General features: G+C 27.1%; 110 protein-coding genes (2 of these 110 cut by a window edge). 72 read left to right on the top strand and 38 right to left on the bottom strand.

Annotated elements, in window-relative coordinates:
* Positions 1 to 16, top strand: partial view of a DoxX family membrane protein gene (locus tag CKV87_RS07450; protein WP_012013139.1) — the end only. Its footprint begins 395 nt before the window's first position; the window shows 16 of its 411 coding nt (coding positions 396-411); its start codon lies off the left edge, out of view; its stop codon occupies positions 14 to 16.
* A gap of 39 nt (positions 17 to 55) precedes the next feature.
* A complete protein-coding gene (locus CKV87_RS07445; protein ID WP_012013138.1) occupies positions 56 to 358 on the top strand; it encodes a monooxygenase in 303 nt (100 codons plus the stop codon).
* 27 nt (positions 359 to 385) lie between these two features.
* Here the strand turns inward: CKV87_RS07445 and CKV87_RS07440 are convergent, their stop codons facing one another.
* Both CKV87_RS07440 and CKV87_RS07435 read right to left on the bottom strand, forming a co-directional pair.
* Complete coding sequence (locus tag CKV87_RS07440; protein WP_004509720.1) at positions 386 to 1354, bottom strand: aldolase catalytic domain-containing protein; 969 nt, start codon at positions 1352 to 1354, stop codon at positions 386 to 388.
* A 51-nt stretch (positions 1355 to 1405) separates the two neighbouring features.
* A complete protein-coding gene (locus CKV87_RS07435) occupies positions 1406 to 2212 on the bottom strand; it encodes a ribonuclease HI (protein ID WP_012013137.1) in 807 nt (268 codons plus the stop codon).
* A 157-nt stretch (positions 2213 to 2369) separates the two neighbouring features.
* Here CKV87_RS07435 and CKV87_RS07430 point away from each other — a divergent pair, with 157 nt between their 5' ends.
* Positions 2370 to 4607: a methyl-accepting chemotaxis protein gene (locus tag CKV87_RS07430; RefSeq protein WP_041644952.1), complete on the top strand. Its 2238-nt coding sequence runs from the start codon at positions 2370 to 2372 to the stop codon at positions 4605 to 4607.
* 25 nt (positions 4608 to 4632) lie between these two features.
* Here the strand turns inward: CKV87_RS07430 and CKV87_RS07425 are convergent, their stop codons facing one another.
* The 3 genes from CKV87_RS07425 to CKV87_RS07415 are packed head-to-tail and all read right to left on the bottom strand — an operon-like array spanning position 4633 to position 7146.
* A complete protein-coding gene (locus CKV87_RS07425; protein WP_012013135.1) occupies positions 4633 to 5106 on the bottom strand; it encodes a DUF2721 domain-containing protein in 474 nt (157 codons plus the stop codon).
* A gap of 2 nt (positions 5107 to 5108) precedes the next feature.
* Positions 5109 to 5486, bottom strand: coding sequence for a DUF302 domain-containing protein (locus CKV87_RS07420; protein WP_012013134.1), 378 nt, complete (start codon positions 5484 to 5486; stop codon positions 5109 to 5111).
* 34 nt (positions 5487 to 5520) lie between these two features.
* On the bottom strand, positions 5521 to 7146 hold the full coding sequence (locus CKV87_RS07415) for a YcaO-like family protein (RefSeq protein WP_012013133.1): 1626 nt from the start codon (positions 7144 to 7146) through the stop codon (positions 5521 to 5523).
* Between the two features lie 149 nt (positions 7147 to 7295).
* On the opposite strand from CKV87_RS07415, the gene CKV87_RS07410 reads away from it, so the two are divergent.
* On the top strand, positions 7296 to 7604 hold the full coding sequence (locus tag CKV87_RS07410; protein WP_012013132.1) for a helix-turn-helix domain-containing protein: 309 nt from the start codon (positions 7296 to 7298) through the stop codon (positions 7602 to 7604).
* 150 nt (positions 7605 to 7754) lie between these two features.
* Here the strand turns inward: CKV87_RS07410 and CKV87_RS07405 are convergent, their stop codons facing one another.
* The 3 genes from CKV87_RS07405 to CKV87_RS07395 form a co-directional block, all read right to left on the bottom strand.
* The gene (locus CKV87_RS07405; protein WP_012013131.1) at positions 7755 to 8762 is read right to left on the bottom strand and encodes a hypothetical protein; all 1008 of its coding nucleotides are present in this window, start codon (positions 8760 to 8762) and stop codon (positions 7755 to 7757) included.
* 7 nt (positions 8763 to 8769) lie between these two features.
* Positions 8770 to 9750 (bottom strand): DNA cytosine methyltransferase, encoded by a 981-nt coding sequence (locus CKV87_RS07400; protein ID WP_012013130.1) that lies wholly within the window; start codon positions 9748 to 9750, stop codon positions 8770 to 8772.
* A gap of 174 nt (positions 9751 to 9924) precedes the next feature.
* Entirely contained in the window at positions 9925 to 11118 is a 1194-nt protein-coding gene (locus tag CKV87_RS07395; RefSeq protein ID WP_012013129.1) for an ATP-binding protein, read from the bottom strand.
* A gap of 270 nt (positions 11119 to 11388) precedes the next feature.
* On the opposite strand from CKV87_RS07395, the gene CKV87_RS07390 reads away from it, so the two are divergent.
* The 4 genes from CKV87_RS07390 to CKV87_RS07375 all read left to right on the top strand — a co-directional run bounded on the left by CKV87_RS07390 (position 11389) and on the right by CKV87_RS07375 (position 16962).
* Positions 11389 to 12696, top strand: a complete 1308-nt coding sequence (locus CKV87_RS07390; protein ID WP_012013128.1) for a DEAD/DEAH box helicase — start codon at positions 11389 to 11391, stop codon at positions 12694 to 12696.
* A gap of 50 nt (positions 12697 to 12746) precedes the next feature.
* Complete coding sequence (blaOXA, locus tag CKV87_RS07385) at positions 12747 to 13508, top strand: class D beta-lactamase (protein WP_012013127.1); 762 nt, start codon at positions 12747 to 12749, stop codon at positions 13506 to 13508.
* A complete protein-coding gene (locus CKV87_RS07380) occupies positions 13505 to 14353 on the top strand; it encodes an aldose 1-epimerase family protein (RefSeq protein WP_012013126.1) in 849 nt (282 codons plus the stop codon). Before blaOXA ends, CKV87_RS07380 begins: the two co-directional genes overlap by 4 nt.
* 269 nt (positions 14354 to 14622) lie before the next feature.
* On the top strand, positions 14623 to 16962 hold the full coding sequence (locus CKV87_RS07375) for a TonB-dependent siderophore receptor (RefSeq protein ID WP_012013125.1): 2340 nt from the start codon (positions 14623 to 14625) through the stop codon (positions 16960 to 16962).
* 110 nt (positions 16963 to 17072) lie between these two features.
* Here CKV87_RS07375 and CKV87_RS07370 read toward each other — a convergent pair whose 3' ends face one another.
* The 4 genes from CKV87_RS07370 to aceE form a co-directional block, all read right to left on the bottom strand.
* The gene (locus CKV87_RS07370) at positions 17073 to 17738 is read right to left on the bottom strand and encodes a type 1 glutamine amidotransferase (RefSeq protein ID WP_012013124.1); all 666 of its coding nucleotides are present in this window, start codon (positions 17736 to 17738) and stop codon (positions 17073 to 17075) included.
* Between the two features lie 101 nt (positions 17739 to 17839).
* A complete protein-coding gene (lpdA, locus tag CKV87_RS07365) occupies positions 17840 to 19273 on the bottom strand; it encodes a dihydrolipoyl dehydrogenase (protein ID WP_012013123.1) in 1434 nt (477 codons plus the stop codon).
* Between the two features lie 9 nt (positions 19274 to 19282).
* Positions 19283 to 20938 carry a dihydrolipoyllysine-residue acetyltransferase gene (locus tag CKV87_RS07360; protein WP_012013122.1) on the bottom strand — a complete coding sequence of 552 codons (1656 nt, stop codon included), beginning with the start codon at positions 20936 to 20938 and terminating at the stop codon, positions 19283 to 19285.
* A gap of 10 nt (positions 20939 to 20948) precedes the next feature.
* Positions 20949 to 23621, bottom strand: a complete 2673-nt coding sequence (aceE, locus tag CKV87_RS07355; RefSeq protein ID WP_012013121.1) for a pyruvate dehydrogenase (acetyl-transferring), homodimeric type — start codon at positions 23619 to 23621, stop codon at positions 20949 to 20951.
* 157 nt (positions 23622 to 23778) lie between these two features.
* Between aceE and CKV87_RS07350 the strand changes: the two genes are divergently transcribed.
* The 4 genes from CKV87_RS07350 (at position 23779) to CKV87_RS07335 (ending at position 27337) form a co-directional block, all read left to right on the top strand.
* Positions 23779 to 24483, top strand: coding sequence for a lipoate--protein ligase family protein (locus CKV87_RS07350; RefSeq protein WP_012013120.1), 705 nt, complete (start codon positions 23779 to 23781; stop codon positions 24481 to 24483).
* Between the two features lie 11 nt (positions 24484 to 24494).
* Positions 24495 to 25370, top strand: coding sequence for a lipoyl synthase (lipA, locus tag CKV87_RS07345; RefSeq protein ID WP_004509699.1), 876 nt, complete (start codon positions 24495 to 24497; stop codon positions 25368 to 25370).
* 80 nt (positions 25371 to 25450) lie between these two features.
* Positions 25451 to 26152, top strand: coding sequence for an MOSC domain-containing protein (locus CKV87_RS07340; RefSeq protein ID WP_012013119.1), 702 nt, complete (start codon positions 25451 to 25453; stop codon positions 26150 to 26152).
* Between the two features lie 12 nt (positions 26153 to 26164).
* Positions 26165 to 27337 carry an aspartate aminotransferase family protein gene (locus CKV87_RS07335; RefSeq protein ID WP_012013118.1) on the top strand — a complete coding sequence of 391 codons (1173 nt, stop codon included), beginning with the start codon at positions 26165 to 26167 and terminating at the stop codon, positions 27335 to 27337.
* Positions 27338 to 27378: 41 nt separating this feature from the next.
* On the opposite strand, the gene CKV87_RS07330 is transcribed toward CKV87_RS07335, so the two are convergent.
* Positions 27379 to 28548 carry a benzoate/H(+) symporter BenE family transporter gene (locus CKV87_RS07330; protein WP_012013117.1) on the bottom strand — a complete coding sequence of 390 codons (1170 nt, stop codon included), beginning with the start codon at positions 28546 to 28548 and terminating at the stop codon, positions 27379 to 27381.
* A gap of 179 nt (positions 28549 to 28727) precedes the next feature.
* Here CKV87_RS07330 and CKV87_RS07325 point away from each other — a divergent pair, with 179 nt between their 5' ends.
* The 4 genes from CKV87_RS07325 (at position 28728) to CKV87_RS07310 (ending at position 30320) form a co-directional block, all read left to right on the top strand.
* Positions 28728 to 29201: a pyridoxamine 5'-phosphate oxidase family protein gene (locus tag CKV87_RS07325; RefSeq protein WP_012013116.1), complete on the top strand. Its 474-nt coding sequence runs from the start codon at positions 28728 to 28730 to the stop codon at positions 29199 to 29201.
* A 106-nt stretch (positions 29202 to 29307) separates the two neighbouring features.
* Complete coding sequence (locus CKV87_RS07320) at positions 29308 to 29514, top strand: addiction module protein (protein WP_012013115.1); 207 nt, start codon at positions 29308 to 29310, stop codon at positions 29512 to 29514.
* Positions 29511 to 29804 carry a hypothetical protein gene (locus CKV87_RS07315; RefSeq protein ID WP_012013114.1) on the top strand — a complete coding sequence of 98 codons (294 nt, stop codon included), beginning with the start codon at positions 29511 to 29513 and terminating at the stop codon, positions 29802 to 29804. Before CKV87_RS07320 ends, CKV87_RS07315 begins: the two co-directional genes overlap by 4 nt.
* A gap of 36 nt (positions 29805 to 29840) precedes the next feature.
* Positions 29841 to 30320, top strand: a complete 480-nt coding sequence (locus tag CKV87_RS07310) for a ribonuclease HI (protein ID WP_012013113.1) — start codon at positions 29841 to 29843, stop codon at positions 30318 to 30320.
* Here CKV87_RS07310 and CKV87_RS07305 read toward each other — a convergent pair.
* From CKV87_RS07305 to CKV87_RS07290, 4 genes are all read right to left on the bottom strand, one after another.
* Positions 30300 to 31013, bottom strand: a complete 714-nt coding sequence (locus CKV87_RS07305; protein WP_012013112.1) for an endonuclease III domain-containing protein — start codon at positions 31011 to 31013, stop codon at positions 30300 to 30302. The genes CKV87_RS07310 and CKV87_RS07305 overlap by 21 nt on opposite strands.
* Positions 31014 to 31841, bottom strand: coding sequence for a bifunctional helix-turn-helix domain-containing protein/methylated-DNA--[protein]-cysteine S-methyltransferase (locus tag CKV87_RS07300; RefSeq protein ID WP_012013111.1), 828 nt, complete (start codon positions 31839 to 31841; stop codon positions 31014 to 31016).
* Positions 31842 to 31867: 26 nt separating this feature from the next.
* Positions 31868 to 33130: a serine hydroxymethyltransferase gene (locus CKV87_RS07295; protein ID WP_012013110.1), complete on the bottom strand. Its 1263-nt coding sequence runs from the start codon at positions 33128 to 33130 to the stop codon at positions 31868 to 31870.
* 73 nt (positions 33131 to 33203) lie between these two features.
* Positions 33204 to 33509, bottom strand: a complete 306-nt coding sequence (locus CKV87_RS07290; RefSeq protein ID WP_012013109.1) for a DUF6172 family protein — start codon at positions 33507 to 33509, stop codon at positions 33204 to 33206.
* Positions 33510 to 33626: 117 nt separating this feature from the next.
* Here CKV87_RS07290 and CKV87_RS07285 point away from each other — a divergent pair, with 117 nt between their 5' ends.
* Together CKV87_RS07285 and CKV87_RS07280 are read left to right on the top strand one after the other, a co-directional pair.
* The gene (locus CKV87_RS07285) at positions 33627 to 35243 is read left to right on the top strand and encodes a cation:proton antiporter (protein ID WP_012013108.1); all 1617 of its coding nucleotides are present in this window, start codon (positions 33627 to 33629) and stop codon (positions 35241 to 35243) included.
* Between the two features lie 133 nt (positions 35244 to 35376).
* Positions 35377 to 37362 (top strand): BCCT family transporter, encoded by a 1986-nt coding sequence (locus tag CKV87_RS07280; protein ID WP_012013107.1) that lies wholly within the window; start codon positions 35377 to 35379, stop codon positions 37360 to 37362.
* A gap of 19 nt (positions 37363 to 37381) precedes the next feature.
* Here CKV87_RS07280 and CKV87_RS07275 read toward each other — a convergent pair whose 3' ends face one another.
* The 6 genes from CKV87_RS07275 to CKV87_RS07250 all read right to left on the bottom strand — a co-directional run bounded on the left by CKV87_RS07275 (position 37382) and on the right by CKV87_RS07250 (position 46221).
* Complete coding sequence (locus tag CKV87_RS07275; protein WP_041644950.1) at positions 37382 to 38266, bottom strand: VIT1/CCC1 transporter family protein; 885 nt, start codon at positions 38264 to 38266, stop codon at positions 37382 to 37384.
* 10 nt (positions 38267 to 38276) lie between these two features.
* A complete protein-coding gene (locus tag CKV87_RS07270; protein ID WP_012013105.1) occupies positions 38277 to 39716 on the bottom strand; it encodes a sensor domain-containing diguanylate cyclase in 1440 nt (479 codons plus the stop codon).
* Between the two features lie 178 nt (positions 39717 to 39894).
* A complete protein-coding gene (locus tag CKV87_RS07265) occupies positions 39895 to 42210 on the bottom strand; it encodes a TonB-dependent siderophore receptor (RefSeq protein WP_012013104.1) in 2316 nt (771 codons plus the stop codon).
* A gap of 98 nt (positions 42211 to 42308) precedes the next feature.
* On the bottom strand, positions 42309 to 43148 hold the full coding sequence (locus CKV87_RS07260; protein WP_012013103.1) for a FecR family protein: 840 nt from the start codon (positions 43146 to 43148) through the stop codon (positions 42309 to 42311).
* Positions 43148 to 43621, bottom strand: a complete 474-nt coding sequence (locus CKV87_RS07255) for an RNA polymerase sigma factor (RefSeq protein ID WP_004509683.1) — start codon at positions 43619 to 43621, stop codon at positions 43148 to 43150. Before CKV87_RS07255 ends, CKV87_RS07260 begins: the two co-directional genes overlap by 1 nt.
* A 101-nt stretch (positions 43622 to 43722) precedes the next feature.
* Positions 43723 to 46221 carry a glycosyltransferase family 2 protein gene (locus CKV87_RS07250; protein ID WP_046997476.1) on the bottom strand — a complete coding sequence of 833 codons (2499 nt, stop codon included), beginning with the start codon at positions 46219 to 46221 and terminating at the stop codon, positions 43723 to 43725.
* 115 nt (positions 46222 to 46336) lie between these two features.
* On the opposite strand from CKV87_RS07250, the gene CKV87_RS07245 reads away from it, so the two are divergent.
* From CKV87_RS07245 to CKV87_RS07235, 3 genes are read left to right on the top strand one after another with little or no spacing between them, the layout of a single operon-like run.
* Positions 46337 to 46747 carry a disulfide oxidoreductase gene (locus tag CKV87_RS07245; protein WP_012013102.1) on the top strand — a complete coding sequence of 137 codons (411 nt, stop codon included), beginning with the start codon at positions 46337 to 46339 and terminating at the stop codon, positions 46745 to 46747.
* Complete coding sequence (locus CKV87_RS07240; RefSeq protein ID WP_012013101.1) at positions 46737 to 47384, top strand: DsbA family protein; 648 nt, start codon at positions 46737 to 46739, stop codon at positions 47382 to 47384. The genes CKV87_RS07245 and CKV87_RS07240 overlap by 11 nt, the downstream gene beginning before the upstream one ends.
* A gap of 12 nt (positions 47385 to 47396) precedes the next feature.
* Positions 47397 to 47963, top strand: a complete 567-nt coding sequence (locus CKV87_RS07235; RefSeq protein ID WP_012013100.1) for a TlpA family protein disulfide reductase — start codon at positions 47397 to 47399, stop codon at positions 47961 to 47963.
* Here CKV87_RS07235 and CKV87_RS07230 read toward each other — a convergent pair.
* The 5 genes from CKV87_RS07230 to CKV87_RS07210 form a co-directional block, all read right to left on the bottom strand.
* Positions 47960 to 48595: an HAD family hydrolase gene (locus CKV87_RS07230; RefSeq protein WP_004509678.1), complete on the bottom strand. Its 636-nt coding sequence runs from the start codon at positions 48593 to 48595 to the stop codon at positions 47960 to 47962. The genes CKV87_RS07235 and CKV87_RS07230 overlap by 4 nt on opposite strands.
* A 176-nt stretch (positions 48596 to 48771) precedes the next feature.
* Entirely contained in the window at positions 48772 to 49335 is a 564-nt protein-coding gene (locus CKV87_RS07225) for an LOG family protein (protein ID WP_012013099.1), read from the bottom strand.
* On the bottom strand, positions 49335 to 51821 hold the full coding sequence (locus CKV87_RS07220; protein WP_012013098.1) for an efflux RND transporter permease subunit: 2487 nt from the start codon (positions 51819 to 51821) through the stop codon (positions 49335 to 49337). The genes CKV87_RS07225 and CKV87_RS07220 overlap by 1 nt, the downstream gene beginning before the upstream one ends.
* A complete protein-coding gene (locus CKV87_RS07215) occupies positions 51821 to 52411 on the bottom strand; it encodes a Tgt2/MlaC family protein (protein WP_004509675.1) in 591 nt (196 codons plus the stop codon). The genes CKV87_RS07220 and CKV87_RS07215 overlap by 1 nt, the downstream gene beginning before the upstream one ends.
* Before the next feature lie 3 nt (positions 52412 to 52414).
* The gene (locus CKV87_RS07210) at positions 52415 to 53158 is read right to left on the bottom strand and encodes an MlaA family lipoprotein (RefSeq protein ID WP_012013097.1); all 744 of its coding nucleotides are present in this window, start codon (positions 53156 to 53158) and stop codon (positions 52415 to 52417) included.
* 135 nt (positions 53159 to 53293) lie between these two features.
* On the opposite strand from CKV87_RS07210, the gene CKV87_RS07205 reads away from it, so the two are divergent.
* Together CKV87_RS07205 and CKV87_RS07200 are read left to right on the top strand one after the other, a co-directional pair.
* Positions 53294 to 54004 (top strand): YebC/PmpR family DNA-binding transcriptional regulator, encoded by a 711-nt coding sequence (locus CKV87_RS07205; protein WP_014468944.1) that lies wholly within the window; start codon positions 53294 to 53296, stop codon positions 54002 to 54004.
* Positions 54005 to 54222: 218 nt separating this feature from the next.
* On the top strand, positions 54223 to 55218 hold the full coding sequence (locus CKV87_RS07200) for a GGDEF domain-containing protein (RefSeq protein ID WP_012013095.1): 996 nt from the start codon (positions 54223 to 54225) through the stop codon (positions 55216 to 55218).
* Here the strand turns inward: CKV87_RS07200 and CKV87_RS07195 are convergent.
* Complete coding sequence (locus CKV87_RS07195) at positions 55208 to 55648, bottom strand: thioesterase domain-containing protein (RefSeq protein WP_012013094.1); 441 nt, start codon at positions 55646 to 55648, stop codon at positions 55208 to 55210. The genes CKV87_RS07200 and CKV87_RS07195 overlap by 11 nt on opposite strands.
* Positions 55649 to 55906: 258 nt before the next feature.
* On the opposite strand from CKV87_RS07195, the gene CKV87_RS07190 reads away from it, so the two are divergent.
* From CKV87_RS07190 to CKV87_RS07100, 19 genes are all read left to right on the top strand, one after another.
* Complete coding sequence (locus CKV87_RS07190) at positions 55907 to 58483, top strand: bifunctional aconitate hydratase 2/2-methylisocitrate dehydratase (protein WP_004509670.1); 2577 nt, start codon at positions 55907 to 55909, stop codon at positions 58481 to 58483.
* Positions 58484 to 58591: 108 nt separating this feature from the next.
* The gene (locus tag CKV87_RS07185; RefSeq protein WP_080504838.1) at positions 58592 to 59185 is read left to right on the top strand and encodes a TetR/AcrR family transcriptional regulator; all 594 of its coding nucleotides are present in this window, start codon (positions 58592 to 58594) and stop codon (positions 59183 to 59185) included.
* The gene (locus CKV87_RS07180) at positions 59175 to 60068 is read left to right on the top strand and encodes an NADH-quinone oxidoreductase subunit B family protein (protein ID WP_012013092.1); all 894 of its coding nucleotides are present in this window, start codon (positions 59175 to 59177) and stop codon (positions 60066 to 60068) included. Before CKV87_RS07185 ends, CKV87_RS07180 begins: the two co-directional genes overlap by 11 nt.
* 2 nt (positions 60069 to 60070) lie before the next feature.
* Positions 60071 to 61420 carry a nickel-dependent hydrogenase large subunit gene (locus tag CKV87_RS07175; RefSeq protein WP_012013091.1) on the top strand — a complete coding sequence of 450 codons (1350 nt, stop codon included), beginning with the start codon at positions 60071 to 60073 and terminating at the stop codon, positions 61418 to 61420.
* 233 nt (positions 61421 to 61653) lie between these two features.
* Positions 61654 to 62889, top strand: coding sequence for a hydrogenase small subunit (locus tag CKV87_RS07170; RefSeq protein ID WP_012013090.1), 1236 nt, complete (start codon positions 61654 to 61656; stop codon positions 62887 to 62889).
* Positions 62889 to 64631 (top strand): nickel-dependent hydrogenase large subunit, encoded by a 1743-nt coding sequence (locus CKV87_RS07165; RefSeq protein WP_012013089.1) that lies wholly within the window; start codon positions 62889 to 62891, stop codon positions 64629 to 64631. The genes CKV87_RS07170 and CKV87_RS07165 overlap by 1 nt, the downstream gene beginning before the upstream one ends.
* A gap of 19 nt (positions 64632 to 64650) precedes the next feature.
* Entirely contained in the window at positions 64651 to 65337 is a 687-nt protein-coding gene (locus CKV87_RS07160; RefSeq protein WP_014468936.1) for a cytochrome b/b6 domain-containing protein, read from the top strand.
* Positions 65338 to 65425: 88 nt separating this feature from the next.
* Positions 65426 to 66016, top strand: a complete 591-nt coding sequence (locus CKV87_RS07155; protein WP_004509663.1) for a HyaD/HybD family hydrogenase maturation endopeptidase — start codon at positions 65426 to 65428, stop codon at positions 66014 to 66016.
* The gene (locus CKV87_RS07150) at positions 66000 to 67532 is read left to right on the top strand and encodes a Kae1-like domain-containing protein (protein ID WP_041644948.1); all 1533 of its coding nucleotides are present in this window, start codon (positions 66000 to 66002) and stop codon (positions 67530 to 67532) included. The genes CKV87_RS07155 and CKV87_RS07150 overlap by 17 nt, the downstream gene beginning before the upstream one ends.
* Positions 67533 to 67631: 99 nt before the next feature.
* A complete protein-coding gene (locus tag CKV87_RS07145; protein ID WP_012013086.1) occupies positions 67632 to 68108 on the top strand; it encodes an RNA polymerase sigma factor in 477 nt (158 codons plus the stop codon).
* Positions 68109 to 68110: 2 nt separating this feature from the next.
* Positions 68111 to 69070, top strand: a complete 960-nt coding sequence (locus CKV87_RS07140; RefSeq protein WP_012013085.1) for a FecR family protein — start codon at positions 68111 to 68113, stop codon at positions 69068 to 69070.
* 264 nt (positions 69071 to 69334) lie between these two features.
* The gene (locus CKV87_RS07135; RefSeq protein ID WP_371317643.1) at positions 69335 to 70486 is read left to right on the top strand and encodes a hydrogenase small subunit; all 1152 of its coding nucleotides are present in this window, start codon (positions 69335 to 69337) and stop codon (positions 70484 to 70486) included.
* Positions 70476 to 72206, top strand: a complete 1731-nt coding sequence (locus CKV87_RS07130) for a nickel-dependent hydrogenase large subunit (RefSeq protein WP_012013084.1) — start codon at positions 70476 to 70478, stop codon at positions 72204 to 72206. The genes CKV87_RS07135 and CKV87_RS07130 overlap by 11 nt, the downstream gene beginning before the upstream one ends.
* A gap of 21 nt (positions 72207 to 72227) precedes the next feature.
* Complete coding sequence (gene cybH, locus CKV87_RS07125) at positions 72228 to 72893, top strand: Ni/Fe-hydrogenase, b-type cytochrome subunit (protein ID WP_012013083.1); 666 nt, start codon at positions 72228 to 72230, stop codon at positions 72891 to 72893.
* Positions 72893 to 73453 carry a HyaD/HybD family hydrogenase maturation endopeptidase gene (locus CKV87_RS07120; protein WP_041645077.1) on the top strand — a complete coding sequence of 187 codons (561 nt, stop codon included), beginning with the start codon at positions 72893 to 72895 and terminating at the stop codon, positions 73451 to 73453. The genes cybH and CKV87_RS07120 overlap by 1 nt, the downstream gene beginning before the upstream one ends.
* Entirely contained in the window at positions 73437 to 75056 is a 1620-nt protein-coding gene (locus tag CKV87_RS07115) for a hypothetical protein (RefSeq protein WP_012013081.1), read from the top strand. The genes CKV87_RS07120 and CKV87_RS07115 overlap by 17 nt, the downstream gene beginning before the upstream one ends.
* A gap of 33 nt (positions 75057 to 75089) precedes the next feature.
* A complete protein-coding gene (gene hypF / locus CKV87_RS07110; protein ID WP_041644946.1) occupies positions 75090 to 77336 on the top strand; it encodes a carbamoyltransferase HypF in 2247 nt (748 codons plus the stop codon).
* A 389-nt stretch (positions 77337 to 77725) separates the two neighbouring features.
* Positions 77726 to 78985: a putative Na+/H+ antiporter gene (locus CKV87_RS07105; RefSeq protein ID WP_012013079.1), complete on the top strand. Its 1260-nt coding sequence runs from the start codon at positions 77726 to 77728 to the stop codon at positions 78983 to 78985.
* Between the two features lie 25 nt (positions 78986 to 79010).
* Positions 79011 to 79493: a hypothetical protein gene (locus CKV87_RS07100; RefSeq protein ID WP_012013078.1), complete on the top strand. Its 483-nt coding sequence runs from the start codon at positions 79011 to 79013 to the stop codon at positions 79491 to 79493.
* Between the two features lie 9 nt (positions 79494 to 79502).
* Here CKV87_RS07100 and CKV87_RS07095 read toward each other — a convergent pair whose 3' ends face one another.
* Complete coding sequence (locus CKV87_RS07095; RefSeq protein ID WP_004509651.1) at positions 79503 to 79760, bottom strand: hypothetical protein; 258 nt, start codon at positions 79758 to 79760, stop codon at positions 79503 to 79505.
* Between the two features lie 87 nt (positions 79761 to 79847).
* Between CKV87_RS07095 and thiI the strand changes: the two genes are divergently transcribed.
* Positions 79848 to 81314, top strand: a complete 1467-nt coding sequence (thiI, locus tag CKV87_RS07090; RefSeq protein ID WP_012013077.1) for a tRNA uracil 4-sulfurtransferase ThiI — start codon at positions 79848 to 79850, stop codon at positions 81312 to 81314.
* An 84-nt stretch (positions 81315 to 81398) separates the two neighbouring features.
* Positions 81399 to 83306 carry a hypothetical protein gene (locus CKV87_RS07085; protein ID WP_012013076.1) on the top strand — a complete coding sequence of 636 codons (1908 nt, stop codon included), beginning with the start codon at positions 81399 to 81401 and terminating at the stop codon, positions 83304 to 83306.
* A gap of 28 nt (positions 83307 to 83334) precedes the next feature.
* Here CKV87_RS07085 and CKV87_RS07080 read toward each other — a convergent pair whose 3' ends face one another.
* Positions 83335 to 83637 carry a DUF3817 domain-containing protein gene (locus tag CKV87_RS07080; RefSeq protein ID WP_012013075.1) on the bottom strand — a complete coding sequence of 101 codons (303 nt, stop codon included), beginning with the start codon at positions 83635 to 83637 and terminating at the stop codon, positions 83335 to 83337.
* 136 nt (positions 83638 to 83773) lie between these two features.
* Between CKV87_RS07080 and CKV87_RS07075 the strand changes: the two genes are divergently transcribed.
* The 3 genes from CKV87_RS07075 (at position 83774) to CKV87_RS07065 (ending at position 85978) form a co-directional block, all read left to right on the top strand.
* The gene (locus CKV87_RS07075; protein WP_012013074.1) at positions 83774 to 84478 is read left to right on the top strand and encodes a DUF481 domain-containing protein; all 705 of its coding nucleotides are present in this window, start codon (positions 83774 to 83776) and stop codon (positions 84476 to 84478) included.
* A 106-nt stretch (positions 84479 to 84584) separates the two neighbouring features.
* Positions 84585 to 85364 carry a hypothetical protein gene (locus tag CKV87_RS07070; RefSeq protein WP_012013073.1) on the top strand — a complete coding sequence of 260 codons (780 nt, stop codon included), beginning with the start codon at positions 84585 to 84587 and terminating at the stop codon, positions 85362 to 85364.
* 32 nt (positions 85365 to 85396) lie between these two features.
* Entirely contained in the window at positions 85397 to 85978 is a 582-nt protein-coding gene (locus tag CKV87_RS07065) for a hypothetical protein (protein ID WP_012013072.1), read from the top strand.
* 143 nt (positions 85979 to 86121) lie between these two features.
* Here the strand turns inward: CKV87_RS07065 and CKV87_RS07060 are convergent, their stop codons facing one another.
* Positions 86122 to 87228: a DUF808 family protein gene (locus tag CKV87_RS07060; RefSeq protein ID WP_012013071.1), complete on the bottom strand. Its 1107-nt coding sequence runs from the start codon at positions 87226 to 87228 to the stop codon at positions 86122 to 86124.
* 76 nt (positions 87229 to 87304) lie between these two features.
* On the opposite strand from CKV87_RS07060, the gene CKV87_RS07055 reads away from it, so the two are divergent.
* Together CKV87_RS07055 and CKV87_RS07050 are read left to right on the top strand one after the other, a co-directional pair.
* Positions 87305 to 88540, top strand: a complete 1236-nt coding sequence (locus CKV87_RS07055; RefSeq protein WP_012013070.1) for a BaiN/RdsA family NAD(P)/FAD-dependent oxidoreductase — start codon at positions 87305 to 87307, stop codon at positions 88538 to 88540.
* A 14-nt stretch (positions 88541 to 88554) separates the two neighbouring features.
* Positions 88555 to 89397 carry a YitT family protein gene (locus CKV87_RS07050; protein ID WP_012013069.1) on the top strand — a complete coding sequence of 281 codons (843 nt, stop codon included), beginning with the start codon at positions 88555 to 88557 and terminating at the stop codon, positions 89395 to 89397.
* 17 nt (positions 89398 to 89414) lie between these two features.
* Here the strand turns inward: CKV87_RS07050 and CKV87_RS07045 are convergent, their stop codons facing one another.
* Both CKV87_RS07045 and CKV87_RS07040 read right to left on the bottom strand, forming a co-directional pair.
* Positions 89415 to 91388, bottom strand: a complete 1974-nt coding sequence (locus tag CKV87_RS07045; protein WP_012013068.1) for a methyl-accepting chemotaxis protein — start codon at positions 91386 to 91388, stop codon at positions 89415 to 89417.
* A gap of 87 nt (positions 91389 to 91475) precedes the next feature.
* Positions 91476 to 92030, bottom strand: coding sequence for a hypothetical protein (locus CKV87_RS07040; protein WP_226790344.1), 555 nt, complete (start codon positions 92028 to 92030; stop codon positions 91476 to 91478).
* A 198-nt stretch (positions 92031 to 92228) separates the two neighbouring features.
* Between CKV87_RS07040 and hypB the strand changes: the two genes are divergently transcribed.
* From hypB to CKV87_RS06970, 14 genes are all read left to right on the top strand, one after another.
* On the top strand, positions 92229 to 93050 hold the full coding sequence (gene hypB / locus CKV87_RS07035; protein ID WP_012013066.1) for a hydrogenase nickel incorporation protein HypB: 822 nt from the start codon (positions 92229 to 92231) through the stop codon (positions 93048 to 93050).
* Positions 93051 to 93175: 125 nt separating this feature from the next.
* Complete coding sequence (locus CKV87_RS07030) at positions 93176 to 93457, top strand: HypC/HybG/HupF family hydrogenase formation chaperone (protein WP_012013065.1); 282 nt, start codon at positions 93176 to 93178, stop codon at positions 93455 to 93457.
* A gap of 13 nt (positions 93458 to 93470) precedes the next feature.
* Positions 93471 to 94595, top strand: coding sequence for a hydrogenase formation protein HypD (gene hypD / locus CKV87_RS07025; protein WP_012013064.1), 1125 nt, complete (start codon positions 93471 to 93473; stop codon positions 94593 to 94595).
* 8 nt (positions 94596 to 94603) lie between these two features.
* Complete coding sequence (locus tag CKV87_RS07020) at positions 94604 to 95767, top strand: McrC family protein (RefSeq protein ID WP_012013063.1); 1164 nt, start codon at positions 94604 to 94606, stop codon at positions 95765 to 95767.
* Positions 95760 to 97271 (top strand): McrB family protein, encoded by a 1512-nt coding sequence (locus CKV87_RS07015; RefSeq protein ID WP_012013062.1) that lies wholly within the window; start codon positions 95760 to 95762, stop codon positions 97269 to 97271. The genes CKV87_RS07020 and CKV87_RS07015 overlap by 8 nt, the downstream gene beginning before the upstream one ends.
* Entirely contained in the window at positions 97268 to 98116 is an 849-nt protein-coding gene (locus tag CKV87_RS07010) for an NAD(P)-dependent oxidoreductase (protein ID WP_012013061.1), read from the top strand. The genes CKV87_RS07015 and CKV87_RS07010 overlap by 4 nt, the downstream gene beginning before the upstream one ends.
* A 9-nt stretch (positions 98117 to 98125) precedes the next feature.
* Entirely contained in the window at positions 98126 to 98482 is a 357-nt protein-coding gene (locus tag CKV87_RS07005; protein WP_012013060.1) for a nucleotide pyrophosphohydrolase, read from the top strand.
* Entirely contained in the window at positions 98483 to 99481 is a 999-nt protein-coding gene (gene hypE, locus CKV87_RS07000; protein ID WP_012013059.1) for a hydrogenase expression/formation protein HypE, read from the top strand. It abuts the gene before it with no gap.
* A 133-nt stretch (positions 99482 to 99614) separates the two neighbouring features.
* Positions 99615 to 99956 carry a hydrogenase/urease nickel incorporation protein HypA gene (gene hypA / locus CKV87_RS06995; RefSeq protein ID WP_014468908.1) on the top strand — a complete coding sequence of 114 codons (342 nt, stop codon included), beginning with the start codon at positions 99615 to 99617 and terminating at the stop codon, positions 99954 to 99956.
* Positions 99957 to 100029: 73 nt separating this feature from the next.
* On the top strand, positions 100030 to 100443 hold the full coding sequence (locus CKV87_RS06990) for a hypothetical protein (RefSeq protein ID WP_004509630.1): 414 nt from the start codon (positions 100030 to 100032) through the stop codon (positions 100441 to 100443).
* A gap of 49 nt (positions 100444 to 100492) precedes the next feature.
* Positions 100493 to 100687 (top strand): hypothetical protein, encoded by a 195-nt coding sequence (locus tag CKV87_RS06985; protein WP_004509629.1) that lies wholly within the window; start codon positions 100493 to 100495, stop codon positions 100685 to 100687.
* Positions 100684 to 100896, top strand: coding sequence for a hypothetical protein (locus CKV87_RS06980; protein WP_004509628.1), 213 nt, complete (start codon positions 100684 to 100686; stop codon positions 100894 to 100896). Before CKV87_RS06985 ends, CKV87_RS06980 begins: the two co-directional genes overlap by 4 nt.
* A 1-nt stretch (position 100897) precedes the next feature.
* On the top strand, positions 100898 to 101326 hold the full coding sequence (locus tag CKV87_RS06975; protein ID WP_228126934.1) for a type II secretion system protein: 429 nt from the start codon (positions 100898 to 100900) through the stop codon (positions 101324 to 101326).
* On the top strand, positions 101326 to 103173 hold the full coding sequence (locus tag CKV87_RS06970; RefSeq protein WP_012013056.1) for a primosomal protein N': 1848 nt from the start codon (positions 101326 to 101328) through the stop codon (positions 103171 to 103173). The genes CKV87_RS06975 and CKV87_RS06970 overlap by 1 nt, the downstream gene beginning before the upstream one ends.
* 50 nt (positions 103174 to 103223) lie before the next feature.
* On the opposite strand, the gene CKV87_RS06965 is transcribed toward CKV87_RS06970, so the two are convergent.
* Positions 103224 to 103595 (bottom strand): hypothetical protein, encoded by a 372-nt coding sequence (locus CKV87_RS06965; protein WP_012013055.1) that lies wholly within the window; start codon positions 103593 to 103595, stop codon positions 103224 to 103226.
* Positions 103596 to 103899: 304 nt separating this feature from the next.
* Here CKV87_RS06965 and CKV87_RS06960 point away from each other — a divergent pair, with 304 nt between their 5' ends.
* Together CKV87_RS06960 and CKV87_RS06955 are read left to right on the top strand one after the other, a co-directional pair.
* Positions 103900 to 105903: an HAD family hydrolase gene (locus tag CKV87_RS06960; RefSeq protein WP_012013054.1), complete on the top strand. Its 2004-nt coding sequence runs from the start codon at positions 103900 to 103902 to the stop codon at positions 105901 to 105903.
* 101 nt (positions 105904 to 106004) lie between these two features.
* Complete coding sequence (locus CKV87_RS06955) at positions 106005 to 107192, top strand: tetrahydrodipicolinate N-succinyltransferase N-terminal domain-containing protein (protein WP_012013053.1); 1188 nt, start codon at positions 106005 to 106007, stop codon at positions 107190 to 107192.
* A gap of 36 nt (positions 107193 to 107228) precedes the next feature.
* On the opposite strand, the gene CKV87_RS06950 is transcribed toward CKV87_RS06955, so the two are convergent.
* A complete protein-coding gene (locus CKV87_RS06950) occupies positions 107229 to 107738 on the bottom strand; it encodes a ClbS/DfsB family four-helix bundle protein (RefSeq protein ID WP_012013052.1) in 510 nt (169 codons plus the stop codon).
* Positions 107739 to 107843: 105 nt separating this feature from the next.
* Here CKV87_RS06950 and CKV87_RS06945 point away from each other — a divergent pair, with 105 nt between their 5' ends.
* Positions 107844 to 109580 (top strand): ABC-F family ATP-binding cassette domain-containing protein, encoded by a 1737-nt coding sequence (locus CKV87_RS06945; protein ID WP_012013051.1) that lies wholly within the window; start codon positions 107844 to 107846, stop codon positions 109578 to 109580.
* Between the two features lie 10 nt (positions 109581 to 109590).
* On the opposite strand, the gene CKV87_RS06940 is transcribed toward CKV87_RS06945, so the two are convergent.
* The gene (locus tag CKV87_RS06940) at positions 109591 to 109875 is read right to left on the bottom strand and encodes an EscU/YscU/HrcU family type III secretion system export apparatus switch protein (RefSeq protein WP_012013050.1); all 285 of its coding nucleotides are present in this window, start codon (positions 109873 to 109875) and stop codon (positions 109591 to 109593) included.
* 2 nt (positions 109876 to 109877) lie between these two features.
* A complete protein-coding gene (fliK, locus tag CKV87_RS06935) occupies positions 109878 to 111569 on the bottom strand; it encodes a flagellar hook-length control protein FliK (RefSeq protein ID WP_012013049.1) in 1692 nt (563 codons plus the stop codon).
* Positions 111570 to 111739: 170 nt separating this feature from the next.
* Here fliK and CKV87_RS06930 point away from each other — a divergent pair, with 170 nt between their 5' ends.
* The 6 genes from CKV87_RS06930 to CKV87_RS06905 form a co-directional block, all read left to right on the top strand.
* On the top strand, positions 111740 to 111970 hold the full coding sequence (locus tag CKV87_RS06930) for a hypothetical protein (RefSeq protein ID WP_012013048.1): 231 nt from the start codon (positions 111740 to 111742) through the stop codon (positions 111968 to 111970).
* Positions 111957 to 112247 carry a type II toxin-antitoxin system RelE family toxin gene (locus CKV87_RS06925; RefSeq protein WP_012013047.1) on the top strand — a complete coding sequence of 97 codons (291 nt, stop codon included), beginning with the start codon at positions 111957 to 111959 and terminating at the stop codon, positions 112245 to 112247. Before CKV87_RS06930 ends, CKV87_RS06925 begins: the two co-directional genes overlap by 14 nt.
* Before the next feature lie 56 nt (positions 112248 to 112303).
* Positions 112304 to 113128: a hypothetical protein gene (locus CKV87_RS06920; RefSeq protein WP_012013046.1), complete on the top strand. Its 825-nt coding sequence runs from the start codon at positions 112304 to 112306 to the stop codon at positions 113126 to 113128.
* A 114-nt stretch (positions 113129 to 113242) separates the two neighbouring features.
* The gene (gene arsC / locus CKV87_RS06915) at positions 113243 to 113593 is read left to right on the top strand and encodes an arsenate reductase (glutaredoxin) (RefSeq protein ID WP_012013045.1); all 351 of its coding nucleotides are present in this window, start codon (positions 113243 to 113245) and stop codon (positions 113591 to 113593) included.
* Positions 113590 to 113955 (top strand): hypothetical protein, encoded by a 366-nt coding sequence (locus CKV87_RS06910; RefSeq protein WP_012013044.1) that lies wholly within the window; start codon positions 113590 to 113592, stop codon positions 113953 to 113955. The genes arsC and CKV87_RS06910 overlap by 4 nt, the downstream gene beginning before the upstream one ends.
* Positions 113955 to 115343, top strand: the 5' portion of a protein-coding gene (locus CKV87_RS06905; RefSeq protein WP_012013043.1) for an AAA family ATPase. The gene runs 939 nt beyond the window's last position; 1389 of the gene's 2328 nt are visible here — the first part of the coding sequence; the start codon lies at positions 113955 to 113957; its stop codon lies beyond the right edge, outside the window. Before CKV87_RS06910 ends, CKV87_RS06905 begins: the two co-directional genes overlap by 1 nt.

The following is a 115343-nucleotide window of genomic DNA, read 5'->3' as shown; positions in this document are numbered from 1 at the left end:
AAGAGGATACAAGTAGTTTTAGAGTATATTTCTAAAAACTATATTGGAGTATAAAATGAGTTATATTTTACAAGTTGATTTTCCACATGATGGTATTTTTGGTGAAGAATTTTCAAAAGCTTTTGTTGATTTAGCAAAAGATATATCAAATGAAACTGGTTTGATTTGGAAAATTTGGACTGAAAATGAAGAAAAAAAAGAAGCAGGTGGAATCTATCTTTTTTCAAATGAAACAGATGCAAAAAGATATTTAGAAAAGCACACAAAAAGACTTGAATCATTCGGTTATAAAAATATCAATGCAAAGATTTTTAAAGTAAATGAGTCATTAAGTAAAATTACAAATGTAAATTTGTAATAAATAAAAAAGGATTTAAAACCTTTTTTATTCGATAGTTAAACTTTTATAAAATTCTCTATATTTAGTATCTTTTTCATCTCTTGCTTTCATAGCAGCTCTTGGATGTTCATTTAGTTGACCAGTTATCATATAAGGAATACTATATCCCCAATCAAGTTCTTTTTCAAGTGGTACGATATACTCTTCAATAAATTTTAAAACAGGAGTTAGTTTATATTTTGGATTTTTTAAAAAACCAATTAAAAGTTCAAGTGGACAATTTCCTGCACCTCTTCCTAATCCTGAGATTGTAACATCAAGGAAACTTGTACCATAAATCATAGCTTCTAAAGTATTTGCATAAGCTAATTGAAGATTGTTATGTGCATGAATACCTACTTTTTTACCAGTTTTTTGTGCAAAACTTAGATATTTTTCAGTTAATTTTTTGATTTGTTCAGGATAAAAAGAACCAAAACTATCAGCTATATAAATAACATCAACATTTGTTTTAGATAGTTGCTCTAAAACTTCATCAAGTTCATCATCAAAAGATTTTGAAATAGCCATGATATTTACTGTTGTTTCATAACCTTTTGCATGTGCATCTTCGATTAGTTCAATAGCTGCAGGGATTTGGTGAATATAAGTTGCTATTCTTATCATATCAACTACACTTTCACTTTTTGGTCTAAGTTCTTCTTTTAAACTTCTTCCAATATCACTCATAACAGCGATTTTCATATTTGTTTTATTTTCACCAACAATTCTTCTTATATCTTCTTCTTTACAGAAATTCCAAGGACCATATTCAGCTTCACTCATAATAGTTGGAGATACATTTTTCCCAATTTCCATATAATCAACACCAGCTGCAAGACAAGTTTCATAATGTGCTTTTACAAATTCGTCGCTAAAGTGATAGTTATTTACCAATCCACCATCTCTAATAGTACAATCAAAAACTTTTATATCTTCTCTAACTGATAGAATTGAACCTTTTTTTTCAATCATTACTGTTCCTTGATTATTTTAATAATTGCTTATATATTATCTAAAAGCCACTTAATAAGATTTAAGGGCTAAAACTTCTTCTATTTTATTGTAAGAGTAAAAAGCAAAATCTTCATTTTTCTCTTTTATAGCATTTACAGCCATTCTATCTGCTAGCTCATTTCCTTCTATTCCGCTATGACCTTTTACATGAGTTATCTCTATTTTACTTTTAATTTTCTCATATAAATAGTGTGCTTCTTGGATAAGTTCAAGGTTTTTTATCTCGCCACCTTTTTTACTCCAGCCATTTTTTTTCCAAGAATATGCCCATGTTGTAATACAATCTATTGCATATTTTGAATCTGTAAAAATAGAGATTACATTTTCTGAATGAGTTTGAGAAGCAATAGTTAAAGCCTGAAATAAAGCATTTAATTCAGCTATATTGTTTGTTCCATTTTCAACATAAGCACCATAAAGTAAAACAGGATTTTTGCTATTTGAATAAATCACAATTCCACTTCCAGCATTTCCAGGATTTCCACTACAAGCTCCATCACAATATATTTTTATATGTTCTTCTTGTTCATCGATATTTTCAGTTTTTTCTTCAACTTTTGGAGTATAAACTTTGGCTTTTATGTTGTTGTGTTCTAAAACTGTATGATAGTTTTTTATAATTTGTTCTTGAATGCTAGTAGAAAAATCACCTCTTAAAAGCATAAGTAAATTCATATCATTTTTTGAGATATCTTGTTCTAAAGCGATTTTTTTCCAATTTTTTTCATCTGAATTGATTTTAAATATTTTAAATTGTGCTTCATTTAAATTGTTTTTATATGTAATTAAATCTAAAAAGTCATTTTCTATTTTCATTTTTTGTTCTTTATAAAATTTTTGAAAGTATACAAAAAAAACATATAGGAGAAACTTTTTAAGGCAAATAGAATGAGTTTTGCTTATAAATTTTCCTTAAAATTAAAAAATAATCTTTTTTTTAGGTTATAATATTTAAAAAAAGAAGGAGTTTATGATGCTTTCAAAATTATCAATAAAACAAAAATTAATTCTAATAATGTTAATTCCTTTAATAGTGGTAATATTATTAGATGCAAAATTGGCTGTTGATTCTTTTAGTGCTTCAAGAAATTTAAAAGCTTTAGATAATGTAGTTGAACTTTCTACAAAAATAGGAGCATTAGTTCATGAAACACAAAAAGAAAGAGGAATGACAGCAGGTTTTTTAGGAAGTAAAGGGGAAAAGTTTAAAACAGAACTTCCAAATCAAAGATTAAAAACAGATGAAAAACTATCTGAATTTAAAACATATCTATCAACATTTGATAAAAACTCTTATAGCCAAGATTTTATAGAAAATTTGGATAGCGGAATTAAAAAATTAGAGGAGTTATCAAATATTAGAAGTAGTGTAAATGCTTTATCAATAAATGGTCCAGTTGCAATAGGATATTATACAGAGACAAATAAATTATTGTTAAATGTTATTGGAACAATTGTAAAACTATCTACAAACTCAAATGTATCGCAAGAGTTGGTTTCATATATGAACTTTTTACTTTCAAAAGAGAGAGCTGGTCTTGAAAGAGCAGTTGGAACAAACACTTTTGCAAAAAATGTTTTTGACTTAGAATTAAAAACAAAATTTTATACATTAGTTGCAGAGCAAACTGCTTATTTAGATTCATTTATGAAAGTTAGCCCAAAAGAAGCAGTTGATTTTTATAATAAAACAATGCAAGATAACTCAGTAGAAGAAGTTGAAAAGATGAGAAAGATTGCATTGTATAGTGGTAAAGAATCAGATTTTAATGTAGATGCAAATTATTGGTTTAAAACAATAACTGACAAAATAAACTTACTAAAAAAAGTAGAGGATTATTTATCAGAAAATTTAGTTTCAACTATTAGAAAAGAGTTAGGTGAAGCACAAAGAAATATGATAATTTTCAGTTTATTGAGTACTTTTGGAATTGCATTAACTATGATTTTAGCTAGAACTATTGCTTTTACTATTTTAATAGATGTTGATTCTGTAAAAAAAGGAGTTGAAAATTTCTTTGCATTTATTAATTTTGAAAAAGATGATATTGAACTAATCGAAGTAAAATCAAATGATGAATTAGGAATGATGTCTAAAATAATAAACAAAAATATTCAAGAGACTAAAGCAAATATTCAAAAAGATAGAGATTTGATAGCTGATACAATAAGAGTTGCAAACTTAATCAATAAAGGGCACGTAAATGCAAAAATTGAAAAAGGTTCAAATAACCCATCTTTAAATGAGTTAAAAAATATAATTAATCAAATGTTAGAGACTTTAAATACAAATATTTCAAATATTCTAAAGGTTTTAACTTCTTATTCAAAACTTGATTTTAGACCAAAATTAGCAGAAAATGATCTTGAGGGAATTATCAAAGAGTTAGAAAAAGATGTAAATATTTTAGGAGAAGTTATCACTCAAACTTTGATTGAAAATAAAAAAACTGGATTAGTTTTAAGTAAAAATGCAACTATTTTAAGTCAAAATATGAGTAAAATTGCAACTGCGGCAAATTCACAAGCAGCTTCATTGGAAGAAACAGCAGCTTCACTTGAAGAGATTACTTCAAATATTACAAATAATAATCAAACTACAATCAAAATGGCAGATTATGGAAATAAAGTAAAAGAATCTATTACTTTAGGTCAAGATTTGGCAAATAAAACAGTTATATCAATGGATGAAATAAATACTCAAACAACAGCAATTAGTGAAGCAATTACAGTAATTGACCAAATAGCATTCCAAACAAATATTTTGAGTTTAAATGCAGCAGTTGAAGCTGCAACTGCAGGTGAAGCTGGAAAAGGATTTGCAGTTGTTGCAGGAGAAGTGCGAACACTTGCAAGTAGAAGTGCAGAAGCTGCAAGACAGATAAAAACATTGGTTGAAAATGCTCATAAAAAAACAGAAGAGGGTAAAGATATAGCTTCTAATATGATAGAAGGATATAGCGAATTAAATAAAAATATTTCAATGACATTAGAGTTAATAAGTAATGTTACAGTTGCAAGTAAAGAACAATCAACAGGAATGGTTCAAATAAATGATGCAGTTAATAATCTGGATCAAATAACACAACTAAATGCACACAGTGCTTCAGAAGCAAATCAAGTAGCTCAAGAGACTTTGAGTATATCTAAAAAAATCATTGAGCAAGCAGATGCAAAAGAGTTTGATGGAAAAGATACAATTAGAGTTTAATAACTCTAATTTGTATTTACATATTTTATGGAATAAAAGTTTGTCTTGTTTTTATAAAAATAGTTGTATAAAAAATCTCTCTTAAAAATAAAAATAAAGAAATAATCAGACAAATCATTGCTAAGATAAATAAAATTGCTATAAATAAAGAGTCTTTAAACTCAAAAATTGCACTTAAAAACATAGTTAAAATCACCAATGCAATAAGCAATCCTGTAGTTGTACCAAACAAAATAGCTAAGTTTGTATTTCTCATTCTCATAGTTAGAAATTTTCTTCTTTGTTTTATTTTTTCACTTAATATCAGATCATCACTTAAAGATTCATTCTCTTTTTCAAACTTATCTAATCTATCGATTTTATCAATAATTCTTGAAAGTCTTGATGTAAAAACATTTAGAAGTCCTGCAAGTCCAGCAAGTAAAAAAACAGGAGCAACAGAAAGTTGAATAAGTTGTGAAACACTATTTACGCTATTTACATCAATTTGGTTTATCATAGTTATTTAGCTTCATCTATAATTTTTAAAAGTTCTTCTTGAGCATTTTGCGCAACTTCAACTAAATCTGGATTTACATCATCTACTAATTGAACTAAAGAGTTTAATATAATCATTGTTTCATTATCTTGTGTATAAACAGTAATTTTACAAGGTAAAACACAAGCAATCGCAATATCAGCAGATAAAAAATCATTTGCAATAGATGGATTACAAATATCGATTATTTGACACTCTTCTTTAAAATCAAAACCTTTTGAATTTAAAATTTCTTTCATATTTGATACATTTAAAACTCCAAATTTATATTTGGGAGCTATTTGTTTTATCGTATCTACAACTTCTTGAACACTTTTAGTTGATGTTTCTATATATTGCATATTTTTCCTTTTTTATTTTGTTGATTATAGCAAATTAGTTTTTATAAAATGCAATTTTTTTAGTTTCCAATTTGTCATACATATTTAGCATATTATGGTAATCTTGGTGTAAAGTTCTATTGATGAAAAACTCTTTTCCTTCAATAATATTTAATGCTTTTTGAATTTTTTCTTCTCCATAAATATTATAAAGTGCTTCTTCATAATCTTCCCAAACTAAGTTTTCATTTTCCATTCTAATTAGTTGAGCTATTAAATGACCAAATTTATTATCAGAAAATTCTAATATTTCAAGAGCTTCATCAAACTCTTTTAAAAGTAATAAAAGTTGAACTCTAAAATCTTGCATGATAAAGTTTTCTTTGAAAATTACACCTAAAAAAAGTTGCATATTTAAAGAATCATCAAGACTATCGATTGAATCTAAAATATCATTTAAATCATAGTTTTCAAAATTTAAAACCATATCTCTTATTAGTTTACCTTGATTTTTATTATTATAAATCATGTCATCTATTGGATAAACTTCTGAAAAATCTGGAACTATCATTTGACAAGAATAAAAATCTAAATATGTATATTCTCTTAGATAAATATCTCTATCTTGAGATTTTAAAATATCAAATAAAAACTCATACTCTTCTTCACTACTATTTCCTTCATATTTCCATGGAAAATATTCAAAATCTTTAATTTTATTTAAAAATTGGAATCCTAATTTTCCATTAGAATCAATAAAATGCGCTTCTAAATTAAAATTATTGCTAACTAATTCCATATCAAAAGTTGGTATTTCAAATCCATCAAGATTTGTTAAATCTCTTCCTTGCATAAGTTCTGTCATAGTTCGCTCTAAGCTAACTTCTAAAATAGGATGACTACCAAAAGAGACAAAAAGAGTTGAATTTTTCGGGTTTATTAAAGATATTGCAGTTACTGGAAAATTTCCACCTAAAGAAGCATCTAAAACTTCAACTATGTAACCCAACTTTTTTAAACTTTGAACATCTTCATAAACTTTTGGAAAAGATTTAATAACTTCAGTAGGAAAAGTTGGAAGAGAAAAACCATTTTTAATAATTTTAAATTTTACATATCTTTCTACTATTTCACTTAAAGCTTGAACTTTTGCTTCATTTGCTGTATTTCCTGTTGCTAAACCATTACTAGCAAAAAGATTACTCAAAATATTTATTGGAATATATGTTTTTTTACTATTTGTTTGATTTATAAAAGGAAGAGCAACTATTTTATCCATATAATCACTGTTAAAATCAACTAAATCTTTATCTTCTAAATCTTTATTTGGGTTATAAATCTTTTTTAATTCTTTATTTAAATAATCTCCTCCAAATTCAAAAGCAACTTCATCTGGATAATATTTTCTATTTGGAAGATGAAAATCTATAAAAAAGTTGTTCGTTTGTAATCTTTCGATATACTCACCATAAGCACTTGCTATTGAAGCTTGTGAAATAACACCTTTTCCATTTGAATAGATATGATTTGGTGCTTCATTTGAAGCTAAGTTTACTGAAAAGCAGTTTTTTAAAGGATTTTTTTCTTGTGAAAATGAGGCTTCACAACCAACATCATTTAATACAGCTTTCATTTTTAAAATTGATTTTTCTACGGGGCTATTTTTTGATAATAGATTCATTGATTTTTTGTTCTTTCTTTGTAAGTTTTCGATTAGATAGTTCAAAGTATAGCCAAAAAAAATATATTATAAGAATAAAGTTTTAGAATAAAAGTATTAATAGATAATATTTTAGCTATAATAAGTAAAATATCTATTTTAGGATTAATATGTTAGCTATTAATATCTCAACTCCAAAATCTATAATGCAAGATTTAAAAGATAAATTCAAACAAAAAAGATTATCTTTAAATCTAACACAAGAAGGACTTTCCAACAAAAGTGGAGTAAGTCTTGGAAGTATAAAAAGGTTTGAATCAAGTGGAGAAATTTCTTTTGAATCTTTACTAAAAGTTGCATTGGTATTAAATTGTTTAGATGATTTTAAAAATATTGCAAATGAAAAAGATGAACAATACGAATCTATGGAAGATTTATTAAAAATAAAACCAATCAAAAAAAGAGGAGCTATAAAATGATACAAACAGTAAATGTATTTTTAAATCATTTTGATAACAAACTTTTTGTTGGAAAATTAGCACTAAAAAATAAAACTATAAATTAAGTAAAATTATTTCATGGATTAATCAAAAAAATAAAATTACAAGAAAATTACCATAATTCTAAATTTAAACTAGAGTTAACAGTTTTTCTTTAGTTAATTCCAGAGTACTAAATATTCTATCATTATCAATCATAAATTGAGACTTTACATATATTTCAGGAAAAACAAATATATAACAGCCAAAAGAATTACTTGTTATTGTTTTAGCTTTTTCAAAATTTAAATCTAACCCAGAAGTAATATGTATAAATACATCAGCTTCAGCTTCTGAAATTTTTTTAAATTGCTTATATCTTTCTCTTAATGTTCTTTTTGTAGAAATACCATAATTTCTTCCTTCTAATGTAAAGAAATGGTCATATTCAATCTCATGATTATTTGAATCAATTTTTTTATTTACATCTAGAATTTTTTCATTAGATAATAAAGTAACAACATAATCTTCTAATCCTGAACCAGCTGTTGATTTAATAGATTGACTTATTGATTCTTGAAATAAAATCATAAAAATTTGATTTGCTTCTAACCCTTCAGCTTTTAAAATTTCATAGATATTAAATAAATTATCAATAAAACTATCTCCATATTCTGATGTAGGAAAATGTTCTTTTTCTTTTTTTTCAATAAAGTCAAAAAAAATCAAACTAATTAATGCTCCATTTACTCTAAAAGCAAAAGGCTTATTTTTTGTAAAATTATCTCTTTCTAGCGATAATAGAGGAACATTTTGAAGTATGGTTGTTTCTTCAATTAATTTTGAATATTCCATTAATATAGGCTTGAATTTTAATAAATAAATTGCAAAAACAAATAAATTATAATTAATCTTACTATTGATATTAAATACTAATTCATTTAAAATGATTATTTTTGATTCAGATTTTATTTTTATTAAAATAATTCTTTTGAAACTATTTATAAAAGATTCATAATCAGAAGAATCATTAATTAATTCGTAAGTTTTATTTATTTGAGATGAACTTAAACCATCATTTGAATTCAATATTTTTAAAAAATTATAAAAAGTAAAATTAATATTAAAATAACTCTTTTCTATATGTATATTATTCATAAATTTCCTATTTGTTTTTTAAATGCTTATATATTTCTTTTGCTAATGCCTCAATAACTGGAACAGATACACTATTCCCAAATTGTTTATAAGCTTGTGTATCACTAACTGCAATTTTAAATTGTTCAGGAAAGCCTTGTAATCTTGCAGCTTCCCTTGGAGTTAGTTTTCTAGGGTTTTTATTTTCTTGATGGATTAATATTTCAGAACCATCTTTATAGTATCTTGCAGATATAGTACTTGTATATTCTGATTCATGTGTAAATAATGAATAACCAAATCCATTACCTTTTTCTTTATGTTCTTTTTTTCTTCTTTGATGACCAGCCCAAAGTTTATCAGAAATAGTGTATTTATCATCTACATTATTATCAAGAATATCACCCAATCTATTTTTTTTATTTAAAGATTTGGGATATTTAAAATCTATTGAATGGTCAAGAAAAGCAATAATATAAATTCTTTCTCTATTTTGAGGAACACCAAAATTTCTGGCATTAAGTACCTCTGCAAATACACGATAACCCATATCTTCTAATGTTGATTTTACAGTATTAAAGGTATTGCCTTTATCATGATTTTTGAATCCTTTGACATTTTCAAGAAATACAACTTGAGGTTTATGTTTATTAACGATTCTTGCTACATCAAAAAATAAAGTTCCTCTAATATCGTCAAAACCTTTTCTATGTCCTGCAATACTAAAAGCTTGACATGGAAAACCTGCTAGTATAATGTCATGATTTGGTATATCTTCTTCCTTTATTTTAGTTATATCTCCATAAGGCTTTTCATTATAATTTTCAAAATAAGCTATTTGTGCATATTTATCTAATTCAGAAGCAAAAACAAATTCTGATTCTTCTTTAAAAACCTTTTCAAATCCAGTTCTTATTCCACCAATACCTGCAAATAAATCTATAAATTTATATTTTGATTCAATATTATTAATTGAAAATAAACGAGGTTGCTTCATTCTGTTTGTCAAAATATATTCCTTTTTTTCGATTTATATTATCTAAAATATTAATATAATTTTATTTTATAATATTTAATACTTAATTGATATACTATTAAAATAGTAATAAATAGCTGTTTAAAGTTTATTTGTTGATTGTTTACCAGTTCCATATTTTAATCCTTTATTTTTCTTATCAATAATTCAATATAAAAGCCCAAAAAGCCATAGTGGAATTTTATTTTTTTCCATGGTGTAGTCTGTATCTATGACTAGATAACTGTTATTTATATCTTTGATTTGGGTGAATTTTTTATTTTTCCCACCAATTTCAAAGATATATCCATCTACACTAAAATCTCCAATATCACTATAATAAATCGTGTCAAAACAACTTGTAAAAAATGTTTCTCTCACAGTTCCAATATCTACTTCCACACCAAACTCATCGGCGAAAGTGTAAAGCAAATTTGTATTTCCAAAGAGTAGTTTTTCTGGTTTTTTGGAGATATTATTTGACTGTTTTTTGATGGGTTTAATCAGTTTTGAGTTTTGTAAAATCTCTAAATATGTTGCTAAAGTAGGGTGAGAAACTCCAAATTCTCTGCAAAGTTCGGCAATATTTACTTTAAATGGTACTTTTGCATAAATTAGTTTTGCTATAAATTTTTTAAAAATACTTAGGTGTGTATATTCTATTTTATTTAAAGAGGGAATATCTTCATTGATGATTTTTTCACACGCATTAAAAAGTTTATTTTTGTATTCAATTTCATCTTCTATAAAAAATGGATAAAAACCTATTTGAAGATATTTAAAAAAACTTTTATACAAAGTTGGATTTTCTAGGGCTAAAGTGCTACTTAATTCATTGTGATTGTTTAGAATCTCTTCAAAAGAGAGTTGTGGAACATTGATATTTTCAGAGAGTTTCAAAAACTCTCTGAAACTTAGAGGTTTTACATAACTTATAACACATCTTCTGCTTAAATCAAATTTTTCATTTAAAATATTTAGCATTGAAGAACCACTAAATCGGATGATAAGTTCAGGGAAACTGTCATAAATGGTTTTTATCTCATTCGCCCAATTTTGGTATTTATGTATTTCATCAATTACAATTACTTTCCCACCAAGTCTTACAAATTCATCGGCTATATCATAAATTGAACTATTGATGATATAAACATCATCGGCACTAAAATAGAGATATTCAAGAGCTTTGAAGTTTTGTTTTAGGTATTGAAGCAAAAGTGTAGTTTTTCCCACACCTCTTTGCCCAATAAGTCCAACAAGTCGGTTTTTTGAAGTGAGTTTTGAAAGATATTGTTCTCTTATAAAGTCTAAATTTACAGCAGTAATATTTCGTATTTGTTTATTTTGAATATATTTAATCATAAAATACCTTTAAATATTTATTGTATATTAACATAAAAGTTTAAAATATACTTTAAGATTTTGTATAAATTTATTAAAATAGAGTTTAAAATATAAATAAAATATTAGATATTTGATATTTATGCTATAATCACATAATTTCAGCGTACATCGGTCTATGTCTGACTTCGTTTTTGTAGTCAAATTACAACTCAACTAAACTCAAATTATTCAACCTAGATCGGAACTTTAGTTCACAACTTCTGTAGGTTTATAAAAAACAAGGTACTTATGTCATTTTCAAACTTAGGTTTATGTAAAGAAATTCTTCGTGCAATTAAAGAAGAGGGTTATACAACACCAACTCCAATCCAATCAAAATCAATTCCAGTGATTTTATCAAAAAAAGATGTTTTAGCAGCTGCTCAAACAGGAACTGGAAAAACAGCTGGATTTACACTTCCACTTTTACAAAGATTAAAAGATAGTAATTTTAAAGATAAAAAAACTCAAGTTAGAGCTTTGATTCTTACTCCAACAAGAGAACTTGCAGCTCAAGTTGCACAAAGTGTTGAAACTTATGGGAAATATCTTCCTTTTAAATCAGCAGTTATTTTTGGAGGAGTTGGAATAAATCCACAAAAAGCTCTTTTAAAAAAAGGTGTTGACATCATCATCGCAACTCCTGGAAGATTGCTTGATTTAATCTCTCAAGATAGTCTTGATTTATCAAAAATAGAGTTTTTAGTGTTGGATGAGGCAGATAGAATGCTTGATATGGGATTTATAAATGATATTAAAAAGATTTTAGCAATTTTGCCAAAACAAAGACAAAATCTACTTTTTTCAGCAACTTTTTCAAATGAAATAAAAAAGTTGGCTGATGGCTTACTAAAATCACCTGTTTTAGTAGAAGTTTCAAAAGCAAATAGTGCTTCTTTCAAAGTTGAGCAGGTTGTTCATCATGTTGATAAAGATAGAAAGAAAGAGCTTTTATTACATTTAGTAAATAAAAATAGTTGGCAACAAGTTTTGGTTTTCACAAGAACAAAACATGGAGCAAATAAACTAAGCGAAGCACTTGTAAAAGATAAAATTACATCAGCAGCAATTCATGGAAATAAATCGCAAGGCGCAAGAACAAAAGCATTAGATGATTTTAAAAATGGAAAAGTAAGAGTTTTAGTTGCAACTGATATTGCAGCGCGTGGAATTGATATTGAACAACTTCCTCATGTTGTAAATTTTGAATTACCAAATGTTGCAGAAGATTATGTTCATAGAATAGGAAGAACTGGACGAGCAGGAAATAATGGTATTGCTATATCTTTAGTTTGTGTAGATGAACATGAGTATTTATTTGGAATTGAAAAGTTAATTAAACAAAAAATCAAAAAAGTAGAGATAAATGGATTTAAAGTAAATCCAAATATCAAAGCAGAACCTATTGGAAATAGAAGTAATAGAGGAAATAAAGCTAATAATTCAAATCAAAATAGAAAAGTAAAACCAAAAGATGAAAATTCATCTTCAAGCACGAAATCAAAAAGGTTTGCTTCAAGAAATAGAAGAACAAATACAAGTTCTAAAAATATTTAAAAAGGTAAAATTTTATAAAATACCACAATTAAAAAATAAGGAAATATAAAATGAATAAAAAAATAAAACTAATTTTTATTTTAATTTTTTCAATAAATTTATTCGCAAATGATGTGGAACTTGAAAATTTATTTAAAAAATACCAAGTTGAAGGAACTTTAGTACTAGAGTCTTTAAATACAAAAAAAGTAGATATTTATAATGAAAAGCGAGCAAATACATCGTTTTCTCCTGCTTCAACATTTAAAATACCAAATACTTTGATAGCTTTAAATGAAGGTGTTGTAAACAAAGATTCTATAATAGTTTGGGATAAAAAAGTAAGAGAGTTTGATGCTTGGAATAAAGACCAAACTTTACAATCAGCTTTTAAAAGTTCTTGTGTTTGGTGTTATAAAGAGTTCGCTTCAAAAATTGGAGTTGAAAAATATAAAAAGTATCTAAAAGAGCTTAATTATGGGAATAAAACAATAGGCAAAGATGTAACTGATTTTTGGTTGGATGAGAGTTTGAGAATTACAGCTTTTGAAGAGATAAGATTTTTAAAACAATTACAAGCAAACAATTTAGCTTTTAAAGAAGAAGATATAAATCTTCTAAAAGAGTTGATGATTGATGAAAAAAGCGAAAATTATGTAGTTAGAGCAAAAACAGGTTGGGAAGGAAAATATGGTTGGTATGTTGGTTATGTTGAAACAAAAAATGATGTTTGGTTTTTTGCTTTAAATATCGACACAAAAACAAAAGAAGATTTAGCAAAAAGAAAAGCTTTAACTTTAGAAGCTTTAAAAACAAAAGGTATTATAGATTGAACTATGAAATAAAAAATAGTTTTATAAAAGCACAAATAAAATCTTTTGGAGCAGAACTAAATAGTCTAAAAAAATGTGATGAAAACTTCGAGTATATTTGGCAAGCAAATAGTAAATATTGGGCTAGACACTCTCCTGTTCTTTTCCCAATAGTTGGAAGACTAAAAGAAGATAGTTATTTTTATAAAAATAAAAAATATTCTCTTTCTCAACATGGAATTGCCAGAGATAAAGAGTTTGAAATTGTGCAAAATGAAGCTGATTTTATAGAGTTTAGACTAAAAAGTGATGAAAAAAGTTTGGAGTTTTATCCTTTCTTTTTTGAGTTAAATATTTGTTATAAACTAGATAAAAATAGTTTGATAGTTTCATATAAAGTAAAAAACAAAAGTGATGAAAAGATGTACTTTTCAATAGGTGCTCATCCTGCTTTTAATACTCAAGTTGGTGATTTTTTGGAGTTTGAAAATATAAAAACTACAAAAAGATACTTTTTAGATGAGAAAGGTTTGATTTATAAAAATCAAGATTTGAACCTTGAAAATAGTAAGTTGTATTTAGATAAAGATTTATTTAAAGAAGATGCTTTAGTTTTTAATGACTCTAATATCAAACAAATTACTTTAAAAAACATAGAAAATAAAAGTAGGGTAAAAATAAAATTTGATAATTTCCCTTATTTAGGTATTTGGTCAAAACCAAATGATGCTCCTTTTGTTTGTATTGAACCTTGGTTTGGAATTGCTGATGAAGAAAATGCAAATCAAAAAATAGAGGATAAAAAAGGAATATTATCTTTAGAAAAAGAAGAAGAGTTTTTTTGCTTTTATACAATAGAAGTATAAAAACTCTCAAAAATAATCCCTTAATCAAAACTTAAAATTCATATATTAAGCTATTTATAAGTGAAAAAATTAAAATTTCAAATAATTCTTTAAAAAATCTCATAAAATTTATCTTTTTTAAAAGTACTATAAAATGGTGCTTTGTGAAAAAATTTTAATAAAATTCAAAATTCCTTATAAAAAAGTGTCTGATTTTTTAATCTCAAACGTCTTATTGTAAAAGGAAACAATTTTAATAATTGTTCTTATAATAAATAAGGAGAATAAAAATGAAAAGGAAATCAATACTTGTTGCTCCAGTATTAGCAATACTTTTAAATACAAGTTTAAATGCAGAACAATTTTCAATTTCAAACTTATCTTTAAAACAAGCAATAGAAGAGATAAGTAAAAAATCAAATATGCCATATATGGTAGATGGTAAATTACTTGATGGAAAGAAAGCACCAAATATAAATAATGTAGAAGGTGTAGAAAATGCTCTAAATGAGATATTAAAAGATACAAATCTAAAAGCAACTATAGAAGATGGAACAATCTTAATAAGAGAAAAAGCAATAGGACAAGGTACGGTTTTAGAGCCAATTTCTGTTAATGATAGTTATTTAGGAAGTACAACAGAAAACTCAAATTCTTATACAACGGGAAGTATGAATACTGCAACAAAATTGGATTTATCTATTCGTGAAACGCCACAATCAGTGAGTGTTGTTACTCGACAACAAATAGAAGATATGGGTTTACAAGATATTACTGATGTAGTTAATAGTGTTACAGGACTTAGTTCTAATAATATGGATAGTGAAAGAAATAGCTATTCTGCTAGAGGATTTGGAATTAATAATTATCAAATTGATGGAGTAACAACAACTTATCAAAGTGGATTTATGACAGGTGAAACTTCACAAGATTTAACTATATATGACAGAGTTGAAATTGTTAGAGGATCAACAGGATTATTAACAGGAGCTGGAAATCCAAGTGCAGCTATAAATTTGGTAAGAAAACATGCAAATTCAAAAGAATTTAAAGGAGATATTTCTTTACAAGGTGGATCTTGGGATAAATATAAAGGTACTTTAGACGTTCAAACGCCACTTGATGAAAAAGGAAATGTTAGAGCTAGAATTGCAACAAGTTATGAAGAAAAAAAATCATTTATAGATTATTATGAAAATAAAAAAACAGTTCTATATGGAGTTGTTGATGCTGATATAACAGATAATACAAGAGTTTCTTTAGGAACTAGCTATCAAAAAAATGACCCAAAAGGAAGTATGTGGGGTGGATTACCTTCAAAGTTTAGTGATGGAACATCTACAAATTGGGATAGATCAAAATCAACTGCTTCAGATTGGACATATTGGTCTTCTGAAAATAAAAACTATTTTACAAATGTTGAACATTATTTTGATAATGATATAAAATTGTATGGAGCATATTCATATTCTGATAATTACGGAGATTCAAAACTTTCTTATGTTAGTGGAAGTTTGGATAAAAATACGGGAAGTGGATTAAGTGCGGCGGCTGTTCAAGGATATGAAAATTTCCAAAAGCAACATAATGTTGATATTTATACTTCTATTCCTCTTCAAGTGAATAAATTGGACCATGAAATAGTTGCTGGAGTTATGTATAGCGAGCAAGATTTGGAAGCTTATAATACTCCAAGTATTGCTGGGAGCTTTAATTCAAGTATAGATAACTTTTATACATATAAAGGAACAAGTGAACCAAAATGGGGAAAATCTTTTCAAGTGGTAGATACAAATACAAAACAAACAGCAGGTTATCTAGTTGGAAAAATTTCTTTAACTGATAGTTTAAAATTTATTGGTGGAAGTAGAATAACTAATTGGGAAAGAGATGCATTTAATTATGGTGAAAAACAAAACTATGAACATAATAATATCTTAACACCTTATGCAGGTTTAGTTTATAACATCGATGATAACTATACAATTTTTACAAGTTATACTGATATTTTTAACCCTCAAAGTGAGAGAGACAAAAATGGAAAATATCTTAATCCAATTGAGGGTAAAAATTATGAAGCAGGGATAAAAGCAGCATTTTTTGAAGATAAATTAAATGCAAGTTTTTCAGTTTTTAGAATAGAACAAGATAAATTAGCTCAAACTGATCCAAGTGGTGCGATGATTCCAGGAACTACAACTCAAGCAAGTATAGAAGCTGAAGGAACTACTAGTAAAGGATTTGAAATTGATATAAATGGAGAAATTACTGATAACTGGAATTTAGGCGTTGGATATTCTCAATTTGAAGCAAAAGATGCTGATGATAATAAAATAAACACTTCTTTTCCTAGAAAAACTTTTAATGTCTTTTCAAAATATAGTTGGGATAAATTTAGTTTAGGTGCTGGAGCAAATTGGAGAGAAAAAACTTATGAAAATGGAGTTGAGCAAGAATCATATGTTTTAGTAAATGCTATGGCTAAATATAAAATTGATAAAGATTTATCAGTTCAATTAAATGTTAATAATATATTTGATGAAAAATATTATACAAATATAGGTTTTTATAACCAAGTTTCTTATGGTGATCCAAGAAACTTTACACTTACTATGAAATATGATTTTTAACTTATAAAGAGAGTTTTCTCTCTTTATAAACTTAACTTCAATTGAATTTCAAATATGATTTATTTAAAATATAATAGTTAATGTAAAATAGATTGGAATAAATCTATATTTTATAGATTTTTCCAAACATCAAGCAAATCAAATAAAGCTCTATTTGTCTCTTTTATATATTTTTTACCTTCTTTTATCTCTTCAATATTTTGAATATATGGTGAATCAAAGTTAAGATACTCAGAATCTTCTTTTAGTATAGATTTTAAAGAGCCTCCATTTGTCTCAAAGTGAAATTGTGTTCCTACTACAAAACCATTTTTTGTAGCAAAGGCTTGATTTATAAAAGCATCATTTGAAGCAAGTCTTATTGTATTTTTTGGTAAGTCAAAAGTATCACCATGCCAGTGAAATACCATCTGTTTTGGTTTTAGATTTGATGTCAAAATATGAGGGAAAACCTCGATTTCTCTCCAGCCAATTTCTCTAGTTTTTGAAGAATAAACTTCTGCTTTCAAAGCTTTTGCAATAAGTTGTGCACCTAAACAAATACCAAAAACTTTTTTACCTTCTTTAATATGATTTTCCAAAAACTCTATTTCTTTTTTTATAAAATCAATATCATCATAAGCGCTCATAGAACCACCCAAAACTATAAGTAAATCATCAGCATATAAAGGCTCATTTTCATAACATTTTATAACACTATATTTTATATTATTTTTATTTGCCCATTCTTTTATCGCTGCTTCATCTTCAAAAGGTACGTTTTGCCAAATAGTCATGAGATTTATCCTTTGTTTTTTCTTATTTTAGCAATAAATAAAATAAAACTAGGGTAGATTTCTGTATAAAAAAGATAGATTTTAAAATTTGTAAAGAGAAATTATTTTCTCTTTACAGCTTTTGCGTTTGGTAAATCTGTGATTGTTCCATCGAAAATCTCAGCAGCCATACCAATAGACTCGTGAAGTGTAGGGTGAGCGTGAATTGTAAGAGCTATATCTTCTGCATCACAATCCATTTCAAGGGCTAAAGAGATTTCTCCAAGAAGTTCTCCAGCATTTTCCCCTACAAGTGCTCCACCAATTAATTGATGTGTATCTTTATCAAAAATTAGTTTTGTCATACCTGTAGAAGAAACATCACTTGCTAATGCTCTACCACTTGCACTCCAAGGGAAAGTTGAAACTTCATAGTTGATACTAGCTTTTTTAGCTTCAGTTTCAGTCATACCAGCCCATGCAATTTCAGGGAATGTATATGCAATAGATGGAATTTGTTTTGGTTCAAAGAATACTTTATGACCTGCAATAACTTCAGCAGCTACATGACCTTCATGTACAGCTTTGTGTGCAAGCATTGGTTGACCGATGATATCTCCAATAGCAAAAATATGATTTACTTTTGTTCGTAGTTGATTATCAACTTTGATTAATCCTTGTTCATTTACTTCTACATTTGTATTTTCAAGTCCAAGTTTATTTCCATTTGCACTTCTTCCAAGAGCAACTAAAACAGCATCATATAAAATACCTTCTTTTGGTGCGTTTTCACCTTTAAACTCTACATAAATTCCTTCATTTTTAGGAATAATACTTTGAGTTTGAGTTTTTGTCATGATATTAAATCTGTTACTATTTGCTTTTGTATAAAGTTTGATTATATCGGCATCAGTTCCAGTCATAAGTTGCTCTCCTCGAATCGCAACATCAACTTGACTTCCTAAAGTTGAGTAAACTGTACCCATTTCAAGTCCGATAATTCCACCACCAAGAATAAGAAGTTTTTTTGGTACTTCTTTTACTTCAAGTGCATCTGTTGAATCCCAAATTCTTGGGTCTTCATGTGGAATAAATGACATTTTAGAACTTTGGCTACCAGCTGCAATAATACAATACTCAAAAGTGATTTTTGTTTTTTCATCACTGTTTGTAAGAGCAACTTCAACACTATGTTCATCTAAAAATGTTGCATAACCTTGTACATGGTTTACTTTTCTCATTTTAGCCATTGCATCTAATCCACCAGTAAGTTTTTTTACAACTCCACTTTTGTATTCAGCAACTTTTTTTATATCAATTTTTGGCTCTTCATAAAAGATACCAGCTTTTTCTATATGTTTTGCTTCTTCAATAACTTTTGCAACATGAAGTAAAGCTTTTGATGGAATACAACCAACATTTAAACAAACTCCACCTAAAGTTGAGTATCTCTCAACTATAGTTGTTTCTAGTCCTAAATCCGCACATCTAAAAGCAGCTGAATAACCTCCAGGACCTGCTCCGATTACTAAAACTTGAGTTTTTATTTCGTTCATAATAACTCCTTATAAGCTTAGTAATCTAATATCACTTAAAAGTTGTGATAAAGTAGTAGTAAATCTAGCACCATCTGCACCATCAATTACTTTGTGATCATAAGATAAACTTAGAGGTAAAATTAATTTTGGCTTAAATTCTTTACCATCAAATACAGGTTTAATAGAAGATTTTGAAACACCTAAAATTGCAACTTCTGGAGCATTTATAATTGGCGTGAAGTATGTTCCACCAATTCCACCAAGGCTTGAAATAGTGAAGCATCCACCACTCATATCTGCACTTGTTAATTTTCCATCTCTTGCTTTTTTTGAAAGTTCAGCTAATTCAATAGCAATATCTTTGAAACCTTTTTTATCAACATCTTTAATTACTGGAACTAATAAACCATTTGGTGTATCAACAGCAACTCCAATATTAAAGTATTTTTTCATAATTAACTCTTGTCCATCACTACTTAAACTTGAGTTGAATTTTGGATGAATTTGTAAAGCTTTTTGAACAGCTTTTATAATAAATACTAAAGGAGATAGTTTGAAATCTTTAGCGATATTATTTTGTGCTTTTCTAAACTCTTCAAGTTCTGTAATATCAGCTTCATCAAATTGTGTAACGTGAGGCATAGATAAATAGTTTTTATGTAAAAATGGTCCAGAAACTTTTTGAACACGACTTAGTTCAACTCTTTCAACGTTACCAAATACAGAAAAGTCTATCTCTTTTGATTCAGGTAAGTTAAATCCAAAACCAATATTTGAAGCAGTAGCAGGTTTATTTAACTGCTCTTTTACATAAGCTTTAATATCATCTTTTAAGATTCTTCCTTTTTCACCACTTCCTTTTACAAATCCTAAATCAACACCAAATTCTCTTGCTATTTTTCTTACACTTGGTGAAGCATAAACTTTAGTAGCTTTTTTAGATAAAACTTTACTATCTTCTTTTTCAATGCTAATAGCTGCTACTTCTTGGATTGTAGGAGTAGAACTTGCTACTTTTTCTACTTTTGTAGGAGTTGTATTTGCAGCAAATGTAGGAGTTGGAACTTTATCTTCAATAACAACACTTTTTATAACTTTTGCTATTAAATCTCCACTATTGATTTTTTGTCCTTTTTCTACAAAAATTTCAATAACTTCTCCACCAAATGGTGCAGGAACATCCATAGAAGCTTTTTCTGTTTCAAGTGTGATAATACTATAGTCTTTTACTATAACATCACCAACATGAATCATAACATCGATTAAATCAACATCTTTTTCTGCTCCTAAATCAGGTACTCTTACTTCTTCAACAACAGATTTTATAGTTTGTTCTTTTACAAATTGTGTTGGAGTTTGAACAGCAACAACTTCTTCTTTTGGTTCTTCAACTTTTGCAGGTGTTGCAACTTCAACTTTTGGTTCATCAGCACTTGAGTCATCTTGTGCTTCAACTCTAGCGATTAAATCACCACTATTTGCTTTGTCACCAACTTTTACTAAAATTTCTTTGATAATTCCAGCATGAGTTGTAGGAACATCCATAGAAGCTTTTTCTGTTTCTAAAGTTATAAGTCCATCTTCAACTTCTACTTTATCTCCAACTTTAACCATAATATCGATTAAGTCAACATCTTTATCAGCACCTAAATCAGGAATAAAAATATCATAAACTTTTGCCATTTTTTACTCCTTATGCGTTTCTTGGATTGATTCTATTTGAATCAATTTCATATTTTTTCATAGCTTCAAGAGCAACTTTTTTATCTAGTTTACCATTTCTTGCAAGTTCTGCTAAAGTTGTGTAAACGATAAAGTTTGTATCAACTTCAAAGAATTTTCTTAAATTTGCTCTACTATCACTTCTTCCAAATCCATCAGTTCCTAAAGCTTTGAAACTTCCTTTTACATAAGGTCTTAGTTGTTCAGAATATGATTTCATATAATCTGTTGCACTAATAACAATATTATCATTATTGCTTCCTAAAACTTTTTCTATATAAGGAATTTTTGCTTCTTTATCTAAATTTAAAAGATTTTCTCTTTCAATATCTTGTGCTTCTCTTGTTAATTCATTGTATGAAGTAACTGAATAAATATCTATTTTAATATCATATTCGCTTGATAAAATTTCTGCTGCTCTGATTGCTTCTTGGAAGATAGAACCTGAACCTAAAAGTTTAACTTTGAAATCATTTTTTGCTTCAAAAGTTTTTACTTTATAAATACCTTTGATGATTCCTTCTTCTGCACCTTCTGGCATTGCTGGTTGTACATAGTTTTGATTTAACGTAGTAATATAGTAGAAGACATCTTCTTGTTTTTCACCATACATTCTTTCAACACCATCTTTTACGATAACTGCAACTTCATAACCATAAGTTGGATCATATGTAATACAATTTGGTACTGTATTTGCTAAAATGTGAGAGTGTCCATCTTCGTGTTGTAAACCTTCACCATTTAATGTTGTTCTACCACTTGTTCCTCCAACTAAGAATCCTCTTGCTTTTTGATCACCTGCTGCCCAACATAAGTCTCCAGTTCTTTGGAATCCAAACATTGAGTAGAAGATATAAAATGGAATCATAGGATAATCATTTACTGAGTATGAAGTAGCTGCTGCCATCCATGAACTCATAGCTCCTAATTCATTGATTCCTTCTTGTAAAACTTGACCTTTGATATCTTCTTTATAGAATGCAACTTGATCTTTATCTTGTGGGATATATTTTTGTCCAGCACTTGAATAAATTCCAAATTGTCTAAACATACCTTCCATACCGAAAGTTCTAGCTTCATCAGGTACTATTGGAACGATATTTTTACCAATATTTTTATCTTTTAATAAAACATTTAAAACTCTTACAAATGCCATAGTTGTAGAAATTTCTCTATCACCACTACCTGCAAGAATACTTTCAAAATCACTTAAAGCAGGAATTTCTAATTTATTAGTAAATTTCTCTAATCTTTGTGGTACAAATCCACCAAGAGCTGCTCTTTTTTCTTTTAAATATTTAACTTCTGGTGAGTTTTCATCTGGTTTATAATATGAATATGATTCAACTGCTTCGTCACTAATTGGTAAATCAAATCTATCTCTAAATGCTTTTAGATGATTTACATCTACTTTTTTTACTTGGTGAGCGATATTCATACCCTCAGCAGCACTTCCCATTCCATAACCTTTTACAGTTTTTGCTAAGATTACAGTTGGTCTTCCTTTAGTTTCTGTTGCTCTTTTAAATGCAGCATAAACTTTAACAGGATCATGTCCACCTCTATTTAATTTCCAAATATCGTTGTCACTTAAGTTTTCAACTAATTTTGCAGTTTCAGGGAATTTATTAAAGAAGTTTTCTCTTGTATATGCTCCACCTTTTTGTTTAAAGTTTTGGTATTCACCATCAACCGTTTGCTCCATTAATTCAAGAAGTTTTCCAGATGTATCTTTTTCAAGTAAACTATCCCATAGTCCACCCCAGATAACTTTTAGAACTTCCCATCCAGCTCCTCTAAATTCACCTTCAAGTTCTTGAATAATTTTTCCATTTCCTCTTACTGGACCATCTAGTCTTTGTAAGTTACAATTTATAACAAAGATTAAGTTATCTAAACCTTCACGTGCCGCCATTCCAATAGCTCCAAGTGATTCAGGCTCATCACACTCACCATCTCCCATAAAACAATATACTTTTTGTGCACTACAATCTTTTATTCCTCTATTTGTAAGGTATTTTAAAAATCTTGCTTGATAGATTGCTTGTAATGGTCCAAGTCCCATTGAAACAGTTGGGAATTGCCAATAAGAAGGCATTAATTTTGGGTGAGGGTATGAAGATAATCCATCATTAAAAGCTTCTTGTCTGAAGTTATCCATTTGTTCTTCTGTAAATCTTCCTTCTAAAAAACTTCTTGCATATATACCTGGAGAAATATGTCCTTGGAAGAATATTAAATCTCCACCGTCTTTTTCATTTGGTGCTCTAAAAAAATGATTAAATGCAACATCATAAAGTGTTGCAGATGATTGAAATGATGCAATGTGACCACCAAGTTCTAAGTGTTTGTTTGAAGCTCTTTGTACCATAATTTGAGCATTCCATCTAATAATTGATCTTATTTTTCTTTCTAAATCCATATCAGCTGGCATTTTAGGCTCTTCGCTAGTTGGAATAGTATTAATATAAGCTGTTGTTGCACTATATGGTAAATGTGCGCCACTTCTTCTTGATTTATCAATTAATTTTTCTAATAAAAAGTGAGCTCTTTCAACTCCTTCTTCTTCAATAATTGCTTCTAAAGCTTCCATCCATTCTTGAGTCTCTAATGGATTAATATCTTCTAAATTTAACAATGACATAAATCTCCTTTGAAATAATTCTTAATTCTTAAAATTAATTTAACAATTTTAATTAATTTTAAATTATAATTAACTTATATGTTTGGTATTTTTTTAAATATTTCTTAAATAAAAATATTATATAAATATATAAATCAAAATATAAGTTAAGGCCAAAATGATTTTCAACAATAAATTCAGATTGATTATATCACAGAATCTTAGCTCAAACGATAACACTAATATAGATAAAGCGTTATTTAAAGCTTTTGAAAATGGAAGTTTACCAATATTACGGCTTTATTCGTGGCAAAAAAGTGTTACTTTTGGTGCAGGTCAGAATCCAAGTGATTATGGAAATCTATTAAAAGAGTATAAAAACAATTTTTCAAAAAGAATTACTGGTGGTGGAGTTTTATTTCATGGACATGATATTTCATACTCTTTAATACTTCCTTCAAGTTTTATAGATAATAGAAGTGTAAAAGAAACTTATGAGTTAATCTGTTCATTTATACTTGAATTTTATAGTAATTTGGGACTAAAAGCTTCTTTTGCAAAAGATATTGAAAGTATAGTTTTGAGTAAAAGTCCATTTTGTCAAGTAGGGTTTGAAGCTTATGATATAATAGTAAACGGAAGAAAAATTGGTGGGAATGCACAAAAAAGGGCAAAAAATGTGATTTTCCAACATGGTTCAATTCCAATAAAAAGTATAAAAAATGATGAAAAATATGGTGCTAGTTTAGAAGATTTTTCTATAAATTTAGATTTTGATGAAGCAATAAATAAACTAAAAGAGGCATTTGAGAAAACTTTTAATGCACAACTTTTAGAATCACAATTAAATGAAAATGAATTAAATATATATAATGAATTATAAAAGGTATAAAAATGACTAAAGAGATAACATTTAAAAAACCAGAATGGTTAAGAAAAAAACTAACTCCACATACACAAGTAGAGATGGAAAATTTATTAAAAGATGTAGGTGGACTTCATACTATTTGTCAAGAGGCAAAATGTCCAAATATAAGTGAGTGTTTTGCAAATAAAAATGCAACATTTTTGATTTTAGGAAATATCTGTACAAGAAGGTGTACATATTGTAATGTAACAACAGGAAAACCAACAGAAGTTGATTTAAGTGAAATTCAAAAAGTTACAACTTCTGTTTTAAAACTTGGACTTAAATTTGTAGTTATTACAAGTCCAGCAAGGGATGACTTACCTGATGGTGGAGCAGAACAGTTTTTTAGAGTAACGCAAGATATTTTAGAAAAATCTCCTCAAACAAAAGTTGAGATATTAATTCCTGATTTTAAAGGTAAAGTTGAGAGTCTTAAAAGAGTTATAGCTTCAGGAGCTACAATCATAGGACATAATGTAGAAACAGTTCCAAGTTTATATAGAATTAGAAGAAATGGAACTTATGAAAGGTCTTTAGAAGTTTTAAAAAGATTAAAAGAGCTTGGTGGTGATAAAGTTAAAACAAAAAGTGCTTTAATGGTAGGACTTGGTGAAACAGAAGAAGAAATGGTACAAGTATTTAAAGATTTATTGGCTGTTGGTTGTAAGTTTTTAAGTATTGGTCAATATCTTGCTCCTAGTGGAGATTATGAAAAAGTTATAGAGTTTGTAAAACCTGAACAATTTGCAAGATATGAAAAACTAGCTTATGATTTAGGTTTTGAATTTGTAAAAGCAAGTCCATATGCAAGAAGTTCTTATATGGCACACCATTATTTAAATATGGCATCTGCACTTTAACTTTAAAATTAGCAATTAACAGATTGTAAAAACTCTTTCATTTTTCTATACTTTTAATATATAAAATTGGAGTATAGAAAATGGCTACAAGAATATCAAATGTATTATATGTAAAAGTTGGAAATGTAACTGTAACAAAACTTGAAAACCAAAAAAGGCAAGAGTTAATTTCAGGTATCAAAAAATATCCAGTTTCAAAAGCTTATTTAACAAAAACTGGATTTGCTGATGATTTTCAAGCAGATTTAGTCCATCATGGTGGAGTTAATAAAGCGTTATTTTTATTTTCAAGTATAACTTATGAAAAAATAAGTTCTTCTTTTGATAATAGTTTTGATATGACAAATATGGCGTTTTTTGGAGAAAACTTAATACTTGATAAGATTTGTGAAAAAGATATTTGTGTTGGAGATATCTTAAAAATTGGTCAAGCAAAAGTACAAATAACACAACCAAGGCAACCTTGTTGGAAACTTAGTGCAAATACTTTAAAAAACAATATGACGAAATTTATTTTTGAAACAGGTTTGACTGGATTTTATGCAAAAGTTTTAAAAGAGGGACAAATTTCACAAAATGATGAGGTTATTTTAGAGGAGAGGACAAACCCTAATTTAACTATTGAAAAATTAAATCAAATTATTGTTGAGCCAAAAATTGATATAAATCTCACAAAAGAAGCATTAGCTTGTGAAGATTTGGGGCATCAATTTAAAAACTCTTTAACAAAAAGATATGAGTTAGGAGATGAAGATAATCAATTTAGCTTTTATCATACATAAAAAAGGAAAATTATGAATAAATATATATTACCTTTATATAATCGATTAGATATTGCATTTATAAAAGGTAAAAAATCTGTATTATTTGATGAGAATAAAAAAGATTATATAGATTTTGCTTCAGGAGTTGGAGTAAATAGTTTAGGTTATGCAAATAAAAAAGTAGTAAAAACAATAGAAAAACAAGCAAAAAAAGTTTTGCATACTTCAAATATATATCGAATAAAACCGCAAGAAGAGTGTGCAAAAAAAATAGTAGAATTAAGTACTTATGATATGCAATGTTTTTTTTGTAATAGTGGAGCAGAAGCAAATGAAACTGCTATAAAACTTGCTAGAAAATATGGAAATGTGACATTTAAAACACCTAAATATAAGATTATTACTATAAAAAACTCTTTTCATGGAAGAACAATAGCAACTTTAAAAGCAACAGCACAAGAAGATAAACATAAGTATTTTGCTCCATATCCCGATGGATTTGTTTATGCAAATGATATAAATGAAGCTATTTCAATGATTGATGATACAACAGTTGGTGTTATGTTAGAGTTGATTCAAGGTGAGGGTGGTATTTTTATGCAAGATATTTTTCAAGTACAAAGACTTGAAAGAATTTTAAAAGAGAAGAAGTTACTTTTGATAATAGATGAAGTTCAAACAGGAGTTTATAGAAGTGGGAATTTTCTGATTTCTCAATATTTTGGAATAAAACCTGATATTGTAACTTTAGCAAAAGGCTTAGCAAGTGGTATTCCAATAGGTGTTATGATGACAAGTTTGAAAGATATTTTTACTTTTGGTGATCACGGTTCAACTTTTGGTGGGAATCATCTTTCAACAACAGTTTGTAATAAAGTTCTAAAGATTTTAGAAAAATATTCAAATAGTGGAAAACTTAGCGAAAATATAAAATATTTTAACAGTTGTTTACAATATTTTACAGATAAATATCCAAATATCTTTTTACAAAAAAATGGTTGGGGATTTATGCAAGGTCTTGTTTTAAAAAATGAAAATGATTTAAGTAATATAGTAAATCTTGCACTTAAAAATGGTGTTTTAGTTTTAAAATCAGGAAAAAATATCATCAGATTTTTACCACCAATAATTATTTCAAAAAAAGAGATAAAAGAAGGTTTTAAAAGATTTGAAGAAGTTCTTATAGAATTTATTAATAAATAAGAGATATTTTATTCCCAAGATAAACTTGGGAATAAAAATCTTTAATCTTTTTTAAACTTCTTATTTAAAATAAAATAAGAAAGTAAACCTAAAACAAGACCCCAAAATGCTCCACCAATTCCAAATAAATTTATATTTGCTGCTGTTGCTATAAAAGTAATAATAGCGGCTTCTCTAGTGTCAACATCATTCATTGCATTTGCAAGGCTTCCTGCAATAGTACTTAATAGTGCAAGTCCAGCAAGAGTACTAATAAATACAGCAGGAAAAGCAGCAAATAAAGCTGCAAGTGTAACTCCAAAAACACCAACCAAAATATAAAATATTCCTGCTGCAACACCAGCAATCCATCTTTTTGATGGATCTTCATGAGATTCTTTACCAGTACAAATTGCAGAAGTTATAGCCGATAAATTGAAAGCATGTGAACCAAAAGGTGCCATTAAAATTGAACCCAATCCAGTAATTGCTAAAATAGGTTTAGCACCAGTTTTGAAACCATCGTTTTTAAGTATTAGCAATCCTGGCATATATTGTCCTGTTAAAGTAATCAAAAATAGTGGTAGAGCAACACTAAGTATTGCATTGAGTGAAAAAGTAGGTTCTGTAAATATAGGATAAGCTAGTTTTAGTTCAATAGTAGAAAAATCAATTTGTGATTGTAGTAATAAAAAAATAAATCCAAATATTAAAACACTAACAATAGCATATCTTGGAGAAAACCTCTTTGTAATAAGATATATAAAAAATAGTGAAATTGCTAAAATAGGGTTAATTGTCATATTTAAAAAAGCAGAAATACCAAATTGTAACAATATTCCAGCCAATAATCCAGAAGCAATTCCTGAAGGGATTAAACGAATTAATTTTTCAAAATAACCAGTAAGTCCTAGAATGACAAATGCAACTGCAGAAAGTATATACGCTCCAATTGCTTCAGAATATGAAACTGTTACAAGAGCAGTTATTAAAAATGCAGCAGCAGGTGTACTCCAAGCTGTAATTATTGGTTCTTTTGTGTACCAACTTAACATTATTCCAGTAATTCCAACACCAATAGAAATAGACCAAACCCAAGAAGCAGTTTGTTCAGGACTAAGACCTGCCATTTGTGCTGCTTGAAATATTAAAATAAAAGTTCCACCGTAATTAACAATAACTGAGATTAACCCAGCAATTATTGGAGGAATAGCTGATATTTTACTGTTCATTTTATACTCCTTAATTAAAAAATGTTATGAAAGTATAAGTGTATTAAATAGGTTTTACAATCTGTTTATTGCTAATATTTAATTTTGTTAAGAATCCCTAGAATTAGCAATTTTTGGATTGTGAAATATACTATTTTCCTTTATACTTAAGATGATTTTTACTAAAAAAGGAGATAGAAATGCGACATCGAACAAAAACACATTTATTGACAAATGAGCAAATAGATGAATTGCTTTTAAAAGCTGAGGTTGGAAGATTAGGAACTATTAGCGAAGATGGATTTCCTTATGTTTTACCTATGCATTTTGCATATTTTGATAATAAAATATATATGCACGGTCTTCCAAAAGGTAAAAAAATAGATAATATAAAGTTCAATTCAAATGTTTGTTTTGAAGTCGATGAAATGATAGGTTTACTTTATGAAGGAGTCGAAAATCCTTGTGATGTGAATACTGAATTTAATAGTGTTATTGTAGAAGGTAAAGCTTCTTTAGTTAGTGAATTTGATGAAAAATATCAAGCTTTAAGTCAAATAGTAGCAAAATTTACTCCTCATTTTGTTGGTAAAGAATTACCAGAAAAGATGATAAAAGGAACTGCTGTGATAAGAATTGATATTTTAAATTGTGTAGGAAGATATTATAAATAAAGAGCTAAAAGAGAGAAACCTCTTTTAGTTGTAAATTTATAGATTTTAATTGACATTGCTAATCTTATATTATAGAATAAAATAAAATTTGAAAAAAAGGATAGTTATGTCGCCTTTTTCTTTTGATATAAAAAATATGAATACACAAGAAAAGTTTTTAGTTATGGAAGAGATTTGGGATAGTTTAAATGACCAAGATTTAAGAGAATTTACACCAAATTGGCACTTAGATATTTTAGAAAAAAGAGAAATTCAGACTGATTTTATCGATCTTGAAGAATCAAAAAAAACTTTAAAAAAACTTCTTAAATGAATATAAAAATATTAACAGAAGCTCAAAATGATATTGCGAAGGCAATATTCTTTTATGAAAAACAAAAGGAAAATCTAGGTAAATATTTTCTGGATTCTATTATGTCTGATATTGAATCCTTATATATTTATTATGGAATTCATTTTAGAGTAAGAAATTACTTTAGACTACTTTCAAAGCGATTTCCATTTGCTATTTATTACAAATTTGATCAAAATTTCATTTATATTTATGCAGTTTTAGATTGTAGACAAAATCCAATTTTTTTAAATCAAAGATTAGAAAATTAAATTATGATTGATGAATATATTACACGAAATTAAAATATGAAAAAAATAAAACTATTTGTTGATTCAAGTGTAAATCCACAAGCAAAAGTAGGGTTTGGCGCTTTTTTAGAAGTTTTTGATGATTTATCAATTGATGATTTAAAAAAAAATATAAAAATAAAAAGATTTGATGATACTAGTTCTACAAAGTTAGAACTTCAATCCTTACTTTGGGCTTTAGATGAGATTGAGATGTTAGCTGATACTAAAATAGAAGTTTATACTGATTGTCAAAATATTGTAGGTTTACAAAATAGAAAAGAAAAACTTGAAGCAAATGATTACAAAAGTTCAACTGGAAAAACTATAAACAATTATGAGTTATATAAACTATTTTTTAAAAAGATAGAAAAGTTAAATATTGATTTTATAAAGATAAAAGGACACAAAAAAAATAGTCTAAAAGATGAATTAGATACTATTTTTAATTTAGTAGATAAAGCTTCAAGAAGTGTTTTAAGAAAGAACTTCATTTAAAAAACAACCATTTCCATAAGGTTGTTTTGAGTAGTAAAATTTTGAGTGATTTACTATCAAAGCATGATATTCTTGATAAGTTATGACTAACTGTTTTTCATCAAAAATTACTTTTTTTAGTTCATCTTCCATAAAATATTTTATATCATTGTATTTTGCTTTTTCATCTAAGAGTTTATTGTGTACTAATAATCTTTTAGTATAAGCATCGACTTTAAGTTCTGGTTGATTATAAGCATAAAGTAGTATAGAATCAGCAGTTTCAAATCCTATTCCTTTTATAGCTAAAAGTTCTTCTCTTGTTGGAATTTTGCCATTTAGTTTTTCAAAAAACTCTATAAAATTTAAAATATAGTTTGCTTTTTGATTGTTATATCCTGATGGTCTTATAAGTTCTTTTAGTTTTTCTATTGGTAAGTTTTTGATTTTTTTATGGTTTAGGCAATCTATTTCATTTAAGTTATTTAAAGATTTTACAACAGAAGTAAAAGTTGTATTTTGAGTCAAAATTGAGCCTAAACATACTTCAAAAACTTCATTTTCATCTCTTGGAAAATTATAATCTAAGATATGATAACCATCATTGTTTCCTTTTTTTTCACTATTTTTACCTTCATAGTTTATAAAAGGCCACCAACCTTGAGCACCATAAGTTTGATAAAGTTTTTGATATATTGCAAAAACTTTATTCATTTAGTTATTTTCTCTTACTGATTCGTATGCTATTAATATTTTTTTTCTTTCAATGCCCCATCTATAACCACTCATTGCTCCACTTTTTGCAATAACTCTATGACAAGGAATTAAATAACCTATATGATTTTGTCCTATTGCACTTGCAACTGCTCTTACAGCTTTTGGTTTGTCAAGATAATTGGCAATATCACTATATGTTGCAACTATTCCATTTGGTAGATTTAAAAGTGCTTTCCAAACATTTATTTGTAAGTTAGTACCTTTTACTAATAAAGGATATTTTTTATTTTTTATAAAGATATTTTCTAAATACTCATTTGCTAATTTCTCATCAAAAACTAAATTAGCATTTTCCCATAGTTCATTAAATCTTTGGAAAATCTCTTTTTTATTATTATCAATAAATCCTAAATAACAAATACCTTTATCAGTAAATCCTATCAAAGCTTCACCAAAAGGAGTTTGCCCAAAACCATAAGTTATTTGAACATCTTTTCCTTTTTCTCTCCACTCTTTTGGAGTAACACCTATTAAGTTTACAAAAAGTTCATGAAGTCGGCTAGTGCTAGATAGTCCAATATCCAAACTACTATCAAGAATGGATTTGGACTCTTTTATATGCTCTTTTGCATAGTTTAAAGTAACGCAGTGTAAAAACTGCTGAGGAGTAACACCTACATACTCTTTGAATACTCTTATAAAATGGTATTTACTCATACCTATATTTTTTGCTATTTCATCGATTGATGGATGTTCTTTGAAATTTTCATCAATAAATCTTATAGCTTTTTCTATTTGTTTATAAGTTGTATCCAATGTTGTCATGTAAATACTCCTAATCTTGTATTTATTTAGTATGTACCGTTGTTGTAAATAACAAAATTGCTAGATAATTCCTCTAACTCTTTGCTAATTTTAGCTTGTAAACTAGTGTTATTTATGTCATCTAATACATCACATATTTTGTTTGCTATTAATTCAAACTCTTTTTCTTTCATCCCTCTTGCTGTTAATGCTGGAGATCCTATTCTAATCCCTGATGTTATAAATGGACTTCTTGTTTCTCCTGGTACTGTATTCTTATTTACAGTTATCCCTGCGTTTCCTAAAGCTGCATCTGCATCTTTCCCTGAAAATGGTTTATTTAAAAAACTTACTAATACTAAGTGATTATCTGTTCCACCACTTACTATATCATATCCTCTTTTTGTTAGAACTTCTCCTAACACTTTTGCATTTGCTTTTACTTGTTTTGCATAATCTTTCCATTTTGGATCAAGTATCTCTTTAAATGCTACTGCTTTTGCTGCTATTACATGAACTAATGGTCCACCTTGAAGTCCTGGGAAAATAGCTGAGTTTATTTTTTTAGCAATATCTTCATCATTTGTCATTATCATACCACCTCTTGGACCTCTTAAAGTCTTATGAGTAGTAGTTGTAACTATATGTGAATGAGGAAATGGACTTGGATGTTCATTAGCTGCTACAAGACCTGCAATATGTGCAATATCTGCAAATAAAATAGCTCCAACTAAATCAGCTATTTCTCTAAATCTTTTAAAATCAATTTCTCTTGCGTATGCAGAAGCACCACAAACGATTATTTTTGGTTGAACTATTTTTGCTATTTCTTCAACTTTATCATAATTAATTCTTCCATCAAGTTCAACTCCATAATAGAATGCTTGATAATTTTGTCCAGAGAATGATGGTTTAGAACCATGAGTTAAATGTCCACCATGAGATAAATCCATACCTAAGATTTTATCACCAGCTTTTATTAATGCTGCATATACTGCTCCATTTGCTTGGCTTCCTGAGTGTGGTTGAACATTTGCATATTTACATCCAAATATTTCACAAGCTCTATCAATTGCTAATTGTTCTACTTTATCTGCTTGTTCACATCCTCCATAATATCTTTTATATGGATAACCTTCTGCATATTTATTTGTAAATACACTTCCCATTGCTTCCATTACTGCTGGAGATGTGAAATTCTCACTTGCTATCATCTCTAAGTGAGTTGTTTGTCTTTTCAACTCCTCTTCTATGATATTATATACTTCTACATCTGCCTCTTTTAACTTCGCTTCTGTTATATATCTCATCTCTTTCTCCTTTTTATTTTTAGAATATTAACTTAAACCACTAAGAGAATACAATCCAAAAATTGCTATTTTTTTATTCTTCATTCTCTTCATTATTTTTTACTGGTTTTACATCAGCAAAAGCTATGATTTCTAAATAGAAACTATCAAAATCTTGAGCTGCTGCAAAATCAATAGATTTAATAATATCTGTAAATGCTATCTCTTTTGCTTCTTCTAAAGTCTTTCCAAATTTGCAATTAAATTTCCAAATATTAAACTCTTCTGGAAGTTTTTTGCTTTTTTCTCTTTTTATGTATTTTCTAACTTCATTCTTGATTGAATCTACTTGTCTTGCTACATTTTTGTTTGTAACTTTTAATTGAAATGTTTTTTTCATAATTTATCCTTTATGGCTGGAATTATAGCAGAAAGTAAATGTCAAAATTTTAAGCAAAATAAAATAACTAAGAAAAAATTTGATATAATCGCCCAATTTCAATGAAAGCACAACACAATGGATCATTTTTTAATCACACTATTTCTTGCCATTTTTGTTTCTACGGTTCTAAATATTATCTTTAAAAGATTTGGGATTTCACAAATAATTGGATATATTTTAACTGGGACTTTAATTAGTTATTGGTTTCATTTTAATGGAGTAAATATTCATTCTTTAGAAGCTATTGCAGAATTTGGAATAGTGTTTTTGATGTTTACTATTGGGCTTGAAATAAGTGTTGATAAAATCAAAAGAATGAAAGAAATACTTTTATTAAATGGTTTTTTACAAGTTTCTATTAGTGCTATATTAATTTATTTAGTTGGATATTATATCTTCGAGTTAGAAGTTGAAGTTGCAGTAATTGTAGCTTTAGCATTTTCTTTATCTTCAACTGCTATTGTTTTAACATATTTAAAACAATCAAAAGATATTCACACACCTTATGGGGAAAAAGCAACAGCAATTTTGATATTTCAAGATTTAGCTGTAATTCCAATTTTACTTTTAATCTCTTTTTTATCAAATGATACTTTAGCAATAGAAGAAGTTATTACAAAGACTTTGATTTCTGCTATTTTGATTATTTTATATATGTTTGTAATTGGTAAAAAAGTTATAAATTGGCTTTTAAAATTTGCTTCAAATAGTAGTATGGATGAGATATTTTTAGGAGCAGTTTTATCTATTGTGGTTGGTGCTTCACTTTTAGCTGAAGAGTTAGGTTTTACTTACTCTTTAGGTGCATTTATTGCAGGAATGATAATTGCTGATACAGATTTTAGTATAAAAGTTGAATCAGAAATAGCAAGTTTTAAAGATTTACTTTTAGGTACTTTCTTTTTCAGTGTTGGTTCAAAAATAGATATTTTGTATTTTTTCCATAATTTACATTTAATTTTGGCTATTTTTGTAGGAATTATGATAATAAAAGCTTTAGTTGTTTATGTGATAATTAGAAGAAAATCAGATAAGAGTATCTCTGTAAAAACTGCAATTTCTCTTTGTCAAGTTGGAGAGTTTTCTTTCGTTATATTTACACTTGCTTCAAGCAAAAATATAATACCTGCTCAAACAGCAGACTTTTTGATGTTGATTTCAGTTTTATCTATGATTTTAACGCCATTTATCGTAAATAATATCTATAAATTATCAGCATTTATAGCTGAAGACTATTTTGAATCAGATAATATTACACCTCTAAAAGATAAAAATCACGTTGTAGTTTGTGGATTTTCAATCTTAGGAAAAGTAATAGCTATGGATTTAACGCAAAGAAATATTCCTTTTGTAATTATTACAAACGACTTAAGACAAGTTTTGACAGCTAGAAAACTAGGTTATCGTTCATATTTTGGTCACTTAAATAAACGACAAGTTTTAGAATCTTTAAAAGTAGATGAAGCTTCTAGTGTTATTGTAACAGTTAGTGATACTCCTAAAAAAAGATTGATTTGTGAAGCTGTTTTGAATTTTCATAAAGAAGCTAGTATTTTATTAAAAATTGAATCAGTGGAAGAAAAACTTCAATTAAAAGATTTGAATATAAAAAGATTTGTTCATGCTCACACTGAAGTAGGGCGATTGTTGGTTGAAGAAGCAGCAATAGATTATGAAAATTGTAAGAAGTAAAATTTAGAATCTTTTAAAACTCTCTATAAAATAGGGCTTTGAACTATCTCAAAGCCCTATTTTATTCTCTCTTGTAACTCTATCTTAAGAAAAGCTTTGTTATTTTAGAAGCCATTACATAAAAAGGAGAATTATGAAATCAACAGTTTTAAAACCTGTTTTTATACCCGCAGTCGTCTTTATTACCTTATTGGTAGTATTTACTTTTATCAATCCTGCTTTATCCAAGGATATTTTTACCACCACCAAAAATTTCATAGCTGATAAATTTGGTTGGCTTTATATGTTAAGTGTTGCAATTTTTACTATTTTCGCTCTATTTTTAGCTTTCTCACCATTTGGTAAATTCAAACTAGGTCCTGATCAATCAAAACCCGATTACTCTAATTTTTCTTGGTTTTCTATGCTTTTTTCTGCTGGAATGGGTATAGGAATAATGTTCTGGGGAGTTGCTGAACCAATAGTTCACTATACAAATCCACCCGTAGGTGAACAAAGTATTGAATCTGCAAAAGATGCTATGGGAATAGTATTTTTTCACTGGGGATTAAATGCTTGGGCTATTTATGCAATAGTTGGTTTGGTTTTAGCTTATTTTTCATTTAGACATGGACTTCCTTTGACTATTCGTTCGGCACTTTATCCTTTAATTGGTGATAAAATATATGGAAAAATTGGACATAGTGTTGATATTATTGCAGTTTTAGGAACAATATTTGGTGTTGCTACAACTTTAGGATTTGGAGTTTTACAAATAAATTCTGGATTAAACTATGTTTTTAACATAGAAGTTGGGCTTAATACACAAATTATTTTAATTGTTCTTATTTGTGCAATAGCTTTAGCTTCGGCTGTATTAGGTCTTGATGGTGGAGTTAAAAAGTTATCTATTCTAAATGTATATTTGGCTTTTTTTTTACTTTTATTTGTATTTATTGCTGGTCCAACATTTCATATTTTAAATGCTTTTGTTCAAAATGTTGGAACATATTTATCAAGTGTTGTAGAAAAAACTTTTAATTTATATGCTTATGAAGGAAAATCATCTTGGATTAGTTCTTGGACACTATTTTATTGGGCTTGGTGGATTTCTTGGGCTCCATTTGTAGGAATGTTTATCTCTCGAATTTCAAGAGGAAGAACTATAAGAGAGTTTGTTGTTGGAGTTTTATTTGTACCTGTGGGGTTTTCTTTTCTTTGGATGACTGTATTTGGAAATAGTGCTTTATATTCTATAATAAATGAAGGATATACCGTTTTAGCATCAGCTGTTTCAAGTGATGTAACTATTGCACTTTTTAAGTTTTTAGAACACTATCCTTTTTCTACAATAACTTCATTTTTTGCAATAATTTTAGTTAGTATATTTTTCATAACATCCTCAGATAGTGGGGCTCTTGTAGTTGATACAATATCAAGTGGTGGAAAGATAGATAACCCCGTTTGGCAAAGAGTTTTTTGGGCGCTTTCTCAAGGTGTTGTGGCTATTGCTATGCTTGTTGCAGGTGGACTTGAAGCTTTACAATCAGCTGCTATTGTGGTAGCTTTACCTTTTGCTATTGTTATGCTTGTTGCTTGTTGGGGAGTTTATAAAGCTTTAAATTTAGAGTATATTAGAAGTGAAAGCTTAAAACATCATATGAATGCAGGAAGACATGGAAGTATAATTGGAAATTGGAGTTCAAGACTTAATAGAATTATAGAATTCCCAAAAGTTAAAGAGGCAAAGAAATTTATAAACGAAGATATAATTGAAGCTATGAATACGGTTAAAAATGAGCTTGAGAAACACTCTTGGATAGTTCAAGTTTTAAATGATAAGAAAAAAGCCATTTCAAAACTAAGAGTTGAACACTCAAATGATTTTGATTTTATATATGAAGTTCGAGCAAGAAATTATGATATGCCAGATTATGCTTATCCAGAAAATGAGAATTCTACAAATGAGCAAAATAAATATGCAAGAGCAGAAGTATTTTTACAAGATGGGAATAAAACTTATGATATTTATGGATATGATGTAGATGCCATAATAACGGATATAATAGATCAATTTGAAAAACATAAATATTTTTTAAATAATACTTCTAGTTTAAATCCAGCTGTTCCTGTTGACTAAAAGAGAGTTTTCCTCTCTTTTAAATATCTATTCCAAAGTAATATTTTACTAAATATCCAATCAAAAATGAGATTATTGCAACACCAAAAGTTATGGCTGACATTTGTAAAACTCTTTTTGTAAAACTCAAATCTTTTGCAACACTTATATAAAAGTTATATGAAACAATAGCAATAAATGCACAAATAAACATCAAAATTAAAGATTCTATAATAGAATCAAATATAAAAAATGGAATCACTAAAATAGCAGTTGTAAGAATATATGAAACTCCAGTATAAAGTGAATATGTAAAAGGTTTTATAAGTTCACTTGGATTTTCTTTTGCTTCAAGATATGCTGAACCAGCCATTGATAATGAAGCTGCTATTCCCATGATAAGTCCAGTAAGTCCAACAACTAAACTTTTATCAAATGCAAAAGCAATACCACTTAAAGTTCCTGTTAACTCAACTAAAGCATCATTCATACCTAAAACTATTGCACCTGCGTAAATAAGTTTTTTATCGTGCAACATATCAATAAGAGCAAATTCATGTTCAGTTTCTTGTTTATAAATCTTTTGTGATTCTGGATATATTTCAAAAAGTTCTTTATAAAACTCTTCTGCTCCAGCTTCTCTTTTTTCTAAAGATTTTAAAGCAAAAGATGTACCAAAAACTTTTACAAGAAAAAGATACCAAAATACTATTATATTTTGTGCTTTCAGCTGTTTATTTGTGATTTTTACCCAAAAATCGTAATGACTTTTTTCTTCATTTGCAATTTTTTCAAATATTTTTTTATTCTCTTCATTTTTTTGAAAAAGAGATAAAGCTTTATAAATAGTATAATCATTTATCTCGTTTTGTTGTTGTTTTAGTGCTTTTTTTAGATTTTCTTTATCTGATGAAATAAAATCCATTTTTTTTCCTTTACAATACTGTAATTGTATTTCTTCCGTTATTTTTTGATTTATACATTGCTTCATCTACTCTTATTAGTACACTCTCTTTAGTTTCTAGTTGTTTTACCATTGTTAAACCAAAACTAGCAGTAACATTAAAAGAACAAATTTCCATTAGTTCGATATCTTCTTCAATAGCTTTTCTTAAATTTTCACAAACTATCTTAGAATTTTCAAGTGGTGAATCGATTAAGGCTATGATAAATTCTTCTCCACCCCATCTTGCTAGTAAATCAGTCTCTCTAATACCAGAAGATAAAATATTAGCAACTCTTTTTAATACTAAATCTCCTTTTTGATGACCTAATTCATCATTTATTCTTTTGAAGTTATCTACATCTAAGAATATTACGCTTATTTCAGCTTCTTTTCTTCTTTTTAATAGTACTTGATTTTTAAATCTTTCTTCAAAATCTCTTCTATTTGGAATATTTGTCAAAGTATCATAAGCTAAAAGATATTCTATTTTTTTGCTGTAATTTTTTATTATTAAAAAAATAAAAATTGAAATAATAAAAGTAATAAGAACTGAACATACTAGATTTAAATAAAATACATGATGTGCATTTTTTGTAAAGTCGCTCAAATTTGCTTGAATAGTTAAATATAAATCTAATTCAGGAATATATTTTGTATTTAAAATATAGCTATTTCCCTTATTTGAATATTCAATTGCATTTGCTTTTTTTGATAATATAAGGTCTTTATACTCTTTTAGACCTTCATATTCATCTAAATTAGTTTTATTATTTATTTGTCTTTCAGATAGAACAACTTTTCCATCTTCATTAAAGAAAGTAACAATAAACTTATGTTTTGATCTAAAAGATTTTAGTAAATCATCAATATATGAGATTTTGATAGCAACTCCAGTAGTTCCTAAAAAGTGATAGTCTTTGTTGAAAATTTTGTAATTTATAAACATAATTAGATTATTTGATAAATGTTCATTGAAATCTAAATTTATTTCATGTTTACTTTGAGTATTTTTAAAATTAAAATACCACTTATCCGTTGGATTATTTTCATCTACTTTTTCTACAAAACCGCTTTGAGTATAGTAATTTTTTGTTTTATCTGACACTAAAAATGTGTTAAACATATCATATTTATTTTTGATAGCTTCTAGGTATCTTTCTATTCTTTGATTATTTTCTTCATCATTTGTAAGCCATTCTTGAACGAAAGTATCATTTGCCATCATCGAAGAAACTAAGTATGGTTGAATTATATTTTTTTGTATATCTGTATAAATATTGTCTAAAGATAGTGGTAAAGCTTGCTCTTTTAGCTGATTTTGTGCATTATTTAATGAAACAATATAATTTACAACTGAAAGTAATATCGAAAAGAAGATTAATAAAATAGTTATTAGAACAACAACTTTATATTTTGATTTTAACAGCATATATTTTCTTTTAAATTAGATAGGTTAGAATACACTCTTATTTTATAAAAAAAACTTAATTAAAATAGAACTTTTTTTAATAAATGTATAGATTTTATTCATTCTTTGAAAAATTTGATTATCAAAAAACTTGCGATTATATTTGAAAGATAATCGCAAGATATTTTTATTTTAAATATTAAAATTCCATTTTCATAGAAAATGCAACACTTCTAGGATCTCCTAAATATGAACTACTAGCCCAATAATCTTTTCCAGTTAGATTTGCTACATTTAATAAAAATGTTGTTGGATATTTGTCTAATTTAGTTTTATATCTCAAACCTGCATCATATAAAGTGTAACTTGGGATTTTATCTGTATTTAAGTCATCTCCATATTTTTCTCCAGTATAATACGCTCCTCCTGTTAATGTTAATCCATTAATTTGTGGAATATTATACTCTGCATAAAGTTTTGCCATTTTTGTTGCTGCATTTGTTGGTTTTTTTCCTTCTAAATTTTTATCATTTGATTCTTCAATACTCAAATCCATTAAAGTTCCTCCACCAAATAGTGTTAAATCATCTGTTACTTTTCCTGTAAAAGTTAATTCAATTCCTTGATGAACTTGTTCTCCATCTTGAACATATTTTGGCATTGGTGTTTCATTGTTTGAGTATTGATTTGCTTTTTCTATTCTAAATAATGCACTAGTTAATAAAATACTTTCATTTACTGAATATTTTGCTCCAATCTCATATTGTTTACTTACAAGTGGGTCTAAGATTTCACCTGCATTTGAATATGTATCTGCTACAATTTCTCCTGTTTCTAAACTTTCCATATAAGTTACATAAGTTGTTAAATCTTCAAAAGGTTTATACATCAAAGACAAAGTTGGAGTTAACTCTGATTTATCATAACTACCACCCCAAGAAGACCAATTTTCTACTGTTGCATAGTTAAATCCAACTAAAGCACTCCATTGGTCATTAAATACTATATCATCTCCTATTAGTGTATTTTTGTACTCTGTTTTAGAAAGAGGAATTCTTCCTCCATGTTCATTTGGATTTCTTGGAATAACAGTATTTTTTATCTGTTCTAAAGTTACTCCATCTAACCAATACCTAGGTTGCCACCAATTTTTATCTCTTTTGTAGTTTTGATAATTTTGTGAATAACCTATTGTCAAAAGGTGGTCAATATTAAAAGTTTCAAATTTACTGTCTAAATATAAATTCCCTGCATAACTTTTATGACCTTGTCCACCTTTAGGATAACGATAAAGTAAAGCATCATATAAACCATCATTTCTTGTATAAATAAGTGTTTCTCCAACAACTTCTCTATCTGTTTCTTCATAAAGAAATGAACTTCTAAGTGTGAAAATATCATTTAAATTCCATTTTAAACTACTTGTTACCCTGTCATTTTTTTCTTCTATGCTATTTAAATCAGATGTGTAACCTTTACTTATATCTAGTATTGGACGAAAAGTATTTGCTCCTATATTAAAAAATGGTTTTTGATTCTTTCTATCTAATTCTCTATGTGCATAATTTAAATCCATAGTAAAGTTATCTGTTGGTTTAAAATCAAAGGCTAAACTTACAAATTTTTGTTCTTTTCCTACATTTGCTACACTATCACCATCTTGATACAAAGCATTTATTCTATATCCAAATACTTTCTTTTCATCTATTTGTCCACTTAAATCAATATGAGTATAATATTGCTCTCCACCATAGTTTCCTAAAGTAATACTTCTTTTATCTTCTAATGTTGGTTTCTTTGTTACATAATTAACTGCACCACCAACTCTTCCACCACCATATAAAAACCCAGTTGCTCCACTGATAGTTTCGATTCTTTCTAAATCTTCCATAGTTGTAAAACTGTACCAATCTGCCAATGGTATTCCATTTACAATCGCATTATTTGAAGAAAATCCTCTTATTACATTGTAATAATTTCCTGACATTTGATCTCCTCCATCTTGAGTTAAAGGGTTCATCTTAAAGATTTGTGCCATATCATTTGCTTGAGTGTTTTCAATTAAATCTTTTGGAATTACAGTCATAGAATAAGGTGTATCTTGTAAACTTCTTTTTCCCCAAAGTCCAATACCTGTTATATCTTCACTTAGATATCCATTTTCAGCTGTTCCATTTTTATAACTTTCGTTAACTGAAATTGGCTCTAAAACTGTACCTTTCCCTTCAATCTTTTTTATAACAATTGTATTGTTTTTTACTACTGCCTCAAGTCCTGTTCCTTCAAACATTAGTTTTAAAGCTTCATCTAAATTTTGCACATTTTGTATTTTATTTGTATTTTTACCATTTAAAATATTTGTATCTACAATAAAAGGTATATTTGAAAGCTCTGATATTTTTTCAATAGCTTTTGTTGCATTCGTAGTATCAACAGTATAATTTGCTGAATATAAGTTTGTAGCCAGAAGTATGGCTAAGCTTGGTGCTATTAATGATTTTTTTAATAGACTCATTTTCTATCTCCTTTGACTTATAAATATAATTATGAGAATTACTCTCTATAAAAGAAGACGAAAAAGTTTACTATCTCTGACATCAAATTTTGAAATTTTTATTTTATAACAATAATATTATCTTTATTTTCAACTTTAACTGGATGTATCATAGGTAAAACTTTTAAAAAGTTATCAAAATGTTTGACTTCAAAATTCCCACTTATTGGATATAGTTTTGCTTTTTCCTTTTCAAAAACTATATTTATATCTAAATGTTTTGAGAACTCATTTAATACTTCATCTAAACTTGTTTGTTGAAAACTATATTTTCCATCTTTCCATTGAAACATTCTTTCGATATTCACGCTATTTTGACTTATTAAATTTGCATTTTTATCAAGTTGTAAAGATTGCCCTTTTGTAACTATTGCTAACTCTTTGTCATTTTGTGCTTTTGAAACTTGAACTTTTCCTTCTAAAACATTTACTTGTAATTTATCTTCAAGATTTACAACTTCAAACTTTGTACCTAAAACTTTTACATTTATTCTTTTTGTATTTACTATAAAAGGCTGAGTTTCATTTGAAGTTACTTCAAATATTGCTTTTCCATTTGATAGATTTATTACTCTTTTATTTTTATAATATTTAACATTTATAGTTGTATTCGCATCTAAATATATTTTTGAATTATCAGGTAATAAAATATCATTTTGTATTTTATTTGAAGCTAAATACTCTTTTGAATATGTTGGAAAATCTACAAAAAGTGAAACAGATACAACACTTAAAATACATGCAGCAACAAGAGGAACAATTCGTCTTAAAAATCTTCTTTTTCTATTTTCTTTTTGTCTATTTAGTCTTACTTCATTTTTTAATTCTTCCAAAAAATCTTTTGGTAAGGCTTTTATTTGAGTTATTAATTCTTCATCTTGGATATCTTGATTTGACATTAGATTTCCTCTTTTTTTCTTAGTTTTTCTCGCAACTCAATAGTTGCTCTTGAGATATGTTTTTCTACTGCTAAATATGAGATATTCATTATATTTGCTATTTCTTCTTTTGTATAACCTTCTAATATATGCAATACAAAAGCTTCTTTTCTTTTTGGTGGTAGTTTTTTTAGTTCTTTCATCAAAATATCTTGTTGATTTTGTTCTATTGCCAAATCTTCAGGTGCTTTAGATTGTGATATAAAATTTTCTTCTTCATAAGAAATTTCTTTGTAATTTTTGTTTTTTCTTAGTCTATCAATAATAATATTTTTTGCTACTTTGTAAAGTAGGGCTCTTTCATTTTCTATTTCTTTGCTATTTTTGATAGATATTACTTTTTCATAAGTCTCTTGAACTATATCTTGTGCATTATCTTTGTTTGGGATTTTATCTTTTATGTATAAAAATAGTTCTTTATAATATTTCAGCATGATTTATTTAAGTATTTCTCTTTCTTATTTTTATATAATTGATAATTGTAATCAAAAAATAGTGAGTAAAAACTTAAATAAGAGTGTTGATCAGAAATCTTTTAAGATTTCTGATGTTTTATAGAGTAAACCTCTAGCATTCTCATGATAATTGCTGATAAATAAGGAATACTTTGAATAAATATAGTTACTGCAAATACATAAATTTCTGTAATTCCAGTTTTATTTGTGAAAATTAGTGCAAAAAATGCAATCAATAATAATACAGCTAAGATTGATTCATATTTTATAGGGTTTGCACTTTTTTTAGCTTTTCCACCTTTTTGAGTTCTTTTAAATGGTAAACCATCTTTTATAAACCCATCAAATACAGCTTTGAAAATAATTAACTGTAAACTCATAGAAGCAATTGAACTTAAAAGTATCTCTTTAAAAGTTGCTTTTACTTTTGTTCTATACAAAATAAATGTATGTAAAATATTTACTAAAAATGCTGTAATAATTGGAATAGTAAGTGGAATTGTAGGAATAGTAACACCTACAAAAATAATAACAGGAACCCAAATAATATTCATAACTGCCATTATTGGACCCATTGCATCACTTAACCAGAAGAACCAACCTGTAACAAATTTATTTTTTTGTCTAGGTGTAAGTCTATTTGCACTTGGTTTAAACTCTCTCCAGTGTTTTTTTAGAATTTGAATAGCACCATAAGCCCATCTGTGTCTTTGAGTTTTAAATGCTTCTAAAGTATCAGGAAGTAAACCATAACCATATCTTCTATTTGTATAGTGAGCTATATATCCTGCTTCAAATAGTCTTAATCCTAACTCACTATCTTCAACGATAGTGTCAGTTCCCCAACCACCAACTTCCATCATAGCGCTAAGTCTTACCATAACCATAGTTCCATGAACAACAATTGCATTTTCTTCATTTCTATCAACCATACCAATATCGAAGAATCCTGCATATTCTGCATTCATAGCAGCTTTCATGATAGATTCTTTTCCATCTCTATGATCTTGTGGTGCTTGAACAATAGCAACTTTTGGATCGTCAAATAAAGGAACTAAATCAACAAGCCATGGTGATTCAACTTTATAATCTGCATCAATAACAGCTACAATTTCAGCATCTTTGCTTGTTCTTTCTAATGCAGCATTAAGTGCACCAGCTTTAAATCCAGTACAAGTAATATTCATAAATACAAATTTATCACCTAACTCTTCACATAGTTTTTCAATAGGCTTCCAGTAATACTCTTCAGGAGTATTGTTAATGATAACTAAAACTTCATAGTTTGGATATTTTAGTTGTGATAAACTTCTTAATGTTTCTTCTAAAACATGTGGCTCTTCTTTATATGCTGGAACATGTATTGAAACAAGCGGTGCATTTTGTGATTTTAGATCAAGAGGAACAAGTCTTGAAGGAGGTACTCCAATAGAAGATCTAAATAACTCATTTGCTTTTGCTAAAGTTATAATTACAAGTGGTATCATAAGGAAAGTTCCCATTCCCCACATTACCCACATACCAAAGTTCATATAGTTAATAAATGGATAAATTGCAGCCATAACTATACCAAATGCCATACCTTGTGCAGTTACAGCATAAGCTAATGCATGACTTATATTTACTCTTTGATTTCTAAGTCCTAATAAAGTTATGATTGCTCCAAGGATTGTTGCTACAATCATTTGATACAACCAATATTGATTTAATTCAATATCTCCATTTAATTGGAATTTTAACGCTCTATCAGAAGTAAATATTCCCCAATATTGTCCTACATTTCCTTCATCGTAACCTTTCCATTGTTGGTCGAAAGCTTCGATTATATTATAGTGCCAACCATGCTCATTTGCAAGATTTACAAACCCTCTAATCGCCATAGCTTGGTTTTTCAAACTTGGTACTGCACTTCTATTATTATATCCATGACTTGGCCAACCAGTTTCCCCAATCACTATCTTTCTATTTGGATGAATTTTTTCTACTAAAGAGTATTTTTCAATAATAAACTCATTAAATCTGTCTATTGGTATTTTTTCCCAATAAGGTAAGATGTGTATAGTTAAAAAATCAACATGTTTTGCTAAATCTGGAACTCTTTCCCAAACGTCCCAAGTTTCAGCTACTGTTATTGGTTTTTTTGTGAATTGTCTCATAAAATCAACATAGGCAAACAATTCAACTTCATCTAAATCAGCTCTTAGAAGAACCTCATTTCCTACTATAACGCTATTTATTCTATTTGGGTATTTTTCAAGTAATTTAATAGCTCGTTTTATTTCTAAATGATTTTGCTCGTGATCACCACTTATCCAAAGTCCTAAATCAATAGGCATATTGCTATCAGGAGTTGCTTCTAAAACTGCATTTGCTTCTAATGTAGCATATGTTCTAAGTTTATTTGTGAAGTTTTCCAACATAGTCACATCATCATAAATTTGTTGTTTAGATAACAAATTTTTGTTATACCCTTCGTATGGAGAGTAAGAAAGCGATTCTATTTTTTCAAATGAATCTTCTTTTAAAGTAATAAGATTATCTTGTGTTAACCAAAAAAACACCTGAAATAATCCTGCCATGATAAGACCTAAGACAATGTATCTCAACTCATTTTCCTTTTTATATAAATAGTCGGTAATATTAACATTTTTTAGTTACAATAAAACTTATTAAATAGCATAAAAAGGACTGAATTTGAATTTTATTTTTGTGGCATTTTTAACTTCTTTAGTTGCAACGTTTGGAAGTTTGTTTTTTTCTGAAGTTATGTACTTCATACCTTGTTCTTTGTGTTGGTATCAAAGAATATTTATGTATCCACTAGTTTTTATCTTTTTGATGAATCTTTTATATCCTGATAATAAAGTTTTTAAGTATAGTTTACCATTGGTTGTTGTGGGGCTAGCAATAGCTATTTATCACAATTTATTAATATTAAAAATAATTCCAGAAACACTTTCTCCTTGTATTCAAGGTGTTCCTTGTTCTGTTGATTATCTAAATTGGTTCGGATTTATAACAATTCCTTTGTTATCTTTTCTTAGTTATACTGCCATTCTTATTTTATTAATTTTATTTAAAAGGAAAAGTATAGATGCAAAATAAAAAGCTGATTTTAGGTTCATTGGTTGTTATTATAGCCATATTTGTTAGTTTGACTTTTTTATATAAAAGTGAAAAACAAACTGAAATAGTATCATCTGTTTCAAATATAAATGAATTGTTAGTAAGAGATTACTCTATGAAACATGGTGAAAATAAAAAAAATATATATGTTGTAGAATTTCTTGACCCTGAATGTGAATCTTGTGCTTTATTCAGTCCTGTTGTTAGAAAATTATATAAAGAGTATCACGAAGATATTCAAATAGTTATAAAATATTTAGCAAATCATAAAAATTCAGAATTTGCTATTAAACTTTTAGAAGCTTCAAGAGAGCAAAATAAATATGATGAAGTTTTAGATGTAATATTTGAAAAACAACCTTTATGGGCGCAACACAATAATGAAAAACCAGAATTATTATGGGAACTTTTAACTGCAATTCCAAATCTTGATATTACAAAGTTAAAAAATGATATGAATAATCCTAAATATGATGAAATTATAAATACAGATACTTCAGATGCTAGAAAGTTAGGAGTTAGAGGAACTCCAACTATTTTTGTAAATGGGGTTGAATTAAAAACATTATCTACTAAAGCTTTATTTGATTTAGTAGAAGCAGAAATTTATAAATAGAAAGATAAAAAGATGAAGAATATTTTTTTAATTAGTTTTGTATTATTAGGTTTATTATTTAGTGGTTGTGGTTCTGAAACGATAGACAAAAGTGCTATTTCTAAAACAAAAAAAGAAGAAACAAATATAAAATTTGAGTCGCAACCTTTTACTCTGATTTCAACAAATGAAAAGTTTATTAGTGTTCAAAGTACTCCAAATGGTTTAGATTTTGATGAGTTTAAAGGTAAAAAAGCTGTATTAGTTGATATTTTTGCTACTTGGTGTCCACCTTGTATTGAATCAATACCTAAATTAAGAGATGTAAAAGAGAAATACAAAGATAACTTTGAAATAGTTTCAGTTTTATTTCAAGATGATAAAACAGCTGAAGAGATGAAAAAATTCATAGAAGAGTATAAAATCAATTATACAATTACTATGGGTGGAGATAATCAAAAATTAGCAGATGAATTTAATGTAAAAAAAATTCCTGAAATGTTTTTATTCTCAAAAGATGGGAAATTTGTAAAAAAATTTATAGGTAAAGTATCTCAAGAAGAGTTAGAAAAATATATAAAAGTAGCTATTGAGAATTAATTCAAAATAGCTTCTAACTCTTCGATTGTTTCTAAAAAATATTTAGCTTTTGAGAAATCTTGTGTTATTGTAAATTTATTTTTTACAATAGCGCAATCTATTTTTGCATTTACTGCTGAAATAAGACCTCTTTGTGAATCTTCAACTACAATAGTTTCTTCATTTTTTGCACCAAACTTTTCTAATCCTTTTAAATATGGTTCAGGATTTGGTTTAGCTTTTGCATAATCTTCTACACAAAGAATAAACTCCATAAAGTCACTTATTCCTCTATTTTTATGAATTAACTCAAAATCAACTCTTCTTGAAGTTGTAACTATTGCCATTTTATATTTTTTTGAAAGGTTATTTAGAACTTTTTTTACATTTGGAATAGCAAGGTCTTTTGTTAGTAAAAATTCTTGATAATATTCATCTCGAATTTTTCTATGTTTTTCTATAACATCATTTTCAATTTGATTTATTTCAGCTAATTCAAAAGCGCTACCGCCTTTTATCATTATACTTTGGTAAAAATCAAAATCTAAATCTAATCCAAGTTTTTTTAAGGCTTTTTTATTTGCTTCATAATACCAGTTCTCAGTTTCTACTAAAACTCCATCATTATCAAAAAGTATATATTTTTTTTCCATTTTATTCCTAGTAATAATTTAAAATAAAAAAAGGGAAGCTTTAAAAAGCTTCCCTTTCGACTTGTATATAGTTAGGAGAAAGTTAATTAAGTCTATTAACTCATAAAGAAATTATAAAAAACATCAGTTAATCCTTATTAAATAAATAATTAATAAAGAGTAAATATAAATATTTTTTATATCTCCCACTTATTTTTAGGTGCTTTATAGCTTAATATTTTTTCTATTAATTCATCTACATCATCCGAAACTATCAGCATTTCAACAAAACTTTCTTTAATAAAACCTTCTTTTACACAATTTCTTAAAAATTCAATTAATTTGTCATAATAGCCATTTATATTATAAAAAGCACATGGTTTTTTATGATAACCTATTTGTGCAGATGTAATAACATCAAATATTTCATCAAAAGTTCCATAACCTCCTGGCATAGCAATAAATGCATCTGATAGTTCAGCCATCTTTTCTTTTCTTTGGTTTACTGTATCAACTTTGTATATTTTTGATATATTTTCATTTTCTAATTCTTTTGAAGATAAATCATAAGTGATAACACCTGTTACAGTATTTTTTAGCTTTAAAGATTCATTTGACATTATTCCCATAAGTCCTTGTTTTGAACCTCCATATACGATATTAATATCTTTTTGTGCTAATTTCTGCGCTAATTTTTTAGTGGCATTTTCATAAATCTCATCATTTCCAAATGCTGAACCACAATAAATTGCTATATTCATTATAATCTCTCCTTTTTATTATATGGTTTTAACATTAAAATCATTTTTGGCAATAGTAATAAATCTGCTGCTAAAACACTAATCATAACAACACCTGTTAATAGTCCAAAATAGATAGTTGGAACTAAATTTGACAGCATCAAAATAGAAAAACCAATAACTATTATGATAGTTGTATAATACATCGCATGACCTATACCTTCGTGCGCTCTTTTTATTGCATTCATGTAGTTATGGTCAAATTTATATTCTACTTCAAATCTATGAATAAAGTGAATTGTATCATCAACAGCAATTCCTAAAGCAATAGCTGCAATTGTAATAGTCATAATATCAAGTGGGATTCCAAGCCATCCCATAATTCCAAAAACTAAAGAAATAGGAATTAAATTTGAAACTATTGCTATAAAAACAATTTTTGATAATCTAAATATTAAAAAAAACATTATTGATAATACTAAAATAGATGTTCCTGCTGTTGCTATTTGTGAATTAAATAGCGATTGAAGCATATTATTATATAAAACCATTAAGTTTGATAATTTATAAGTTGTTTCTTTGTTTTTTATAATCTCTCTTAAATCTGTTTCAATTTTAGTTAAAAGTTCATTTCTTCTTAATTTTGGATTTGAATCCACTATCCTCATTGTTATTCTAGCTTCATTTGCTTCAATATTTATAAATGGAGATAAAATTAGCTTTTTATAATCATCTGGTAACTGAGTATAAAATAAAGCTAAAGTTATACCATCTAAATCTTTTCCATTATTTAGAAGTTGTCCTACTTTTAATAAAGTTGCAAGTGATTGAACTTTTCCAATTTCTGGAATAGTTTCTAAATAGTCATGAACAGCCATAATTGTTTGCATTTTATCTTGAGAAAACCAATATTGTTTATCTTCATCTTTTTGTGCAAATTCATTTTCAAAATCATCGATTTCACTTTGTTGAGTTTGACTATTTACATCTGTTTTTTCATCATCTTTAAATTTTATGATAATATCAAGAGGAGTTGTTCCTCCTAGATTTTCATCTATTACAATCATACCTTTATAAATCTCTGTTGATTGTTTAAAATAATTTATAAAACTATTTTCAACAAAAAGTTTTGAAGCACCAATTACTGAAAAAATAGTAGCTAAAATACTTATAACAATAATAGCTTTTCCATGATTTTCAACTATATATGAGCATCTATTTATAAATGAAATTTTTCTATTAGATTTATTATCAAATTCATCTTTTTTCCCAATCAGCAATAAAATAATAGGAAAAACAATAAATGAAAGTATTAATGAAATTACAATACCTATACTCATCATTAAACCTAAGTTTATAACTGGTTCAATTTTTGATAAAACTAACGAACCAAATCCAACAACTGTTGTAATAATAGCCAAGAAACAAGGCATTAATTTTGATAAAACTGTATTCATTACAAGTTTGTATTGGTTTGCATTTTTATATCTAAAATATAATTCTCTATATCTTTCTATTAAGTGAATTACAATTGACATTGTAATAATTAGTTGAAGTGCGACAAAGTTTGAGGATATAACTGTAACTTCCCAATTAAAAATTCCTAAAACTCCTCCTGTTGAAATAATAGAAATAAAACAGATTAATAAAGGAATAATTACCCATCTAATTCTTCTAAAAATGAACCATAAAATAAAAATAAAGATAATAATCAAGCTTAAACCATAAATTAGCAAATCTTTTTTTACAAAACTTACGGCATCTGATGCTATCATATTTACACCACCAAGAAATATTTTTCCCTGGCTTTCATATTTTTTTATAATATCTCTAATTTCTTGGATATTTTTACTATCATTATGTCTTGTTAAATCTCTATAAGCTTTAAACTCTAAAATAGTATTTTCTAACTCTTGCTTTTCAAGATTAGAAATAGTGTTATTTTTTTCTTTTGCTAAAAGAGCATTTCTTTTTTCTAAAAGTTCAAAATATCGTTTATCATCTTTTAAATCTAAAATTAAAGCTGTTGTTTTAAAATCACTACTTACCAAAGCATTTGAATAAATTGGTGAAGTTAAAAATTCATTTTTAACTAAAGATTTATCAAACTCTTTTGTTTCTAAAGAGTCTATTCCAGAAACTAAATCTGATATTGGGCGAATAGGAGATTGTAAAAGTGGAACAGTCAATATTGAATCGACTTTTTTGATGTTTGAAACATTTTCAAACTCTTTTGAAATCTCTTTTATAGTGTCTAAACTTTCTTCTGAAAGTAAATCTTTATTTGGTGAAAAAGTTACAATTAAGAAGTTTGAATTTTCATATCTTTTATTTACTTCTCTAAAAAACATTAAATCTTTATCATCATCTAAAAGTAAAGTTTCTGCACTTGCATCAATCTCTACTTTAGTTGCATAATAGCCTAAAATAGAGACAAATAAAGTTGAAAGAAGTAAAACAAGGAGAGGATACTTAAATATAAAAGTATCGTAGAGTTTTTTAAACATTATTGGTTCTTAAATTGTTCAAACATCTCATCAAATGTTTTTTCTTTTAAAATACCAGCGAATTGTTGTCTATAAGTTTGAATAATACTTACTCCAACTAAATCAACATCGTAAATTAACCATTCATTAGAATCTTTTGATTTATTATAAAAGTTGTAATTTATTTGATAAGTTCCATCTTTTCCTAAAAGTTCAGTTTCAAGTTGTAATCTTGTGTTATTATAAGGTTTTAGACCGATGATTTTTACTTTTTGGTCATTGTAAAGTTCAAGTTTTTCAATATATGATTTTTTTAATTTATCTTCAAAAACTTTTGAAAATTCTTTTTGTTTTTCAGGCGTTATTGAAGCCCAAGCCTCTTTTCCTAAAGCTATTTTTGCCATTAATTCATAATCAAAAACATCATCAACAATTTTTATGATATCATCACCTTTTTGTGTATTTGATTTATCTTTTTGCTGTAAAATTTCTAAAACATTATCAATCTTTTTTGTCATTTCACTTTGTATTTCATCTTCTTTTAAAGCAAAAGCATTTGATAATATTAATGTAATTAATAATAAAATTTTTGAAAAATTATATTTAATCATCTTTTATTCCTCTATTTGTTTTTGTCTAGATTGAGTATAAATATCTCTTAAAAATGGATATAAATCTAGAGCATCTTTTTTTATGATTTCATATTGATTTGGATTAAATGAGAACTCATTAACTTTATATAAAGATACAAGACCAAACTCTTCTAAAGCATTATTTGGAATTTTATATTTAAATGTATGTTCTCCCATTGTACTAGTAGGTGAGATAATTTCTCCAGCAACTAATCCAGTTAAATCTCTTAAATTTGATGGTCCTAAAAATGGTAAAACTATATGAAAACCTTCACCAACTCCGTAAAATCCTAAAGTTTGCCCAAAATCTTCTTTATGAATTTTCATATCAAGTTCATTTGTTGCAGGATCCATAAATCCTCCAAGTCCCCAGATAGTATTCATCAAAAATCGTCCTAACTCTTCACTTGCATTTTGAAATTTTAATTGTAATAAATTATTTGTAAATCTAATTGGAAAGAATAAGTTTGTAAAAAAGTTATCTATTCCTATTCTTGCAGTTTCTGGAACTACATAAGCATAACCTTTTGCAGTTGGTGTTAAAACATATATATAAAATTTATCATTAAATGATGTCATAACTCTGTTGTATCCACTAAGCGGATCAAAAACTTCTTTTGTTTTTGAAGCAAACTCTGAATCAAATTCATCTGAAATATCATTTGTATTAGCCTCATTTGCAAAACTAACAAGTGTAAATAGTAGTATAAAAATAATCTTTTTCAAATTAGAATCCTTAAAAATAAAGCTATATTATATTCAAATATTGTACAGAGAAACTTTAAAAAGGTTTTTTATAAATATATTATTACAAAATTGGTATAATTGCCAAAAATTTTAAAAATAGTTTGGAGTGATTTAATGGGTAGAGCCTTTGAATATAGAAAAGCAGCTAAGATGAAAAGATGGGGAAATATGTCAAGAGTTTTCCCAAAATTGGCGCGTGCTATTGAAGTAGCTGCAAAAACTGGTGTTCCTGATCCAGAAATGAATTCAGCTTTAAGAACTGCTATATTAAATGCAAAAGCTGAAAATATGCCAAAAGCAAATATTGATGCGGCTATAAAAAGAGCAACAGGAAAAGATTCTGCAAATTTTAGTGAAGTAAATTTTGAAGGAAAAGGACCTCACGGAGTTTTGATATTTGTTGAAACTGCAACAGATAACAATACAAGAACAGTTGCAAACATAAAAATGTATTTTAACAAAACAAATGGACAAGTTGTTCCAACTGGTTCTTTAGAATTTTTCTTTGATAGAAAAGCTATTTTTGAATTTAATAAACCAAGTAATTATGAACTTGAAGATTTAGAAATGGAATTAATAGATGCTGGACTTGAAGAACTTGAAGAAGAAGATGGTTTATGTTTAGCTTATGCAAATTATACAGATTTTGGAAATATGAATAGTAAGTTTGAAGAACTTGGTATCGCTTTAACAAAAGCTGAGTTAAAAAGAATTCCAAATAATCCTCAAGAGTTTACTGAAGCTCAACAAGAAGATATTGGAAAATTAATCGAAAAGCTTGAGGATGATGATGATGTTCAAGCTGTTTATACAAATATAGCATAATTTCTAATTTCATAAGATATAGTAAAATCTATATCTTATTGATTTATTCTTTTTTAAATTTCTCATTTTATATTTTTTTATCACTAATCCTAAACTTATTCTCAAATAAATAATTTAAAATAATAATATTAAATATAATTTAATTTGGTATGTTATATAGTACATAAAGATTAAAATATAGAAAAATCATACTATACAAGATTTTTTGAAGGAAGAATATGGATGAAATGTTAAGTTGTGAAGAATTAACATTAAAAGTGAATTCTCTCGAAAAGGAAGTGAAATTTAACAACTTTTTTCTAAAAAAGATGTTTGACATAATGCCTAGTCCAATGTTTTATAAAAACAAAAATGGAGTTTATGAACATTGTAATGATACTTTTTCTAGACTAATTTTAGGTATTCCAAAAGAGGAAATTTTAGGAAAAACGCTTTATGATTTAGGGCATGTTATACCAAAAGAGAATGCAGATGTTTATTATGAAAAAGATAAAAGTCTTTTTTTAACTGCAAAAGAGCAGTTTTATGAGGGAAAAGTAAAGTGTTCTGATGGAGTTACAAGAGATTATCATTTTTATAAATCATCTTTTGTTATTGATGGTGAAATTATTGGACTTGTTGGTTTGATGTTAGACGTAAGTGATTATAAAAAAGCACTTTTAGACTTAGATGAAAAGAATAAACTATTAAATGATTTATCAATTACAGATTCTTTAACATCTTTATATAATAGACGTTATTTTCAAGATATTTTAGAAAAAAAAGTAAATCAATTAATACGATTTAAACATCAATTCTCTTTTGCAATAATAGATGTGGATTTTTTTAAAGATTATAACGATTATTATGGACATCAAAAAGGCGATTTAGTTCTTGAAGAAATCGGAAAAACTTTAAAAAATAGTTTTTTACGTTCAACAGATTATGCTTTTAGAATAGGTGGAGAAGAGTTTGCAGTTTTATTTGATGTAAATGATTTTAAAGATGCTTCTATAATAATGGAAAGAGTTAGAAAAAAGATAGAAGATTTAAAAATTGAAGCTTCACCAAAATCAAACTACAAATATTTAACTGTATCGATTGGTTTAGGAAATATTTTAAAACTAGATATAAATACAAATCCTTCAATAATTTACCATGAAGTTGATAAACTTTTATATAAATCAAAAAAAGATGATAAAAATAGGGTAACAGTAAAGGATATTATATTTTAATTACATAATATCCTGTAAAATCTACACAAACTTCACCATCTTCTATAATTTGTGAACTTATTTTTATCGAAGCACTTTTTTTCAAAAGCAATTTATTTTTTAAATTTTCAATTTCATCTTTTGTTGGTCTTTTTGTATGGCAAATTAGCTCTTTTGTTACTGGTTTTCTATATGAGTGTTCATTTTTTATAACTACGATATTTTCACTATTAATCTCTAACTCTTTTGAAATTAAGCAACAAATGCTCCATCCTGAAATAATAGTCAATGTTGCTAAACTTCCTCCAAAAGCTGTACCTTTATCATTTATATTTTTATTTAAAGGTGCTATTGTGATTAACTCTTTTTCATCATATTTTGTGATTTTTAAATCCATAAATTTTGTTAAAGGAATCTCATTGTGTAGTTTATTTTCTAATATTTTTATCATTATTTTCTCTTTTTTTATAGATTTTAAGATTTTAAATGTACAAAAATGTAGTTAAGTAAAAATTAAAAATTATGTACAATTTTTGAACTCATTAATTTTGAAATTTAAAATCAGCAAAAAGCTTATATAGGGTTGTAACTTTTATTTACACTAATAAAAACTTGTACAATTCTTTACAAAAATTGTACATAATTATTCTTTTCTTTGTGATATAATAAATCCAACTTTCTAAAAAATATATTAAAGAGGAGATATTAAATGAGTTTATTGGAAAACTATAAAGCACATTCACAAGAAAGATTAAATGAAGGTGGATTACCAGCTTTACCTTTAACAGCTGCTCAAACTGCAGAATTAGTAGAGTTATTAAAAGCAGATAAAGTTGTAGATGCTGAGTATGCTTTAGATTTATTTAAAAATAAAATTAATCCAGGTGTTGATGATGCTGCTTATGTAAAAGCTGCATTTTTAAATGATATTGTTCAAGGTAAAGTTTCTTGTTCTGTTATTTCAAAAGTTGAAGCTATTCAAATTTTAGGAACAATGATGGGAGGATATAACGTACCACCATTAGTTGAAGCTTTAAAAATTGCTGATGTTGCTGATGCCGCTGCAGAGCAATTAAAAAATACAATTTTAGTTTATAACTCATTTAATGATGTTAAAGAGTTAATGGACAAAGGTAACGCAAAAGCTAAAGAAGTTATCGAATCTTGGGCAAATGCTGAGTGGTTTACAAATAAACCTGCACTTGAAGAAGCAATTACATTAACTGTATATAAAATTCCTGGTGAAACAAATACAGATGATTTATCTCCTGCAACTGTTGCGTTTACAAGAGCAGATATTCCATTACATGCAACTGCAATGTTACAATCAAGAATGGAAAAACCATTAGAAAAAATGGCTGAATTAAAAGCAAAAGGACATCCTTTAGCATACGTTGGTGATGTTGTTGGAACAGGTTCATCAAGAAAATCAGGTATTAACTCAGTTCAATGGCATATGGGAAGAGATATTCCAGGTGTTCCAAATAAAAGAACAGGTGGTGTTGTAATTGGTTCTATTATTGCTCCAATTTTCTTTAATACTGCAGAAGATTCAGGATGTTTACCAATTCAAGCAAATGTTGATTCTATTGATACTGGTGATGTTATTACATTAAAACCATATGCTGGTGTTATTGAAAAAGATGGAAAAGTTGTTTCTGAATTTAAATTAGCTCCAAATACATTAACAGATGAAATGAGAGCAGGTGGAAGAATTCCTTTAATTATTGGAAAAGGTTTAACTGCAAAAGCTAGAGCAGCATTAGGATTAGGTGCTTCAACTGCATTTATTGCTCCTGAACAACCAGCTAACAACGGTAAAGGTTATACTCAAGCACAAAAAATGGTTGGAAAAGCTTGTGGTGTTGAAGGTGTTAAACCTGGTATGTATGTTGAACCAATTGCAACTACTGTTGGATCACAAGATACAACTGGACCAATGACAAGAGATGAGATTAAAGAACTTGCAGCATTATCTTTTGGTGCTGATATGGTTATGCAATCATTCTGTCATACAGCTGCTTATCCAAAACCAGCAGACATTAAATTAAGACACACTTTACCAGATTTCATCAACTCAAGAGGTGGAGTTACACTTAAGCCAGGTGATGGTGTTATTCACTCATGGTTAAATAGATTATGTTTACCAGATACAGTAGGAACTGGTGGAGATTCTCATACAAGATTCCCAATTGGTATCTCATTCCCAGCTGGTTCAGGTCTTATAGCATTCGCAGGTGTTACAGGTATGATGCCTTTAACTATGCCAGAATCTGTATTAGTTAAATTCTCTGGAAAAATGCAACCAGGTATTACTTTAAGAGATTTAGTAAATGCAATTCCATATTATGCAATTAAACAAGGATTATTAACAGTTCCTAAGAAAAATAAAAAGAATATTTTTGCTGGAACAATCATTGAAATTCAAGGTTTACCAGACTTAAAAGTTGAGCAAGCATTCGAATTATCTGATGCATCTGCTGAAAGATCAGCTGCGGCTTGTTCTGTTCAATTAAATAAAGAACCAATTATTGAATATTTATCTTCAAACATTGCTTTAATTGAAAAAATGATTGAAGAAGGTTACGAAGACGCTAAAACTTTACAAAGAAGAGCTGATAAAATGAAAGAGTGGATTAAAAACCCTCAATTATTAGAGCCAGACGCTGATGCTGAATATTTAGCTACAATTGAAATTAACTTAGATGAAATTAAAGAGCCAATCTTAGCTTGTCCAAACGATCCAGATGATGTTGCTACTTTATCTGAAATTTTAGCTGATGATAACAGACCTAAAAAAATTGAAGAAGTATTTGTTGGTTCTTGTATGACAAATATTGGATTATTTAGAGCTTTAGGAGAAGTATTAAAAGGTGAGGGTGTTGCTAAAGCAAAACTATGGGTTGCACCTCCAACTAAAATGGATGAAGCTCAATTAACTGAAGAGGGATACTATGCTACATTTGCAGCTGCTGGTGCTAGAATAGAAATTCCAGGTTGTTCATTATGTATGGGTAACCAAGCTCAAGTTGGACAAGGTTCTATCGTATTCTCTACAAGTACAAGAAACTTTGATAACAGATTAGGAAAAGATTCTAAAGTTTATTTAGGTTCTGCTGAAGTTGCTGCTGTTGCTGCACTTTTAGGAAGATTACCATCTGTTGCTGAATATATGGAAATCGTTTCTAAAAAAATAAATGAATCAAACAAAGATGGTGTTTATAAATACTTAAACTTCCACCAAGTTTCTTCAGATTATTTAACTACTTTAGTATCTTCAAGATAATTTTAAAGCTTAGGAATTTTCCTAAGCTTTTTTCTTCATATTATTATTCACTTTTAATCTAATCTAATGTAACATATAAGCTAGACAAATTTTTATTAAGGAAAAAACATTTCTAGTTCTAAAGAAAATAAAAAAAATACAATAATAGAAAATGCGTTAAAGCTTTTTTCTCAAAAAGGTTTTTATAATACAACTATTCCTGATATTGCAAAAGCTATGCAAATGAGCGTAGGAAATATGTACAATTATTTTGCTTCAAAGGAAGAACTTGCAAAATTTGCAATAAAATATTCAACAAATATTCTAGCTGATGAATTAAGAAAGATTAATAATTTAGATATATCTTCAAAAGAAAAGATTTATATTTTTGTAAAAAAGTATTTAGAAAATGTTCAGAAATCTCCAGAGGTAATTGAGTATTTTTTAAGAGTTTATTTATCAAATAGAGAAGTTTTTAAACAAGGTTGTGAAGGTTTTTTATGTGTTGGAGAATTTGTAACGGAAGTTATGATATTACTTGATGATGGAGCTCAAAAAAAAGAGTTTAGAGAGCAAGAATTTTTTCCTGCTTTTGCTATGATTATGGGATGTTTGGGTGGCTTTGCTTTTTTAAGTGGAGAAAATGTACTTGATAAAGATATATTAAGTTATTCAGATGCTGTTGCTGATAATATCTATCGAGCACTAAAATATGAAGAGTGAAAAAAATCCAACTATTGTTTGGTTTCAAGCCATTACTTGTAATGGCAATACTCACTCTTTATTAAGTTCAAATACAACTAAATTTGAACTTTTTTTAAATAATTTTAATTTTATTTATCATCCAAGTCTTACAATCGACAAATCTTTAGAAGATATTTTAAATGAAGATAAAGAGATAGATTTTTTACTAATTGAAGGTTCTATTTCTTCTAATGATTTTATTTTCTCAATATCAGATACTTCAACTAAAAATATTTTAGAAAAGCTTTCTTTTAAAGCAAAATATATTATTTCAGTTGGTTCTTGTGCTTCTTTTGGAGGTATTCATAAAAAATTTACTCAAAATAGTGATATTTGTAGTGTTGAAGAAGCTCTTGATATTAAAGAATTACCAAATTTAAGACATCAAATTATAAATCTTTCAGGTTGTCCTGTTCACCCTGAATGGATATTTCAAACACTTAATTCTTTAAAGGTGTATAAAAAAATATCTTTAGATGAATTTGGAAGACCAAAAGAATTATATAGCACTTTGGCTCATCATGGCTGTACAAGAAATGAGTATTTTGAATGGAAAGTTGAAGGTGAATTTGGACAAAAAGAGGGCTGTTTGTTCTATAATCAAGGGTGTCGTGCTCCTATGACTCACAGTTCTTGTAATAAAATTTTATGGAATGAAGTTAGTTCTAAAACAAGAGCAGGTGTTCCTTGTGTAGGGTGTACTGAAAATGATTTTCCAAGAACAGATATGTTAGAAACTAAAAAAAACATAGGAATTCCGCAAGATATACCTGTTGGTATTTCAAAAAGAGCATATCTAAGTATTAGTGGAGTTGCAAAAACTTTTAAAATAGATAGACTTCATAAAAAGTTAATGGAATAAAGATGAAAACAGTAAACTTAGTTGAAAGAATTGAAGGTGAAGCAAAACTAAATTGCTCTTGGAAAAATGGAATAATTATAGATTCAAGAATTGATTTTTTAAATTTTAGAGGATTTGAATATATTTTAGAAGATAAATCACCTTTAGATGCTTTAGTTTACACACCTAGGATTTGTGGTATTTGTGGACAAGCTCATTTAAATGCTGCTGTTGAAGTTTTAGAAAAAGCTTATGAAAATATAGATGAAAAATTAGAAATAACTCCTAAAGCAAAACTTTTAAGACAAATAGGTTTAAATATTGAGATGATTGATTCTCATATAAAATGGTTTTATATGTTTATTTTACCTGATATTATAAAACTAAATTCAAATGATTTAAATATTTATGAACCACTAAAAGGTAAAAAATGGCTTGAAGCTTGTAAAGTTGCAAGTGAAACAATAAAAGCTTTAGCAATTATTGCAGGGCAATGGCCTCATAGTTCATATATGATTCCTGGTGGAGTAATGAGTGATCCAACAAAAATGGATTTAATAAATATGCAAAACTATCTTCAAATAGCAATAAATTTTTTTGAAGATAGTATTGTTAATACTTCTTTGGATAATTATCTTTCTTTTACAAGTGTTGATAATTTTGAAAAAATTGGTGGAGATTTGAAACTTTTTAAAGATCTTGCATTTAAATATGAGTTACAAAATTATGGGAAGTCTTATAATAGATTTATATCTTTATCTGAAACGAATTTATTTAAAAAAGGAAGATTTTCATCAAAAGTTATAAATAAAATTGATTTATCAAAAATTTTAGAAAATAGTGATTCTACTTTTACTTTAAGTGGAGATAATACTCAAAAACACACTTGGAGTAAAAACGTTACTTATGATGATGCTTTTTTTGAAACAGGACCGCTTGCTAGAGCAATTATAAGTAATAGAAAATTTATAAAAGATATTCATAAAAATTTTGATGATAGCGCATTTACTAGAGTTTTAGCAAGACTTGATGAATTAGCTTTTTTATTAGAAGATACAAAAAATCTTATATCAAAAGTTAATACAAAAGAGGCTTCTTTTATAAAACCTAAAATTTCTTTAAATAAAATAGATAAAGTTGAAGCAGTGAGTGCTGTTGAGGCTACAAGAGGTTCTTTGTATCATAAAATAGATATTGAAAAAGGAAAAATCAAACTTTATGATGTAATTACTCCAACTGTTTGGAATTTAGGTCCTTCTAATAAAAAAGAACAAGGTATTGCTCAAAAAGCAATTATTGGAACATCATCAATAGATATTGCAAAAATTATTCTTAGAAGTTTTGATGTCTGTTCTGTTTGTACCACTCACTAAAATATAAAAAAGTGTATATTTGTAACAAAGTTAAAAAAAACTTAATCAACTGAACTCTTATATAAAAATAGAACAAAACAATATTACTAATCCTAAAAAATCATCTATCTAAGCTTATAAAAAAATTAATGCTATTTTTCTGCTATTTTTTAGCAAAAAAAGTTAAGTAAAACTTAAGTTTCTAGTTGATAATTTACAATTAGTGAATGAATATTTATTTAAGGAATAAAAGAATGAATGACTCAATAGATATGGTAAAAAAAGTTTTTACCCAAAAATCAGGCAGAGTTGAAACAAATAAAGGAGAAGTTTATTACAACTCTTTATTTGAAAAAGCAAAACAAAGGTTAAAAGCTTTAAGAGAGCAAGAACCACTTAAAGATATCGATATGATGGATATCATTGAGAGTGAAGGTGTAAATAGAAGAGATTTTATGAAGTGGGTTAGTGCAACAACTGCTACACTTATGCTTCCTCCTATGTTTGCTCCACTTGTTGCAGAAGCGACTGAACTTATGAATAGAGTTCCTGTTATCTGGATTGAGTTACAAGACTGTGCTGGAAACTCTGAAGCACTTTTAAGAAGTAGTGCTCCAACAGTTGATGATTTATTATTTGATGTTTTAAGTTTAGAGTTCCACGAAACACTTCAAGCAGCAGCAGGACATGATGCTGATAAACAACTTGAAGAAGCAGTTGAACACTTTAAAGGTAAATATTTACTTTTTGTTGAAGGTGCAATTCCTATGAAAATGAATGGTCAATATGGAACAATTGGTGCAATGGGAGAAACTTTCCACGAACATTTAATGAGAATGTCAAAAGATGCAGCAGCTGTTGTTGCAGTTGGAACATGTGCTACTTTCGGAGGAGTTCCAGCAGCTGCTCCAAATCCAACTGGTGCAGTTGGAGTTATGGATTTAGTAAAAGGAAAACCTGTTATTAATATTCCTGCCTGTCCTGCAAACCCAGCAAATATGGTTGGAGTTGTACTTCATTATGTTTTAACTGGTCAAGTTCCTGAACTTGATTCTTTATTAAGACCTAAATTTGCATTTGGATATAGAATTCATGATAACTGTGAAAGAAGAGCTCACTTTGATGCTGGAGAGTTTGTAGAAGAGTGGGGAGATGAAGGTGCTAAAAACAACTGGTGTTTATATAAAGTTGGTTGTAAAGGACCAATGACATTTAATAACTGTTCAATTATTAGATATAACGAAGGTACAAACTGGCCAGTTGGTGTTGGAAGAGGATGTATTGGATGTTCTGAACCAGATTTCTGGGATAAATATGCTTATGAAAGACCAATGGCAAATGCAAAAATCAAAGCACCAACTGGTGGAGTTGAAAAAACTGTTGATGAGTTTGGTCTAGGATTATTAACAGCAACAGCTGTTGGTATTGGTGTTCATGCTGTGGCAAGTGTTATTGCTGGTAAAAAATCAAATGAGGGAGAAGAAAAATAATGGCAAAAAAACATTTAGTAATAGATCCAATTACAAGAATTGAGGGACATCTTAGAATTGAAGCAATCATAGATGAAAACAATGTTGTAACTGATGCTTATTCTTCTTCTACTATGTTTAGAGGAATCGAAGAGATATTAAAAGGAAGAGATCCAAGAGACTGTGGTTTACTTGCAATGAGAATTTGTGGAGTTTGTACAGGGACTCACTATCAAAGAAGTATCGAAGCAGTTGAACATGCGTTTAAAATTACAATTCCTAAAAATGCAAGATTAGTAAGAAATCTTATTCAAGGTGCTTTATATTTACATGATCATATCGTTCACTTCTATCATTTACATGCACTTGATTGGGTTGATATCACTGAAGCCTTAAAAGCAGACCCTAAAAAAACAGTAGCTGAAGCTCAAAAATGGGCAAGTGTTTCTGGTCAAAGAGCTTGGAATGCAAGTGAAGATGTTTATGCAGCTGTTCAAGAAAGAGTTACAAAATATGTAAAACAAGGAAGACTTGGAGTATTTGGAAATGCTTATTGGGGAAGTAAAGGTTTTAAACTTACTCCTGAACAAAATTTAATAGGACTTTCTCACTATTTAGATGCACTTGAATTACAAAGAGATTTAGCAAAAATGATGGCTATTTTTGGTGGTAAAAATCCACATCCACAATCTTTTGTTGTTGGTGGAGTTACATGTGTTCAAGATATTAAAAATCCTGCAAGAATTGCTGAATTTAAACAAATCCTTAAAAAAGGAAGAAAGTTTACAAAAGAAGCATATTTAAGTGATGTTTATATGGCAGGAACAATGTATGCTGGTGAAGCTTTAGAAGGAATTGGAGGAGGTATAGGAAACTATATGTCTTATGGTGATTTTAGACTTGATGATACTCCATTTTATGAATCAGCTAAACTTTTCCCTTCAGGAATTGTAAAAAACAAAGATTTATCAAAAGTTTTTGAAATTGACCAAACAAAAATAACTGAAGATGTAACTCATGCTTGGTATGAAGGAAATACAAATCTTCACCCATTTGATGGTGTTACAAAACCAAATTATACAGGGTTTGGAAAAAAAGAGAATAATATTGCATATTTAGATACAGATAAGAAATACTCTTGGATTAAATCACCACTTTATGATGATGAAAGAATGGAAGTTGGACCACTTGCAAGGATGATAGTTGGTGTTGCTTCTAAAGATGAAAGAATCTCTAAATATGTAACAACATTCTTAAAAAATGGAAACTTACCAGTTCAAGTTTTATTCTCAACAGTTGGAAGAACAGCTGCAAGGGCAATTGAAACTGAACTTATGGCTGATGTTATGATGGAATGGGTTGATGAGTTAGCTTCAAATGTTGCTCATGGGGATTTATCAACTTGGACAGAATTTAATTTTGATACAGTTTCAAAAGATGCTCAAGGATTTGGTATGGCTGAAGCTCCAAGAGGAGGTTTAGGACATTGGGTAAAAATAAAAGATGGAAAAGTAGCTAATTATCAAGCTGTTGTTCCTTCAACTTGGAATGCTGCTCCAAGAGATTATAAAGGAAGACTTGGTGCTTATGAGTCATCTTTAATAGGCACAAAAGTAGCAAATCCAGATCAGCCACTAGAAATTTTAAGAACTATTCATAGTTTTGACCCTTGTATTGCTTGTGCGGTACATATTATTGATACAAATGGAAAAGAGTTAGGTGTTTATAAAGTAGATCCAATTGGAGGAACAAGCCGTGCCTAAAATGAAAAAGGTTGAGAGAATGACTCCAATCATGCGAACGATTCACTGGGGGAATGCGATTTGTATGGTTGTTGCAGTCATAACTGGTTTATATATAGGTCATCCATATTATCAAAGCTTTATCGCTGACCCAGCAGTGGACAAATATGTGATGGCATGGAATCGATGGGGGCATTTTATTGCTGCAATTATTTTTGATGTTACAGCAATTTTAATTGGTTATTTATATCTATTTTCAAAATTTGATAAACCATATAAAAAGGTACTTCCTACAAAAAAGAACTTTATTGAATTTTGTGAAGTTTTCTTTAACTTAATGACATTTAATAGAAGAAAAAAATTTAGTTCAGAACATAGTGATAGTTATAACATTATGTTTTTTACAGTTTTTCACTTATTATTGGTATTTATGTTGTTTACAGGGCTTCAATTATATGTTCATGGATTAGCATCAGGAAATAGTTCTATTGGATCTTGGTGGCCTTGGATGTTACACTTTGCTACTGATTGGACAAATGTTTTATTTGGTGGAAATATGGGAGTTAGAATTGCTCATCATACATCTATGTATTTAATCTTAGTTTGGGTAATGTGTCATATCTATTATCAAATTTGGAGAACAATTTTCTGGCAAGAAAGTGATATCGCAATCGTATTTGGTGGTTACAAATACGTAAAAGAAGAAGATAAAAAAGAAGAAAAATAGTTTAAAATTAGGCTTTTGCCTAATTTTAAAAACTTCTTTATGAGTTTTTTAATTTAACTTATAAAAAAGTTTTTAAAAGGGTGTGTTTATGAAAAAAAATATTATAGTTGGTGTAGGGAATATGCTCTTTAAAGATGAAGGTATAGGAATTTATGCTAGTGAATATATAAGACAAAACTATGAATTTGATGATGAAAATTTAGAAATAATTGATGGTGGAACTTTAGGTTTTAAATTAATGGCATATTTTCAAGAGTATGATAATGTTATTATTTTAGATACTGTTTCGATTGAAGATACAGCTGGAAGTATTTATAGACTTCCAAGTGAAGTTCTTTTAGGACTTGGAAATTATAGAAAAACAGCTCATGAAGTTGAAATAGTTGAAATGTTGGAAATAGTTTCTGTTTTAGACTCTCATGCAAATGTTACAATTATGGGAATAATCCCTGAAGATATAATAAGTGTAGAAATAGGTCTTACAAAAAAAATGGAAGAAAAATTTGAGGAATATATTTTAAATATTATAAAAGAAATCGAATCTTTAGGAATAAAATCAAAAAAAATCAATAATATAGCTATAAAAGATATTGTAAAAAATATAATAGGTAGCTATAATGGCGAACATTTAAATAGAATTCCAAATGAGGAAGATTTCACGCATGCAATTAATATATAAAATAGAGTTCAACACTACAAATTTATATTTTAAATATATAATAGAAACTTTGATAAATGAAGCACAAATAAGTGCTTCATGTAAACAGTATAAAGATTTTATTCTAATCATTTTTAATGATGAAGAAAAAAATATAGAAAATTTTTTTTTACTTTTAGAAAAAAAGCTTCCAATGTCAATTTTTATATCAAACTCTTATGTAGTTGATAGTTATGATGAAACTTTAGAAGAGATAGAAAACTTTAATATCAAACAAAATCTTACTTTACTTACAAATGATTCAATTGTAAAAATCATAAGAGAAAATCAAATAGATTTTTTTAATGATATTGAAAAAATCAAAAATGGTGGAGTTTCTCGATTTGAAACTCATAATGGTCTAAAAAGGTTATTTTTACCAAATAAAATAAAAAGAGAAGAGTTTGAAAATAAAGGTTATGAAGTAAAACTTTTAATAAATGATGTAACAAAACTTGATGAACTTTTTGATTTAAATATGAGAGATTTTCAGCTTTTATGTTCTATTGAAAGACCATTGATAAAGTTAAAATTCAAACCTTTAAAAAATGCAAATAAAGAGTTTAGCTCAACAAAATTTATTTATGCAAAAATTCCTGATGATAAAGAGACAGTTTTATTTGCAAAAGCACTAAAAGAAAATGGATTTAATTATCTTTTATATGTAAATGATGATGTATATCAAGATGGACTAAAAGTTACATATAATAAAGAACAAAATATCATCATCTCAGGAAATAAAGGACTTTTCCCTAAATATGATTTTGTTTCAAGAAAAAAATTCAACTCTTCAAAAGAGTATTTTAATGAATTTGGCGGAGTTTACAAAGCAACTTTAGCTCAAAGTGCAAAAAGATTAGAACCTAGCGTTGGTGTATATTTTTCTTCAACTACTAAAAGTAGTTCGATTAGTTTAAATATTCCTACAAAAGGACAAAAAGAAGTTATTGTTATTCCAAATATTCGAAATAGCATTACAAATTGTTTTGATGAAATTTCAACTATTGATGAACATTGTTCAAGATTGATTACTAATTTTATTAGAAAATATCCAGAAGTTGTATCAGCAATTGTACCTACAAATGCAAAAGGTTTTGAATCTATTGTAAATATTTGTGCAAAAGTTTTAGGTTTAAATAATGCAAAAGAGTTTGAAGATTTAGCTCTTGATACAAACTTAAAAAGTGGTATTCAAATAGATATGAAACTTATAAAAGTTAATAAATTAAATGTTTTAGATTATAGAAAAACAATTCAATCTATGATGTCTTATAAAATGGCAAATGTTGATAATCAAACTTTGGCATATTCATTTTATGAGAGTTTGAGTGAATTTATCTGCAATTATTCAGATGAAATTGCAAAAGAGATAAAAGCAAAAGATATTGTTTTATGTGGAAATATGTTTGCAAATTCTATTTTGTTATCAAAAACACTTAAAACTTTGAGTAAAAACTATAATATTATTCTTCCAATAGAATATCCTTTAGACTACTAATCATATTTTAAAAACTTCAATTATTATAAAACTAGTTTAATAAGTAAAAATTAAAACTAGTTTTGATAATATTTATCAAAAATACAAGAAGAAATATAAATGCTTAAATATTATGATGAGTTAGTTTATTATGTTCAAAAAATGACAAATGATAAACAATTAGCTTTGGAAATAATACAAGAAACTTACGCTAAAACTTTAGAAAAACAAAAAGAGACAATTATTGAAAATGAAAGAGCATTTTTATATAAAGTCGCAAGAAATCTAACTTTTGATTATTCAAAAAAAGGAAAAATCAAAGAATTTATTGAATTTGAAGAAGATAGATATTTTTGTGAGATTGATGATCAACCAGATGGAATTTTGTTAGAAAATAAAAAAGAAGAGTTACTTTTAGAAGCGCTTAATGATTTGCCTCATCATTTGAAACAAGTTTTTGTACTGCATATTTTTGATGGTTATGACAAAAAACAAATTGCAAAAATTTTGAATCTAAATTTGAATACAGTACAAAAATATATTATAACAGCAACTGCTAAACTAACAGAATATGTAGAAAAAAAAGAGTGGAATTAAAAATGAAAGAAAATATAAAAGAAAAAGCAGCTTATTTTTTTACATGTAAAAAAGATGGTTTTACAAAAGAACAAGAAATAGAATTTAATTCTTGGATAGATGAAAACATTGAACATAAAAAAGCTTATGAAAATGTACAAAGAGTTCAACAAATGTTTTTATCTTTATCAAAAGATACAAAAGAGAAAATTTCACAAGAGGTTCATCAAGGAATAAAAAGAGAAAGAATTTTTAGAAAAACACAATTTTTGAAAATTGCAGCTTCAATTCTTTTTGTAATAGTAGTAAGTTTTTTTGGAATAGAGTATTTGAATTTTGGTATAAAACATAGTTTTACTACAAATAAAGAGATAAAAAATATAGTTTTACCTGATGGTTCAAGAGTAATATTAGATGCTAAAACAAAAGTTGATATAAAATATTTTGAAAATAAAAGAGAAGTAAATATCATCAGTGGGAAAGTTCTTTTTGATGTAGCAAAGAATCCAAATAAACCATTTATTGTAAATGCTAATATGATAAAAGTAGAAGTTTTAGGTACAAATTTCGAAGTAAAAAATGAAGAAGATAAAATATCTATTGATGTTATAAGTGGAAAAGTAAAAGTTGAAGAAAATAAAGATAATAAGTTTGAAGAATTGGCTATTCTAACATCTGGTAAATGTATATCTTTTGATAAAGAAAACAACAAAATAATATTAAAAGATATAGATATAAAAAATATTGCTTCTTGGAAAGATGGAATATTATTTTTCCAAGATTACTCTTTGGAAAAATCTATAAATGAGTTTAGAAAATACAAAGATATAAATATTTTTATTGATAATAATATCAAAAAATATATGATAAGTGGCTCATTTAAAATAGATGAATTTGATAAGTTTCTCTTTGCTTTATCAAAAATCTATTCCTTAAAAATCGATAGAAAAGATAATTACATATATATTTATAAAAAATCATAAGTATTATCTTTTCTTATTATAAATAGAATAAATTTTTCTTTTTATTTTAATAATAATTTATTTAATAAGCTGTATATATATCTTATATTAAAAAATAATAATTTTATTAAATATAAGATAATTTTTATATTAAATTACAAATAATGCTAAAAAATATAAGAAAATTTAAAGGTAAAGAGTATAGAATACAAAAACTAAAAAAATGAATGATTATTCATAAAAATTGAAGGATAAGTTTTGAAAGATAAAAAACTTTATGATAGATTGGCCAATAGGCTATTAGATTTAGAAAAACTACCAAAATTCAAAGAAGAAAAATCAATAACTTCACATTTAGAAGAAAAAGGTATCTCAAGAAGAGATTTTATGAAATGGGCTACAGCTATGACTGCTATGTTAGCACTTCCTGCAACATTTACTCCTTTAGTTGCAAAAGCAGCAACTTTAAGTGATAGATTACCAATTGTTTGGCTTCATATGGCAGAGTGTACAGGATGTAGTGAATCACTACTTAGAACAGATGCTCCAACTATTGATTCTTTAATTTTTGATTATATTTCATTAGAATATCATGAAACTTTGATGGCAGCAGCTGGTTGGCAAGCTGAACATAACCTTGAGTCAGCTATTGAAAAATATAAGGGAAGATATATTTTAATGGTTGAAGGTGGTATTCCAACAGGAGAAAATGCTACTTTTTTAACTATTGGTGGACATGGGAAAACAGGAGAACAATCAGCTATTGATGCTTCAAATAATGCTTTAGCAATATTTGCAATAGGAACGTGTTCCTCTTTTGGTGGAGTTCAAGCAGCAATTCCAAATCCAACTGGAGCAAAAGCTTTATCAAAAGTTACAGATAAATTAGTAATAAATGTTCCTGGCTGTCCTCCAAGTGAAAAAAATATAGTTGGAACTTTACTTCATTATATTCTTTATGGAACTTTACCATCTCTTGATGTTTACAATAGACCAAAATGGGCTTATGGATTAAGAATCCACGATTTATGTGAAAGAAGAGGGCATTTTGATGCAGGTGAGTTTGTAGAAGAATTTGGAGATGAAGGTGCAAAAAAAGGATATTGTTTATATAAAGTAGGTTGTAAAGGACCATATACTTTTAATAACTGTTCAAAAAATAAATTCAATTCTCATACTTCTTGGCCTATTCAAGCCGGACATGGCTGTATTGGGTGTAGTGAACCAAACTTTTGGGATACTATGGGACCTTTTGAAGAACCAGTTGCAAATAGACTTTATAGTACAGTATTCAAAGGTTTAGGAGCTGATGCAACAGCTGATAAAATAGGAGTTGGATTACTAACTCTTACAGGAATTGGTATTGCAGCACATGCCGCTATTTCAAAATTTAAAAATCCAAAAGATTCGCAAGAAGGAGAACATGATGCCGAATAAAAGAGTAATAATAGACCCAATTACAAGAATTGAAGGGCACTTGCGAATAGAAGTTGAAGTAGATGAAAATAATGTAATTCAAAAAGCATATTCATCTTCAACATTATGGAGAGGTTTAGAAACAATAGTAAAAAATAGAGACCCAAGAGATGCTGGGTTTTTAATGCAAAGAATTTGTGGTGTTTGTACATTTTCTCATTATAGAGCAGGAATTGAAGCAGTTGAAGATGCTTTAGGAATAGTTCCACCAATAAATGCAAAACTTACAAGAAGTTTGATGAATATGGCTTTGTTTATGCATGACCATATAGTACATTTTTACCATTTACATGGTCTTGATTGGGTTGATGTTGTATCTGCTCTTGATGCAGATGAACAAAAAGCTTCAAAAGAGGCATTTAAATATAGTGATTTCCCAATAGCAACTGGAGAAAATGACTTAAAAAAAGTAAAAACAAGAGTTAAAGAGTTTGTAGAAAAAGGACAATTAGGACCGTTTGCAAATGCTTATTGGGGACATAAAACTTATAGATTAAGTTCTGAACAAAACTTAATTTTATTAAGTCACTATTTAAAAGCTTTAGAAGTTCAAAGAGATTTAGCAAAACTTATGGCTATTTTTGGAGGAAAACAACCACATCCACAAAGTTTAACAGTTGGTGGAGTAACTTGTGTTATGGATTTATTAGATCCTTCAAGAATGGGAGAATATTTAACTTTATTTAAAGTTAGTGCAGAGTTTATAGAAAATGCTTATCAAGCAGATATCATAATGGCAGCAAGTGTATTTAAAGATGAGTTATCTGTTACAAGACCAGCTGGAGTTATGAATTTTATGGCTCATCAAGAGATGAGATTAAATAAAACGGAATTTTTATTTGATTCTGGAATTATTTTTGATGGAGATTTATCAAAAGTTTACGATATAAATGAAAATTTGATAACAGAAGAAGCAACTCACTCTTGGTATCAAAATAATGAAGCACTTCATCCTTATGATGGTAAAACAAATCCTTTATATACAGGGTTAAGAGATATGGATACTATTGGAATGAATAACGAAGTAGTTCATTCTAAAGTTGTAGATGAAAAAGGGAAATATACTTGGATTAAATCTCCAAGATATGATGGAAAAGCTATGGAAGTTGGACCACTTGCATGTATTTTAATATCTTATGCAAAAGGAAATAAAAAAATAGTTCCAATAGTAGATGAGTTTTTACAAAAAACTGGTTTACCAAAAAGTGCATTATTTACTACTTTAGGAAGAACAGCAGCTAGAATGTTACAAGTAAAAGCTGTTGCTAAACATGGATTAGAAGCTTTTAATACTTTAATTGAAAATCTAAAAGTAGATGAAACAACTTTTACTTCTTATAATATTGATAAAGATAAAGAGTATAAAGGAAGATTCATAGGAGATGTTCCAAGAGGAATGTTATCTCACTGGATTAGAATAAAAAATGGAGTTGTTGAAAACTATCAAGCTGTTGTTCCTTCAACTTGGAATGCAGGACCAATAGATGCAACAGGACAAATGGGACCTTATGAAGCAAATCTAGTTGGTTTAAAAGTGCAAGATATTTCTCAACCTCTTGAAATTATTAGAATTATTCATAGTTTTGACCCTTGTATTGCCTGTGCTGTTCATGTTATGGATAAAAAAGGTAATGACTTAGGAACATACAAAGTGGATCCATTATATGGTTTTTCTTGCTAATATAAATTGGAGCATACAATTATGATAAAAAAACATTATGAATACTCTTTATGGTTGAGGATTACTCACTGGCTTAGAATGCTTGCTATTACAGTTTTAACTTTTACAGGTTTTTATTTGGCATATCCATTTATATCTCCATCATTAAATGGAGGTGAGCCAACAAACTTTTTAAATGCTTTGATGAGAAGTTGGCACATAATTTTTGGATTTTTATTGATTTGTGTAACTTTTGGAAAAATGTATTTATTCTTTTTTGATAGACAAAGTAAAAAAGAGAGGATATCTTTTTTTGATTTTATCTCGCCAAAAATGTGGATAAAACAGATAAAGTATTATATTTTAATAGGTGAACATACTCATTTAAAAGGTGTTTATAATCCACTACAATTTATGGCATATTCTGGAATTTATATATCTTTGATACTTATTTCTTTAACAGGGTTGATTTTACATATTCATGTTTATCATGAAGGAATAGGTGGATTTTTATATGGTATTTTAAGACCAATTGAAGTTTTAATGGGTGGATTAGCTATGGTTAGAGAAATTCATCATATTTGTATGTGGATTTTCATAATATTTTTGCCTATTCATATCTATTTGGTTGTTTTCAACTCAGTTTATGGAAAAAAAGGAGATATGGATTCTATTATCTCTGGATATAAATGGGAAGACCACAAATAATGAATATTTTAATTTTAGGAATAGGAAATATCCTATTCCAAGATGAAGGAATAGGTGCACATTTTATTCACTATTTAGATGAAAAGTATGAGTTTATATCACAAGAAAATAGTGTAAGTTTAGTTGATGGTGGAACTTTAGCTCAAAGATTAATTCCTGAAATCATAAAGTATGATGAAGTTTTGATTATTGATTGTATTGATGCAATAAATTCAAAAGCAGGTGATGTTTTTTTCTTTGATTTTAAAAAAGTTCCTTCAAATATAAACTGGCAAGGAAGTGCTCACGAAGTTGAGATGCTTCAAACACTAAATATGATTGATATGAACAAAGATTTGCCTACAACACATATTTTAGGAGTAATTCCTAAAAGAGTTGCAGATGATACTACTTTTGAGTTAAGCAGTGAAATTATACAAGCTTCAAAAACTATGCAGATGGTTGTTGTTGATTATCTTACAAAACATCAAATTACAGTAAATCAGATAAAAGAAGTTGATATAAAAGAGATAGCTTTGGTTTCATTTAAAAGAGATATAAAAAATGGTCCTAAAGTTTAAATTTACCTACAAATCAAGTGATAAAACTTTAGTAAAATTTTTGGATTTTGCTTCAAAGCAGTTTGATTGTAGTTATAAAATATATCAAGAACTTGATTTTGTTTTTTTATTTATACAAGCAGATGAAAAGACTTTAGAAGAGTTTTCTTCTAAACTATCTTTTTATGTTCCTATGTCAATTTTTTATTATGGTGTTGAAGTTGATGTAATTGAAAACTTACCAAAAGAAGATTCAACTTCTATTTGTGATGATAAGATGATATCTTTTTGTCCAACTTGTCTAAAAGAAGTTGAAGATGAAAATAGTTTAGATTTTTATAATGCCTTTAAATCTTGTGAAGTTTGTAAAAGTTTTGAGAATGCAACTTTTATTTTTGAAAATGAAGAGATAAAATTACATAAAAAACTTTTTGAGAAGTTAAGCCAACTTATAAATGAAGATAAAAAACTGAAAATAAAAACTTTAAGTGGAACTTTTGTTTTTTCTAAAATCAAAGATATAGAAAATCATAAAGAGTTATTAGTTACAAATTTAGAAAATATCAATACTTTGATTGTAGAAAATGCAACATCTATTGTAGCACTTGCAAGTATAGAAAAGCCACAAATTGAGTTTAAAATAAATGAGATTTATAAACTAAAACATAGTATCAAAAAAGAAAAAATAGATTTGCGATTTGCAAATGATTTGACTTTACATCTTTTATCAATAGAGCTTAAAAAATTAAAAATTGATTTTTTAAATATTGAAGATGAAAATGTTAAATTTGATTACTTTTTAGATATAAAAAGTTCTAATAATATCTTTTTAGATATTCCAAAAGTAGTATGTTTTGATAATAAAAAACTGATTTTAAATTCGATTTCTTATCCAAAAAAACTAGATACTGTTTTTAGTAAGTTTAAACAAAAAGATAAAGCTCAATTTATGACTGTTTTAGCTGAAAATGAACTCTTTGATAAATCTATTATTAACTTCTATATTAGCTCTTTAAACGATGATAAAATCTCTTATTATTCTAAAAATGGTTTAGTTGATATTTTAGAAGATTTATATCTTCCAACTTCAATAAAAGAAGTTTTTGAAAGTATAAAAAAAGATACAAATGGAGAAAAACTTCTAAAAAATTATCAAGAAAAATTCAAAGATGATTATGAAATTGCATTAAATACAAAAATAGATTTTTCAAAAAAGTCATTTTTTACTTATTGGCAAATAGCAAAAATAGTGTTAAATTTTAAAGAAGATATAGTTTTAAATGCTTCAAATTCCTTACTTGAAAAAGGACCTAGAATTGACTATAAAATTTTTGATAATAAAAAAGTATTTAATAGAAAATTTGACTATTTACCACTTATAAAAACTGCTATGAGTTTTAAACTTGCTGGTGTTGATGAAGAGACTATTAGTTTAGGATTTATAGAAAGTTTTGCTCATTTTATAGCAAATGAGATTGATATTTTGCACAATACCTATGAACTAGAAGGAGTTAGTTTATGTGGAGATATGTTTGCAAATATTAGGTTTAATCAGCTTGTTGAAAAAAGCATAACAAAAAACTTCAAAATCTATTACAATAAAGAGTTTGTCATCCAAAAATAGATATAGTTTTAAACTTATATAAAAAGAAGAGTGATGATAAACAAAAAAATATCTATTTTTGGAATTGTTCAAGGTGTTGGTTTTCGTCCATTTATTTATAATCTAGCTATCAAATATGATATAAAAGGTTGGGTTAAAAATGATGAAAATGGAGTAGAAATAGAAGCTTATTCTACACAAGAAAATATAGAAAATTTTATAAATGAAATCAAATCAAATCCTCCAGTTCTAGCAAAAATCACTAACATAAAAATCGAAAAAAATAACCAAATAAAAGAGTATAAAAACTTTGAAATTATTCAAAGTTCAAGCTCAAAAGATAAAACAACTATTATCTCTCCTGATATAGCAATTTGTGATGATTGTATCAAAGATGTAAATGATATTGGTAACTTTAGATACAATTATAGTTTAACAAATTGTACAAATTGTGGCCCAAGATACTCAATTATTAAAACAGTTCCTTATGATAGAGCAAATACTTCTATGAATGAGTTCAAATTATGTAAAAAATGTGAAGATGAATATAAAAATCCTTTAAATAGAAGATATCATGCACAACCTGTTGCTTGCGAAGATTGTGGTCCAAATATGACTTTGTATAATATAAATAATAGTATATTATCTTACAATATAAAAGCAATAGAACAAACAGCTAATTTAATCAAAGATGGATATGTAATTGCAGTAAAAGGTATTGGTGGATTTCATATAGTTTGTGATGCAACAAATGATAAAGTTGTTAATAAATTAAGAGAGATTAAAAATAGACCAAATAAACCTTTTGCAGTTATGTTTAATAATATAAATAGTATTAAACAATATACAAATATGAATTATCAAGAAGAAGAGATACTAACTTCAAAAGAGAAACCAATAGTTTTAGTAAAGAAAAGACCTAATACAAATCTATCTTCATATATTGCACCAAATATCTCAAAATTAGGTTGTTTTATAGCAAATTGCGGAATTCATCATCTATTGTTTAAATATCTACAAAATCCTATCGTAGCAACAAGTGCAAATTTAAAAGATGAGCCAATTATAAGGTCAAAAGATGAAATCATCGGAAAATTGGGAAATATTGTAGATTTTGTACTAGATTATAATAGAGATATTGTAAACTCAAGTGATGATAGTATTATACAAAATGTAGAAAATTATAAAATCAAACTAAGAAATGCTAGAGGATATGCTCCTACACATATAAAAATAGAAAAAGATTTAAAAAATAAAGTTCTTTGTCTTGGTGCAAATCAAAAATCAACAATAGCTTTAGGCTTTAAAAATAATTTTATTTTATCACCTTATATTGGTGATTTAAACTCTATTTCTTCTATGGAATATTTTAATAGAACTATAAATAGTTTTAAAAACTTTTATGATTTTGTTCCTGATACTGTTGTTTGTGATCTTCATCCAAAATATGAAAGTACAAAATATGCTTTTAAATTGCTTCAAGATAACCCAAATATAAAGCTTATTCAAGTTCAACACCATTATGCTCATATTCTTTCTGTGATGGCTGAAAATGGCTTAGAAGATGAAGTTTTAGGTTTTGCTTTTGATGGAACTGGATATGGAGATGATGGAAATATCTGGGGTGGAGAAGTTTTTATTGCTTCAAGAAAAGAGTATAAACGAATAAATCATATAAAATATTTTAGGCTTTTAGGTGGTGAAATGGCTATAAAAGAGCCCAAAAGAGTTGCTTTAAGCTTATTATTTGATATTTTTACTTTAGATGAAATCCTAGCTTTAGATAGTTTTGTAGTAAAAGCTTTTAGTAAAGAAGAGATAAAGACTTTATATACAATGTGGCAAAAAGGCCTAAATGCACCATTTTGTAGCTCTATTGGACGTTTATTTGATGCTATTTCTTCATTTGCAAACATTTTACATACTCAAACTTTTGAGGGAGAAACAGGGCTTTTAATAGAAGAAAATTATGATAATTCTATAAAAGATAACTATGAATATAAAATATTAGATGAAAATATAGATATAACTCCTATGATAAGCCAAATTATCGAAGATAAAGATAAAAAAGTCATCTCTTCAAAGTTCATAAATACTTTAGTAAATATCATCATTGAAATCTCAAATAAAGATAAAAATTTACCAGTTGTTTTTAGTGGTGGAGTTTTTCAAAATAAAACTTTACTCGAACTTTTGATAAAAAAATTCAAAGAGCAGGGTAGAGTTTTCTATTTCAATATTGATGTTCCAACTAATGATGAGGGTATTAGTATTGGGCAACTTTATTATCAATATCAATAAATTACAAAATTTACAATAATCCTAAAAAATATCAACTTTATATAAAGAATATTTATTATACAAAATATATCTATTAATATAATATAAGACTTATAAATAATGTTATAAAAATATTTATAAATTGCTATAAAATAGACATTTATTCAAAAAATAATTTTTTCTAAATTTTATATCAAAATACTAATCAAAATTTTCATATTATGATTATATATTTTGTATAAAATTATATATCATTATATTTATACAAATAAAATAAAAAAGATGGATATTTTTTAAAAATTAAGTTTTTATAATGTAAAATGAAAAAACACTCACATATGTTTTTTTAAATATCTCAATCTTAAATATGTAAATGTTTACAAAATAAAATTTAATAAAAAGGATTCGCAATGCCTCCTACTACTTTACAAATAATTGCTGCAGTTATTTTTGCTTTAGCAATTATCCATATCTTTTCTGTAAAATATTTTGAGCATCTTGCTCATAGAAGTACAAAACATTCTGGGCTTTTTCATTTATTGGGTGAAATTGAAGTTGTTTTTGGTGCTTGGGCTTTAATTTTAATTCTATTTATGTTTATATTATCAGGAAAACAAGCAACTGTTGATTATATGAATTCAAGAAGTTATATTGAAGCAATGTTTGTTTTTGTTATTATGATAATAGCTGCGACAAGACCTATTTTACAAACAGTAGTTTTATTTGTAAAAAAACTATCTACTATTATTCCAACTAAAGGTGCTACTGGATTTTATTTTGTTGTTATGTTTTTTGTTCCAATTTTAGGTTCAATTATAACAGAACCAGCTTCGATGACTTTAGCTGCTCTTATTTTATCAGATAAATTATTCTCTCAAGAGATAAGTAAAAAATTTAGATATGCAACGTTGGGTACTTTATTTGTAAATGTTTCAATAGGTGGAACATTAACTAACTTTGCAGCACCTCCAATTTTAATGGTTGCAGGAACTTGGGATTGGAGTACAACTTTTATGTTTACAACTTTTGGTTGGAAATCAATGATTGCTATTTTTATAAGTACAAATTTAATGATTCTTATTTTTTATAAAGAGTTAATAAATATCAAAATTAGAACAACAGTTTCAGATAGAGAAAATATCCCTTTTGGTATTATCTTGACTCACTATTTATTTTTATTTTTAGTTGTTTTCTTTGGACACTATCCAGCTATATTTATGAGTATATTTTTACTTTTTTTAGGAATTACTCATGCTTATCAACAATATCAAGATAGATTGATGTTAAGAGAAGGATTGTTAGTTGCATTTTTCTTAGGAGGATTAGTTATCTTAGGAGGACAACAGCAGTGGTGGCTTCAAGATTTAATTATGAAAATGAGTGATTTACAAGCATTTTTCGCTGCAATTACGGTTGGTTCTGTTACAGATAATGCAGCAATTACATATTTAGGTTCTTTAGTTGAAGGATTAACTGATGAGTTCAAATATGCTTTAGTTGCTGGTGCTGTTTGTGGTGGAGGATTAACTGTTATTGCAAATGCACCAAATCCAGCTGGAGTTACTATTTTGAAAAGTCATTTTGAAGATAGTACAATAGATCCTTGGTATTTATTTTTAGGAGCGTTAGTTCCTACAATAATTTCAGCTTTATGTTTTTTATTTTTGTAAGATTATTTAAAAGGAAAAAATTTATATGGCATCTAATTTAGCAAAATATGCAAGAACAAATAAGAGTCTTATTGTTTTCTCAAATGCTTTCAATCATGTAGAGGCATTTAAAAAATTTTATAACATAAGAGTAAAACCAAAAGAGTTTGGTTATATAAAAATAGATAAAGACAAAATAAACTTAATAGAAGAGAGTCTTTATTGTGATTTAGTAAATGGTAAAAAAAATGAACTTATAAGAGATAGTTTATTACACTCTTGTACAAATCATGCAAGATATATTTTAACTTCATCAAGGTTTGTTATTTTTCCTACGAAATTTAGTTTTAAAAGAGTTGCAAATAGATTGTTTAATGGTTTTATAATTCAAGGTGCAGGTGAAGTTTTATTTAAAAATGAAAATGGTCGTATAAATATTACTTGTTCTGGTGAAGCAAAAGATTTAAATATAAAAGCAAGAAAAATTGATGAAGAGATTATAAAAGAGGATTTGGAAGCTAATTTTTAAGAAGGAGTATTAATACTCCTCTTCATCTTCTGCTTCTGTATCACAACAATAGATACACTCTTCATCAAAAAATGAATATTCATCATAACAATAAAAACTCTCACAGCTTTCACATTTGAAACAGTCATGTTTTTTAGAAAGTATCTGTTCTAATTCTTCTTCGTCCATATTATTAGCTTTAGCATAATCTTCAAAAAGTTTCATAGCATTTGTTGTTTTGCCAGATTTTAACTCTTTTGCTAAATCTTCTAAAGTATCTATTTCCATCTTTTTACCTTTGAATTTAATAAAAGATATATTATGTCAAAAAATGATATAATCGCGACTTAAAAAAATATAGGGTTTTAAAAAATAATGAATAATTCTCAAATCAAAACACAAAAATTTATAATCAAATATTTCACAGAAATAATGATAAAAGGTCAAACAGCAAAAAGACAAATGATCGCACAAGTTTATAACAATCTTGTATCAATCTTATCAAAAATATCACCTGAAATTAAGATAAAAAGATTCTTCGATAAAATCGAAGTTGTTTGCCCAGTTGAAGTAGTTGATAGTGTAAGAGCTAAACTTCTTGAAACTCCTGGAATTGAACAAGTTTTAGAAGCTTTACAGTTTGATAATATGCATACACTTGATGATATTAAAGTAAAAGTAAATGAGATGATGAGCCATGAGATAAAAGATAAAACTTTTGTCGTAAGAGCTAAAAGAACAGGTGCCCAAGAGTTCAAATCAACTGATATTGAAAAAACTGTTGGTGGATATATGTTAGCTATGAATAGTAAAGATACTAAAGGTGTAACACTAAAAAATGCTGAAGTTACTATAAATATTGAACTTGAACATGCACAGTTAAATATTATTACAAAAAAATATATGGGACTAGGTGGATTTCCAATAGGAACTCAAGGAAGTGTTATATCTTTGATGTCTGGTGGATTTGACTCAACAGTTGCTTCATATTTAACTATGAAAAGAGGAATAAAAACTCACTTTATTTTCTTTAATCTTGGTGGATTAGCACATGAAATAGGTGTAAAACAAGTTGCATATTATTTATGGAATAAATTTGGAAGTTCTCATAGAGTTTCATTTATAAGTGTTCCTTTTGAAGATGTTGTTTCTCAAATTTTTAAAGATGTAAGTCAGCCTTATATGGGTGTTATGCTAAAAAGACTTATGTTACTTGCTAGTGAAAAAATAGCTGATAGTTTAGGAATAGATGCTTTAGTAACAGGAGAGAGTGTTGCACAAGTTTCTAGTCAAACATTAAGAAATCTTGCTTTGATTGACCAATGTACAAATAAATTAGTTTTAAGACCACTTTCTATGATGAGTAAACCTGATATTATAGAAATTGCACAAAAAATAGGTACAAGAAGATTTGCTGAAGCAATGCCAGAATATTGTGGAGTAATTTCAAAAAATCCAGTAACTCACGGAAGTTATGAAAGAATGGAAAAAGAAGCACGAGGTTTTGATTATTCTATTTTAGATGAAGCAGTTAAAAAAGCATCTTTTGTAAATGTTGATGAAATAGATGAAAATGTAGGTGAAATAGGGCAAATGGAAATAATTTCTGATTTGAGTAATGCAGAATATACTGTTATTGATATTAGACAAACACCTGATTGTGTAAAAACTTCTGTTGAAACTATAAAAATTCCTTTTTATGATTTGAAAAAAGAGTTTAAAAAACTTCCTCAAGATAAAACATATCTATTTTACTGTGATAAAGGAATTATGAGCCAACTTCACGCACAATATTTAAGAGATAGTGAAGGGTATACAAATATAAAAGTTTATAGACCCTAAAAGGATTTTCAAATAGATGTAGATATAATGAACAACTGTATAGTTTATTTAAGACAATTTAAAAAATAGTAAAGGAAAAGTAAAATGAAAAAAATATTTTTAGGACTAGCTATTGTAATAATAGTTATTGGTGCTATATGTTTAGGATTGAGATCTACTGTAAATAGTAAAATTCAATCAAAAGTAGAAGAGTTAAATAAAAATGGATTTCTTGTAAGTCACGAACACTCTTTTGACCATTATCAAACGATAGGAAAAGGTAAAATAGAAATTATCTATCCTGATAAAGTTGCTTCTTATTTATTTAGTAAAATTGAAGATGAAGATACAAAAAAATCTTTAGAAAAACAATATAACTTACTTGATAGAGCTACAAAAGATAGAGTTTTTGAAGGTATTACTTTTGATTATAACTTTGTTATGAATAATATATCTTCAAAACTTGATTTAGATTTATACTTAACAAATCTATCTCAAAGAACTATGTACAAATTAGAGCAAACATACTCTTATGCTCCACAAACTAACTGGTTAAAACCTCTTTTAGAAAATAAAAAGATTCATTTAAATATAGATGAAAATAAAAATTTCAAATTAGATGATATAAACATCACTATTCCAAATGACTCTTTTATTACTATAAGAGGAGTTCATGGAACACAAAACAATATTAAAGTTGCTTTATTTAAAATAGCAGATGTTTATGATGATAGTTATACAAAAGGAAGTTTATTAATAGATAATTTAGCTTTTGATTATAGCAGTCAAAAAGAGAAAAAAAGTTCTAAACTAGATATTGAAAACTTAGAATTTATGGATTATACAAATGTTGTTAGTATCAAAAATCTAATTTTAGATTCTCAATCTTTACAAGATAAAGATAATATTTCTGGAAATAGTAAAATCTCTTTTGATGAATTAAATATCGTAAAAGATAATAAACTATATCTTACAAGCAGTTCAAAAAATATTGGATTAAACAAAACATCATTAGATATCGCTTTTGATAAAATTCCATATAAAAAATATGAAGAGATGTTAAGTTCTATATCAGATAAAGATTTCTTACAAAAATATGATGATTTTATGAAAGCAGTTTCACAAAATGGTTTCCAAATGACTATAAATGGAGCATCAAACAATTTTAAAATCGATGAAAATAAATATTTTAATACTTTAAAAGTTAACTCAACATTTAAAATGAATCAAAATTTTGATTCAGTGAATAAAATAAAAAGTATAAAAGATATTTTTGAAGTTGTAAAAGCAACTTTAGATATAGATGCTGATTCTGTTAAGTCTTTAAGCAGTTTATTAAAAGATGAAGAGTTCAAAGCAATAGATATTGAGAATAACCAAAAAAGATTTGAAATAGAACTAAAAGATGATGGTTTATACTTTAATAGTAAAAAATTCTTAGACCAAAAAGATTTAGAATTTTCATCACTAAACACTTTAGGTACTTCAGTTTTAGCTGAAAATGGGAAAGTAGTAAGTTCTTATGAACTAATAGATAAAAATCTTTTAAGAGTGACTTTTAAATATACTACTAAGTTAGAAAATGTTACAGCAGGTGGATTAGCGGTATCTTTCCCTCAACTTAAAGATGCTTCAAAAATAAAAGCACATAATACAAAATCTTTTGACAAAATTGATTATTATAAAGGTGGTCAAGAAATTTACAGTGGAATGTTAGGTAAAAATGTAAAAGCAGAATATTTAATGGTTGAAGGTTGGGATAAAAACTGGACTGATACAAAACAAGAAAAAGAGTTTAGTTTAGATATCGATATTTCAGAACTTAAAAAAGATTATAGTTATTTAGAAATAAATTTAAGAGGTGGTTCTTTAAATGAAAATGTAGAAACTACTTCACCTAAATATTCAGAAATTGTTCCAAATGAGAGTCAAAGTTTCACAACTGACCAACAAAGTTATCCAGTAAATATAGCAGATATTTATCTACTAGATTTAAAACTTGATAAAAAATAAAAATATTAAGGTTTAAAAAACCTTAATATTAAATCTCTTTATTGTGAATTTTCATAATAGTTTTTTCGATTGGAATAAATCCAAAAGGAATCACAGAATATATAAAAAGTAAAATTCCAGTTCCTATTTTCCAGTTATTCTCTTTCATCGCTTTATATAAAAAAATACAAAATAGAATAAATAAAACACCATGAGCCATTCCTACTATCTTAACAGCTATTGGCAATCCTACAAAATATTTTAATGGCATTGCAATAAATAATAAAATTAAAAATGATAATCCTTCAATAAACGAGATAGTTTTAAATCTGTCAAAATTTATATTGTTCATAAATACTCCTTTTTTGAACTTGAAGTATATTCCAGTTTGGTTTATAAAAGGTTAATATAAGAGTTTTTTTGTACAATTTTTGGTGGTTTATTTATAAATAATGAATCAAATTGCAAAATAATTAAGGATTAAATATATGAATAAAATTATAAATAAAATTTTTATTATATCTACTATAACTACATTTTCTTACTCTTTAGATTTTACTAAACATTTAGAATTATCTTATGTCGATACAAGTGGAAATACGAATACAAGTACTTTTTCAGCAAAACTTGAAACTCTTACAAAACTTGCTGAAGGTGAAGAACTAAAAGCAAAAGCAACAGTTTTATATAGTAAAGATAATGATGAAACATCAGCAAATAAATATGATATTGAAGTTGATTATAATCATATGATAAATGAAAAACTCTATTCTTATATGGGAATAAATTATATAAATGATGAATTATCAGATTATGATTATAGATTAAATATAGGTCCTGGATTTGGATACAAATTTATAAATGATGATATTCAAACTTTAGATATTCAAGCTGGATTGGATTATGCTTTTGATAAGTATGAAAATGGGAAAAAAGATGAATATGTCGCTCCAAGAACAGAGACAAATTATAGATATAGAATAAATGACAATATGCAGTTCAAACAAATGTTAAGCTTCTTAATATCTTCAGAAGATAGTGAAAAATACTTCTTTACGAGTGAATCTAGTCTAAATCTAAAAATGATAGAAAATATCTCTTTAGGAATTAGTTATAGAATAGATTATGTAAATCAAACAGAAAAAGAAAATACTGATAGAAAGTTTTTAACTTCATTGATTATAGATTTTTAAATCCTAAGAATTATAATTAATTTTATTTAAAATATAAAACTGTGACGCTAATTGTGACGCAAAAAAGTTATAATCTATTTATTTAAAATTAAAAAAGGATTGTTTTATGTATGGTAGATTGATGAATGAGTCTTTAAAAGCATTGATTGAAAATAAAAAGGCTTTATTTAAAGCTTTGTTTATTCCTATATTGTTTTTACTTGGTATAAATTTGTTTTTTCCTAATATAATGGTTATTCAAGATGGAAAACCAGTTTTAGATAAAAATATTCAACATATATTTGGAGTTATAGTTGTTATATCTTTTTATATAAACATTGTTATAGCTGTGTCTGTTCATAGAATTATATTGATAAAAGACAATATTCCTTTGCTTAGAAGTATTCTTCCTTCAAGTACAGAGCTGAATTTTTTTCTTAAAATATTACTATTTTTTATTTTAACGCTGTTAGTTGCTTTTTTGATTTCTGCTTTTGGAATGATGTTGTTTATGCTTTTTGTTGATAGAAATATTGCTATGATTTTGGCTGCTATTTTAGCTTTCATAGTTGTATCTTTACTAGCAAGTAGATTTTCTATGGTTTTTCCAGCTATTGCAATAAATGAAAAAATGGGTTTTTCTGAAGCTTTAAATATGACAAAAAACTATAAATTTTTATCTTTATTTATGGTTGTTATATTTCCTATTATAATATCAGTTTTAATTGCATTTGTTTATGGACTAATCATTAAGTTTCTTTCAGGAGTTGTATCTCCTCATTTTGAATTGTTATATGTATTCTTAAATGTTTTTATTACAGTATTGACTATTAGTTGTTTATCAGTTACATATTCTTATATAAAAGAGGAAAATGATAAAAAATCTTTAGAAAATGAAATAGAGTAGTAGATTTTAATAAATACTTATGAAGGAAATATGTGAGAAATTGGTTTTGTTTTTTGATATTATTATCACTTAGTTTAAATGCAGATGAAAAAAAAGCTCCATTTTATGTAACAGTTGATTTTTCTAAAAAAGGAACGGTTTATGAAACAGACTTTCAAGCTCCTTGGAATATTTGGGGGTCTTGGGTAGAATTTTATTTATTAGTTAGGCATCCTTATGATAAAGTAGATGATGAAAACTATCAAATAGAAAGAATGATTACTTATGGAGATGGAGCTGATGGTAAGAAAATATCGGAAGACGATAATGTCTTTTTTAAACTTAAAGTTACTCTTACCCCTCTTGGTTGGGCTAGTGATGATATAAAAATAAGAATTTTAAAGCCTACTGGATGGATAAAAAAAGAGTTAAAAAATATAGAAAAAATAGAAGAGATAGTAACTATTCCCCTTTATGGTAGTTTTACTCAGTCAGGAATCAAATATATTATGTTAGCAGATTTACAAAGGCTTAGTAGGTATCATATAAAAGTAGAGAGTTTAGAAGATGTAGAATTACCAAATGGTACTACTAATATAAGATTTGGAATAAATAGATATAGTAGCAAACATTAACAAAGGGAGAAGAGTATGGCAAAAATAGAAAAATTATATTTGCTAGAAATGATTTTATGAATTACAGCAAGATTATTTTTGCACTTTTAGTGCTTTATATTTTAGCAGATATGGCAAATACATATTTTATTAAGTAAGTAATTTTACTTACTTAATTTTACTTTTTTTGCTACTTTTGAAAATATTGGTACTACTAAAACAACAATATATCCTACTATTGCTCCCAATAGTATCTCACTAAAAAATCCACCAAGAGGAACAGCTTTTAAAGTTTCACTAAATGAGCTTAAAATATGTGTTTCGTGTGCTATTATTCCTCCACCAACAGCAAGCATAGCAATAGTTCCTAAAACACCAATAACTTTTATAATATATGGCATAGCTTTTACAAAACCATCTCCAATTTTTTGTAAGATTTCACTTCTTTTTTCTTGTAAATAAAAACCTATATCATCAAGTTTTATGATAAATGCAACTATTCCATATACAAAAATAGTTGTCAAAATTCCAACACTAATTAGAACAAAAAGTTTAGTTAAAAAATCACTATTATCAAGTAAACTTAAACTAATTACAATAATCTCAAAAGATAAAATAAAGTCTGTTTTTACAGCACTTTTTACTTTCTCATCTTCAAAGTTTTCATTTGAAATCTCTTTTTTATTGTTATCTTCATTATGTTCTTCATGGTGAAAAAACTTTTCTAAGATACTCTCAACTCCTTCATAAGCTAAATATGCTCCTCCGATGATTAAAATAGGAGCTATTGCCCAAGGTGCTAGATAACTTAAAAGTAAAACAATAGGAATGATGATAAATTTATTTATAAAACTTCCTTTTGCAATTTTATAAACAATTGGAAGCTCTCTAAGTGCTGCTTTTCTTTTTGCTTCAAGCATTGCTACATTTCTTATATGTTCTAACTCTAAAATAATTTCTTGTTGAGTTTTAGTATCTAGTTTTTTTATATTTTCTTGAAATTCTTCAACTGATTTTGCTTTTTCTAGCTCTTTTTTTAGGATTTCTGAAGTTGTTTCATTTGTAAAATTTGCAATTGCTGCAAGGTCATCAACTAAAAGACCACTTGATTTTATACTTGCAAGTTTTGTATAAGTTGCAATATCATCAAAAAGTAGCCCAATATCATCTAGTGAAGTAGCAAGAGATTTTGCAGTTGTTGCCATAGTTTTTCCAGCAAGTGATCCAATATCATCAGCTAAAATAGATAAATAGCCCAATATTCCAGCCATTAAAATCCTTTTTATAATTTTTAAAATAGAATATTATTTAATTTTAGTTAATATAGCGATAATAAAAAGGTTTATTTTGAAAAATATTTATGATTGTATAGTTATTGGTGGGGGACCTGCTGGAATCCTAGCTAGTATTAGTTGTGCTAGCGAAAAAAATAGTGTCTTACTTCTTGAAAAACTTCCAAAAATCGCAGCTAAACTAAAAGCAACAGGTGGAGGAAAGTGTAATCTTACAAATACTTTATCAACTGAAGAGTTTATGGCAAAGTTTGGTAAAAATGGTCGTTTTATGAGCCATGCTTTGGAAATTTTTAATGCAAGTGATTTAAGAAATTTTTTTGCCAAAATTGGGGTTGAAACAATAGCTAGAGATGGTTTTAGAGTATTTCCTGTAAATCATAGTTCAAGTATAATTTTAAGTGCTTTAGATGAAGAACTAAAAAGAGTTGGAGTGGAAGTTGAGTGTTCAGTTGCAATACAAACTATAAAAAAAGAAGATGATATTTTTATCATAACTTCAAAAGATAAAATCTATAAATCAAAAAATATCATCATAGCAACTGGAGGTTTGGGTTATCCAATTCTTGGAGCAACTGGTGATGGATATATCTATGCAAAAGATTTTGGTCATAGTATCACATCAACTCATCCCGCTATGATGCCACTAATGACAAAAGAGAAAAACTTTGCTTCTTGTAAAGCTGATACGATTGCAAAAGCTATTTTAAAAGTAAATATTCCTAAATACAAAAACTTAAAACTTGTTGGAGATTTGATTTTTACAAAAGAGGGTTTAAGAGGTCCAGTTATTTTGGATTTTGCAAGAGAAATTACTCCTATTTTAGCAAAACACAGTGAAGTTCCACTTTTGATAAATTTTTTAAAAGGAAAAAATGAAGAAGAGATTTTTTCTCATCTAAAAAATGAGATAGCAAAAAATCCAACACATACTATTTTAGAAAATTTAGAAACTCTACTTGCAACAAGTGTTGCAACTGAGATTTTAAATATTTGCCAGATTGATACAAGTTTACGATTTAAACAAATTGAAGGAATAAAAAGAGAAAAATTGGTTAAAACATTAGCTTGGACACCTTTTACAATTATAGGTCATGAGGGATTTAAAAATGCCATGATTACAAGAGGTGGAGTTGAACTAAAAGAGATTGATTCGAAAACTATGCAAAGTAAAATAGTAGATGGTTTATACTTTTGTGGAGAAGTTGTAAATATAGATGGACCTTGTGGCGGATATAATCTCCAATGGTCTTTTTCAAGTGGTTTTTTAGCTGGAAAATTAAATAAATAAGAATTAGGAAAAATATGAAAAAAATAAATTTAAAACATTATATATATATAGTATTAGGTTCATTAGCAATGGCATTTGGAACAGTATGTTTTTTATCTCCAAATCAGATAATTACAGGTGGAGGAGTAGGAATTTCTTTACTTTTACATGCACTTTTCCCTCAAATTACTTTAGGTATTTTTATGGCGATAGTTAGTATTCCATTTTTGATTATGTCATACATATATTTTGGAAAATACTATTTATTTAAAACATTTATTGTAGTTATTCTTTTATCGACTTTTACAGATGTTTTAAAAGAAGTTTTACATATAAAACCGATGACAAATGATATTTTATTAGCTGCAATTTTTGGTGGGATTTTTATAGGTTTAGGTGTTGGTTTTGTAATAAAAGGAAGAGCATCGACAGGAAGTACTTCGGTTGTTGGAGAGATAGTTGCTAAAAAAACAAAATATAAAGCAGCAGAAGTTTTACTTGCTATTGATGCAACAATTATGTTTGCATCGGTTTTTGTTTATAACGATATAAATAAATCCCTTTATAGTATGATTAGTGTTTATGTTGGAATTAGAGTTATTGATATGATTTTAACAGGTCGTCCTTCTAAAAAAATAGTAAATATTGTTTCAAATAATGTAGAAGTTTTAAAAGAGCAAATAAGAGAAAGAATTGAAGAACACGGTACAATTTTAACAGGAATTGGACTTCATCAAGGACAAAATAAAACTATTATTTATGTTACAGTTGAAGCTAGTAAAATTGATTTATTAAAGAATTTGATAACAAAATATGACCCAGATGCTTTTATGATAATAACAGAAGCTTCAGAGTTTTTAGGCAGAGGTTCAAAATAATCTAAAATAGACAAGTTTTAAAAACTTGTCCATTCATCATCATCTTTTGTTGTTGGTTTTATTTCATTTTGAGACTTTTTGATTTGTGTTTCTTGTTTTTTTGGCGTTGATTTTTTGATATTTACAACTCCTATATTTTTTGTTGTCTCTTCTAGATTTTTTGCTTTAACTTCATCTTTACCAATAAATTCTTTTGCATTTGCATTTGAAAGAACTAATTTAGCAATTGTATCAGTTTGAACAGCAACACCATAAGTTTGAGATGCAATTTGTGCATTTTGTTGAGTTTGTTGGTCTAAAGAGTTGATTGCGTGATTTATTTGTTCAATTCCTGCAAGTTGTTCTTTACTTGAAGATTCAACACCTTTTATAAGCTCAATAGTTTGTATTATATTTTCATTTAGTGCTTTATATCCACTTATCATATCTTCTGATATTTTTTTACCTTGATCTGCTTTTTGTGTCGCACTTTCAACTAGATTTTTTATTTCGCGTGCAGCTTCAGCACTTCTACTTGCTAGGTTTCGTACTTCTTGTGCAACAACAGCAAATCCTTTTCCAGCTTCTCCAGCAGTTGCAGCCTCAACAGCAGCATTAAGAGAAAGAATATTTGTTTGGAAGGCAATTTGGTCAATTACTGTAATTGCTTCATTTATAGCATTTACTTCTTTGTCTATTTCATTCATTGCACTTGTTGTTTGGCTTGCTAGTGTTTGTCCATTTGTTACAGAACTTGTAACACTTGAAGCAAGTCTTGACATTTGAATAATATTATCTGTATTGCTTGAAATATTACTTGAAATCTCTTCAACAGCAGCTGCAGTTTCTTCTAAAGCAGCAGCAGCTTCATTTGAGTTTCTATTTAGCAAATCAACATTTTTAAGTAAAATTTCACTACTTCCACCTAAAGTTAAACCATTTGATTTATTTTCAACAAGCATTTCATTTATAATATCTGCAAGATTATTTAAACCAGTTGTTACACCACTTTTACAATTAGGAATCCTATATGTAAAATCAAGTTTTGCATATTTTTCAAGAGCTTCTGTTACATGATTTATATTTGTACAAATTTTTATTTGTAAACTATGGAACATATCATTTAGATGCTCTCTTAAAGATTCTAAATTTCTAGATTCAGCTTTATTGTTTAGCCTTTTATTTAAAAATCCATTTTTTATATCTTCTGCAATAGCATCAATTTCACCTAAAAACTTTTTATCAGATTCTAAAGTTCTTTTCGTTTTTTCAATATTTTCATTTACAGCTTTTGCCATAGTACCAAATTCATCTTTTGAACTATCGTCTAAAAACTCTATTTTGCCGTTATTATCATTGTTTATAAAGTCAAAAAAGCTTAATAATCCATTTTCAAAATTAGCTAAAGATTTTATCAAACTATTTGCTAAGAAAAGTGAGAATGATACGAAGAAAATAATCGCAAGGATGATAGTTATAACTAATATAATATCCATATTTTTTAAAGTTTTATCTTTAAGTTCAGCAGAGTTTTTGCTAATAAGATTTAATTTATCTTCTAAAGTAAGACCAGTATTTGCAATCTCTTTGATAATACTTGTAAGTTGTTCACTATTTTCTAAAGTTCCATTAAATTGCGCAATTTTTATAGGATACATTCTATCAAATAAATATAGATATCTTCCAGATAAATCTAAAAGTTCGCCAACTAAATCAATATTTTCTTTTTCAGCTAATTTAGTTTTTAAATCTCTAAGATTTGCTTGTAAATCAGAAAAATCATTTCTTACTTTTAAAGCAGTTTGTTCATTTGGATTTTGTAAAAATTGATAAACAGAAATTCTTCCTTTTAACATTTGTTGTATAAGTATATCTGTTTGTTTAACAACATTTTGTCTTGCATTTGCATTACTTTCAAAATATAAAAATATCGAAGCACAGGCAATAATTACAACAATAAATACTATTGGTAATAAAAATAACTTTTTTCTAGTAGAAACATCTTTTAGCATAAACTCCCCCTTTTATGATATTCAAAATTATACTTAAAATATAAATAAATTGCTTATAAAAAGATTAAAAAAAAGAAAAGATTATAATTAAGATAAGAAAATATTATTTAGAATGGTAATTTGGTTACATTTTTTATAGTTGAACTTAAATTCATACTCTTTTAGGTAATAGAAAAAATTATTTTCTTCAATTCCTTTGTATTTTTTTAAGTTTAATTCAATGTATTTCCAAAACTCATTTAGTTTTGTTTGGTGGGAATTTTGTGAGTGAATTTTATACCAATTAAGATATTGAATAAATCCATCTTCTATATCAAAAGCGCGATTTCCAATTTTTGGCATAAGTAGAGTATAAACTTTTCCATTTGAGTAAAATCCTATTATATTTATAGCTTCACTTAGAGATTTTTTCTTTTTATGTTTTTCTCTCTCTTTTATATAATAAAACTCTTCATATTCACTGTAATCTTTTATAGAATTTTGGTACTCTTCTTCAAGAAAAATGGCTATTTTTCTTCTAAGTAAATCAAATCTATCTTTTACAGTTTTGTAATTTAAATCTAACTCTTTTGCAGTTTCAAGTGCATTTTTATCTTCGCAAAATTTTTCAATGATTAATTTATCTTTTTCAAGTTTTTTCAAAGATAGTTTTTTTGCGCATTTTTTGCACTTAATATAGTCATTTGCTAGTATATAAAAGGTATTATTTTCACAATTTGGACAATTCATAAAATATTTTATCAAATTTGTTCTAAAAATATATAAGTGCTCAAAAGTTATTATACAAAATTTAGAGTTTTTGGGTTAAACTTCATCAAAATAGAGTTAAAAGGAAGAAATATGTGTAAAGATTGCGGTTGTACAATAGCAGGAAGCGAACATCAACATCATCATGATGATCATCATCATCACGACCATGACCATAATCATGGACATTCTCATCATCATTCACATGATAGTGCATCTCATCAAGCAGCACACGAAACACTACATCATAATCCACAATTAAATGATGCAAAAACAATTTCAGTTATTCAAAAAATTTTAGATAAAAATGATCACGAAGCAGCTCATAATAGAGCTCATTTTGATAATCACAAAGTTTTAGGAATAAACTTAATGTCAAGTCCAGGAAGTGGAAAAACTACATTTTTAGAAAATATTGCTGATATGGTTGATTTTAAATTTGCAGTTGTTGAAGGTGATTTGGAAACTTCAAGAGATGCAGATAGACTTAAAGCAAAAGGAATAAATGCAGTTCAGATACAAACAGGAAGTGCTTGTCACTTAGATGCATTTATGGTTCATAAAGGTTTACATGACATCTCTTTAGATAGTATTGATGTTTGTTTTGTGGAAAATGTAGGAAATTTAGTTTGTCCAGCATCTTATGATGTGGGAACTCACTTAAATATTGTTTTAGTTTCAGTTCCTGAAGGAGAAGACAAAATAGCAAAATATCCAGTTATGTTTAGATGCGCTGATTTAATTCTTATTACAAAAACAGATTTACTTCCATATTTTGATTATGATATTGAAAAAGAGAAAGTAGAAGCTAGAAAACTAAAACCAAATGTAGATATTTTAGAAGTAAATATCAAAGATAAACAATCTTTACAAAATGTAATTGATTGGATAAATTTCAAAAGAAAGATGCGATAAATTTCTAAAACGAATTTTATTCATTTAGGCTTCACGGTGGGTACCCAAAAATCAAAGATTTTTACCCATCCGTTGCAGAATCATTCATAAAATTGTTTTATAAATAAGAAAAAGGAAAAAATTATATGTGTTTATCAATACCATCGAAAATTAAAAGTATAGATACGCAAATGAACACTTGCGTAGTTGATACTATGGGAGTTGAAAGAAGTGCTAGTTTAGATTTGATAGATCAAGAGGTAAAAGTAGGAGATTATGTTTTAATTCATATAGGTTTTGCTATGAATAAAATAGATGAAGAATATGCCTTAGAATCTCTAAAAGTTTATCAAGAAATCATAGATAAAATGGAAGAAGATGACCGCTTAGCAGCTATTGAAGAATCACAAAACTGTCCAAATAGATAAAGTGTAAAATATTATGGAAAAAGAGTTACAACTAAAAGATTTATATGATGGCTTTAGAGATTCAAAAGTTATAAAAGCATATAAAAAATTAATAGATGAAGATTTAAAAGATTATGATAAAACTATAAATATTATGGAAGTTTGTGGAGGACATACTCATACTATTATGAAGTATGGAATACCACAACTTTTGAATAAAAAAATAAACTTTATTCATGGACCTGGCTGTCCTGTTTGTGTTATGCCAAAAGATAGAATAGATAGTGCTTATGAGTTAAGTTTACAAAAAGATGTAATACTTGTAACACTTGGAGATATGATAAAAGTTCCTGGAAGTAAAGGAAGTTTACAAAAAGCAAGAAGTGAAGGTGCTGATGTAAGATTTGTCTATTCTCCTATGGATTGTTTAAAAATAGCAGATGAGAATAAAGATAAAATAGTAGTATTTTTTGCAATAGGATTTGAAACAACAACTCCAATGACTTGTGCTTTAATGGAGCAAGTAATAAAACAAGATATAAAAAATATTCTGTTTCATATAAATCATATAACAGTTCCTGAAGTAATGCAAGTATTAGTTCAAGATGAGAATTGTAAAATCGATGCTTTTTTAGGACCATCACATGTAAGTGTTATTAGTGGAAGTAAAATATATGAAGAATTTCCACGAGATTATAATAAACCAGTTGTTGTAAGTGGATTTGAACCAGTAGATGTGATGCAAAGTATCTCAATGATAGTAAAACAGTTCAAAGAAAAAAGAGCCAATTTGGAAATCGAGTATAAAAGACTGGTATCTTATGAGGGAAATCTAAAGGCTCAAGAATTTATAAATAAATACTTCAAAAAAGTTCCTTTTAAATTTAGAGGAATTGGAGAAGTAGAAAATAGTGGTTATGAACTAAAAGATGAGTTTGATAAATATAATGCAAAAATAGTTTATAAAGATATATTGCCTACACAAGAAGTAAAAGAGAATAAAGCTTGTAAATGTCCTGAGATTTTAAAAGGAGTTGCAAAACCAACTGATTGTAAAATCTTTGGAAATGTATGTACTCCAACAAATCCTATTGGTTCTTGTATGGTAAGCAGTGAAGGTGCTTGTAGTGCTTATTATAAATATGGGAATTTGTTGTAAAATAGTAAATGCAAAATACAATATATGAATATGAAGAGATAAAAGAAGAAAATAATAGAGAATTAAAAACACATATTATAGATAATTCTTCTCTTCATCAATATTTTAAACTTGATTGGAAAACTCTAAAAGCTAGACAATATTGTGGGATTTTAAATTTTGACAATCAAGATTTTTATATCTTGCCAAAAATTGCAAATCGCAATAGTAAACCAGATGATGAACAAAATCTAAATATATTTATTTATATGTTGATGTATGCCTATGATGTAAAACTATCGAATGAACAAATAGCAAGTTGTGCAAATCAAAAACATACAATTTTAGAAGTATTTATTCAAATGTTTGCAAATGGACTTTTACAGGAACTTAAAAAAGGTTTATATAAAGAGTATTTAACTAAACAAGATAATCTTCCAGTTTTAAAAGGGAAATATTTAATCAATGAAAATCTAAAATATAATTTCACAAAAAATAAAATCTATTGTGAATATGATGAATTTAGTGAAAATAATAGTTTAAATCAATTTTTTTTATATACTGTAAAATATCTACAAAAGTTTGTCAAAGATAAAAAACTTCTAAAACAATGTGAACTCATTTTTGATGAGGTTGAATATAAACAAATAGATATAAATAGACTTGAAACTATTAATTTTGATAGATTAAATCTACGATTTAAAACAAGTTTTGAAATAGCAATTTTACTTTTGAAACAATCTATTCTTTTATTTAGTCAAGATAAAAAATCATTTGCTTTTTTATTTGATATGAATGTATTGTTTGAGAAGTTTATAGCTAGAATGGTAAAAGAATTAGATAATAATGCAAAAATACAAAATCAAGATAATTTTGGAAATTTAACTTTAAAGCCAGATATAATACTAGAAAATCAAATAATAGATACAAAATATAAAAAAATCAAATCAATAGAAGATATAAAACAAAGTGATAAACTTCAAGCTTTTAGTTATGGTATAAATTATAAAGTTGATAATGTGATGCTTTTATATCCAAAACATTTAGATAATATAAAATATGATTTAGTTTTAGGAAAAGATGATAAAAAAGTAAAATTAAAAATACGAACTATTGATTTAAATTTTAGTGGGAATAATTATAAAGAGTATATTGATGAAATAATGGAAAGGTTAGGGCATTTAGATGGATAATATTTATAATGAGTATAGAAAATTTTTAGAAAATTCTAAAACAATATATAATAATGATTTCTCTGAGAATACTATAAAAGACCAAATAAAAATTTTGTCTGAAGAAATACCTAAAAAATTGAATAAATATTATAAGACTGATAGTTACAAAAATTTATTTTTAATAACTGATTTAAATGAAGTGAAAGAAATTCAAGATAAATTTAAAGGAAAAAATAAAATTTTTGAACTTAATGATGGTAATAGTTCAAGTAGTTCTTTATATCAATATATAAAATTTTTAGAATATAAAAATAATGGAGAAAGTAATATGTTAGAAAAAATAAATATAAAAACAAAAAATATTATGCTTTATGGTGCTCCTGGTGTTGGTAAAACTCATAATTATAAAAGATTGATTACTATGATTGAAAATGATGAAAGTGAAAAAACTATCTTTGATACAATCTCAAAAAATGAGACTACAAATGATTTTAATTATTCTAAATTCGACGAAGCAAAAAAAGATAATAGAGTAGAGTTTGTAACTTTCCATCAAAGTTATTCTTATGAAGATTTTATTGAAGGATTTAGACCTAGTGAAAATACTCATATAGAACTAGAAGATGGGATATTTAAATTAATTTGTAATAAAGCAAAAAATCAAGTAAAAGAAACAAAGTTCCAACATATTTCTTTTGATGAAGCTTTTGATATATTAAGAACTCAATACATAGAAAATGAATTAGATAAAATATATAGTGTTTCTAATGTTGAAATAGTTATTCATGAATTTAAAGAAAAGACTATAAAAGTTCAATCTTCTAATGCTAAAGATACACAATATGTTAAAAAATCAGATTTAGAAACTGTTGTTCAATCAATACTTAATAATGAAGTTCAAAAACCAAGTGATATAAAAAATTTAGATGTTAAAAAAGATACTATTTCTTTAGGTGGGTTATATTATCCAATTGCTAAAAAGATAGTTGAAATAATTAATGATAATAAAAAAAGTATTGAAGAAAAAGAAAAAAACTTCTATATAGTAATAGATGAAATAAATAGAGGAAATATCTCTAAAATCTTTGGTGAACTAATAACTCTTATAGAAGAAGATAAAAGAGATGCTTATGAAGTTACACTTCCATATTCAAAAGAGAAGTTTAAAATTCCATCTAATTTATATATTATAGCTACTATGAATAGTACAGATAAATCAATTGCAACTATTGATATAGCATTAAGAAGAAGATTTACATTTTTGAAAATGAAACCAAAAGAAGAGTTAGTTAAAAATGAAAATGCAAAAGCTTTAATGAAAGAATTAAACGAATATATAAAAAAAACAATAGGCAAAGATTATCAACTAGGACATAGTTATTTTATGAAAATAGAAAACGAAGATAATTTAGAGTTTGTAAAAGAGTATAAAATCAAACCACTTTTAGAAGAGTATTTTTACGGTGATGAAACAAATTACAACAAAGCAATAGAGATTTTAAATAGAAAGGATAATGAGTGAAAAAAGTAGCATTTATTGGTGTTGGAGTTATGGGCAAATTTATGGTTTCAAATTTACTAAAAAATGGATTTGAAGTAAGTATTTATGCAAGAAATAAAGCTAAAGTAGAAGATAGTATAAAAGAGGGTGCTATTTTTTGTGAGACTATCAAAGAGTGTGTACAAAATAAAGATGCGATTATCACAATAGTTGGTTATCCAAAAGATGTAGAAGAAGTTTATCTTTCACAAGAGGGAATTATAAACTCTGCTTCACAAAATTCATATTTGATAGATATGACAACTACAACTCCAACATTATCTGTAAAAATCCACGAAGAGGCTAAAAAGAAAAATCTAAAAGCTTTAGATGCTCCCGTTTCAGGTGGAGATATAGGAGCTAAAAATGCAACTTTATCTATTATGGTTGGAGGAGAAAAAGAAGATTTTGAAGCTTGTAAAAAACTATTTGAAGCGATGGGGAAAACTATCGTTTATGCTGGAAATGCAGGTAGTGGACAACATACAAAAATGGCAAATCAAATAGCAATTGCTGGTGTTATGGCAGGAGTTAGTGAAGCTATTGCCTATGGCAAAAAAATGGGACTTGATATACCAACTATGTTAGCAAGTATTAGTAATGGAGCAGCTCAAAGTTTTCATCTTACAAATAATGCTCCAAAGATGTATAAAAGAGAGTTTGAACCAGGCTTTTATATAAAACATATGGTAAAAGATTTAAAAATAGCAAATCAAGAGATGCCAAACCTAAAAGTATTAAAAGATGTGTTAGAGATATATGAAACACTTGAAAAAAATGGTGATGGCGATTTAGGAACTCAAGCTATTTGTAAATATTATGAATAAAGGTTTTTTATGGATATAGAAAAAATAAAACAAAGAATTCAAAAGTTTAGTGATGATAGAAATTGGGAAAGTTTTCATAATCCAAAAAATCTAGTTATGGCATTAAATGGCGAAGTAGGTGAACTAAATGAGATTTTCCAATGGCTAAACTTTGAAGAGTGTATGAACTTACCAGAGGATGTAAAAGAACATACAAAAGAAGAGGTTGCTGATATTGCTATTTATCTTATAAGAATTTGTATGAAGCTTGATATAGACCTAGAAAAGGCGATATTAAATAAGATGACAAAAAATGAAGCTAAATATCCAGCAGAAACATCACAAGGTGGAAGTAAAAAATATAGTAAGAGTAGGGAAAATAGATAAATGACAAAAACAATAACATTAGCACACGGTAACGGAGGTGCAGAGAACAATGAGCTTATAACAAAGGTATTTTATAATGCTTTTAAAAATGACATTTTAGAAAAAAGTGAAGATGCAGCAGTTATAGAAAATGGAAAGCTTGCTTTTAGTACAGATTCTTTTACAGTTAGTCCTCTTTTTTTTAATGGAGCAAATATAGGAAAACTTGCCATTTGTGGAACTTGCAATGACTTGAGCATGATGGGAGCAAAGCCAAAATATCTTACTTGTTCAGTTATAATTGAAGAAGGCTTTGAAGTAGAACAGCTTGAAATCATAGTAAACTCTATGAAAGAAGAGTTAGCAAAAAATGAAGCAATAATAGTAAGTGGTGATACAAAAGTAGTACCACGTGGTGCAGTTGATAAAATCTTTATAAATACAACTGGTATTGGAGAAATACTTTATAGTGGAATAAGTTCAAACAATATTAGTGAAGATGACTTGATACTTGTAAGCAGGGATATTGGAGCACATGGAGCTACAATATTTACTGCACGTGAGGGTATGGATATGCACTCAAATTTAAAAAGTGATTGTAACTCTTTATATCCTCAAGTAAAAGCTTTGATAGATGCTGGTGTTAAGATAACAGCTTTAAGAGATGCTACAAGAGGTGGAGTAAGTGCTGTATTAAATGAGTGGGCAAAACAATCAAATATTTGTATAGAAGTAGAAGAAGAACAAATTCCAGTAAGTGATGAGGTAAAAGGAATTTGTGAAATGCTTGGTTTTGAAGCTACAAACTTAGCAAATGAAGGAACATTTGTACTTGCTATATCAAAAGATGATGCAGCCAAAGCAATAGAAGTTTTACATAAATTTGAAGAGGCAAAAAATGCTTCTATTATTGGAAAAGTAACTGCTCAATATCCACAAAAAGTTATTTTAAATAGTTCTTGGGGAACAAAAAGATTTTTAGATACACCAAGCGGTGAACTGCTTCCCAGAATATGTTGATAAACTAAGTGCAACTTTTTGCACTCTTTAGAGTTTTTGCTTCTTTTTAACAGAATTTATTTCTGTGTTAAAAAAGAATACTTAATATTGAAAAGGTCCCTTTTTGAATGGGACATTTAAAAAGGAGACTATTATGCACGAATATAGTATTGTTCAATCTTTATTAGAAAGTTGTGAAGAACACGCAAAGTCAAATGATGCAAAAAAAGTTACAAAAGTAGTAGTAAAGATTGGAGTTTTAAGTGGAGTTGAGCCAGAACTTCTTCAAACGGCTTTTGATACTTTTAAAGAACAAACAGTCTGCCACGATGCGCAATTTTTGATAAATCATCAAAAAATAGAGATTTTATGTCAGGATTGTAACACTAAATCAACTTTAGAAAAACATGAATTTTCATGTCCAAAATGTCAAAGCACAAACTTGACTGTAACTGATGGAGAAGATATGTATTTGATGAGTTTAGAGATGGAGTGAATGATTATTTACTAAATATTAATCAATTTATATTATAATAATGTTAATCTAAAATCATAAAATAGGAACTGCAATGTTATTAATGAAGTTACAATCAAAAGAAAAATTCTCTTTTTTACAATTAGCTCATTATCTAGCAAGAATAGATAATAATTTTGGTAAACGAGAAGAAGAAATAATCTTAGAATATTGTACAGAAATGGGAATTGAGAATTTAGACTCTTTTGATATGGAAAATTTCAGTTTAGAAAATATCTTAAAAGATTTTAAATCAGAAGCAAGTAAAAGAATTGTAATTTTGGAATTAATGATTTTAATACATATTGACCACAACTTTAATATAAATGAACAAATTTTAATAGAAAAAATTTCAAAAAGTTTTGGTATTGATATAAAAGATGTAAATGACTATTCTCAATGGGGAAAATCAGTTGCTATGCTTTATGAGGTTGCAAAAATATTTATAAATGAAGAAAAAGTTAGTTAAATTATTAATTAAAATTTAATTAACAAGAAATTTTGGATAGAATTTCGTTATGGAAATTTTAGAAATATTAAACAATAGAATTGATAATTTACTTTATGATTATGAAAAATTAAAACTTGAGAATATTGCGTTACAGCAAGAAATTGAGAAATTAAAAAATGAAAATGATCAATTAATTAGAAATAATCAAGATATGTTTCTAAAAATAGATAGTACATTGACGTTATTGAAGGTACAAAAGTGACAAAAAAAGAGGTTACATTCCATATAAATAATATGGCTTATACTTTAAATATTGATGAAGAAGTAAAAGGTGTATTAACAAAATATTTGGATTTGAATAATAATAACGATACAAAAGATTTACTAAAAGCTTATCTTGAACTAACTTATGAATATAGACAATTTCAAAAAGAAGTTGAAGATATAACAAATAAACTTATAGGGCTTTGATATAAAAGCTTTTTCTTTAATTGAGATTATTGTAGTGCTTTTAATTGTAGCTATAATAACAACTTTTGCAATGACTAAATTTAATCAAGTTACCAATAAAACTCATCTTGTAACTTTAAAATCACAATTAGCACTTATTCAATCAGGAATTTCAAAACAGAAAAACAAAAATATACTTTTAAGTAATCTTCCAAATATTTCATCTTTAGATGATGCTTCAACAAATGTAAATAATCAAGAGTTATTCAAAAAAGTTATTGATTTTTCTATTCTTTCTACAAATACAAGTGATAGAAAATTAGGAAGTTGGGCAAAAGTTTCGCAAAATAGTTATATTTTTTATTTAGAATCAAATCCTATAAATTTTGTTTTGGAAAATAACTCTTTTGTTTGTAAAAGCCAAGAAGATATCTGCAAAGAGCTTAATTAATGTATTTTTATGAACTTGCTTTATTAAAATCACCTTTAGAAAATCTTACTTTTCAAAGTGAAGAAGAAATAAAAATTGGAACAAAAGTTTTAATAAAATTAAAACAAAGAAAAGCTTTAGATGAAGCAGTTATTGTAAAAATAGTTGAAAAACCAGATTTTAAATGTACAGATATTAGTGAAATTACAAATGAATTTTATGATGAAAAGATGCTTGAAATTGCAAGTTTTATCTCTACATATTATGTTTGTTCTTTAGGTGAAGCTCTTAGTATTTATAACCCTTTTGATAAAAATATAAAACAACTTTTAAATGAAGAAATATTTGATAGTAAAATAGTTTTATCAAGTTTACAAGAAAAAGCCAAAGAGTTTTTAAAACAAAAAAAACAAGCACTTTTATTTGCAAATACAGGTGCTGGAAAAACAGAAATTTATATAAAAATTATTGAAGAGTGCTTAAATAGTGGTAAACAAGCAGTTTTACTTATGCCAGAGATCTCTTTAACTCCTCAAATGCAAAAAAGATTGGAAAAAGTTTTTGCTAAAAGTGTAGCTATTTGGCATTCTAAAATTACAAAAAAGAAAAAAGCACAAATTTTACAAGGTTTACAAGAAGGAAGTATAAAACTTATTGCAGGAGCAAGATCTGCACTTTTTTTACCATATTCAGATTTGGGCGTGATTGTTGTAGATGAAGAAAATGATGATTCTTATAAAAGTGATTCAAAACCGCGATTTCATACAAAAGATTTGAGTATTTATATAGCTAAAAAGTATAATTTACAACTTATTCTTGGAAGTGCAACACCATCTTCTAGTTCATTTTTAAAAATACCTTTTTTTAGGCTTGATGAAACTTACCATAAAACAAATAAAGCTTATAGTTTTGAAGATAGTGATATGAATTTATCTCCAAAGATTTTAAATAAAATAGAAACTACGATAAATAGCCAAAATCAAGTTATAGTTTTTTTGCCAACACGAGCAAATTTTAAATATCAAATTTGTACAACTTGTGGAAAATCAGTTGAATGTCCATATTGTAGTGTTTCTATGAGTTTACATAAAAATGATTTGGCTTTAAAATGCCACTATTGCGGTTATACTCAACAAATTCCAAACTCTTGTCCTAGCTGTAAAACTGGAATTATTCATAATTTAAGAGTTGGAACTGCGCAGATTGAAGAGGAATTAAAAGCTATCTTTCCACAAAAAAATATCAAAAGATTTGATAGAGACGAGATAAAAACAGAAAATCAACTAAAAACTATTTTAAATGATTTTAATAGTGGGAAAATAGACATTTTAGTTGGAACTCAGATGCTTTCAAAAGGACATGATTATCATAATGTGAAGCTTGCTGTTGTTCTTGGAATTGATTCGGTTTTAAATATGAATTCATATAAAGCAAGAGAAAAAGCACTCTCACTACTTATTCAAATATCAGGACGAAGTGGAAGAAGTGGTTTTGGAGAAGTGATAATTCAAACAAAAAATCAAGAGTTTTTTGATTATTACTTAAATGAGTCAAATTATGAAGAGTTTTTACAAAGTGAACTAGAGTTTAGAAAAGATTTATATCCACCATATTTAAAAATGGCAAAAGTTACATTTTCTCATACAAATGGACTAAAAGTGAAAGATGAAATGGATTTTTATGTAAAACTTTTTAAACAAAATAAAAATGTAGAGGTTGTAGGTTTTGGACAAAGTCCTATATTTAAAATAGCAAACAAATATAGATATGAAATCATTCTTCGTTCAAATAATGTAAAAGCATTACTTCAAACTTTACACTCAATAAACTCAGCAAATGCTTCAATAGATATGGATACAATTTACTAATATAAAAAACAAAGCCAATTTTATAAAAGCCTTGTTTAATTTAGCAAAAATTATTCGGCGCTACTTAATAATGCTCTCATTAATTCTGCCTTATTTTGTAAATCAACACCCATATTTTTTAAAAAATCATTTTTATAACTTAGTTGTTCTTCTTCTTGTGTATTTACATTTGTTTCTTGAACAGAAGCAGTGTCAATATCAACTTTTTCAGGAATTACCATATCTTGTCTATCAAGTGCAAAATTATTTACTTGAAGATAGTTATTTGATGGGTCAATAGGTGAAGAACTTACTTGATTTAAAGTTTCTTCATAACTTGAATATTCAGAATTTTCTTGAAAATTAATACGACTTCTAAGGCTATCAGCTGTTTTAAGAAAACCAATATTAAAATCATTTATTATATTATCGGCTGAAGACATTTCACTTTCCCTCTTAAAAACTTTGGTTAAATAATAGCATAAAGAAAATTATATATACAAAAAATATACAGCAAATTCCGAAAAATTTGGTATAAAATTGAAAATATCTAAAATTTCATAATTTTTTTAACTTTACCAATATATAGGAAATGAATGATACTTTCATAAATAAAAAAGGCTTCTTTTCATTTATCGATAAAGTAAACATTTATTTAAAACTGCTAAAATCGAAGGGTTTTCGAAAGAAAAATAACAAAAATATCAACATAAAAGGAATCAAAACAGCACAGGAGGTAAAAGCAATATGATATTTGATAATAAAGAGATAGAAGCTGCCATTTTTGATATGGATGGTACGATGTTTGATACTGAAAAGTTAAGAATGAGAATGATTCAGCAAGCTTCAAAACAGATTTTTGGTGAGAGTTTATCTGAAGAGATTTTAACGCAATGTTTGGGCTTGAGTGCAAAAGCTTCGGAAGAACTGATTAAAAAACAATATGATGAAAATTATCCTTATATTGAGATAAGGAAACTCGCAGATGAACTTGAAATTAATTGGACAAAACAAAATGGAGTACCAATAAAAGAAGGTTTATTTAATGTTTTAGAAAGATTAAAAAAGAATGGTATTTTAATAGCGCTTGCAACTTCAAGTAGAAGAGAAATAGCAGAACAATATCTTTTAAACGCAGGAGTAATGCATTTTTTTGATATTACAGTTTGTGGAGATGAAATAAAAAAAGGAAAACCCAACCCTGATATTTTTATAAAAGCTGCAAAAGAACTAAACTGTCAACCAAATAAATGTTTAGTTTTTGAAGATTCGCAAAATGGTCTAATATCTGCTTTAGATGCAAATACACTACCAATTTATATCAAAGATATAAAAGATCCAAATGAAGAAATTTTACAAAAAGTTTTTAAAAGATATCAAAATATGAAAGATTTCGTTTTAGATTTAGCTTTATACACTTCAAAGATGAAACCACCACTTATAAATGAACATTTTCCTCAAAGTACAGATTCTTTTAAAGCAGGAATTCACGGTTTTGGTGCAATTGGTGGAGGTTATTTGTCTCAAATTTTTCTTCATTGGGATGGGTATACACGTCCAGAAAAAATAACAGGTGCTTCAAAAAATGTTCTTTTAAGAGATTTGATAAATTCATCTGGAAAATATACTATAAAATATGAAAGTATTGCATATCATCAAACTATTAGAGGAATCAATATTATTGATTTAAATGACCGTGAAGCTATAGATAAAATGTATATTGAAAGCGATATTATAGCTTTAACTCTTCCCGAATCTGCAATAAAAACCCAAGCGATAAATATAGCTTTAGGATTAAAAGCAAGATATAAAAAGCATGATAAAAAACTCACTATTTTAATTGTAATGAATAAAATAGGCGCAAAAAAATATGTAAAAAGACATATATTAAAATCTCTTAAAACAATAATTGAAGATAAAGAAGCAACACAAATCATCAATAATACTCATTTTTGCGAAACAGTAGTTAATCGTATGGTTTCAAATATTCCACTATCAAATGCTTTGAAACAATTTAAAGAAAATTTATCTGAAATAGATGAACTAAATATAGATTTATTTTCCAGTGAACCAGATATTTTGATTTATGCTGATAATAATAGTCCAATTTTAAATACATTAAGACAAGTTAAAACGGTATCAAATATAGATATTATGCAAAATATTAAAAATAAACTTTCAAATGGAACACACGCAATTATAGCTTGGTACTCTTCCCTTCTAGGATATAAAACAATAGGACAAGGAATTGGAGATAAAAGAGTATATTCTTTAGCAAAAAGAATTATGGAAAATGAGATAAAGCCTTTTTTGATAAATGAAACACCAGAATTAAAAAGTTATATTTTAGAGTTTATAAATAATTTTATAAAACGATGTAGAGTCTCATTTAAAGATAGTTGTCATAGAGTTGGACGAGATCCTTTAAGAAAACTTCAAAAAGATGAAAGAGTTTTAGGTAATATTTTTTCAGCACAAAATATGGATTTAAAAACTCAAAATCTGGAATTTGGTGTTGCTTGTGCAATACTTTATTCTCTTTTAGTTGCACCTTCTAAAGATAAAGAAGCAACAAAAATAAAAGAACTTTATGCAAAAAGAAACAAAGTAGAGGATATTTTATGTTATGATGGAGAATACAATTTTAAACCATATAAAGGTTTAGATAAAAAAATAGATGCAAAGCTTATAAAAAGAATTGAAAATAAATTAGAGAAAATAAAAACATCTTTAAAAATAGAAGAAAATTAAAGCTTTTGCAAGATAGTATTTTTGTACTACCTTTTAATTAACCTAATATTAGTCTTATTTATAGTACAATATACGAAAATTTTATAGGAGATTAAGAACTAATGGCTTATACAAAAGATGAATTTAAACAATTAGTAGAAGATATTCAAGCACAATCTTGGTACAAAAATCCAATTGGATTTGGTATTGCAAGAGTTGATAGAGGACAATTAAATAAAGATAAAATACTTCAAGCAACTTTTCCAGTAATTAACTGGAATGAGAACTTTGGAAGTGCAGCAATTTTTTTAAATGCTTTAAAAGTAGCTGGAGAAAATGTTGATACATCAAAATCTGAATTAGTATGTAAAATTTCAGATGAATTTCTAACTTCTTGTATTGAAGCTTTTAGACCTTTTATCCCTGAAGCAAAAGGTGAAGCACATAAAAATGTTCAAGTTATCTCAACTTTAGCATCTCTTCCAATAGATTCTGGTTTAACAGCAGATGATTATAGAGTTGTATTTATTTTTGAAGATACTGCACCTGAGAGTACAGAATCTGTTTATTTAAAACTTTATGCACTTTCAACTGGAAAAGCGAAATTAAGAAGCCTTAATTTAAATGGTGCATTTGGAAAATTACACAATTGCGCTTGGATAGGAAATCAACCAATTGAACTTGATTGGCTAAGAGCAAATGAAATCGTTTTAAAAATTGGTGCAAAATATCCAAATATTGATTTTGTAGATAAATTCCCAAGATTCTTACAACATGTTATTCCTGCTGATAACACAAGAATTTTAGAAACTTCAAAAGTTAGAATGGGAGCACAATTAGCAGCTGGAACAACAGTTATGCCAGGAGCTGCATATATTAACTTCAATGCGGGAACTTTAGGTAGCGTTATGGTTGAAGGAAGAATATCTTCAAGTGCTGTTGTTGGAGCTGGAAGTGATGTTGGTGGAGGAGCTTCAATTCTTGGAGTATTAAGTGGAACAGATGGTGTACCTGTTACTATTGGAGAAAACACTCTTTTAGGAGCAAACTCTTGTACAGGAACAACTATTGGTGATGGTTGTATTTTAGATGCTGGAGTTACAATCCTTCCTGGAACTAAAATAGCACTTTCAGATAAAGCAGTAGAACAACTAAAAGCTATAAATCCTGGAAAAGAAATCTCTAATGTTATGAAAGGTAGCGATTTTATCGGAGTAAATGGAGTTCACTTTAGAGTAAATTCTTCAACTGGTCAAACAATTGCTATGAGAAGTACAAGAGAAATCAAATTAAACGCTGATTTACACTAATTTAATAAAAAACAAGAATTTTTCTTGTTTTTTATTTTAAATATTATGACTTTTTTTCCATTTTCTTATTCTTGCTTTAGCATTAGTGTATGGTGATGAAGTATTAAATTGTATCATTCTTCCTAAAGTCCATTTTTCATACCAACTAATTTCATAAAGTTCTTTATTTGATTTATTTTCTATAAGTTTTAAAATTTCTTCAACTCTTTTATCTAGTTTGAAAAGCAAAGTATTAAAATCATCATTTTTATAATCATCATAAAATTTTTGTGCTAGTTTTCCTAATTGATTCCATTTATAACCTGTTTCTGGAAAATCAACTTCTTCTTTATTTTGTTTTTTTACATTCCATTTTAAGACTAATTCTTGCCAACCAAGAAGATATGATAAAAGATTATTAATAGACATTAAAGTACCTTTTGAATGTCCTTCTAAATCTTTTAAAGTTGTAAGTTCGATAGGAATATTTTCTAACTCTTTTTTGAGTTTTATGTAGTTTGTATTTATTGCAAGAATTAACTCTTCTTTATTTACTGGAACAGCCATAAAAACTCCTTTTTAAAATATTAAAAAAATGAGTTTATGATAATATAACTGACAATATCATATAATCCCACCTTTAAAAATAGAATTTACATAAAAGAGACATAGATGATAGAACTAATAAACATATCAAAAAGTTATCCTACAAACCAGCTTTATAGTGATTTAAACCTACGATTAAATAAAGGTGATAAAGTTGGATTAGTTGGGAGAAACGGTACAGGAAAATCGACACTTTTTAAGCTTGTATTAGGTGAAGAACATGCTGAAAGTGGTGAAATTGCAATACCAAAAAACTATAAAATTGGAGCATTAAAACAATATTTTGATTTTACAGAAAAAACACTTTTAGACGAAACAGCTTTAGCTTTAGGAGAAGATGATAAATACAACATCTATAAAGCTGAAAAGATTTTATTTGGATTAGGATTTAGTGAAAGCGATTTACAAAAAGAGCCAAAAAGCTTTTCAGGTGGTTATCAAATACGGATAAATTTAGCAAAACTTCTTTTAACTGAACCGAATATGCTTTTACTTGATGAGCCTACAAACTACCTTGATATTTTATCTATTCGATGGCTAAAAGCTTTTTTAAAATCTTTTGATGGTGAAGTTATACTTATCACTCACGATAGAGATTTTATGGATAGTGTTTGTACTCATACTATGGGAATTATAAGAAAAAATGCTTTTATGGTACAAGGTGGGACGAAAAAGTTTTATGAATTATTAGAACAAAATGATGAACACTACGAAAAGCAAAAAATAGCACAAGAGAAAAAAATCAAAGAACTTGAAGAGTTTATTGCAAAAAATAAAGCAAGAGCAGCAACTGCAAATTTAGCTCAATCAAAAGTAAAAATTTTAGAAAAAATGGATATTTTAGAAGATATTGAATACGATAGAAATCTAAAATTTGATTTTAATTACAAAGATACAAGTGCTAAATTTTTACTTGAAGTTAAAGATGTAAGTTTTGGATATACAAAAGAAAATATTTTATTTAAAGATATAACTTTTGCATTAAACAAAGGTGAAACGATTGGAATTATAGGAAAAAATGGAAAAGGAAAATCAACACTTTTAAATGTTCTTGCAGGTGAACTAAAACAACTAACTGGAAGTGTAGATTATCATCCAAGTTGTGTATTTGGACACTTTGGGCAAACAAATATTTCTCATCTAAACCAAAATAATACAATAATGGATGAAATTCACTCTGTAAATGTAAAACTAGCTGAATCAACTATAAGAAATATTTGTGGATTGATGATGTTTAGTGGTGATAATGCAAAGAAAAAAATCTCACTTTTAAGTGGAGGTGAAAAAAGTAGAGTAATGCTTGGGAAAATTATCGCTCAAGATGTAAATTTACTATTTCTTGATGAGCCTACAAACCACCTTGATATGGATTCTATTGAAGCACTTACAAATGCTATAAAAGCTTTTGAAGGTTCTTGTATTATTGTAACTCACAGTGAAGATTTACTTAGAGCTGTTTGTGATAGATTGATTGTATTTACAAATGATGGAGCTGATTATTTCAATGGAACTTATGATGAGTTTTTAGAGAAAATTGGTTGGGAAGATGATTTAGAAGAACCAAAGAAAAAAGTTGAAAAACCAAAAGTAAATAAAAAAGAGAGCAAAAAATTAAGAGCAGAATTAGTTGCAAAAAAAAGCCAAGATTTAAAACCTTTAAAAGCACAACTTGAAGAGTTAGAAAATAAAGCTTCTACACTTTTTGGAATAGAAAAAACAAAAGTTGAAAACTCTATTTTAGAAGTTATGGAGAAAATAGAGCAGATAAATAAAGATTTTGAAGAAAAAATGAGTGAACTTTAATATTTAAAGTTTACTTCTTAGCCTTATTTGATAAATCATAAATAAAAGAAAATATCTCAGCAACTGCTCTATACATAGAAGTTGGAATCTCTTTATCTATATCAATTTGAGATAAAAGTTCTATCAAATCTTCATCTTTTTGAATAGGAATTTTATTCTCTTTTGCAATTTTTATGATATTTGAAGCAGTTACACCTTTTCCTTTTGCAGTAACTTTTGGAGCATTGTCCTTTTCCATTTGATATTTTAAAGCAACGGCTTTTTGTATAAAGTTTTTGTTTATATCTTCTTGCATTTTTAAGCCCTTATATCAATTCCAGAAGATAAATCTTGGTTATTATAGTTATTTATATAAGTTTGTGCTGGTTTGCTACTTTCTTTATTATCTTCTTTCATATCAAGAAGTTTTACATTTACAGGAATTAACTCAACACTATTTAATGCAATTTTTAACTGTTGCATATTTTCTCTGATTGCAGTTTTAAAATGTTCTCTTTGTGCATAAATAGTCAAATCAAGTTTGTTTTTATCATATAAACCAAGCATCAAATCAACTTTTCCAAAGTCTTTTAAAGTAAGATTTATCTGACAAAAAAACTTCTCTTCATCTTTTTGTTTCATTTCAATCGAACCATCTTCAAGCATTTCCCAAAAAAATGGTAAATATACATAATTTGAGTTTGATACAAGAGAAGTTAATTGGTGTAAATCAATTTGAGTTAAAAGTCTATCAACTTGTTTTGCTATTTCAAGTGATTTTGGGTCAGTTTTTGAAGCTAATTCATCTTGCATTTGAAGTAGAACAGTTTTCATATCTTCACTTACTTTTGTATCAAGCTTTCCATTTGGAGTTGTCGCTAAATCTTGGATGATGTGTTCTACTTTATCTACAAGTTTTGTTAAGTGATTTTGTAGATGAGTATTATTTGGATTGAGTGTTTCTAAACTCTCTTTTAAAGTTGTTAAAAGTGGAGATAAATTTGAAGCAAAATTATTCGTAAAAGTGCTTAAATTTCCTGATGAATTACTATTTGCTAAAAAGTTTTGAATAGTATCATTTTTTGAAAATAAATTATCCATTTTCAAAAGATTATCAATCATTGGTAAAATATTTTTATTTTGTATCATATTTGGATTTTGGATAATGTCATTTTTTATTTGTGTTAAAAGCTCTTTCGTTTGTAAATTTATACTATCTTTTAAAGTTGTATTATTTGCTAAATTAGTCATTTTATCAGTTAAATTTGTACTATTTTCTATTTTAGATTCAACCAAAGTTCCTTCATTTATTAAGCTTTTTAGTTGGTTTGCTAAGTTTGAAAGGTTTTGAGTTTGAGTTGGATTTAAAGAGTTATTTAGATTTTGTAAAGATGAAGTTAAAGTTTTTAGATTGTTTGTAAATTCATTTGTTGCTGTTTGATTTTGTGTTATTTGTGTATTTGTATTCGTTTGAGTTTTTATATTTTGCAAAAGCTTGTCTATTAGTTCATTTACTTGTTTTGCTTGAGGTGTGTTTATATCTTTTAGCAAATTTTGAAGTTGAGTTAACACATTTTCAAGTTTAGAATTGGGAGTTTGTGAAAGTTTTGATTCTAAAAATATACCAGAATTTTTTATCTGTTCTTTCAAAGCATTTGCATCTATATTTTTGACATCTTTTAAAAAGTTTTCAAGTACAGGTTTAAACTTTTGTAAGTTTTCATCAGTTGAAAGTTCATCAACTAAAGACGATAAATTTGTAGATACATTTCCTAACTCTTTAAAAGTAGCAGAGTTTTTTAACATATTTTCTATAGTTGAATTTGATTTTGTTCCATCTTTTAGGCTTGTAAAAAGCTCTTTTAAAATAGTACTTGCTGAAGTTGAAGAAGTTGAACTTTTCACCATTTGTTCTAAATTTTTTGAATCAGCTTCTTTTAGTACATCATTTAAAACTTTATTGTTGTTTGGTAATAGTATATTTAATAAACTTCCATTTGAAACTAACATAGAAGATTATAACACAAAAATTTGAAAAAATGTTATTCTAAAAATTCGTTAAAATGGTCTGTTTTTAAAAATTATTCTTAAAATAAATCAAAGAATATATAAAAATTAAATATTTATTTATATCTATACAGATATACTTTTATATATATTTAAAATTTAGGATTAGAATTATGATAGCAACTAAAAATACAAAGTTATTGATTTCAATGCCACAAAATTTATCAGATGAAGTTACAGAATTTGCAAAAGAGTTAAATCAAAATAAAAGTACTTTGGTTTCTCAAGCATTAGAGTTTTATTTTGATCATCTTGATTTGCAAATTGCAAAAAAAAGAAGTTTAGAAAAAAATGAAACAATAAGCTTAAAAGATATGAGAAAATTATCTGATGAATCGTTATAATTTAGAGTTTGATAAAAAAGCTTCAAAAGATATTTTAGCTTTAGATAAATCAGTAAGAAATTTCATTTTAAATGAACTTGAAACTTTTATAAATAATTTTGATGAAGATTATGAAAAAGAGTTAATGAAACTTACTAAAATAAAAGCTTTAAAAGGTGAGTTTAAAGGCTTATATAGATTAAAATTAAGAACATATAGAGTTATCTATGAAAAACAAGGAGATAAGCTTATTATCTTAGTTTTAAGAGTATCTCATAGAAAAGATGTTTATTTATAAAATATTATGTTGTCATTGAATTTGTAGGCTGATCATTAATAAAAAGGATATGTAATTTGGCAAATTTAACTTTTAATCAAAAGCAAATTTTTGAAAAACTTTTTGATAGAGGTGGTTACGTTTTAAATTTCTCAGATAGGACATTTAGTGAATTTTTTAAAGACTTTGGCATAAATATTGATGCTCAAAAATATCATAAAAATGGTTCTTCAAAAATGAAAAGATTAAGGGCTTTTTGGGAAATAGAAGAGAATGAACTTGTAGGAAATGTCTTAAATGGATTATTGGAATTATCAAAGCAAATTGATGATATAGAGGATAAAGATTATAAATTAGCTATATCTTATATTAATACTTTATTAGGAATTAAAAGTAGTGATATAAAAAAAGATAAAGAACTAACCGAAAATGATCTTTTGAAAATAGAATTTTCAGAAATTAATTTATCTCCTTTAAGATTAGATTTTCAATTTGAAGAAGTTATTAATCAACGACTTCAAGAAATAAAAAAATCTTTAAATAGCGAAGCTTCTCTTTCTGTAATTTTTTTATGTGGTAGTACATTAGAAGGATTATTACTTCATCTTGCTATTCAAAATCCACAAAAATTTAATAGTTCAAAATCTGCTCCAAAGAATAATGATGGAAAAGTGAAACAATTACATGAGTGGACATTAGATAATTTGATAAATGTTGCTTATGAACAAGATTTTATTAAATTAGATATTAAAAAATTTAGTCATACATTAAAAGATTTTAGAAATTATATTCATCCAAGGCAACAGGCTTTACAAAATTTTAATCCAGATAAACATACTGCAGAAATTAGTTGGAAAGTTTTACAAGCTATCATTGCAAATTTGACAGGAAAAAGAAAATAAATATTAGTTGAATACTGTTTTATAAAGAATATTAAAACATTACAAATTGTAAGCTTTTATCTTCTATAAAAAAGTTTTAGATATAATAAAAAACTTAATAAGCAGAGGTATTTTATGCAAGATATTCAAATTTGGCACAATCAAAGCTGTTCAAAATCAAGAAATGCTATGACTCTTTTAGAAGATAAAAAAATTAGAGCAGATGTTAGAAATTATTTAGAAAATCCACCTTCAAAAGAAGAATTAAAAGAAGTTTTAAAAAAGTTAAACATAAGCGCACAGGAACTTTTAAGAAAAAATGAAGATTTATATACGACTTTAAATCTAAAAGATGAAAGTAGCGAAGAAAAACTTATAGAAATTATGGTACAAAATCCTATTTTAATTGAAAGACCAATTATCATAAAAGGTGATGTTGCAGTTATTGCACGACCAATTGAAAATTTGGAAGAACTACTTAAATGAGTTTTGAAGTAAACGAAAAACAACAAAGAATAAAATATATTCGAGTTTTAGAAAAATTTTTTACAAGAACTATTTCATTATTAAAATTAGAAAATTTTGATAAAGAGTTATTTAAAACTAGAACTAAAAAAAATTTAGAAGATATGAATAAAACTAAAGAAGTTGAGCTGTATTCTGAATATTATACAAATTTAAAAGCATTTATTTCTAAAACGATAAGCTATACACAAAATCATAGTGAAACTTTTGAGGAAGAAAGAGCAAATTTATTAAAAGATGCAAATCTACTTCAAAAAGAAAAAAATAAAACAAACTACAAAAAAGATAAACATAAAAAACAAACTTTCAATGATGGATATTAATGCAAGAAGAGTATAAAAGTTTCAAATTATCAGGAGTTATAAAAAAAGTTTTATATAAAAATGATGAAACAAAATACATAATTGCTGTTTTAGAAAATAATCAAAAAGTTTGTGGAACATATTTTGATACTGATATTGAAAAAATAGTTGGAGAAGAGGTTGTTTTAACTGGAAATTGGACTACTCATAAAAAGTATGGAGTTCAATTTGAGTTTGATACTTTAGAACTAAAAGAAGCAGAAATGTTCTTTTTTCTTACAAAGATTGTAAAAGGTGTAGGAAAAAAATTTGCTAGTGAACTTTTAGAAAAATATAGTGAAAATGAACTAATTGAAATTTTAAATGATAGACCAAATGAACTTTTAAATTTCAAAGGTATAAAAGATAAAAAACTAGAAACTATTGTTGCATCTTGGCATAAGTTTAAACATTTAAGAGAACTAGGTTCATTTTTAGGAAAATTTGGAGTAACTTCAAACTTAATTACAAAAATATATTCAACTTTTGGTGAAGTTGAAAACTTAATAGAAAAAATTAAACAAAATCCATATATTTTGATAAATATAAAAGGAATAGGTTTTAAAAGAGCTGATGAAATAGCAAAATCTCTTGGAATTGACCCAAAATCAGAGTTTAGAATAATGGCTTGTCTAAACTATACTTTAAGAGAGTTTTGCGATAACAACGGAAACTCTTCAATAGACAAATTTCATCTATATAAACTTTTAGATGAAAGTTTGAGATTTTCAAATCAAGAACTTTTATATGAATCAGCAATTTCAAAAATGTTAGTAGATGAAGAGCTTTTTGTTACAAGTGAAAATAGAGTTGCACTTTCTATGCTTTATTATGCAGAAAAGAGAATTTTAGAGTTTTTTAGTAGAAGAAAAGATGAAAAAAATAAGAAAATTATTGCTTCTTTTGATGAATATTTAGTTAAAAAACAAGAAACTTTAGGTTTTGAACTTAGTGTTGAGCAAAAAAAAGCAGTGGAACTTATAAATAGTGGTGAAAAAACTCTATTTTTGATTGGTTACGCTGGTACTGGAAAGTCAACCTCAAGTAGGGCGATATTAGAACTTCTTGAAGAGATAATGAGTTATGATGATATTATGACTATTGCTTTAAGTGGAATAGCAAGTCAAAGAATAAGTGATACAACAGGTTATAACTCTTCAACTATTCAAAGTTTACTTGTAAAACATAAAGAGAAGGATTTTTTCCCTTATAAAGCTATTTTACTTGATGAAGCTTCTATGGTAAATTCAGTTACTTTTTATCAAATTATTTCAAAGATTGATGATGATACTATTTTTATAATCGTTGGAGATGATGGACAGCTTCCTGCTATTGGAGCTGGAAATATTTTAGCAGATGCAATAAAATAT

Source organism: Aliarcobacter butzleri (assembly GCF_900187115.1).
In the GTDB taxonomy this organism is placed as follows: domain Bacteria; phylum Campylobacterota; class Campylobacteria; order Campylobacterales; family Arcobacteraceae; genus Aliarcobacter; species Aliarcobacter butzleri.
Note: the sequence above shows the minus strand (reverse complement) of the source record. Positions and strands in the feature narration are given on the sequence as shown.

Coding starts and splice junctions, on each gene's coding strand:
- CKV87_RS07445 (WP_012013138.1), top strand. CDS start 56: ATGAGTTATATTTTACAAGTTGATTTTCCACATGATGGTATTTTTGGT.
- CKV87_RS07440 (WP_004509720.1), bottom strand. CDS start 1,354: ATGATTGAAAAAAAAGGTTCAATTCTATCAGTTAGAGAAGATATAAAA.
- CKV87_RS07435 (WP_012013137.1), bottom strand. CDS start 2,212: ATGAAAATAGAAAATGACTTTTTAGATTTAATTACATATAAAAACAAT.
- CKV87_RS07430 (WP_041644952.1), top strand. CDS start 2,370: ATGCTTTCAAAATTATCAATAAAACAAAAATTAATTCTAATAATGTTA.
- CKV87_RS07425 (WP_012013135.1), bottom strand. CDS start 5,106: ATGATAAACCAAATTGATGTAAATAGCGTAAATAGTGTTTCACAACTT.
- CKV87_RS07420 (WP_012013134.1), bottom strand. CDS start 5,486: ATGCAATATATAGAAACATCAACTAAAAGTGTTCAAGAAGTTGTAGAT.
- CKV87_RS07415 (WP_012013133.1), bottom strand. CDS start 7,146: ATGAATCTATTATCAAAAAATAGCCCCGTAGAAAAATCAATTTTAAAA.
- CKV87_RS07410 (WP_012013132.1), top strand. CDS start 7,296: ATGTTAGCTATTAATATCTCAACTCCAAAATCTATAATGCAAGATTTA.
- CKV87_RS07405 (WP_012013131.1), bottom strand. CDS start 8,762: ATGAATAATATACATATAGAAAAGAGTTATTTTAATATTAATTTTACT.
- CKV87_RS07395 (WP_012013129.1), bottom strand. CDS start 11,118: ATGATTAAATATATTCAAAATAAACAAATACGAAATATTACTGCTGTA.
- CKV87_RS07390 (WP_012013128.1), top strand. CDS start 11,389: ATGTCATTTTCAAACTTAGGTTTATGTAAAGAAATTCTTCGTGCAATT.
- blaOXA (WP_012013127.1), top strand. CDS start 12,747: ATGAATAAAAAAATAAAACTAATTTTTATTTTAATTTTTTCAATAAAT.
- CKV87_RS07375 (WP_012013125.1), top strand. CDS start 14,623: ATGAAAAGGAAATCAATACTTGTTGCTCCAGTATTAGCAATACTTTTA.
- CKV87_RS07370 (WP_012013124.1), bottom strand. CDS start 17,738: ATGACTATTTGGCAAAACGTACCTTTTGAAGATGAAGCAGCGATAAAA.
- lpdA (WP_012013123.1), bottom strand. CDS start 19,273: ATGAACGAAATAAAAACTCAAGTTTTAGTAATCGGAGCAGGTCCTGGA.
- CKV87_RS07360 (WP_012013122.1), bottom strand. CDS start 20,938: ATGGCAAAAGTTTATGATATTTTTATTCCTGATTTAGGTGCTGATAAA.
- aceE (WP_012013121.1), bottom strand. CDS start 23,621: ATGTCATTGTTAAATTTAGAAGATATTAATCCATTAGAGACTCAAGAA.
- CKV87_RS07350 (WP_012013120.1), top strand. CDS start 23,779: ATGATTTTCAACAATAAATTCAGATTGATTATATCACAGAATCTTAGC.
- lipA (WP_004509699.1), top strand. CDS start 24,495: ATGACTAAAGAGATAACATTTAAAAAACCAGAATGGTTAAGAAAAAAA.
- CKV87_RS07340 (WP_012013119.1), top strand. CDS start 25,451: ATGGCTACAAGAATATCAAATGTATTATATGTAAAAGTTGGAAATGTA.
- CKV87_RS07335 (WP_012013118.1), top strand. CDS start 26,165: ATGAATAAATATATATTACCTTTATATAATCGATTAGATATTGCATTT.
- CKV87_RS07330 (WP_012013117.1), bottom strand. CDS start 28,548: ATGAACAGTAAAATATCAGCTATTCCTCCAATAATTGCTGGGTTAATC.
- CKV87_RS07325 (WP_012013116.1), top strand. CDS start 28,728: ATGCGACATCGAACAAAAACACATTTATTGACAAATGAGCAAATAGAT.
- CKV87_RS07320 (WP_012013115.1), top strand. CDS start 29,308: ATGTCGCCTTTTTCTTTTGATATAAAAAATATGAATACACAAGAAAAG.
- CKV87_RS07315 (WP_012013114.1), top strand. CDS start 29,511: ATGAATATAAAAATATTAACAGAAGCTCAAAATGATATTGCGAAGGCA.
- CKV87_RS07310 (WP_012013113.1), top strand. CDS start 29,841: ATGAAAAAAATAAAACTATTTGTTGATTCAAGTGTAAATCCACAAGCA.
- CKV87_RS07305 (WP_012013112.1), bottom strand. CDS start 31,013: ATGAATAAAGTTTTTGCAATATATCAAAAACTTTATCAAACTTATGGT.
- CKV87_RS07300 (WP_012013111.1), bottom strand. CDS start 31,841: ATGACAACATTGGATACAACTTATAAACAAATAGAAAAAGCTATAAGA.
- CKV87_RS07295 (WP_012013110.1), bottom strand. CDS start 33,130: ATGAGATATATAACAGAAGCGAAGTTAAAAGAGGCAGATGTAGAAGTA.
- CKV87_RS07290 (WP_012013109.1), bottom strand. CDS start 33,509: ATGAAAAAAACATTTCAATTAAAAGTTACAAACAAAAATGTAGCAAGA.
- CKV87_RS07285 (WP_012013108.1), top strand. CDS start 33,627: ATGGATCATTTTTTAATCACACTATTTCTTGCCATTTTTGTTTCTACG.
- CKV87_RS07280 (WP_012013107.1), top strand. CDS start 35,377: ATGAAATCAACAGTTTTAAAACCTGTTTTTATACCCGCAGTCGTCTTT.
- CKV87_RS07275 (WP_041644950.1), bottom strand. CDS start 38,266: ATGGATTTTATTTCATCAGATAAAGAAAATCTAAAAAAAGCACTAAAA.
- CKV87_RS07270 (WP_012013105.1), bottom strand. CDS start 39,716: ATGCTGTTAAAATCAAAATATAAAGTTGTTGTTCTAATAACTATTTTA.
- CKV87_RS07265 (WP_012013104.1), bottom strand. CDS start 42,210: ATGAGTCTATTAAAAAAATCATTAATAGCACCAAGCTTAGCCATACTT.
- CKV87_RS07260 (WP_012013103.1), bottom strand. CDS start 43,148: ATGTCAAATCAAGATATCCAAGATGAAGAATTAATAACTCAAATAAAA.
- CKV87_RS07255 (WP_004509683.1), bottom strand. CDS start 43,621: ATGCTGAAATATTATAAAGAACTATTTTTATACATAAAAGATAAAATC.
- CKV87_RS07250 (WP_046997476.1), bottom strand. CDS start 46,221: ATGGCAGGATTATTTCAGGTGTTTTTTTGGTTAACACAAGATAATCTT.
- CKV87_RS07240 (WP_012013101.1), top strand. CDS start 46,737: ATGCAAAATAAAAAGCTGATTTTAGGTTCATTGGTTGTTATTATAGCC.
- CKV87_RS07235 (WP_012013100.1), top strand. CDS start 47,397: ATGAAGAATATTTTTTTAATTAGTTTTGTATTATTAGGTTTATTATTT.
- CKV87_RS07230 (WP_004509678.1), bottom strand. CDS start 48,595: ATGGAAAAAAAATATATACTTTTTGATAATGATGGAGTTTTAGTAGAA.
- CKV87_RS07225 (WP_012013099.1), bottom strand. CDS start 49,335: ATGAATATAGCAATTTATTGTGGTTCAGCATTTGGAAATGATGAGATT.
- CKV87_RS07220 (WP_012013098.1), bottom strand. CDS start 51,821: ATGTTTAAAAAACTCTACGATACTTTTATATTTAAGTATCCTCTCCTT.
- CKV87_RS07215 (WP_004509675.1), bottom strand. CDS start 52,411: ATGATTAAATATAATTTTTCAAAAATTTTATTATTAATTACATTAATA.
- CKV87_RS07205 (WP_014468944.1), top strand. CDS start 53,294: ATGGGTAGAGCCTTTGAATATAGAAAAGCAGCTAAGATGAAAAGATGG.
- CKV87_RS07200 (WP_012013095.1), top strand. CDS start 54,223: ATGGATGAAATGTTAAGTTGTGAAGAATTAACATTAAAAGTGAATTCT.
- CKV87_RS07195 (WP_012013094.1), bottom strand. CDS start 55,648: ATGATAAAAATATTAGAAAATAAACTACACAATGAGATTCCTTTAACA.
- CKV87_RS07190 (WP_004509670.1), top strand. CDS start 55,907: ATGAGTTTATTGGAAAACTATAAAGCACATTCACAAGAAAGATTAAAT.
- CKV87_RS07180 (WP_012013092.1), top strand. CDS start 59,175: ATGAAGAGTGAAAAAAATCCAACTATTGTTTGGTTTCAAGCCATTACT.
- CKV87_RS07175 (WP_012013091.1), top strand. CDS start 60,071: ATGAAAACAGTAAACTTAGTTGAAAGAATTGAAGGTGAAGCAAAACTA.
- CKV87_RS07170 (WP_012013090.1), top strand. CDS start 61,654: ATGAATGACTCAATAGATATGGTAAAAAAAGTTTTTACCCAAAAATCA.
- CKV87_RS07165 (WP_012013089.1), top strand. CDS start 62,889: ATGGCAAAAAAACATTTAGTAATAGATCCAATTACAAGAATTGAGGGA.
- CKV87_RS07160 (WP_014468936.1), top strand. CDS start 64,651: ATGACTCCAATCATGCGAACGATTCACTGGGGGAATGCGATTTGTATG.
- CKV87_RS07155 (WP_004509663.1), top strand. CDS start 65,426: ATGAAAAAAAATATTATAGTTGGTGTAGGGAATATGCTCTTTAAAGAT.
- CKV87_RS07150 (WP_041644948.1), top strand. CDS start 66,000: ATGCAATTAATATATAAAATAGAGTTCAACACTACAAATTTATATTTT.
- CKV87_RS07145 (WP_012013086.1), top strand. CDS start 67,632: ATGCTTAAATATTATGATGAGTTAGTTTATTATGTTCAAAAAATGACA.
- CKV87_RS07140 (WP_012013085.1), top strand. CDS start 68,111: ATGAAAGAAAATATAAAAGAAAAAGCAGCTTATTTTTTTACATGTAAA.
- CKV87_RS07130 (WP_012013084.1), top strand. CDS start 70,476: ATGCCGAATAAAAGAGTAATAATAGACCCAATTACAAGAATTGAAGGG.
- cybH (WP_012013083.1), top strand. CDS start 72,228: ATGATAAAAAAACATTATGAATACTCTTTATGGTTGAGGATTACTCAC.
- CKV87_RS07120 (WP_041645077.1), top strand. CDS start 72,893: ATGAATATTTTAATTTTAGGAATAGGAAATATCCTATTCCAAGATGAA.
- CKV87_RS07115 (WP_012013081.1), top strand. CDS start 73,437: ATGGTCCTAAAGTTTAAATTTACCTACAAATCAAGTGATAAAACTTTA.
- hypF (WP_041644946.1), top strand. CDS start 75,090: ATGATAAACAAAAAAATATCTATTTTTGGAATTGTTCAAGGTGTTGGT.
- CKV87_RS07105 (WP_012013079.1), top strand. CDS start 77,726: ATGCCTCCTACTACTTTACAAATAATTGCTGCAGTTATTTTTGCTTTA.
- CKV87_RS07100 (WP_012013078.1), top strand. CDS start 79,011: ATGGCATCTAATTTAGCAAAATATGCAAGAACAAATAAGAGTCTTATT.
- CKV87_RS07095 (WP_004509651.1), bottom strand. CDS start 79,760: ATGGAAATAGATACTTTAGAAGATTTAGCAAAAGAGTTAAAATCTGGC.
- thiI (WP_012013077.1), top strand. CDS start 79,848: ATGAATAATTCTCAAATCAAAACACAAAAATTTATAATCAAATATTTC.
- CKV87_RS07085 (WP_012013076.1), top strand. CDS start 81,399: ATGAAAAAAATATTTTTAGGACTAGCTATTGTAATAATAGTTATTGGT.
- CKV87_RS07080 (WP_012013075.1), bottom strand. CDS start 83,637: ATGAACAATATAAATTTTGACAGATTTAAAACTATCTCGTTTATTGAA.
- CKV87_RS07075 (WP_012013074.1), top strand. CDS start 83,774: ATGAATAAAATTATAAATAAAATTTTTATTATATCTACTATAACTACA.
- CKV87_RS07070 (WP_012013073.1), top strand. CDS start 84,585: ATGTATGGTAGATTGATGAATGAGTCTTTAAAAGCATTGATTGAAAAT.
- CKV87_RS07060 (WP_012013071.1), bottom strand. CDS start 87,228: ATGGCTGGAATATTGGGCTATTTATCTATTTTAGCTGATGATATTGGA.
- CKV87_RS07050 (WP_012013069.1), top strand. CDS start 88,555: ATGAAAAAAATAAATTTAAAACATTATATATATATAGTATTAGGTTCA.
- CKV87_RS07045 (WP_012013068.1), bottom strand. CDS start 91,388: ATGCTAAAAGATGTTTCTACTAGAAAAAAGTTATTTTTATTACCAATA.
- hypB (WP_012013066.1), top strand. CDS start 92,229: ATGTGTAAAGATTGCGGTTGTACAATAGCAGGAAGCGAACATCAACAT.
- CKV87_RS07030 (WP_012013065.1), top strand. CDS start 93,176: ATGTGTTTATCAATACCATCGAAAATTAAAAGTATAGATACGCAAATG.
- hypD (WP_012013064.1), top strand. CDS start 93,471: ATGGAAAAAGAGTTACAACTAAAAGATTTATATGATGGCTTTAGAGAT.
- CKV87_RS07020 (WP_012013063.1), top strand. CDS start 94,604: ATGCAAAATACAATATATGAATATGAAGAGATAAAAGAAGAAAATAAT.
- CKV87_RS07015 (WP_012013062.1), top strand. CDS start 95,760: ATGGATAATATTTATAATGAGTATAGAAAATTTTTAGAAAATTCTAAA.
- CKV87_RS07005 (WP_012013060.1), top strand. CDS start 98,126: ATGGATATAGAAAAAATAAAACAAAGAATTCAAAAGTTTAGTGATGAT.
- hypE (WP_012013059.1), top strand. CDS start 98,483: ATGACAAAAACAATAACATTAGCACACGGTAACGGAGGTGCAGAGAAC.
- hypA (WP_014468908.1), top strand. CDS start 99,615: ATGCACGAATATAGTATTGTTCAATCTTTATTAGAAAGTTGTGAAGAA.
- CKV87_RS06990 (WP_004509630.1), top strand. CDS start 100,030: ATGTTATTAATGAAGTTACAATCAAAAGAAAAATTCTCTTTTTTACAA.
- CKV87_RS06985 (WP_004509629.1), top strand. CDS start 100,493: ATGGAAATTTTAGAAATATTAAACAATAGAATTGATAATTTACTTTAT.
- CKV87_RS06970 (WP_012013056.1), top strand. CDS start 101,326: ATGTATTTTTATGAACTTGCTTTATTAAAATCACCTTTAGAAAATCTT.
- CKV87_RS06965 (WP_012013055.1), bottom strand. CDS start 103,595: ATGTCTTCAGCCGATAATATAATAAATGATTTTAATATTGGTTTTCTT.
- CKV87_RS06960 (WP_012013054.1), top strand. CDS start 103,900: ATGATATTTGATAATAAAGAGATAGAAGCTGCCATTTTTGATATGGAT.
- CKV87_RS06955 (WP_012013053.1), top strand. CDS start 106,005: ATGGCTTATACAAAAGATGAATTTAAACAATTAGTAGAAGATATTCAA.
- CKV87_RS06950 (WP_012013052.1), bottom strand. CDS start 107,738: ATGGCTGTTCCAGTAAATAAAGAAGAGTTAATTCTTGCAATAAATACA.
- CKV87_RS06945 (WP_012013051.1), top strand. CDS start 107,844: ATGATAGAACTAATAAACATATCAAAAAGTTATCCTACAAACCAGCTT.
- CKV87_RS06940 (WP_012013050.1), bottom strand. CDS start 109,875: ATGCAAGAAGATATAAACAAAAACTTTATACAAAAAGCCGTTGCTTTA.
- fliK (WP_012013049.1), bottom strand. CDS start 111,569: ATGTTAGTTTCAAATGGAAGTTTATTAAATATACTATTACCAAACAAC.
- CKV87_RS06930 (WP_012013048.1), top strand. CDS start 111,740: ATGATAGCAACTAAAAATACAAAGTTATTGATTTCAATGCCACAAAAT.
- CKV87_RS06925 (WP_012013047.1), top strand. CDS start 111,957: ATGAATCGTTATAATTTAGAGTTTGATAAAAAAGCTTCAAAAGATATT.
- arsC (WP_012013045.1), top strand. CDS start 113,243: ATGCAAGATATTCAAATTTGGCACAATCAAAGCTGTTCAAAATCAAGA.
- CKV87_RS06910 (WP_012013044.1), top strand. CDS start 113,590: ATGAGTTTTGAAGTAAACGAAAAACAACAAAGAATAAAATATATTCGA.